The organism is Nocardia sp. NPDC049935 (assembly GCF_055586645.1).
On the sequence record NZ_JBVJHV010000001.1, the window covers coordinates 959,698 to 1,072,706 of the forward strand.

The window sequence follows — 113,009 nt, forward strand, 5'->3', positions numbered from 1 at the left end:
CAGGGCTTCACGGTGCTCGCGGTCGGCCGGGTGATCGTCGGTGTCGCCATGGCCACCGTATGGGCACTGGCGACGGCTCTGGCCCTCCGGCTGGTGGGTGCCCGTCGTGCGTCGCTCGCGGTGTCGGCGGTCGTCAGCGGTGTCGCGGTGGCGTCCGTGCTGGGGGTGCCGCTGGGCACATTCCTCGGTGATCTCGCCGGCTGGCGCAGTGCCTTCGCCGCCGTCGCGCTGGCCGGGCTCGTCCTCGCCGCGGGCCTGGCCGCGCTGTTGCCCGCGCTACCGCCACAACGCGATGCCGCGGCCGCCGCGCACTCGGGTTCGCTCCTGGCGATTCCGGCGGTGCGCCGGGGCCTGATCGTAGTGATTCTGCTGGTGACTGCGCATTTCGCCGCCTACACCTACGTGCGCCCGGCATTGGAGCGGCTGTCGGGAGTGGACGGTGGCGGTATCTCGCTGCTGCTACTCGTCTACGGGCTCTGCGGGATCGTCGCCAACTTCGCCGCGGGCGCGGCCGCGACGCGCCGGGTCCGGCCGACCATGTTCGTGCTGGCCGTCGGGATCTTCGGCGCGCTGGCGGCACTTCCCTCGGTGGGCGCCGCTCCGATCGCCGCCGCGGCGGTCCTGGTGCTGTGGGGTTTTGCCTACGGCGGTGTCTCGGTGGGCAGTCAGCTGTGGGCGGTGCAGGCGGCGCCGGAGCGGCGTGAAGCGGTGGCCGGTCTCTACGTCGGAGCCTTCACCGGAAGTATCGCGCTGGGATCGCTTCTCGGCGGACTGATCCTCGACCGCACGGGAGTGGCGGTGCTGTTCTGGTTGTCCGCGGGTGTGGCGGCCGCCGCGGCCCTGGCCGCGCTGCCCGTCCGCCGGGGCGGGCGGTGAGCCGTTACGCCGCTCGGTCGCCGGCCGCGCCCACCACCGGACGCTCCCGCTCGGGACGCCGGCGGAATCCGCGGACCACCCGACGCCCGGCCAGCAGTAGTCCGCCCAGCGCTATCGGAACGAGGACCGGCAGCAGTATCGCCGAGACGACCAGTACGAACACCAGGACATCCTCGGCGACCGAGATCACCGGGTTCGCGAATCCGCCCGTTGTCGCCGTGCCGGCGGCCCGGACCCCGGTCTGGGTCGCGCTGAAGGTGAGCGCGGTCGGCGCGCCGACGATGATGCCCGCGATCGCCGCCGTGGCCGGATCGGCGGCCTCGAAGACCGACCCCGCCGCGATCGCCCCGGCGATCGGGCCGGTGACAGTACCGATCAGCGATAGCGCGTTGTCGACGAACGGAATGAGATCGGCCAGGAGTTCGGTGGCGGCGGCGATCGCCAGTGCCAGGAGCGCCCCGGTGGACCCGATCCAGGCGAAGGATTCGTTGAGGCCGACACCGAGCAGATCGAAATGCGCGGCGGCGCTGAGCATCAGCAGCGGCAGGAAGGCCCGGAATCCGCAGGCGGCCGCGAGCCCCAGACCCAGGAAGGCGGGAAGCACCCAGCTGGTCACCTCTGCGAGTGTAATCACCGGCGGCGGTCCGGTCCCGGTGGCCGGACCCGGTCAGCCGGGCTGCCCCGGCCGGATCCGCTGCACCAGTTCGGAACTGAGGCGGCGCACCAGTGCGCGCAGGCGTTCGTGGGTTGCCGATTCCGGGTCGGTCAGGCGGAGCTGCAGCAGTTCCCGGCCCGCCGCGTGCAGGATGCGCGCGGTGTAGTCGGGGTCTTCCAGGTCGGGGTCGATACTCAGCAGCAGGCCGACGAAATACTCGCGGACCACCTCCTGCGACTGGGCCAGGCGTTCGTAGAGCTCCGGTGGGGCGCCCTCGGGTGGGAAGAGGAACAGCCGCCAGGTCGCGGGGTGGGCGTCCACCGCGCGCAGCAGGCTGTCGAAAGCCCGCAGTGCGGGGTTGTCGCCGGCGCCGCCGCTGTTGCCCGCGGACACCGCATCGGCGAACTGGAAGCCCGCCCGCTGGGTTTCGCGATCGATCAGCGCGACGAACAGGCCGGGTAGATCGCCGAACTGCTGGTAGAGCAGAGAACGATTGACCCCTGCCGCGTCCGCGATCCGATTCGGTGTCGCCGCGTGGAAGCCGTCGGCCGCGATGATCGTATGCGCGGTATCGAGGATCTGTTCGCGTCGTGCCTCGGCGGTCATCCGTCGTCGGGGATGCGAACTCATACTTGACAGCATAACTAACATTCCGTGAGTATTAACTCACAGACTGTTAGTTGTGGAGGGTTCGATGTCGACGTATTACCCGGAGCTGGCGCGGCGTGTTCGCGGCCAGCGTGAACTCCAGCCCGTTCTCTACGGTGACTTCGACTTCGACCGGCAGCCGTACCGGCTGGCGACCGACCCCGCCGATTCGTCCTCGCTGCCGGCGTGGCTCGCGAAGCGCGAGTCGATCCTGGCCGACGACCGGCTCACCGAACTGATCTCCACCGCCACGCTGCTGGGCGATACCGTCGCGGATCCGCTCGCCGCGCTGAGCGCCGGCCACAGTGTGACCGAACTGGTCACCATGGTCCGGCGGGCCTGCCGGGACGGGATCGAGGCCGTCGCCGACGCGCCGCCGGAACTGGTGTCCTTCCTCGCCGCGATGGAAGCCACGCCCGAGTGGGTCGATATGGATCTGGTCCGCGCGGGCGCCGCGCAGGCCCGCGTCCCCGCGGCGTTGCTGGCCCCGTTCGTGACCCGGGGCGCGTTCATCGCCACGTTCACCAATACCTATGCGGCCCTTCCGATGGCGTTGACCGGCGCCCTGTCGGGGCGGCGGGCCGCTCGCCGCGTCAACGAGACGGCGAACTTCTTCGCGGTGACCACACTGCCCGGAGCGCTCGATCGGCACGGTCCGGGGTTCGAAGCGGCGGCGATGGTGCGCTTGATGCATTCGATGGTCCGCTACAACGCGCTTACCCGTTCGGATCGGTGGGACCCGGACATCTACGGGGTCCCGGTGCCGCAGGTCGATCAGATGCCCGCCGGGATGATCGACCTCTATCTCCTGGCGCTCCGCGTCCGGCGCCAGGGCCGGGCGGAGTTCACCGACGGTGAACGCGCGCAGGTGGAATTCGGTCGCTACCGGTGCTTCCTGCTGGGATTGCCCGAGGAACTGCTGCCGACCACGCCCGCGGGGATCATCCGGGCGTTCCATGCCCGCGCGGCGCTGCTGCGCGACGGTTTCGACGACGCCACCTGCGGCGAACTGATCCGGTCGACGATGGCGGCCTACCTGCGGCAGGGTGACACCCGGTTCGACCGGATCGCCGACTCGGTCGAACGGAGTTACAGCAAGGCCGGTTTCATTCTGGCGTTCTGCCGGGGCCGGCTCCGCACCGGCCGGGCCATGGGCGTGCCGATGGAGGCGGCCGATTTCGCGCGGATCGCGGTGACGGCGCCCTTCGTCCTGGGGCGCCTGCTGATCGTCACGGGTGCGTACCGGATCTCGTGGTTGCGCCCGGCCCTCGACCGGTACCTCACGAGACTCGTCGAGCGCCGGTTGGCCGCGTACGGCAATCCCGAGTTCGTCAGCGACGCGAGTACCTACACCCCGGTCGCCGGCTGACTCGCCTCAGGCGGCGTGGCGCCCGGATGGATCGGGGGTGTCCACGGCCGCGACCGGGTGGTCGACGGACGCCGGCGGATGGATCGGGCCCGTGCTGCGCCCCAGCCGGATTCCGCTGCCGCCGCGACGGAGTGCGATGATCTCGGCGAGAACGGAAATGGCGGTTTCCTCGGGGGTGGCGGCTCCGAGATCCAGGCCGATGGGGGAGGAGAGGCGGCTCAACTCGGATTCGGTCATACCGGCGGCGCGGAGACGGCCCATCCGGTCGGTATGGGTCCGGCGGCTGCCCATGGCGCCCACATAGCCCGCACTCGATCGCAGCGCGATCCGGAGTGCCGGTACATCGAATCGCGGATCGTGGGTGAGAACGCAGATGGCGGTCGACGGCGTGATGGTGGTCTGTTCCAGATAATCCTGGGGCCACATGACCACCACGTCGTCGGCCTCCGGGAAACGTCCGGGAGTCGCGAAAACCGGCCGGGCGTCGCACAGCGTCACGGAGTATCCCAGCAGTTTCGCCGTACGGACCAGCGCATGTGCGATATCGGTGGCGCCGAACACCAGCAGCCGTGGCGGGCGGGTGATCGACGAGATCAGCACCGACACCTCGTCGCCGGCGCAGTCGCCGGACCGGCCCAGCCGCGCGGTCGTCAGCGTGCCGGCGTCGAGGTGGCGGGTGGCCCGGTCGGCGACCGCCGCGTCGAGGAGGGGGTCGCCGCAGGTTCCGGCCCGTGCGGTGGCGGTGACGACCAGGGATCTGCCGAGATGGGCACCGGCGGACACCACGGTGGCGGTGGCGACCGGCGAACTCGCCGCCAGACTGTCCCGGATCAGCGCGAGCCCGGAGAAATCCTCCGGGCCCATACGCCGGACGAGCACTTCGACCGACCCGCCGCACATCAGGGCGACCGACGGGTCGGCGCTGTCGACGGAGTACCGGCGGAGGGCGGCGGTGCCGGTCTCCAGCACTTCGGTGGCGAGGTGGAAGACATCGGCGTCGAGGCAGCCGCCCGAGAGACTGCCGGCGACCGACCCGTTCCGGGCCACGGCCATCACGGTGCCTGCGGGTTGCGGGGTGGAACCCGCCGAATCGATGATCGTCGCTATGGCGCAATCGATTCCGGCCGCCTGCCAACCGGCGACCGTGTTCAGCACCTCGTGCATCCGGACTACCCTCTATCTCGTCTCGCCTGTCCGCGGGCGGGTAGGCACTACCGCTCGCGGGGGCGATCGGCTACCGGTGGCCGCCGTCGGTTCCGCGGTCCAGGTGTCCCGGTGAGACGATCCGCCCAGCGTTGCTCTGGTGGGATGATAGAAAGAATCGTACAGTACCTTGGCGCAAAGCTAAGTGCGACGACTACAGATGGGTTGGGGCAGAGGCAGTGACGGAATCCTCGGACGGTGTCGGTGAGATCATCCGGCAGTGGGCGCAGTCGCGGCCCGAACTCGATGTGTCCGCGCTGGAGGTCTTCGGGCGGCTGCACCGCAGTTTCCTGCTCTACCGCTCGCGGATCAACGGCGTGTTCGAAGAGTTCGGCACCAACGAAGCGGGGTTCGACGTCCTCGCGTGCCTGCGTCGCGCGGAACCGGATTTCCGGCGCACGGCGGGGGAGCTGGCGAAGCAGACGCTGGTCACGACCGGCGGCCTGACCCTGCGCGTCAACCGGCTCGAGGAGGCCGGTCTGGTCCTGCGGGAACGTGACGCCGAGGATGCCCGGGTCGTGTACGTGACGCTGTCGGAGGCGGGGCGCGATCTCGTCGACCGGGTCGCGGATGCGCATTTCGCGGAGCTGGCCCGGATGCTGGTGGGTCTGGATTCGGATCAGAAGGATCGGCTGGCCGGGCTGCTCGGCGTGCTCGAGGGGTCGCTGCGAACGGCGGCACTACCGGAGGACGAGGTGCTCGCGGCCGATCGGCCCGCCTGACCGACCCCGTCTCGAACGCTCCCGGATCCCACGATCTGGGAGCGTTTCGTCGTTTCCGGTGTCCTCTTTGCGAAAAATTTTCCGCCGCCGGGTGTCGCCGGGTCTGCCGTCTCGTTGGGTGTGACCTGCGTCTCTCCGATTATGGCGTCAGGTTCCGGCCGGATTAACCGGCTGTTAATCATCGAATTCGCGGTGCTCTTCCGTTGACCTCTTAGCGGTAAGGAAGTACAAATCTCTTGGAGCCAAGATGTTCGGCATCTGTGGTGGACATCAGCCCGGTCTACACCTTCCTCCCGACAGGAGACGTTCATGACGAAAATCCGCCTCGCGGCCGCAGCCTTGCTGGCCGGCTCGGCGTTGCTGCTGACCTCGTGTAGCGGATCGGGGGAGCGGGCCGCGGCGGCGACCGACGGCACGCTCGAGAAGACCGAGGTGTCGGTGGGCGTTCTTCCGCTGGCCGATTATGCGGCGGTGTACTGGGCGGACGAGAAAGGCCTCTTCGAGAAGGAAGGGCTCACGGTGAAACTCGAGCCGATCCAGGGCGGGCCCATCGGTATCCAGAAGGTCGCCTCCGGTGAACTCGATTTCAGTATCGCGAACTCGATCTCCGCGGCGATCGCCCAGTCCCGGAAAACCCCCATCACGACCGTCGCGCATACGGCCTCGCTCGGAGACGGCAGCGGAATCCTGTACGTGAAACCGGACTCCCCGATCAAATCCCTCGCCGATATCGACGGCAAGACCGTCGGAGTGAACACCACCAACAACATCGGCGACGTCACCATCGCGAATCTCGCGGCCGGCGAGGGCGCCGAGATCGAACCGCGCTATGTCGAGGTGCCGTTCCCCGAGATGCTTCCGGGGGTACAGGCCGGATCGATCGACGTCGGCTACGCGCCGGAGCCGTTCTCCTCGGCGGCGCGCGGCGCGGGTATGCGGGAGATCGCGGATCTCACCACCGGCACCAACCACGCCCTGCCCGCATCGATCTTCGTCGCGGGCGAGGATTTCACCGATTCGAATCCCGACACCACCGCGGCGTTCGCGCGCGCGATCTATGCGGCGGGCGCCGATATCTCCGCCAACGAGGCCGCCTTCCGGGCGTGGCTGCCGGGCGTCGCCAAGGTCCCCGCGGCGGTGGCGCAGTCGATGTCGCTGCCGATCTTCGCGTCGGCGATGGACCCGGCGAAAATGCAGTCCGTCGCCGATATGCTCGCCGCGCAGGGCCTGGTCCCCGACGGCTTCGATGTCACCTCGCACCTCGTCACCCTCGAGGGCTGACCATGATTCTCCTCAGTGAACCGCTCGGCCGGAACAAACAGATCGCCTACGGGATCGCGGGCGTGCTGGGAACGGCCGCGCTGGCCGAAGTGGTGATCCGGACCGGACTGCTCTCCACCCCCGGATTGCCCGTTCCGAGCCGGGTACTGGCCGAGGCCGGCGCACTGTTCGGAGATCAGACGTTCTGGCAGGAGGTGGGCTTCACCCTCCGGGAATGGATGCTCGGTCTGCTGATCGCGGCCGTGGTGGGGGTAGTGCTCGGCGGCCTGATGGGAGCGTTCACCCGGGTGTTCCTCGCCTTCGAGCTCCCGGTCGAGGTCTTCCGGGTGCTGCCCTCGGTCGCACTGGGCCCGATCCTGGTGTTGCTGATCGGTTCGGGGATGCTGCCGCTCTCGATCACCGTGGCACTCGCCTGTATGTGGCCGATTCTGCTGAACACCCTCTACGGCGTCCGCGCCACGGATGTCACCGCCGTCGCGACGGCCCGGACCTTCGGCCTCTCCGAGTTCGCGATCCTGGGCCGGATCAAGATTCCCAGCGCGCTTCCGTTCGCGTTCACCGGGATCCGGATCGCGGCGTCGATCGGACTCATCGTCGCCGTCAGCGCCGAACTGCTGATCGGCAACGGGCAGGGGATCGGCGGCTACATCCTGCTCAACAGCGCCAACGCGACCAACCTCGACACCGTCTACGCCGCGACGCTGGTGGCCGGAGTCCTGGGCGTCGCGGTGAGCACGGCCTTCACCGTTCTCGACAACAAGGTGTTCGCATGGAAGAAGGGGCTGGCCCAGTGACTGTCGTATCCACCGACGAAGCGGGGGTCGCCGCGGCGGTCCGGCGCGCGCCGGAGAAGTCGCCGGCAGTCGGCGCGACCGCGCCGAAACGGAAGAAGCTGTCGCTGCTGCTGGGCAATACCGGGATCCGGCTGATCGTTCCGGTGCTGATCCTGGCCGCCTGGTGGGGGCTGTCGCAGTCGGAGGTCGGATCGCTGATCGTCGCGCCGCCACTGGACGCCTTCCAGCGGGTTTTCACCGATTTCTTCGGCACCGACCCCGGTCGCCTTTTCCTGGGTGACGCGACCTTCGATCATTTCCTGCCGAGTGTCTCGCGCGCGATGGCGGGCTTGCTGCTGGCGGTCGTGATCGGGGTGGGGCTGGGAGTGGCGCTGGGCGCGGTTCCCGTCCTCACGGCGCTGTTCCAGCCGCTCATCCACCTCGGGCGGTCGCTGCCCAGCCCGGCGCTGCTGGGAGTGTTCTTCTTCCTGTTCGGAACCGGGGACAGCCCGAAGATCTTTCTCATCGCGTTCTCCGTGGTGTGGCCGATCCTTTTCAACACCATCGACGGTGTGCAGAGCGTGGGAATCGGCCGGATGCAGGCGGCCGCGGTGTTCAAGATCTCGCGCTGGAATGTACTGACGCATATCGTTCTTCCCGGGGCGGCGCCGAAGATATTCGCCGGAGTGCGCACCGCGATGTCCCTCTCGCTGATCATCATGATCATTTCCGAACTCCAGAAATCCGAGAACGGCCTCGGTTATCTGCTGATCCGGACTCAGCGCAATTTCGACTACACCGGATTCTGGTCGGTTCTGATCGTGCTGGCCGTCCTGGGCGTGGCACTCAACTTCCTTTTCGTATTCGTCGAGCGGCGGGCGCTGGCCTGGCACCGAGGAGTGACTCAGCAAAATGACTAGTACAGAGACGATCACCTCGGCGGAACTGGTCCTGACCGGAATCTCGAAGTCCTACGGAACCAATCTCGCCGTCCGCGATATCACCGCCGGCGCGGCCGCGGGCAAGGTCAGCGTTATCGTCGGCCCCTCCGGATGCGGGAAGTCGACCCTGCTGCGGATCATCAGCGGTCTGGATGTGCCGACCGCCGGCGAGGTGACCTTCAACGGGCGCCGGGTGGCCGGCGTTCCCGACGGGCTGGCCATGGTGTTCCAGGACTACGCCCGCTCGCTGTTCCCGTGGATGCGGGTGGACAAGAACATCGCGTTCCCGCTCAAACACCTGCCGCGGCCGGAGCGCGCGGCCCGGGTACAGGAGGCCATCGACGCGGTCGGCCTGTCGGGTAAGGAGAAGCTCTACCCGTGGCAGATGTCGGGCGGTATGCAGCAGCGCGTCGCCATCGCCCGGGCGCTGGCCAGCCACCCGAAACTGCTGCTCATGGACGAACCGTACGCGTCGGTGGACGCGCAGACCCGCGCCGAGCTCGAGGATCTGCTGCTGCAGATCCAGGCCACGCTCGGCATCACCGTACTGGTCGTCACCCATGATATCGACGAGAGCGTCTACCTGGCCGACCACATCATCGTGCTGTCGAAACCGCCGAGCGTGGTGGCCGAGACGATCGAGGTCGACCTGCCCCGCCCGCGTGATCACATCACCACCAAAACGGATCCGCGGTTCGTCGAGATCAGGTCGCATGTGACGCGGCTGCTCCGCGGCGGGGAGACCACCGGCGCCGCGCCGCGGCCGGTGCCGAGCAAGGCGCGCTGATGCGGACCACGGCCGACGGGTCCGGAATCGTCGCCCAGACCCAGTCGGCACTGGCTCCGTTCCGGTTGTACCGGCCCGTATCGATCGCCGAGGCGACAGCCGTTCTCGCGGCGGACCCGGAGGCGGTGATCGGCGCCGGATGCAGCGATCTCGTGGCCGGGATCCGGGAGGGCCGCGCGCCCGCGGCGCTGCTGTCGCTGCAGAAGGTGGCGGGCCTGAAGTCGATCACCCATGCGGACGGCGTGCTGAGTATCGGGCCGATGGTGACCCATTTCGAGGGGTCGACCAGCCCGGTCGTCGCCGCGGCGGTGCCCGGGCTCGCCGCGGCGTGGTCGCGGATCGCCACCGTGCGGATTCGCTATACCGGCACGGTCGGCGGGAATCTGATGGCGCGGCGGTTCCGCTACGAGATGCCCTTGCTGCTCGATGCCCTCGACGCCCGGCTGACCTCGGCGGACGGCCGCGGTCGTGCAGTGGGTGACCTGTGGACCGACGATACGACCGCGCTGCTCACCGGTATCGCGGTACCCACCGCGGATCTCGTCTGGTTCGGATACGAGCGTTCGATGCGCCCCACGGCCACCGTCGCCCTCGGTATCCGGCGCCGCTCCGGCGGCACCCTGTCCGTCCACGCCACGGCCGGCTCGGAATATCGCCGGGCAATCGCGCTGCGTCTCGATACCGACGTGACGTCGGCAGCCGATATCGACTCCGTATCGGCCGCGGCGGATCTCGCCGCGCAACTCCCGGACGATATCGCCGACTACACCGGGTCGGCCGAGTACCGCAGGCACCTCGTCACCGTGCTCACCCGCCGGCTGCTGTGCGAGGCAGCCGCCGCCCACCACCGTGAGGATCGATCGCATGTCTGACCCCGGGACCGGCCGCGCCGCGGCCGGCGCGTCTGCCACGGACCAGCCCTCGAGTGTGCTGCGCACCTCGATCGAATTCGCCCTGAACGGCGAGAAGCGCACGTGCGTCGTCGATTCCAGCGCTGTCCTGCTCGATGTCCTCCGCGAGAACTTCGGTTGCCGCGGCGTGCGGCGTTCGTGTGAGCGGGGCGTATGCGGGGCCTGCACGGTTCTGGTCGACGATGTCCCGGTCGCCTCCTGTTCGACCTTCGCGTTCGCGGTGGACGGGGCCGGCGTGGAAACCGTCGAGGGACTGGCCGCCGCGGACGGCACGCTCTCCCCGCAGCAGCGGGCGTTCGCGGAATGCGGCGGCTACCAGTGTGGTTTCTGTACCTCCGGCATGCTGATGCTGACCACCGGGCTGTTACGCCGCGAACCCCGGCCCGACCGCGGCACGATCCGGGAGTGGATCAGCTCGAACACCTGCCGGTGCACCGGCTACGAGATGATCATGGAATCGGTCGAACGCGCCGCCGAGCTGACCTCCGCGCAGGACGGGGAGCGCGAATGACGGCGGTATCGGATCGGTCGTTGCCCACGGTGCCGCCGGTCGAGGCGTACACCCATGTGGTCGGTGCCGCCGCGACGACCGGCGGCTACCGGATCACGGAACTGCCGACGGCGCCGCCCGGGCACCGGGTGGCCGGGCGGGACCGTCCGCGGGCGGACGCGACGGCCAAGGTCACCGGGCGGGCCGTCTACGGCGCCGATATCGTGCGTCCGGGCATGCTGCACGCCAAGGTGCTGCGCAGTCCGCACGCGCACGCCCGCATCGTCGCCGTCGACGCCTCGGCCGCGCGGGCGCTGGCCGGCGTCACCGCCGTCGTCACCCAGGACGAGATCGACGGTCTGCAGTGCTACGGGACGATGGTCAAGGACCAGCCGGTGGTGGCGACCGGCGCCGTCCGCTACGTCGGCGATGTGGTGGCAGCGGTCGCCGCGGTCGACGAACGGACCGCTCTCGCCGCGTTGGACCTGATCCGGGTGGAGTACGAGCCGCTGCCCGCGGTGTTCACCGTCGGGGCGGCGCTCGCCGAATCGGCCCCGGTCATCCACCCGGACGAGCCGTTCGGGGCGATCCCGAAATACGGGCAGGGCGCGTCGGCCACACTGCGCAGTGAACCGAACGTGAGTTACGAGTTCCGCTACCGCACCGGATCTCCCGAGGTCTGGGACGATTGCGACCATATCTTCGAGGACACCTTCCGGTTCTCGCGGATGAACCATATGCATCTCGAACCCTTCGTCACGGTCGCCGAGGCGACCTCCGAGGAGATCGAGGTCTGGACCTCGACGCAGTCACCGTTCAACCTGCGCAAGGAACTCGGGCGCGTCTTCGGGTTGCCGGAGAACCGGATCCGGGTGCATGTGCCGTTGCTCGGCGGCGGATTCGGCGCGAAGAACGGGCCCAAGGCCGATCCGGTGGCGATCCGGCTCTCGCAGCTCAGCGGCGGGCGGGCCGTCCGGTTCTGTATGACCACCGAGGAAGTGTTTCTCACGGTCTCGCAGCACGCGGCGACGCTCATCGTGAAGTCTGGAGTGCGCGCGGACGGCACCTTCCTCGCACGGCAGTCGACGGTGCTGCTCAACGGTGGCGCGTACGCCGAGCACAGCCCGGCGGTCGCGGAGAAGGCCGGCTACCGGATGCCCGGCGCCTACCGGTGGCAGCATATCGATTCGGTCTGCAAGGTCGTCACCACCAATACCGTTCCGGCCGGCGCCTACCGCGGATTCGGCGGCACCCAGGCGACCTGGGCCAGTGAGCGGCAGGTCGACCTGATCGCGGACCGGCTCGGACTCGACCCCTACGAGCTGCGGCTGAAGAACCTCAAGGCGCTCGGCGAGGAGTTCGTACCGGGCGAATCCGGAATCGACTCGGATCTGGCGGAGGGGATGCGGCTGGTGGCCGACGCGATCGGCTATCACCGGCGCGAACGCACCGGGAACCGGGGCATGGGCGTCTCGGTCGGCGTCAAGGACGGCGGCGGTATCAACAAACCGGCGATGGCGCGGGTCAAGGTCACCACGCGCGGCGACGTCCTGCTCAACTGCGCCCTCACCGAGATGGGGCAGGGCGGGCACTCCGCGATGGCGCAGCTGGCCGCCGAGGTGCTGCGCTGCGATCCGGACCGGGTGGCCTACGCCCGCATCGATACCGACAACACCCCGTTCGACCAGGGCACCAACGCGTCCTCGGGGGTGGCGGTGATGGGCCAGGCGGTGCGGGCGGCCGCCGAGAAGCTCCGTGATCAGGTACTCGACTGGGCCGGTACGCAACTCGCCGCCGATCCCGCTACCCTCGAACTCGTGGACTGGCATGTCCACGGTCCCGGCGGGCAGGTGCACGATCTCTTCCCGATGATCATGGAAGTCTTCGGCAACACCGGTTTCGAATTCTCCGCCGACGGGTTCTACAAGGCGCGCAACGATCATCACGCGCCGCTCGAGGCGCCGTGCGTATTCTGGGAAATCGGCTGGGCCGCGGCGGAAGTGGAGGTCGACCCCGAAACGGGGCGGATCACCGTTCTGCAACTGGCGGTCAGCGGAGATGCCGGGAAGGTGATCAACAAGATCGCGTGTCGCGGTCAGGACGAGGGGGCCGCGGTGTTCGGACTCGGGCAGGCGTTGTTCGAGGAGATGCGGTACGACGCGAACGGTGATCTGCTCAACGCGGAGGCGCTGCTGTATCGTGTGCCGCTCGCCGAGGACATCCCGGAACGGTTCGTCTCGATCACTCAGGAACAGGGGCACGGGGCCGGGCCGTTCGGCAGCAAGGGGATGGGGGAGGGTGGCATGCTGCCCGTGGCCAGTGCCATCGCCCAGGCCGTCGCCGACGCGGTGGGCGTCCAGCTCACGGAATTACCGCTGTCGCCGCAGCGGGTCTACGAGGCGATCGCCGCGCGCACCGCCGAGGTGCCGCGATGACGACGGCGCCCGGTGGTGTGCGGAGGTCCGCGGATGTGCGCCGGGATCCGGTGCGGGTCTGCGTGCTCGGTTACGGGAGTATCGGTGCCGTGGTGGCCGACCGGCTGCGCCACGGCGACGTGCCCGGCGCCGAACTGGCCGGAATCGTCAACCGGTCACCGGTGGCGGTACTGCCGGCGCCGCGGCTGTCCCTGACCGAGGCGCTGGACGTGGCGGACGTGGTGGTCGAATGCGCGTCGCAGGAGGCCGTCTGGGAGGTCGCCCAGCAGGTCGTGGACGCGGGCCGTGACCTGCTGGTGTCATCGGTCGGGGCGTTGTCGGACCCCGGATTCGCGCAGCGGATCGCCGGCCGCGGGCCGGGACGGGTGGTGTGCACCCATGGCGCCGTGGGCGGCCTGGACCTGCTCGCCGCCGCGCGCGACGCGGCGCCCTTCGAGCGGGTGCTGGTCCGGTCGACGAAATCCCCGGGATCGCTGGTGCAGCCGTGGATGGACGCGGCGCAGCGCGAGCGGATCAGGACCACGACGCGGCGGCTGCGTGTTTTCGCGGGTAGTCCGGCCGAAGCGGCGCGGCTGTTCCCCAAATCCCTCAACGTCGCCGCCGCGGTGAGTTTCGCCGTGAACGATTGGCGGACGGTCTCGGTGGAGTTGTACGCCGACCCCGACGCGGATCTCACCTGTCACGAGATCGAGGCATCGGGCCCGATCGGCAGGTATTCGATCAAGATCGAGAATCTGCCGAGCGCGGACAATCCGCGCACCAGTGCGGTGGTGCCGTACTCAATCCTGCGGACGCTGGCCCACCTGACCGGATATCCGAATCTCATAGCCTGACCGATTCGCCGGCCCCCCGTCGGCGCAGCAGGGCCCGGACCGGGCCGGTGACAACAACTTCACGCAGACATCTTGACGGTAAGTATCTTTTAGCTCAGACTCTTTTACCGAAAGGATTCGGAGCCCGAATCGGCCCGGACAGTGCTGCGACAGAGGAATGGATGAACACTCCGATGGACTTACAGAGCAGCACGAGCACGCGTTCGCCGCAGGGCGGGAACGGTTCCGGGGCGCAGGCCCGGACCACGCCTGCCCGCGCCGCGGATCCCGACCTGCCGCGCAGCGCGCCGGTGCCGGATACGACCGACGAGATCGTCGTCGCCGGCCGGTGGGTGCGCGGATCGGGTGCGGTCATCGAATCGGTCGACCCCGCCACCGGACAGGTGTTCGCCCGCCTGCACGGCGCGGTCGAAGCCGATGTCGAGTCCGCGGTCGCGGGCGGCGCCCAGGCGATCGCGGCGTCCGGCTGGGCCGGACTGCTTCCGCACGAGCGGGCCGCGGTCCTGCACCGGATCGGCAACGCGATCGAGGCCAACGTCTCCCGTATCGCCGCCCTGCAAACCGTCGACACCGGAAAGACCCTCACCGAGACGGCCGCCCTCGCTCGCAGCGCCGCCGGCACCTTTCGGTTCATGGCCTCGGCCCTGGAAACCATGGAAGCGGCCCTCACCCCGGCGCGGGGCCCCTTCGTCACCCTGGCGACCTACGAGCCGATGGGCGTGGTCGGTGCCATCACCCCGTGGAACTCGCCGATCGCCTCCGATGCGCAGAAGATCGCGCCGGCTCTCGCGGCGGGCAACGCGGTGGTAGCCAAACCGCCGGTGTGGGCGCCCTGGGTGACGCTGCTGCTGGCCCGGCTGGCCGAAGAAGCGGGTCTGCCGCCCGGTCTGCTGTCGGTTCTGCCCGGCCCGGGCCGGACCGTCGGCGACGCGCTGGCGCGGCACCCGGGAATCGCCAAGATCTCGTTCACCGGTGGTACCGCGACCGGTCGCGCGCTGGCGCATATCGCCGCGGAGAAGCTCATGCCCGTCACCTTGGAACTCGGCGGGAAATCGCCCACCGTCGTCTTCGACGACGCCGACCTGGAACAGGCGCTCGCCGGGGTGATGTACGGGATCTTCTCGTCGTCGGGACAGAGTTGTATCGCGGGGTCCCGCGTATTCGTGCAGCGTGCGATCTACGACGAGTTCGTCGGCCGTCTGGTCGCGGCGACCACCGCTCTGCGTGTGGGTCCGGGCACCGATCCGAAAACCCAGGTGGCGCCGATGATCACCCGCGACCACCGGGACGGTGTCGCGGCCATGGTCGAGCATGCCGTCCGGGCGGGCGCCACGGTGCTGTGCGGTGGCTCCGTCCCGCCGGATCCCGCGCTCGCCGACGGCGCCTACTACCTGCCCACCGTCCTCACCGGCGTCGCGAACAGCGCGATCATCTGCCAGGAGGAGGTCTTCGGGCCGGTCGCCGTGGTCCTGCCGTTCGAGAACGAAACCGATCTCGTCGAGCAGGCCAACGACACCGTCTTCGGCCTGGCCTGTGGAATCTGGACCGCCGACTACCGGCGCGCCTGGCGTACCGCCCGGGCGATAGAGGCCGGGACGGTGTGGATCAACACCTATAAGCAGTTCAGTATCTCCACACCGTTCAGCGGGCTGAAGGACAGCGGTATCGGCACCGAGAAGGGGCGCGACGGAATCCGCTCCTATATGAACCAGAAGAGCATCTACCTCGACATGTCCGGGCAGCCGCTGCCCTGGGCAGGTCTGTGAGAAGGAAGCACCATGAGCGCTCATCCCTACAGTCCCGCCTTCGGTATCGCGGGTTTCGGATTCGTCTCCGGCGCCCTGTCGGTGGACGAGAACGGTATCGCTGTTCCCGGCCGCCGCGAGGCCCTCGAGGCGGCGATGGCCCGGCTGAGCGAACGACTCTCGACCATCGAGATGACTCTCGACCACGTCGTCAAGACGACCTATTTCGTCACCGACGTCGCGTTGCGGGACGAGGCGAACCGGCATTACGAGGCGGTGTTCGCCGAACCGCGGCCCGCCCGGTCGTTCGTCGAGGTCGCCGCCCTGCCCTACGGCGCGACGGTCGAGATCGAGGCCATCGCGCACCGCGGATAGCACCCGCACCCAGCCAGTGATCACTCACAGAGGAAGGCACACACCATGTCCAGCACCGAGAAGACCGGCGTCGATCTCGACGCCCTGATCGATTCCTGCATCGCGAGCGCGGCTACGCGCTACGAGGACTGGGACACCCTGGGATTCCAGGCGGCCAAGGGCGGCGACCGCTTCAAGCGTGCCCAGGTCCGCTATATCGGATCGGGCGCCACCGGCAATCACGACACCGACAACAAGATCATCAAGGCCGACCACTTCACGTTCTCCAATATGCGCCTGCCCGCGGGCGCGGTCGGGCCCGAACACACCCACCACGATGTCGAAGAGGTCTTCTACGTACTGGAGGGTGAGATCGAGGTCGCCGTCCACGATGTCGAGGACGGGACGAAGAAGGCCGTGCGCACCCTCGGCTACCGCGACCTGATCCGGGTGCCGGCCGGGGTGCCGCGCAGCCTCGCGAACGTCTCGGACGCCGACGCGCTGTTCTGCGTCATCATCGGCACCCCGAAACCGCAGCTGCCCACCTATCCGCCCAGCTCCGAAATGTACGGCGTCACCCGCTGATTCGCGGCGCCACGAAAGCTGAGGAGGACCGATGGACGAACCGATGAGGCGGACGCTGCGCGTCCAGCAGAAGACCTGGGAGGCCGAGGGGGTCGTCGGTGTCACGCTGACCGACCCGTCCGGCGCCGAGCTGCCCACCTGGGAACCGGGCGCGCACCTCGCACTGCGTCTGCCGAACGGTCTCGTCCGCGAATACTCGCTCTGCTCGGACCCGGCGGACCGGTCGCGGTACACCGTGGCGGTGCTGCGCACCCCGGATTCGCGGGGCGGTAGCGCCTACGTCCACGACACCCTGCAGGTCGGCGGGTTGCTCGAGGTCGAAGGCCCGCGCCGGAACTTCGCCCTCGAAACCGCGCCCCGCCACATCCTGGTCGCGGGCGGTATCGGTATCACCCCGATTCTGTCCATGGTGCGGGATCTGCACCGTGACGGAGCGGACTGGACGCTGCTCTACACCGGACGATCCCGGTCGACGCTGGCGTTCCTCGACGAGATCGGCTCGCTGCCCGCCGATCGTGTGACGATCCACGCGGACGACGAGGCAGCGGGCCGGTATCCCGATCTCGCGGGGCTGCTCTCGGGCGCCGAAGCCCGGGCCGTCGCCTACTGCTGCGGTCCCGAATCCTTGATGAGCGCGGTCCGGGACGCCCTGCCGGATCCGGGCCAGTTGCGCATCGAGCGGTTCAAGGCACCGGAACCGGTCACCACGGGCGAGGCCACGGCCTTCGATGTGATCCTCGCCGGTAGCGGCCGGCGGATTCCGGTGGCCCCGGATGTCTCGATCCTCAATGCACTGCAGGACGCCGGGGTACCGGTGGACAGCTCCTGCACCGAAGGGATCTGCGGGACCTGTGAGGTCGGGGTCGTCAAAGGCGATGTCGAACACCGTGACTTCCTGCTCTCCCCGGAGGAACAGGAAACCGGCGGCACCATGTTCGTCTGTGTTTCCCGCTGCCGCTCTGCCGAACTGGTCCTCGACCTGTAACCGGCACCATCGAAAGGAAAGGCCGAACATGCGATTCTCCGGAACCCCGGTCTGCCACCTCAGGGCCCTGCGGTCGGTATCGGTCACGGTGCCCGATCCGGTTCGCGCCCGCGACTTCTATCACGAGGCCTGGGGCCTGAGCACTGTCGACGAGGACGGTGACACCTTCTGGCTGCGGGCCACCGGCAGCGAGCACCACGTCCTGCAACTCGGCGCCGGCGCGGGTAACGCACTGGACCGGATCTCGTTCGCGCTCGGCACCCCGCGCGAGGTCGACGACGCCGCCCGCGCCCTGCAGAAACTGGGTATCCCGCTGCTACGCGAACCGGGCCGGCTCGACGACGCGGGCGGCGGTTACGGCCTGCAACTGATCGATCCGGAGGGTCGCTGTCTGGAACTGTCCGCCGATACCTTCGCCGTCTCGGCGCAGGAACCGGCCGGACGCCGCGCGATTCCCCGCAAACTGGCCCATATCGTCCTCAACACCAGCGATATCGATCGCACCGCGGACTTCTACACCCAGGTACTCGGTATGCGGATCTCGGACTGGTCCGAACACCAGATGACCTTCCTGCGCTGCAATTCCGACCATCATGTGATCGCCCTGAACCAGGCCGATTTCCCGTCGATCAACCACGTGGCCTACGAGATGGAGAGTCTCGACCATTTCATGCGCGGGCTGGGCAGTCTCAAACGCAGCGGTATCACGCCGCAGTGGGGTCCGGGCCGGCACGGACCGGGCGACAACACCTTCTCCTATTTCACCGATCCGGCCGGGCTGGTGTGCGAGTACACCTCCGAGGTCGCCCAGATCGACGAGGACCGGTGGCTGTGCCGGACGTGGAAGCGCACACCCGAGCTCTCCGACCAGTGGGGGACCGCCGGCCCGCCGACGACCACGGTCCGCGCGGCGATGGCGGGAGTTCCCGATCTCGGCCACCGCGGCCGGGTGACCCCGGGTATCGACGACTATTTCTACGGCGACACCGAGACCCGGAGTGTGCCGTGACCGTCGTCGCCGAGCCCGGTGCCGGGCTCACCCGATGGATATCGGCGCGGGGACTCGCGCTCGAGGTCCGCGGTGCGGGTGAACCGGTACTGCTGCTGCACGGTATCGGTGGAAGCGCCGCGACCTGCGGCGCCCTGGCCGAGACATTGAGCGCGGCCGGGTACCGGACCTATTGCTGGGATGCGCCGGGGTACGGGCGATCCGCGGATCCCACGCCCGTCGCCCCCGGCTCGGCGGAGTTCTACGACCACAGCGCGGTCGTCACCGAACTGCTCGCCGAGCTCGGCGGCGAGCCGGTTCATCTGGTCGGCACATCGTGGGGCGGGGTGATCGCGACGGCGGTGGCCGCGTCGAATCCGGCAGCGGTGCGTTCGCTCGTGCTCGCCGACAGCACTCGCGGTTCCGGAGTGGACCCGCAGCGCGCGACGGGGATGCGGGCCAGGGTCGGGGAATTGCGGGAGCGGGGTGCCACCGCCTTCGCGGCGGCCCGGGCGCCACGGCTGGTCTCGCCCGCATGCGGCGCGGCGGTCGCGCGCGCGGTGGAATCGGAGATGGCGCGGGTCAGGCTGCCCGGCTACACCGCCGCGGCCGAATTCATGGCCCGCACCGATACCGGATCGCGCCTGGCCACGGTGGCCGCACCGACGCTGGTGCTGGTGGGAGCCGACGACATCGTCACCGGCGTCGAGGAATCGCGGCTGCTCGCCGAGGCGATTCCCGGGGCCCGTTTCGGGCTGATCCTGGACGCCGGACATGCGGCGATCCAGGAGCGGCCGGCGGCGGTGGCCGCCCATATCCTGCGATTCTGGAAGGACACGGACCTATGAGCAGACTGACCGTTGTCACCGGGGCGGGGCGCGGACTGGGATTCGCGATCGCCGAACGGCTGGCCGCCGCGGGCGACCGGATCGTCATCGCGGAGATGCGCGCCGAACTCGCCGAGAAGGCACAGAACGACCTGCGGGGCAAAGGGTACGACGTGACCTCGGTGGTCACCGATATCGCCGACCGCGATTCGGTGGTGGCGCTGGCCGGCGCGGTGCGGGAGATGGGCGGCGCGGACGCGCTGGTCAACAATGCGGCCCTGGCCGACGGGGTCGGCGGCGACGCCTTCTGGGAACTCGATGAGGGGTTCTTCCAGAAAGTGATGACCGTCAACGCGTTCGGGACCTGGCTGGTGAGCAAACACCTGTTCGCGCAGCTGGTCTCCGGTGGCGCCGGGGCCATCGTGAACGTCGCCTCCGACGCCGCGCTGTACGGATCACCGCGGCTGGTGCACTACGTGGGTTCCAAGGGCGCGGTGATGGCGATGACCCGCACGATGGCGCGTGACGGCGGCCCGCACGGGCTGCGGGTCAACGCCGTCGCACCGGGCCTGACCCGGGTGGAGGCGACGGCGACGGTGCCGGCCGCGAGATACCGGCTCTATGCCGACAACCAGGTACTGGATCGCGAACAGACCCCGGGCGATGTGGCGGGCACGGTGCAGTTCCTGCTGTCGGACGCGGCGAGCTACCTGACCGGCCAGACCCTGGTGGTCGACGGCGGATTCGTCATGCACTGACCGCCGCGACCGGCCTGCCCGAACCTTCCCTCACCAAGGAGACCGACCCGATGGATCTGCAGCTCACCGACCGCACCGTGATAGTCACCGGCGCGAGTTCCGGTGTGGGACTGGCGACGACGCGGATGCTGCTCGCCGAGGGCGCCCGGATCGCCGCCTGCGCTCGCGACCTGGACCGGTTGCGCGCCACGATCGATGCCCTCGGCGCCGATCCCGCCCGGATCCACCTCGCCGCCTGCGATGTCACCGACCGCGACGATGTCGAATCCTTCGTGGCCGCCGCCGCCGGGCGATTCGGTGGTATCGACGGGCTGGTGTGCAATGCCGGCCGCTCGCTGATGGCCACGCTCGGGGAGACGGCCGACGAGCAGATCCGCGCGGAATTCGAGCTGAAGATCTTCGGCTCCTGGAATCTGGTGCGCGCGGCCCGCGGCGCACTCGCCGCCGCCGACGGCGGTGCGGTGGTGAACGTGAACGCGATCCTGTCGCGCCAGCCCGAACCGCGCCTGGCCGTTACCTCGGCCGCGCGCGCCGCGTTGCTCAATCTCACCCATTCCATGGCCGACGAACTCGCCGCGGAGGGCACCCGCGTCAATTCGGTGCTGCTCGGACTCGTCGACACCGGCCAGTGGCGCCGCCGCTTCGAGACCTCGGGGACCGCACTCGACTACGACTCCTGGAGCGCGGAGATCGCCGCCGACCGCGGTATCGGGCTGGGCCGGTTCGGTACCGCCGAGGAGGTCGCCTTCCCCATCGTGACCCTGCTCTCGCCGCGCAGCGGCTACATCACCGGCACCAGCATCGACGTCGGTGGCGGCGTCGGCCGCTACCTCTGACCATCAGCCCACCCGGCGTCGCGCCGATCCCAGAATTCTTCCGGAGGACAGACCATTGACGACCACCGACAGTCCCGGCACGAAGGAGCCCACCGGGGGCGACGTGCTCGTCGGTGTCATGCGCCGGCACGGCATCGACACCGCCTTCGGCGTGATCAGCATCCACAATCTGCCCCTCGTCGAAGCGGTGGCGCGGGAACTGAATTTCGTGGAGGTCCGGCACGAGGCGGCGGCGGTCAATGCCGCCGACGGGTACGCGCGGGCCACCGGAAAGATCGGTGTCGCGATCACCAGCACCGGCACCGGCGCGGGCAATGCCGCGGGTTCGATGCTGGAAGCGCTGACCGCGGGCAGCCGGGTCCTGCACGTGACCGGTCAGATCGAGACCGAGTACCTCGGTTCCGGCGGGTCGACGCGCGGCGTCATCCACGAGGTACCCAAACAGTTGCAGATGCTCGACGCCGTGTCCCGGTACGCGTCGTCCATCGACAGCGCGGCGGATGTGGAAGCGGAACTGGAAACCGCCATCGCCCATATCCTGGCCGCACCGCAGGGACCGGCGAGCGTCGAATGGCCTTCGGACCTGCAATATCTGGCCCGCCCGGCCGATCAGCGCGCATACGAACCACCGGTTTTCGAAACCTCCGCGCCCGACCCCGACGCGATCGCCGACGCCGTCGCGCTGCTCGCGGCGGCCCGGCGTCCACTGCTGTGGGTGGGCGGGGGCGCGGCCGGTGCGGCGGCCGAACTGACAACGCTGCTGCGGACTCTCGGCGCCGGCCTGCTGACCAGCAATTCCGGCCGGGCCATCGTGCCCGAGGACGATCCCCTGGTGATCGGGAACTTCGCGACGGCGCCGGAGATCGCACCGTTACTCGAGGACGCCGATCTGCTGCTGTCGGTCGGCACCCATTTCCGCTCCAACGAGACCAAGAGCTACCACCTGCGATTGCCCGATACCCGGATCCAGATCGATGTGGATCCGGCGGCGATAGGACGGGTCTACCCGGCGAAGGTCGGCATCGTCGGTGATGCGGCGGCCACCCTCGCCGCGATCAACGCTTCGCTGGCCGCTACGTCGGTGGACCCGGACTGGCCGGCCCGGGTGACCGCCGGCCGTACCGCCGCCCGCACGGCGCTGACGAGCTATATCGGCGGTTACGCGGAGATCTGCGAAGCGATGCGGTCGGTGCTACCGCGCGAATCCGTGGTGGCGCGTGATGTGACCATCCCGTCGAGCCAATGGGGCAACCGGCTGCTCCCGTTCTACGAACGGGAGACCAATATCTTCCCCCTCGGCGGGGGTATCGGCCAGGGGCTGGCCATGGGGATCGGCGCCGCGCTCGGCCGTCCCGAGGTGCCGACCGCCGTGATCGCCGGAGACGGCGGGCTGGCCGTACATCTCGGTGAGCTGGCCTCGCTGGCCGGGTCCGGTGCGTGGTGCGTGGTCGTGATATTCAACGACGGCGGCTACGGCGTCTTGCGGAATATGCAGGCGGCCAATGGGTTCGACCGCTCCGGTGTCGATCTGTTCACGCCCCGGTTCGATCTGCTCGCGGCCGCGCTGGATATGCCGTATGCCCTCGTGCAGGGGCCGGGGAAGTTCGAGCAGGCGTTCGCGGACGCGGTGGCGACCCGCGGTCCGGCGATCGTGGAGGTCGATGTCGCGGCCGTCGAACCGGCCCCGGGCGCGTTCACACCGCCCGTGCACATCCCGGTACGGGAGGGCTGAGCCGATGACCCGCGACGAATGGGCCGACGACACCCCCGCCTACCCCCTGGTGTGCCTGCACACCGGACCGGATCCGGCGCTCTGGTTCGCCGGCCAGGTCGAGGCACTCGGCGCGGTCGCCGTGCGAGCCCGCGCGCTGGCCGCCGCCGATCCGGGATCCCTCGAGGCGTGGGTCGACGCCACGGCCTCCGCGGTCACGGCCCTCGGGTACGACCGCGTGCACCTGGTGTCCACCGGCGCCGCGGCCCTCGGCGCCATCGCCCTCGCCGCCCGGCGGCCCGCACTGGTCGCCGGCCTGGTTCTGGGCGATCCCGAGGTCGATCCGGAAGCGGCCGGATACGGCGACCTCCTGGCGCGGGTCATCGCGCCCAGTCTGGTGATCGCCTCGCTTCCCGACGACCGTGTGGATATCGCGCAACCACAGAGCATCGCGGGCGGAATCGACAACGGCGTGTTCGTCGTCATCGACGGCGCCCTGATCCCCGCCCACCGTGAACGCGCCGCCTCGTTCAACGAATGGGTCACCGCGTTCACCCTCATCGCCGAAGGCCTCGATGCGATGGCATCGCACGGACAGGAGACAGCCCATGCCTGACAAGCCCACCGCGCAGTACCTCGAACCCCACCAGACACATCCGGAACCCATCAGTCCCTACGAGACCAAACTCTCCGGCTCCATCATGGAGGTTTTCGGCCGGGGCACCCACGATCTACCCGGCCTGATCGCGGGCCTGAACGATCTGGGTCTGCACGCGCCCGACGGCCGGGCCTGGGACGAGGACAATTTCCGCGCCGAGATGCGACGACTGGGAGCCTGATATGACCACCGCCACCACCTCCGCTCCCGCCGCGACCGGCGGCCCGAAGAAGCGCGCGGTCGGCGTCCGCAAGGAGCTGACCGCCGCCGATATCGCCGCCACCGGCCTGCGTGACCGCTGGTATCCGATCCTGCCGTCTCATATGGTCAAGGCGGGTGAGTCCAAGAAGGTCACCCGCTTGTCGGTGGACTGGGTGCTCTTCCGTGACCCCCGCGGCACCGTCCACATGCTGGAGGACCGGTGCCCGCACCGCAGCGCGCCGCTGTCGCTGGGCCAGCATCTCGGCGACCGGCTCGCCTGCAAGTACCACGGCGTACAGGTGGACGGCACCGGGACCGTCGTCTCCGTACCCGGTATGCCCGGGTGCGCGCTCGAAGGTAAACAGGCGACGGTATCGCTGCGGGTCGTCGAGGCCGCCGACACCATCTTCGCGTTCATCCCGTTGACCGCGGACTCCGAACCCACCCCGTTCGTGCTGCCCGACCGGCTCGGCGATCCGGCCGTCTCCTGGTTCCCGAACTTCGCGGAATGGGCGGGGCCGTGGCGTTTCTATATGGACAATGTGCTCGACCCCATGCACGGCGCCTTCCTGCACCGCGATTCGCATTCGATGTCCGGCGGCGACACCTCCGCCCGCTTCCGGATCCGCGAAACCGATCGCGGCTTCTTCTTCGAGAAAACCGATCAGGTCGGCGTGAACTTCGACTGGGTCGAATACGTGCGCGGTTCCATGGATTACGTCGATCTGGAGATCCCGTACGCCCCGAACGCCGGACCGGGTGGAGTCTTCGGCATCGTCGGCATGGCCACCCCTGTCGACGCCGGCAATTCGGCGATCTTCCACTGGCGCACCCGCCGGGTGGACGGCTGGGAGCGCGAGGTGTGGCGGTTCCTGTACCGCACCCGGCTCGAGGCCCGGCACTGGGAGGTGCTCGAGCAGGACCGTGAGGTGCTCGAGGCGCTGGCCGCCGACGCCGATCACGAAGAGCATCTGTACCAGCACGATCTGGGAGTGTCGCGGATCCGCCGCATCTACCGCGCCGACGCGCGGAAACAGGCCGCGATCCTCGCGGGAGAACCGGTATGAACCCGGCCCCCGCCGATACCGGCGACACCATGATGCTGACCGTGTTTCTGCGGCACGACCAGTCGCAGAACCTGGAACAGATCCAGGGCACGCTCGACGACGCCGGCTGGTGGCAGCACTTTCCACCGGAGGGTTGCGAGGTCGTCTCCTGGGTGGTCGCGATGGGCGTCGGTCAGATCGTGACGCTGCGGCTGCCGGTATCGCGGCTCGCCGCGGTCAACGTCGAACTGGAGCGGCGGGCGTGGGGGGTCTTCCGGACCGATTTCTACCCGACCTACGATTTCGTGCCCGTTCGCGAGCGGCTGGCCCGCGAATCCGCCGAGCGGCAGCGGGTCCGGGCATGACCCGGGTCGCCGTGGACACGGTGCCCGACGCGCCCCGGCCGGATATGTTCAGCAACGCCCGGCGGCACGGCGATCAGTTCTTCCTCTCGGGGATGCATGCCGGCGGGCCCGATGGGATCGTCGGCGGGGCGGATACATATCTGCAGGCGCAGGAGGCGTTCCGGCGGGTGCGGGCACTCACCGAGGCCTGCGGCGCCGAGGTGGACGACATCCTCGTCCTGCGCGTCTATCTGACCGATATCGCCGATAAGGCCGCCGTCGGCAGGGCTCGCGCCCACGTTTTCTCCGGTGATTTCCCGTGCTCGACGCTCGTCGAGGTATCGGCGCTGGTCGAGCCCGGGCTGACGGTGGAAATCGAAGCCCAGGGAATCATCGGCTCGCGCACCGGATCCGGTCGAGATCGAATGTCGGAACAGATAAGGAAGAGCTCATGAGCAAGGCACCGAGGGTGGCCGTCTGCGGAGCGGGTATCGGCGGTCTGACCGCGGCCCTGGCCCTGCGGAAGGTGGGTATCGACGCGCGGGTCTTCGAGCGGACCGGCCGATTCGCCCGGGTCGGGGCGGATATCAACCTCACACCCAATGCCGTCCGGGCGCTCGACGGGCTCGGTGTGGGTGCGGCGCTGCGGGATTCGGCCGCCCGGCCACAGTTCCGGATCAGCCGGATGTGGGATACCGGCGCGGAGACCTCCCGGCTCGAGATGGGCTCGGCCGCGGAGCGGCGCTACGGGTCACCGCAGCTCACCCTGCACCGCGGTGACCTGATGGCCGCACTCGAATCCGCCCTGCCCGGCGAATCGGTCTCGATGGGCAGGCAGGTCGCCGATATCCGCGACGGGGTGATCCATTTCGCCGACGGCGGTACGCACCACGCCGAGGTGATCATCGGGGCGGACGGTATCCATTCGGCGGTCCGCACCGCGCTGTTCGGCGCGGAGAACCCCACCTTCACCGGTGTGGTGGCCTTCCGTGCCGTGGTACCGGCCGCGGCGGTCGCGTCGGTGCCGAATCTGGACTGTTTCACCAAATGGTGGGGGCCGGACTCCTCGACCCAGATCGTGTCCTTCCCCCTGAGCCAGGGGAAGGACATCTTCATCTTCGCCACCTGCGCGCAGCACGAGTGGACCGAGGAGTCCTGGACCACGCCCGGCAGCGCCGACGAACTGCGCGAGCTGTACCGGGACTTCCACCCGGAGGCTCGCGCCCTGCTCGACGCCTGCGACGACGTCCTCAAATCCGCCCTCTACGTGCGCGATCCGCTCCCCGCCTGGACCGTGGGCACCACCACGCTGCTCGGCGACGCCTGTCACCCGATGATGCCCTTCATGGCCCAGGGCGCGGGCCAGGCCATCGAAGACGCGGTGGTGCTGGCCCGCTGTCTCGCCGCCGACGGCTTCGGCTCCGCGTCCGGGGCGCTTGCCGGATACGAGAACCTGCGTAAGGACCGGACCGCGCGGATCCAGCGCGGGTCCCGGTCCAACGACTGGCTCAAAACCGCCGGTAACGGCGACTGGGTATACGAATACGACGCCTGGAATGTGCCGTTGACCGGTGCATGACCGAAACGCCGCCCCCGCCACGGCTGCTGCCGCTACCCCGCGGCTGTCAACACCTGTGCGGTCCGCTGCGCGCGGACGGCCAGCCCGGCGATGCTCGAGGTGATGAACGAATCACCGCCGTGCAGGTCACCCAGGATATGGACCCGCGGGTCGGTGGAAACCAGCCCGCCTTCCGGGTGACGGGCGGCGAGCCCGGCGGAAACCAGGGATCCGACCAGCGTCTCCGCGCTGGCCGGAACGGTCTGCGGCGCGGGATTCACCGCGTTGATCACGATTGCCGCGGCCGAGTCGCCGGCGCCCCCGCGCATCCGGAACCCTCCGGAGACGGGTTCGACGGTTCGCAGACCACCCGCTACGGAGAGCTGACCGGAATCGAGCAGCCGCAGCACCGTTGCCGCGTTGATCGGCACCATGGGCGAGGCGAGTGCTGTCGCTGTGCGGAAATACCCGCGCAGGCGGTCGCGGTCGGCGGCGGGTAACAGCGGCCATACGAACGGTCCGAGCATATGCGCCGACTCCTGGATCAGCCGCCGGCCGATCCGGAGGTCGCCGACAGCGCCGAACTGTCGCCGGATTCTCGCGACCGGGTCTTCCCCCGGGGCGAGTATCTCGGCGGCCAGCCCGTCGGCGTCCTCTCCGGCCGCGGCGAGTTCTTCCCGGACGAGGGCGATGAGTGCGTCGAGGGTCACCGAGCCGTGTGCCCGGTGCCACTCGTCGATCCGTTCGCGCGTGAGCACCCGCGGCCGCCGGTCGATCGGTCGTTGCCAGATATGGGGTAGTTCCCCACTCCGGGAGTACAGCGTGATCGGGCCCCGGTGGCCGCGCGCGGCGAGCGAAACGACGATATCCACTGCCGTCAGGCCACTGCCGACGACGGCGACCGCGGCACCGGCGGGAACTCCGTCCAGAGTGGTCGCCAGCGGGTACGGGTCGGGGATGTAGCCCGGACAGCCGGTCAGCCGATAGGGATCCGGAGGAGTTCCGCCACCCACGCCCAGGACGATACGGGTCGCCGGAAGGCGTCGCCCCGAGGCGGTCAGGGTCTCGAATCCGGTTCCGGTAGAAGTGATTCCGGTAACGCGATCCCGGACGATGCGGACCTTCCACCCCTGCTCGCTCAGTGCCGCGACCGCCTTTTCGGCGGAGTGTGCCAGATAGTCCCCGTAGACGGCTCGGGGCACGAGTGGGCACCCCAACCGCTCGTCGAGATAGGCGGTGCCACTGTCGCCCAGCCAGCGCGCGTAGTGGTCGAAATCGCCCGCCCGGATCGACATGAGCCGGGGCGGCGTGTTGACCAGCACCGAATCCAGATCCGGGGTGTAGGGGCGGCCCCGCCACAACTGCGGCGCCGGTTCGAAGATCGTCGCCGTGCCGTTTCCCCGCTCCACACCCTCCGGTCCGCGGACAGCCAGTGCGTCGAGCAGGGCGACCGACGCGGCTCCCGCGCCGATGATCGCGATATCCATATCGTCCTCTCTTCTTCTGCGTGCCATTCGACAGTCGACGAGCCGACGGGATCGGACCATCCCCCGGCCGAAGGTGAACGGCCGGACCACAATCCCCCGAACGCGGGATTGCCGCGCGCTACGGGACGGGCAGGATGGAGGGATGGCGGAGGAACAGACGATGAGCGATGCGCAGCGCGGCATCCTGCGAACGGCCGATCGGGCCGGCGACGCCCTGGGCGTGTTCCGGAACGTCTCGGCCGGACTCGGCAGGGTTGTGCCGTTCGATTCGGCCGTCTGGACGTCCGCCGACCCCGAAACAGGTCTGATGACCGCTCCGATGCTGGTGCAGAACCTGGGGTCCGGTGAGGGATGCGCCGCCTACTGGGAGAGCGAACTGCTCGAAGAGAATATCGTCCCGTTTCGCGAACTCGCCTGCGCCGCGGTACCGGCCGCGTCGCTGCGGCGGGCGACCGGCGACCTCCCGGCACGCAGTGCGAGGTTCCGGCGGCTGCTGGCCGCGCAAGGTGTGCACGACGAGTTGCGGGTGGCGCTCCGCATCGGCGCGCGGCCGTGGGGGCTGGTGAGCCTCTTCCGCCAGGACAGGCCCTTCGCCCCCGAAGAGGTGGAACTGCTCGCCGGACTCTCCCGGCCACTCGCGGCGCGACTCCGTGGGTTCGCGGGGCCGGTACCTCCGGCGACCGGTACCGGCACGCCCTCGCCCGGCCTGATCCTCTTCGACGAGTCCGGTCGAGCGTTGTCGATGAACGAGGAAGCCCGGCAGCACCTCGCGGAGTTGCCGGCCGGACCGTCGGTCCCCTCGGCCCTCGGCCCCGATCTGCGGTTGCCCATCTGGGTCCTCGGCACGGTCCTGCAGGCCCGGGCGGTGGTGGCGGGACTCGACGACGGCCCCGCCCGGCTGCGGATCCGCACCACCGAAGGGCGCTGGTTGTGCTGCCATGCCTCGACGATGCGGGGTCCGGGCGCGCAGCCGGGCCCGATCGTCCTGGTCATCGAGCCCGCGACGCCGGCCGATGTGGCGGCTCTGATCGCCGAGGCCCACGGTCTGACCGGCCGGGAACTGCAGGTGACCCAGCTCATCGCCCGCGGTCTGGGAACCGGCGAGATCGCCGCGGCGCTGTTCCTCTCACCGCATACGGTCCGCGATCACATCAAATCGGTCTTCGCCAAGATGAAGGTCTCCAGCCGGGGCGAACTGGTGGGCCGACTGTTCACCGAACACTATTGGCCGGCCTTACCGGAACCGTCGCCGGTGACCGGAACGGCGCGTGGGCAGATAGTCCGGGTGGCCGGCTGAGGGCGGTGGGTCGCCGCTACCGGTTGCCCGCCGCTTCCCCGATACCGGGCACAGGGGTAGTGGTGCGCCGGGGAACGACGATTACGCGCGCGGCGGCTACCGCACCGAGGCCGATGAGGCCCACACCCGTGATCCATAGTGTCGGACCGAACGCGGAATCGGTGGCCAGGAGCAGGGCGCCGCAGACCAGCGGGGCGGTGCCGCCGCCCAGGACGGTGCCGATGTTCTGACCGAAGTTGGACGCGGTGTAGCGAATATGCGTGGGGAACAATTCGGCGATGTAGCCGAAGCCCGGCGCCATGACCATATTGGTGAGCACCAGGTAGATCCCCATCGCGACGAACAGCAGGAGCGGATTCTCCGTGGCGGACAGCAACCAGAACAGCGGTACCGAGGTCACGAGAAAAGCGGCGAGAAGGCAGGTGAGCATCCGCGCCCGGCCGAATCGGTCGGTCAGCGCACCGGACAGCGGGACCCAGAGTGCGCCGAACACCATCGCGCTCGCATAGGTGATGAGAACGGTGGCGGTCGGCAGGTCGCGGTTGCCCGCGAGGTACACGCCGAACCATTGCGCCACCCCCGCGGTTCCGTTGACGCCGATGGCGACACCGCCCGCCACCAGCATCGGACGCCAGTGTTCGCGCAGGGTCTCGGCCAGCGGGGAACGCGCCACCGCGTGCTGCCGCGCCAGCCGGACGAACTCGGGGGAATCCTCGATCCGCCGGCGCAACAGGAAGGCGAGCAGCGTCAGCGGGCCGGCCACGAGGAACGGGATCCGCCAGCCGAAATCGGTCATATCGTCCGCGGATACGTTGAGCGCCAGGATCGCGGCGAGAACGGCGCCGCTGGAACCGCCGAGGCCCGCGCCGAACGGAGTCAGCGAACTCAGCAGCCCGCGCTTGGCCGGCGGCGCGGACTCGATGACGTAGGTCACCGAACCCAGCATCTCGGCCCCGGCCGAGAGTCCCTGCCCGATCCGCAATGCGACCAGCGCGAGCGGTGCGAGGACGCCGATCGAATCGTAGGTGGGCAGGAACCCGATCGCCACCGAGCAGCCGCCCATGAGGACGACCGTGGCCATCAGGGCCGTGCGCCTGCCCTGCCTGTCGCCTATCCGGCCGAAGACGATTCCCCCGATCGGCCGGGCTACGAATCCCGCGCCGAAAACGCCGAGGCCGACCAGGAAGGAGGTGGCGTCGTTCTCGGACGGGAAGAACAGTGGTGCGAAATAGACCGTGAGGACTCCGTAGAGAGCGAAATCGTAGTACTCGATGAAGGTTCCGGCGAATCCGGCGGCGGCGGCCCGGCGCGCGGTCCGCGGAGCACGTTCCGGTCCGGCTGGTGCAGGATCGGGAGAGGTGGCGGTCGAACTCAACTCCGGGCTCCTTCGGGTTCGGGCAGCTACTCACCGTCGCGGAGCGCGTACGAGTGCATTACCGAATTGATTACAGTATATGGGACATCAAGCGACGCGGTGGGGTATGGAGGTCGAACGGCCCGGTTTCGAGGCGGCGGGGCCGATCTGCGGAGATCGCGACAGTCGCTTGTACTGTAATGTATACGATAACAGTATCGGCAGTGTGCTGATGTGCAGCGCCCGGAGGCGGTGCGGACGAGATCCGCGGTGGTGCCGGGGCGACCGGAACGAGGTGTGATGAACGGGACCGACAAACCCCTGATGGGCAAAACCATGGTGATGTCGGGGGGAAGCCGTGGTATCGGGCTCGAGATCGCCAAGCGCGCGGCTGCCGACGGCGCGCGGATCACGTTGATCGCCAAAACCGATCAACCCCACCCGAAACTTCCGGGCACCATTCACGCCGCCGGTGCGGAAATCGAGCGTGCTGGGGGCTCGGTCCTGAAGTTCGTCGGCGATATCCGCGACGACCGAGCCGTGGCAGCCGCCGTGGCGGAAACGGTACGCCGATTCGGCGGTATCGATCTGGTGATCAACAACGCCTCGGCGATCGACCTGGCCGATACGGAAGCACTGTCGATGAAACGCTACGACCTGATGCAGGACATCAACTGCCGGGGGAGCGTCCTGTTGTCCAAACTCAGTATTGCCGCACTGCGCGAATCCGCCCGGCGTGGTCGCAACCCGCATATCCTCACCCTGTCGCCACCGCTGAACCTCGAACCGCGATGGGCCGGTGCGCACCTGGGGTACACGATCGCCAAGTACGGAATGTCTCTGACCACGTTGGGGCTGGCCGAGGAACTGCGCGCCGACGGAATCGCGGTCAACTCGCTGTGGCCACGTACGACCATCGCCACGGCGGCCATTCGCAACCGTCCCGGCGGCGCCGAACGCAGTGCCTTGTCGCGTACTCCGCAGATCTGTGCCGATGCCGCCTATCTGGTCCTGACCTCACCGTCGGCGACCACCACGGGGAATTTCTTCATCGACGACGAGGTGCTCGAATCCCGGGGGGTCACCGACCTGGACAAGTACCGTGTGACCCCCGGTGACGGTCCGCTCACCACGGACCTGTTCCTCTGAGCCCCACCGCTGAGACCGGGAGCTCCGGGAAGCCGAGCGCGCCGGCCGGATCTCGTACAGGACGATACGGAGTAACGCAATGGACGCCGAACCCGCGCTGCGGCAGCAACAGAACGGCGGGGTGCTGACCCTCACCCTGAACCGCCCACACCGGAAGAACGCGATCACGCTCGCGCTGTGGATCGCGCTACGCGACGTGCTGGCCGATGCCGCTCACGATCCGGCGGTGCGCGCGGTGATCCTCACGGGCGCCGGCGGGGCATTCTGCTCGGGGGCCGATGTCGTCGACAGTGATCCCTACGCCCCACCCTTCACCAAATTGCGGGCGATATCGGCGGTCGCCCAGCAATTGCACGACCTGCCCGTACCGACTCTCGCCAAGGTCCGGGGTGTAGCGGTCGGCGCCGGATGGAATCTGGCGCTCGGGTGCGATCTCGTCGTCGCGACCCCCGACGCGAGCTTCTCCCAGGTCTTCGCCCGGCGGGGACTATCGGTCGACTGCGGCGGTTCCTGGCTGCTCCCGAAACTCGTCGGCGTTCAGCAGGCCAAGCGACTGGCCCTGCTCGCGGAACACATCGACGCGGCGGAGGCGCACGCGCTGGGGCTCGTGACCTGGATCCGAGGCGAGGGAGAGATCGACGGCTTCGCCGACGATCTCGCCGCGCGACTCGCGCAAGGGCCTCCTGTCGCGCTCGCGCACACCAAAGCGCTGATCAACGAAGGCGCCGACCGGACATTGCGAGAAGCGCTCGCCGGCGAATCCCGGGCCCAAGCGGTCAACTTCGCCACCGGTGATGTGCCGGAGGCCTACGCGGCATTCACCGAAAAGCGTCCGGCGCAATTCTCCGGTTCGTGGAACGTGCGCCGAATCGATTCCGAATAGGGCGGCGGGGCCGGGGCCACACGCCGGGTGTGCGATAAGCCCTATCGCACACCCGGGCGAGGTTCGAGGTCACCGATCCGGCTACCTGCCCCAGGGGACGGCTTTGACGAACCCCCCGGCGTCGACCCGCAACTGACTTCCCGTGATGTAGCGGGAGTCGTCGGAGGCGAGGAAGACGATGAGATTCGATACGTCCTGCGGTTCGATGTAGGGGATGGGCATCGCCTGCATCGCGGGGAACGCGGCCTCGGCCTCCTCGCGGGTGGGGGTCTCCTTGTCGGGGCGGAAGACCTTGTACATACCCTCGTTGTGCAGCATATCGGTGTTGACGTTGGTCGGATGCACGGCATTGATCCGGATCATCTTGCGCGCCAGCTGGTTGGACAGATCGTTGACATAGTGGGCGACGACCTGTTTGGCGAGACTGTAGGCCGATCCGCCCGGTCCCTGTTTCGTCGAGCTACCCAGTTGTGCCGCCAGTGATCCGGTGGCGATGATCGACGCGCCTTCGCCGAGATGGGGCAGGCTCGCCTGGACCACGTTGAAGACACCGGCGAGGTCGGTATCGATGGTGTCCGACCAGGATTGCAGCGTCTGGGCCTTGCCCATCGGCGCGATTCCCGCATTGGCGACCACGATGTCGAGGCGGCCCAGCTCCTCGACACCCTGCCCGATGGCGTTCCAGACCGCGCCGCGCTCCCGTACATCGACCACGACGGGATGGGCCCGCACCCCTTCCTTCTCGATCAGCCGTACCGTCTCGTCGAGCTGTTCCGGCCGGGCCAAGGGGTAGGTGTTGCCCTCGAGGTCGGCGCAGATGTCGAGGGCGATGATGCTCGCGCCCTCGGCGGCGAGGTTGATCGCATGCGAGCGGCCCTGTCCGCGGGCGGCGCCCGAGACCACCGCGACCCTGCCATCCAGTTTTCCCACTGGTTGTCCTTTCCTTCGTGCTGTGATCGGTCTCGGGTTTTGTCAGCCGCGAGAACGGATCCGGTATCCGAGCGTTTTCGTTTCGAGGTACTGCTGAAAACCTTCGAGCCCGCATTGGCGGCCGACGCCGCTGTTCTTGTAGCCGCCGAACGGGGCGTCGGCGCCGTAGAACATGCCGCCGTTGACGCCGACGGCTCCGGCCCGGATCCGGCGGGCGATCCCCATGGCGCGGTCGGTCGAGGCGGACAGCACCGCGCCGGCGAGGCCGTAGGCGCTGTTGTTCGCGATGCGCAGGGCCTCCTCGTCGTCGGAATAGGGGATCATCACCAGGACGGGGCCGAAGATCTCGTCCTGGGCGATCGGCAGGCCCGGGTCCTCGCAGACGAAAACGGTGGGCTCGGCATAGAACCCGCCGGTGAGGTGTTCCGGGAGGTCTTTCGGCGTCCCTCCACCGGTGATCAGGCGGGCGCCGTCGCGCACCGCCCGGTCGTGGGAGCCGAGGACTCGAGCGCGTTGCGCCGCGCTGATCAACGGTCCGACAACAGTCTCCGGAGCTGCCGGATCACCGACGGGTACCGCCTGGAACGCGGCCGCGACGCCGTCGACCATCTCGTCGAACATCGAGCGGTGCACCAGCATGCGGCTGGTGGCGGCACATGCCTGACCGGCGTGTACACATACACCGGCGGCGCTGCGCAACGCGGCCCGCGGGTCGGCGTCGTCCAGTACGACGAGGGCGGATTTACCGCCCAGTTCGAGGAATGTCCGCTTCATCGTATCGGCGCCCTGCCGCATGAGCATGCGGCCGACGGCGGTGGATCCGGTGAAGGAGACCATATCGACCCGTGGGTCGGTGGCCAGAAGTCCGGCGACCTCGTTCGACGGGGTCGGCACGACATTGACCACGCCCGGGGGGATATCGGTCTTCTCCGCGACCAGTCGTCCGAGCCGGGTGGCGTTCCACGGCGTGTGCGGGTCCGGCTTGAGTATCACGGTGTTACCGGCGGCGAGGGCGGGTCCCAGCTTGTTGAGCACGACCTCGACGGGGAAGTTCGACGGACAGATCGCCGCGACGACGCCGACCGGTTCCTGAACCACCGTGCGGACGTTGCGGTCGCCGAAGAGTCCGCCGCCGGTGAGTTCACGCTCCCAGCCGAACTCGTCGATCAAGCGGGCCGGATACCGCAGTGCGTCGGCGAGTGGCCAGTCGAGCTGGGCGATATAGGTGGTGGAGATCGGGCAGCCGACTTCCGCGACGAGCTCCTCGCGGAGCTCGGCGGTCTCGGATTCGAGGGCGTCCTGGAGTTGTTCGAGGCACCGCTGCCGCAGTGCGGGGTTCGTCGGCCAGTCGGACTCGTCGAACGCGCGGCGTGCCGCCGCGATCGCGCGGAGCATATCCTCGGGGCCGGCAGCGGCGGTCGTGCCGAGAACCTGCCCGGTCGCGGGGGCGATGTTGTCGAATTGTGCCCCGGATGCAGCATGGACCAGCTCCGCGTCGATGAGCATCCGGGTTTCGGCGCGTTGGGCGACCCGGGCGCCCAGTTCCGGGCCGGTAGCCGTGTTCTCCCCGGTGTCGCTCACATCGGCCTCCTCTACTGCGGTGTGTGACCCACGGACTGTAAGTCTGCTTACGGTATCAAAAACCGTATGGCTTACGGTAGCCTGACTGTGCCGCTTGCGACGGCGGTCCGGGCCATCGGCGTCCGGTGTGCTCGGAGGGGTTTGCGTCCCGGCCGGGTTCCGCTGTGGCCGCGCCGACTGCTCGGTGTGGCTCATGAAACCGCGCGATTGTAGTTGCAACGGTAAGCCATACCGTATAGTTCTGGTCGGGTGGCCGGGTTGTCATAGTGGCACCCGGTTCTCGGGCCCTGCAGGAGAGGAGGAGTCGCGAAGGCGGGCGCCCGGGGTGGGTTGTTGTTCTGTCGGCGGGGCGAAGCAATCGGAAATACGCAATTTTCAGAAAGTGCCGGCTTTCTCGGCGGCTCGCGCACGATTCGGTGCCGCGAGTATTCGGTCATTTCCGTTTCTATGTGACCGAAAAATCGCCCCTGAAAATTGTCGAAAACAGTATTGACGCATGTTGTGAGCTGACGCACACTCTAGTCTCGGAATGGTCGCAGGGCTCTGATTGGAGACTTCGAAAGATGATGATCCGGCCAGGGTCCGGGGTGTCGGCCCGAATGACGACTACCGGAAGATCCGAAAATGATTTCCCGGTAGTCGATACCTCGTCCAGTCAGGTGCTCTCGTGGTTCCGGGGGTATTTGGATCGGCATCCGGGAACCGCGCTGGCCACCGTCGGGAGCCAATTTCTGCTGGGTGTCCGTACCGTGCAATTCCTCGTCGCCGATCTGATCGCCGGCCGGCTCGCTTTCGGCGAGTGCGTGCGTCAGGCGGCGTTCATGGCGTCGGCGGCCGTGGTACCCACGATTTTCGTTTCGCTTCCGATCGGTGTCACGCTGTCCATCCAGTTCGGACTCATCGCCGGCCAGGTCGGGGCCACATCCCTGGCCGGCGCGGCCAGTGGACTGGCGGTGATCCGGCAGGGTGCGCCCATGGTGGCGGCCCTGTTGATGGCGGCGGCCGTGGGCTCGGCCATCTGTGCCGATCTGGGATCACGCAAGATTCGCGAAGAACTGGATGCCATGGAGATCATGGGTGTCTCGGTGATCCGGCGATTGGTGGTTCCGCGTTTCTTCGCGGCGATCGTCATCGGTGTCTCGCTCACCGGAGTGGTGTGTTTCGTCGGATATATAGCGGGTTTCGTTTTCAACGTCGTAGCGCAGGGGGGTGCGCCGGGAAGTTTCGTGGCCACCTTCGCCTCGTTCGCTACCGTCGGTGATCTCGTCCTGACCCTGATAAAGGCAGTGGTCTACGGTGCGATTGTCGCCGTCGTGGCCTGTGAGAAAGGTCTGAACACGAAAGGCGGGCCTGCCGGTGTAGCGAATGCCGTGAATTCTACAGTGGTCAGCTCGATAATTCTGCTCATGATCGTCAATGTTGTATTCACGCAGTTGTCCATGCTGCTATTTCCCAGGCAGGGTTTGTAATGGCATCCCGGTATTATCCGGCCGGAACTCGCGCGCTCGTTCGGTCGTCCGCCGAGCTGGCCACGGTCTTGGCGCGGCTCGGGCACATGTTCACGTTCTTCTTCCGGGCCGTAATAGGTATTCCGGTGATGCTGCGCCACTATCGCAGCGAATTCATGCGGATCCTGTCCGATATCGTCTGGGGTAACGGCTCGATCGTCGTCGGCGGCGGTACAGCCGGAGTGATCATCGTGCTGGGTGCGGCCGGCGGCGCGATAGTCGGGCTCGAAGGATACAACGCCCTGCACCTGCTGGGTATGGAACCCGCGGTCGGGCTGATTTCGTCCACGGCGTCGACCCGGGAACTGGCTCCCATCATGGCGTCGCTCGCCTTCGCTGCCCAGGCCGGGTGCCGATTTACCGCGCAACTCGGCGCGATGGGTATCGCCGAGGAGATCGATGCAATGGAATCCATGGCGATTCGATCCATCGCATACCTGGTCAGTACCAGGGTTCTCGCCTCGGTGATCGCCATCATCCCGCTCTATCTGGTGTGCCTGGCGGCGAACTACATCGCGGTCGAAGTGATCGTGGCATCGTCCGGGGGATTGTCGGGTGGTACGTATCAGCACTACTTCCAGCTTGTTCTCACCGGCCCCGATATCGCGTATTCGCTGGTGAAAGCCGTGGTTTTCGTCGTGCTCACCACGACGATCCAGTGCTACTACGGTTTCTACGCCGCCGGTGGTCCGCAGGGCGTAGGTATCGCGGCGGGCCGGGCGATGCGGGCGGCGATCTCGGTCATGATCGTGGTCAATCTACTGCTGACCGTTGCCTTCTGGGGTATCGGTACCAGCGCCAGGCTCGGGGGGTAGGCGTGCCGACGTTGTTCGACAAAGACGGCCGGGGGCCCTCGCTGCTCGCCCTGGTGCTGCGTGGAATCCTGCTGGTCGCCGTTATCGTGGTGTTCGTCGGTGCGGTTCTGATGAAGTCGGCGGGCCGATTCGACAGTCACGCCGAAGTGGTCGCGCTGCTCGACGAGGTGGGCGACGGCCTGCCCCCGCGTTCGGATGTCAAATTCCAGGGTGTCCTCGTCGGCACCGTCGCCGAGGTAACTCCGGCCACGGACGACGGTCCCAGCCGGGTCCGGCTGGAACTGGATCCCCATCACCTCTCGGATATCCCCCGCACCGTGACGGCCCGGGTGGTGCCCAGCAACCTGTTCGCGGTCTCCTCCGTGCAATTGGTCGACAACGGGCCGGCCCCCGGGCTGTCGGCAGGAGCGGAGATCTCGCAGGACAGCAGCCTGTCGACGGTTCAATTCCAGACCGCGCTCACCAAATTACGCGATATCGTCGCCGCGAGCGCCCGTATCGGTGCCAGTGACACCGTGGGTGTCCTGTCGGCTGTCGCCGGAGCCACCGACCGGCGCGGTGGCGATATCGTTCGCGCGGGCGCCCAGCTGGACCGGATCACCCGTGAGCTGTCGGCTCTGATCGCTGCCCCGGGCCAACCCTCGACCCTGACCGCGCTGGCGGACGCGGTGCGTGGGCTCTCCGCGACCGCGCCGGATCTCCTGGACGCCCTCAATCACGCGGTGGTACCGCTGAAGACTCTGGCCGGCCAGGAATCGCGGCTGATGGATCTGCTGACCGCCGGTAACGCGACGCTGTCGACGGTCGCGGGCGGTCTGGAGACCCACACCGACCAGGTGGTCACGGTCACCGATCGGCTGACGCCGGTCCTCGACGTGTTCGCCGCCGGCAGTCCCGAGTTCACGCCGATCGTGGGGCGGATCAAGCGGCTCTCCGATGTCTGGTTCGCCGAATTCTGGAACAGTGAGAAGCAGATCGGTACCGGGAAGTTCCAGATCCGCCTCACCCCGGATTCGCCGTACACCCGCGCGGATTGCCCGCGATACGGGCAACTCGAAGCCCCCAGCTGTACGACCGCGCCCGTCGAACCGACCGTCGCGCCGCTACCCGCGGCGCTGGATCCGCGGTCGATGCCCGGCCCGGTCCTTCCGCCGGAAGTGATGGCGGTGATCGACCGGGTCCTGCGAGGCGAGGCCGATCCGGCGGAATTGCTGCTGGGACAGCTGCTCACCGACGGCCCCGCACCCACCGGAGGTGTCCGATGACCCAGAGACGAACCATGATCGGCCTGAGTCTTTTCCTGGTGATCGCGTTCGCGCTCATCTGGATGACCTTCGTGACCCTGCACCGCGGTGTGGACGGGCCGACGAGAACCTATGACGCGATCTTCACCGATGTCACCGGTCTGCGTATCGGCGACGACGTCCGGATGGCGGGTGTCCGGGTGGGCCGGGTGGACGGTGTGGAACTCGACGGTACACAGGCGCGGGTCCGGTTCCGGGTACAGGCCGAGCAACGTGTGTACAGCGACACGACCGCCGCGATCACCTATCAGAACGTGATCGGCCAGCGCTATCTCGGACTGACCAGGGATATGCGGGCGGGCGCGGAGGAGCTTCCCGACGGTGGCGAGATTCCCGTCTCCCGGACCGAACCGTCTTTCGACCTGTCCGCGCTGCTCAATGGCTTCGAACCGCTTTTCGCCGGGCTGGATCCGGCGCAGGTCGACAACCTGACCGGGGCCCTGGTGAAGGCTTTACAAGGCGATGGTGGTTCGCTCACGGTGCTCATCCAGCAGCTCTCGGCTCTTGCCCAGACGGTGGCCGGACCCGATCAGGTGCTCGGCTCGGTCATCGGCAACCTCGACCAGGTGGTGCAGGGACTCGCTTCACGCGCGGGCGATTTCAGCATGTTGATCTCGAGCACCCGGACCATCGTGGACGGGCTGGCCCGTCACCGTGACGAACTGCTGACCACCGTCACCGAGGTATCGACCGTCGCAGACCGGATGGCGGGTGTCGTGGAACAGGACCGCCCGGCGCTCGACGAGATGCTCGGCCGTGAGCCCGGATTCACACGCCATTTCGAGGAACACAAGGACGAATTCGCCTATCTCGGCTTCAACCTGCCCGCATTGATGAAGGGCCTGGCCCGGATCAGCCAGGAAGGCACTTTCCTGAACGTCTACCTGTGCAACCTCAATTTCACCGCTGTTCCGGCACTGTCGAATCTGATTCCGGCGATTGTTGAAATGTCCTCACCGAGTGGGACCGTCCGGCAATCGCCCATCTGTAGGTGAGAACAATGAAGAAGCCATCGTTTCGTGTACTGCGGCGGCTCCGGCCACCACTGCGTCCCCTGGAGAACTACGACAAACGGAAACTGGGCGCCTCGGCGCTACTGGTACTGCTCGTGGTCGTGGCCGCGACCCTGGGCGTGAACTCGCTGGGACCAGGAACGCGCACGTTTACGGCCGAATTCGCACAGGCGGCCGGTCTGAAGGTGGGAGACCGGGTCAGCGTCGCCGGAGTACAGGTCGGGTCGGTATCGGACCAGGAGCTGGCCGGTGACCGGGTTCTGGTGACCTTCGAGGTCGGTCGCGATGTGCCGCTGGGGGTGGAGACAACGGCCGCGATCAAGCTGACCACCCTGCTCGGTGCCCGCTATATCGAACTCCGGCCCGCCGGTCCGGGCGAGGTTCCCGGGAATCGGATCGGGTTGTCGCGTACGGCGGTTCCCTACGATCTGCAAACGGCGCTGGAGAACGCGACCACCACATTCGAGGACGTGGACGCCGAACAACTCGGGACCTCGCTGGACGCCCTGGCCGGGCAACTGGAGGGTGTGCCCGCCGTCCTCCCGGATATGCTGCGCAATATCCGCTCGCTGGCGGCCATTCTGGGTAGCCGGCGTGATGAGCTCGGTTCTCTGCTGGCCGGTGTCCGCGAGCTGACTTCGGTGGTGACGGCCCAGCGCGACGATATCGCGGCGATCGTCACCGTCGGCCGGGATCTACTACAGGACATCAATTCACGGCGCGACGCCATCCAGACCTTGATGACCGCGACCACCCGCCTCGTCGAACAGGTGCAGGCAATCGTGGGGAATCGTCCCGAGGTCGACGAACTGGTGCACGGTCTGCAGGGGCTGCTCTCGAGCCTCGCCCGCCACGACGATCTGCTGCGCAACACCCTGGAGATCCTTCCCGTCTCGGTACGCAATCTGGCCAATGCGTCCGGGTCCGGTAACTCCGTCGATTTCAGCGCACCCGGCGGCGTGCTCGTCGACTCGTGGATGTGCTCGCTGAGCGGCCGTGCCGGTCAGCTGAACCTGCCGCCCTACTTCCAGGACTGCAAATGAGAAGCATGCTCACACTGCTGCGAATTCTCGCGGTGACGGCGCTGGGGGCCGTGGCCGGATGCTCGGGCGGGCCCTGGCAACCCGGTGACATCACCGTGGTCGCGCAGTTCGACAGTGGGGCGGGCCTGTATGTGGGCAATGCGGTGGCGGTGCTCGGCATGCCGGTCGGCGAGGTCACCTCGATCACCGCGACCGGGACCCACGTCGATGTGACCATGCGGATCGATCACGCGGTGCAGATCCCCGCCGACGCGACCGCGGTCTCGTTGTCGACCTCGGTCCTCACCGATCGGCATATCGAATTCACCCCGGTGTATCGAGGAGGTGAGACTCTCGGCGACGGAGCACGGCTACCCCTGGACCGCACCCGCACCCCGGTCGGGATCGACCGGTTGATCTCCATGGGCGACAAGCTCTCCGGTGATCTCGAAGGTGAACGACCCGGCGAGGGGCCGATCGCCCGGTTGCTGGCCGTGGCCGCATCCACCACCAGTGGAAACGGCGGGGATCTGCGGGCCACGCTGGATGAACTGTCGAAAGCGCTGCGACTCGGTGACGATGCCGGAGCGCGGACCCGCGATATCGTCACACAATTGGTGGACGAGTTGTCGAAGCTCGTCGCCGCGGCCGCGGCCAATGATGCCCTGATCCGGGACTTCGGCGCGGCTTCGGGAGAGCTGGGAGCCACCCTCGCAGGGCTCGGAATCGGTGCTGGGACGACCGGCGCGCAGGTCAACCGGTTGATGCTGCAGGCAGAGGAACTGCTGACCACCAACCGCGAGGCCCTGCATGCCACCGCTGCGGACACGGCCGTGCTGACCACCGCCCTGGCCGACTACCGGACCCAGCTCGCCGAGTTCCTGGACGTGACCCCGCTATTGCTCGACAACGGCTACCGGGTGGTGGACCAGCCGAATCGGGGCGTGCGAATCCATGCCCTGCTGGACAAGGTCTTCTTCGACGGCCAGATGGTCAAAGAGGTGTGCAATATCCTGGGCCTGCGTCAATTGGGTTGTAGCACCGGAACACTCCAGGATTTCGGCCCCGATTTCGGGATCACCGACATGCTCGACGCGATGGCGAGGTTGCCCCGATGAGAATCAGGAATCACCTTGCCGGTCTGGGATGCGCGGTCGCGGTGTCGATATCGGCCACAGGTTGTTCGGTGGGGTTGGAGGACATCCCCATGATGCCCGGGGCAGGCGGGGATTCCGGATATTCGATCGAGGCGCACTTCGCCAACGCACTCAATCTTCCGGCGCAGGCCAAGGTCCGGCTGGCCGGGGCCGAAGTGGGCGAGGTGACCGCGATGACGGTCCGCGACTACACCGCGGTCGTGACCTTGCGCATCAGGCAGGACGTTCGGTTACCGGCCGGGACCCGGGCGGAGCTGCGGACAGCCACCCCGCTGGGTGACGTCTTCGTTTCGCTCGATCCGCCGCCCGAGTCCGGCCCGGAAACAGCAGGACTCCGCGACGGGGACAGCATTGCGGTGGAATCCACCGCGGCCGCTGCCACCGTGGAAGAGCTGCTCACCACCGCCTCGCTGCTGGTCAACGGTGGCGCGATCCGGAATCTCACGACCGTGGTCAACGGTGCCGGCCGTGCGGTCGGCGATCGCGGAGAGCAGGTCGACGGGTTGCTCGACCAGTCCACACAGCTCGTGACCGCGCTATCGGCCCGTTCGGACGATATCCGGACGGCCCTCGCCGAAACCGACCGGCTCGCCGCCACCCTCGCCGCGCAGAACGATGTCATCCAGAACTTCGTCACCGCGGCGGGCCCGGCCATGGACACGGTGGACAACAGTTCCCGGCAGGTACTCGACGTGGTACGCCAGATCGACCGGATCAGTATCCAACTCGCGAAGTTCCCGGTGCTGCAGGGCGGCGAGGCCGGCGGATTGATCGGGAATCTGAATCGCATAGCCGCGGAATTGAACAATGCCGCGACCAGCCCGGAGGGCAGCCTGGCCGCGCTGAACGCCCTGCTCGTCCCGGTCATCAAACTGACCAGCGGAACCTCCTCGCACGGCAACGTCGATCTGGAGGATTTCGCCATCGGCGCCCTGCCCGATCCGGCCCATCCGGCCGATCCGGGGGCCCATCCACCGAACAGCAACGATTGGCAGGCGCTGGTGGGGACATTGACCTACACGCTGTTCAAATTGCAAGACCGCGTCCTGGGGCCCCGATGAGAGCACGGGACAACCAGGGCAGGTCGGCGGTCGCGACCGTCGCCGATATGCCCGCGCGCCTGGCGATCGCGTCGGTTCGATACGGCCGCGCGCATCGGTCACTACTCACGACGGTGTCGCTCGCGGTGGTGTTCGCCCTCGGTGCCGGCTACCTCGTCTTCGGCGCGCTCGGAACGGATCCGACCGCACGCGCCATCACGGTCCGAGTCCACCTCGCGCAGTCCGGCGGTCTGCTCCCGGGCCAGGATGTGACACTCCGGGGTGTTCCCATCGGGGTGGTCCGGTCGGTGGACCTCGCCTCGGGAGGTGTCGTCGCCGTTGTCGAGGTGAACGCGGACCGGCCGGTACCCGACGACGGCGGGGTGACCGTCACCAGCCTCTCGACCGCCGGGGAGCAGTTTCTCGACTTCCGCCCCACACGCGATACCGGGCCGTTCCTGGCCGACGGCGCGGTGATAGCGGCCGACCGTACCTCCACCCCGGTGCCGCTGTGGCAGTTGCTGGGCAGCCTGGACAACACCCTCGCACAGGTCGATACGGCACAACTCGCGGCGGTGGTGAACGAACTCGGGGTCGGGCCGGAGGGGCCGCGGAAACTCCGCGACATCATCGACGGTGGTACGTATCTGATCTCGACCCTGGACGCCGTTCTGCCGCAGACCGTCGCGCTGCTGCGCGACAGCAAGATGTTGCTGACGACGCTGGCCGGCGGCGCGGGTGGGCTGCAGCGGTTCGCCCACGACACCTCCGCTCTACTGGGCGGCGTCGAAGCCAAGACCGCCGGTTATGTCGATCTGCTGAACCGGGCCCCGGGAACCCTCGCCGCCATGGACGCGGTCCTGTCGGACAACGGCCCGTTGCTTCCCGGACTGCTGGCGAACCTTTCGGTGGTGGCAGACCTGACCAATTCGCGGATACCGGCGTTCGAGGAGTTCTTCTTCCCGGCCCAGCGCCAGGGCTCGACCCTCGAGGCGATCAGCACCGTCATGCGAGACGGCGGCCTCTGGGGGCTGGTGAACCTGTACCCGCGGTACTCCTGCGATTACGACCTGCCGCGCCGCCCACCCTCACTGGGCGACTATCCGGAGCCGTATCTCTACACCTTCTGCGCGAACGACGATCCGGGAATCCTGGTGCGGGGCGCACGCAACGCACCGCGCCCACCCGGTGACGGCGCACCTGCCGGCCCGCCGCCCGGTGTGCCTGCCGATACGACAGCGAACCCGGCGCCGACCGGTCCGCTGTCACTTCCCATACCGCTACCGCTGGCCGATTCGGGCATACCCGCGCCGGCCCCACCCCGGTAGCCGGATGCCCACACGAGATCCCCAGGAGATGACCGCATGACCACCCGATCCGAGAACACCGCCACCTCGATTCCGGACGACGAAGCCGAGACCGTCGCCGGGGCCGCCGACGACCCGGCGACCCCCGCGCTCTCACGATGGACGGTGCTGCGGTTCGTCGTCTCGGCACTCGCGCGCAAGTTCGCGCTGCCGTTCGTCGCCGCGGTGCTGCTGATCGTCCTGATCGTGGCCGGGTGGCTGGGCTGGCAGCTGAAGAAAGAACGCGACACCGACGCCGCTGCCGCGGCCGCCCGGGACGCGGCCCAGGCGTTCGGCGTCACCTTGACGAGTATCGACTCCAGCAGTGTGGATCAGGATTTCACCGCCGTCCTGGACGGCGCGACCGGCGAATTCAAGGATATGTACACCCGGTCCAGCGGCCAGTTGCGGCAGCTGTTGCTCGACAACAAGGCCACCGGACAGGGCACGGTTCTCGATTCCGCGGTGAAATCCGCGAGTCCGACGAAGGTCGAGGTGTTGTTGTTCATCGACCAGACGGTGACCAACACCGCCGCACCGGACCCCCGAGTGGATCGTAGCCGGGTGAACATGACCATGGAGTTGATCGACGGACGCTGGCTCGCGTCACGGGTCTACCTGCCCTGATATCCATCCCGAACCCGACAACCCGGCCCCGCGGGGGTTCTGCCCACGGGGTCGGTCGTGTGTGGACAGGCCGTGCCGTTCAGTATTGCGTCGAGCCGAGGTCGACCGGGATCTGGGCCGCGGTGACGAAACGGGATTCGGCGCCGGCCAGCCATGCCACCGCGTCGGCCACATCGCCGGCCTCGGCGACCCAGTCGGGGAGCAGCGGCGTGGTCATATGGGCCAGTTGAGGATTGGTGTCCATGGCGGCGGTGAGGCCGGCGACCATATCGCCGCCACCCATCGGCGTCGCCACGGCGCCGGGGTGCACACTGTTGACCCGGATCCGGTGTTTCCCGAGCTCCGCGGCCAGTCCACGAGCCATCCCGGTAACGGCGTGTTTGCTCGCCGTGTAGTGGACCATGAACGGCTGCATCTTGATTCCGGCCGCGGAGCTGATCAGGATGATGGACCCGCCCCGGCCGCCGTCGATGATCTTCTGAGCCCCCGCGATCACGGTGTTCCAGGTGCCGGTGACATTGATGTCCAGGACGTCGCGGAACGAGTCCGGGGTGATCGCGTCCCAGGTCTCGGGGACGCAGATCCCGGCATTGGCCACGATCACATCGAGTCGACCGAAGGCCTCGACTCCGGCGTCCACCGCTTTGCGCAGCCCGTCGAGATCACGGGTGTCCACCGCGGAGGCGATGATTCGCCGGCCGGTCCCCTCCACCAGCCGGACCGTCTCGGCCAGATCGCCCGGAGTAGCCGAGTCGTAGGGCACTGCGGGCGGGAGTGGTCCGGCGATATCGACCGCGATGATGTCGGCGCCCTCTGCGGCCAGTCGCACGGCGTGCGCACGGCCCTGCCCCCGCGCCGCGCCGGTGATGAAGGCCACGGTGTTGTCCAGTCGGCTCGTCACAAATCTTCCTCAGCTGTCCGGTGCGAGATCGGCTCGCACTGATGGGCGCGAGGTATCGAGGACGACTCGGCCTCGCGGCAACGTTCGAAGTTTCTATAGTTGATGCTATCGTAAGCACAACGGTATGCCTTTGGAAATGTGATCGCGTGGTTGCCGAGCGGTAGGCGGGATCGCCTGATCGGAACTTCGGTGAATCGGTCGTATCGGCCGATCTCCCTGGTTTCGGAGTGTTACTGTTTGGATTACTGGATGCGACTCGACACTGGAGGTTCCCAGTGGTCCATCCAGGTGTCGGGCGCGCAGTGAGGAGCGTTGATGTCGCGGGTCGTCGGATTCGTCGGAGCCGGTCAGATGGGTGAGCCGATGGTCCATCGGCTGGTTGCCGCCGGTCACCGGGTGCAGGTGTACGCCCGGCGTGAGAAAGTGCGCGACCGGTTGCGAACCGGGGGAGCCGTCGTGGTGGATTCGATCGGTGCGGCCACGGCGTCGGCCGACACCGTGATCACCTGTATGTTCTCGGACGCGCAGCTCGTGGAGGTCCTGGGCGGGCCCGGCGGCGTTCTCGCCACCGCGGACGAGGACACTGTGGTCGTCTCGCATACGACCGGCACCGTCACCACGGTTACCGGCTTGGCCGCCGGCAGCTCCGGCGGACCGATACTGCTGGACGGACCGGTGAGCGGTTCGGCCGAGGATATCGCGGCGGGCGAGCTCACCGTTCTGCTCGGCGGCGAGGCCGATGCGGTCGCACGGGCGCGACCCGTGCTGGAAGCGTATGCGAGCACGGTGATCGCGACCGGCGCGCTCGGCACGGCTCTGAGCGTCAAACTCGTGAACAATGCCCTGTTCGCCGCGAACGCGCAGTTGGCCGCCGCGGCACTGGATCTGGGTGATCGCCTGGGCATCGGTGAGGAACAACTGTTGCACGCGTTGTCGGTGTCGAGCGGACGCAGTTACGCCGCCGCGTCCATCGGGCGCACCGGAGGCCGCCGGACGTTCGAACAGCTCGCGGCACCGTTCCTGCGTAAAGATGTGGCGGCCTGCCGGGCGGCGACGGCCGATCTCGGTATCGACATCGGCAGATTGGGCGCCGTCATCGACGGTGGCCCTTTCGAGCTCAGTTGACAGACCACGGAGAAGAATCATGGATATCGACCTCTCCGCCGTGCTGGAAACTCAGCGTCGAGCCTATCGGCGGGAGGGCCCGCCGAGCCTGGAAATCCGCCGAGACCGCATCGACCGCCTGCTCGCGATGGTGCTCGACCACACCGACGCCTACGTCGACGCCCTCACCCGGGATTTCGGTACCCGTTCGCGGACCGGGACGTTGTTCGCCGAGATCACCGGCATGCTGACCGCTATCGAGTACGCGCGTTCCCGGACCCGCACGTGGATGCGGCCGGTTCGCCCGAACCGGCTCGCCCGCCTGTACGGGATCCGTGCGGAAGTTCAGCCTTCGCCGCTGGGGGTGGTCGGTATCGTCGGGCCCTGGAATTTCCCGCTCAATCTCGTGATCCTGCCCGCCGCCACCGCCTTCGCGGCGGGGAACCGCGTCATGATCAAGATGTCGGAGATCACCGCGCATACTGCCGAGCTCACTCGTTCGCTGGCCGGCGACTATTTCGACGAATCCGAACTCGCGGTGATCACCGGTGGGCCCGAGGTGGGCGCCGCGTTCACCGAGTTGCCGTTCGACCACCTGTTCTTCACCGGATCGACCCGGGTGGGGCGGCTGGTTCAGAGTGCCGCGGCGAAGAACCTCGTCCCGGTCACCCTGGAACTGGGAGGGAAGAACCCGGTAGTGGTGGCGCGCGACGCCGATATCGCGCGGGCGGCGGACCGGATCGCGCGGGCCCGGATGGTCAACGGCGGCCAAGTGTGCGTCTGCCCCGACTACGTCCTGGTTCCGCACGATCGGATCGATACCTTCACCGACGAACTGGGCGCTGCCTGGCGCCGGATGTTTCCCGAAATCCTCGGCAATCCCGATTACACCGCCGTGGTGAATCCCGCGAACTTCGAGCGGATCATCGGTTTGATCGACGACGCGCGTACGCGTGGGGCCCGGGTGTGCGAGATCGGTCCCGCGGGCGAATCGCTGCCCGATCCGGCTACTCGCAAGATCGCGCCGACCATCGTCCGGGACGTCACCGACGAGATGGCGATCGCCACCGAGGAGGTTTTCGGGCCGGTCCTGTCGATACTGCCGTACCGGGAACTCCACGAGGCCGTCGACTACATCAACCGGCATCCCGCTCCACTGGTCGCCTACTGGTACGGCCCGGACCGCGCCGACTTCCGCGCCTTCCTGGCCCGGACCCGGAGCGGCGGCGTGGCCCGCAACGAATTCGCGATCCATATGTTTCCCGACGACGCGCCGTTCGGCGGGGTCGGCGACAGCGGAATGGGCGCGTATCACGGAAAAGCCGGCTTCGATACGTTCAGCCACCACCGCACCGTGGTGGGAACCGACCTCCCGGTGCCGATCACCAGTCTGGCCGCACCGCCCTTTCACCGGTTGACGGGCCGGGTCGTCGATCTCGCGTTGCAGCTCGTGCGCCGACGCACCCATCGGAGATTGGGACGTCGGGTGGGCGCCGGGCGGTGCGCACCGAACCCGTAACCGCTGTCCCCGACCGGCCCTCGGAATTGCCCGGATCCGATCCGGCCGCGCACCAGACGAAGGAGTCACGTTGTCTCAGCCCCAGCCCGGAACCGAACCGGCGTTCACGCTCGTCTCCGCCACCGATGCCGCCGCCGCTGTGGTCCCGGACCGGGAGTTGATCATCCAGGGCGAGCGGCGCCGGACCTACGCGCAGATCGCCGAGCGATCGCGGCGGCTGGCCACCTATCTGCACGCCCAGGGCCTGGGCTGTCACACCGAACGACAGGCGCTGGCCGGTCACGAGGTCGGCCAGGATCTGCTCGGAATCTACGCCCACAACGGACCCGAATACCTCGAGAGCATGCTCGGCGCGTTTCGTTCGCGGGTGGCGCCCTTCAACGTCAACTACCGGTACGTCAAGAGCGAACTGCAGTATCTACTGGCGGATTCGGGGGCTACAGCGCTGGTCTACCACGCGGCGTTCGCGCCCACTCTCGCCGAGGTGCTGCCGGAACTCCCCGGATTGCGGGTGCTGATCCAGATCGCCGATTCCTCCGGCAACGCACTACTCCCGGGCGCCGTCGACTACGAAACCGTGCTCGCGGCGAACGAACCGGATCCACTGCCGGTGCGGCCCTCTCCCGATGACCTCTATGTGCTGTATACCGGCGGCACCACCGGCATGCCGAAAGGTGTGCTCTGGCGTCAGCACGATATCTATATGGGCGCGTGCGGGGGTCGCGACGCGAACAGCGGCGCGACGGTCGGCTCGCTCGACGAGATCGCGGAGCGGGTAGCGGCCAACCCGGGCATCAAACTGATGCTGATCCCGCCGCTGATCCACGGTGCCGCCCAGTGGGCGTTGATGACCGCGATGACCACCGGGCAGACAATCGTGCTGTCGCCCGTCACCGACCATATCGACGCCGGAGCCATCACCCACGCCATCGAACGGGAGAAGGTCTCCGTGGCCATCGTGGTCGGCGATGCTATGGCCCGCCCGTTGCTGGCCGCGGTGGAATCCGGCGTCGCGGACACCTCGTCGCTGGTGGCGCTGGCCAACGGCGGTGCGGTGCTCAGCCCGGCGATGAAAGAACGGTGGATAGCGACCGTACCGGGTCTGGCCGTACTCGACGGTGTCGGTTCCTCCGAGACCGGTATGCAGATGCATCATGTCTCGGCGGCGGGTTTCGTCTCCACCGGGAAATTCGCGGCGGGCGCCGATACCCGGGTGGTGTCCGAAGATTTCGGATCGGTGCTGGAGGCCGGTCACGACGGCATCGGCTGGCTCGCGCAGCGCCGGTTCACCCCGCTGGGCTACAAGGGCGACCCCGCCAAAACCGCGGCGACCTTCCCGGTGATCGACGGTGTGCGGTATGTACTGCCGGGCGACCGCGCCCGGCACCTGGCCGACGGAGCCGTGGAACTACTCGGCCGCGACGCGGTCACCATCAACTCCGGCGGCGAGAAGATCTTCGCCGAAGAGGTGGAGGTCGCGATTTCCTCGCATCCGGCCGTCGCGGACGTGCTGGTGGTGGGCCGGCCCAGTGAACGCTGGGGCCAGGAGGTGGTGGCTGTGGTCGAGCTGGTGGCGGGCGCGTCGGCCGGTTTCGACGAACTGGTCGCGCATGCCGCCGAATCCATCGCCCGGTACAAACTTCCGAAAGCGGTGGTGTTCCGCCCCGAGATCGTGCGCAGTCCGGCCGGCAAGGCGGATTACCGCTGGGCGCGGGAGCAGGTCGTCGGCGAGTCCTGAGGGTTTCCGTGGATGTGATGTCGGCCCTCCGGCTGCCGATACTCGCGCAATCCCGGGAGCAACATCGGGATCGTTCGTCATGATGATCATGTGAAGAAACTTCTGGTGCTGGTCAACGGGCTGCCGGGCTCGGGAAAGACGACGCTCGGCCGGCCGCTGGCGGCGGAGTTGGGGGCGGTGTTCCTGTCGAAGGACGCGGTCAAGGAGGTGCTGGCGGCATGCGTCGACGACCGGACCGACGCCGGCGCGCTGGGCGGGATCGCAATGGACGCGGTGTGGTCGCTGGCCCGCGCGACCCCCGGCCCCGTGGTTGTCGATTCGTGGTGGTTCAAGCCGCGTGACGGCCGGTTCGCCAGGGCCGGAATCGTCCGGGCGAACGCCGGTCGGGTGGTGGAGGTCTGGTGCGATGTTCCCGCCGAACTCGCGCGGACCCGCTATGCGGGTCGGCGGCGGGCGGCGATCCACCAGGACGACCGGCACCTCGAACACGACTGGGAAACCTGGGCGGAACAGGCCGCCCCGCTGGGACTCTCGCCGGTCGTGACGGCCGATACGACTGGCGCGGTGGACCTACCCGGACTCGCCGCGCGGATCGAGCGAGGATCGCCGTGGTGACCCCGGCGCTGCGAACCGAACGGCTGCTCCTGGAACCGTACCGGCCCGAGGACGAGGACGATTTCGTCGCGCTGTTCCAGGACACCCGGGTGTCACGGTGGATGGGTGACGGACCTGCTACCGAAGCCGCGGACCGGGCACTGTTCGGGCGGCTCTTCTCCGACGTCTACGCCCGCGAAATGTTCGACGTCTGGGCGGTCCGCCGGCACGGACTCGTGATCGGGCACGCGGAGATCAAACCGAGCGAGCTCGCCGGCGGCCACGAGATCATCTACGCGCTGACGCCGGCGGTCTGGGGAGCGGGCCTCGGAACCGAACTCGCGGGGGTGCTGGTCTCCTACGGTTTCGACGCACTCGGGCTGACCGAGGTATATGCCACGGTGGCCGCACCGAACGAAGCCTCACTGCGGGTGCTGGACAGAATCGGCTTCCGGCCGGTACGGGATATCGCCGAGGAAGACGGCAGCACCACGCGGGTGCTGGTCCGCCGTTCGGTTCCCCCTGGGACAGGATCGCCGGCGGTCCGATGATCACGTCGACAGAGCCCGCCGCCGAGGGGCTCAGTGTCCCGGGCCGCCCGCTTTCCGCGCGCGCTTCACGAGGCCCCCGCCGATGATCAGCCGCTGGATCTCGCTGGTTCCCTCATAGAGCCGGAGCAGCCGTACGTCCCGGTAGATGCGCTCCACCGGCACATCGCGCATATAGCCGGTGCCACCGTGCACCTGGACCGCGAGATCGGCCACCCGACCCGCCATTTCGGTGCAGTACAGCTTCGCCGCCGACGGTGCGAGACGCCGGTCCTCGCCCGACACCCACTGCCGGGCCGTGTCCCGGACCAGGGCCCGCCCCGCCATGACTCCGGTCTGCATATCGGCGAGCATGGCCTGGACGAGCTGGAATTCCCCGATCGGTGTCCCGCCCTGGGTGGCGGTCGCGGCGTAGCCTACGGATTCGTCGAGTGCGCGCTGGGCGGTACCGACGGCGAGCGCGGCGATATGGACCCGCCCCCGGGCCAGTGAGGTCATCGCCGCGCGGTAGCCGATGTCCTCGCTGCCGCCGACCAGTGCCTGGGCCTCGACTCGCACGTCCTGGAACCGGACTTCGGCGGTCCAGGCGCCTTCCTGTCCCATCTTGCGGTCCTTGGGTCCGACCTCGACGCCCGCCGTGGTGGCGGGGACGAGGAAGACAGCGATACCCGCACCCTGGTCGTCGGCCGGGCGGGTACGCGCGAAGACCACGAACAGATCCGCCACGGGGGCGTTGGTGATGAACCGTTTCTCGCCGTCGATGACCCAGCCGTCGCCGTCACGGCGGGCGGTGGTCTTCAGCGACGCCGGGTTGGATCCGGCACCGGACTCGGTGAGCGCGAACGACGCGACCACCGCGCCGGAGGCGATGGGTTCGAGCCAGCGGGCCTTCTGCTCCTCGGTGCCGAATCCGACCAGCACCTGCCCGGCGATCCCGTTGTTGGTGCCGAACATCGAGCGCAGCGCGAGCGTGGTGTAGCCGAACTCCATCGCCAACTCGACATCCTGTGCGAGATTCAGGCCGAGCCCGCCCCATTCCTGCGGGATCGCGTAACCGAACAGTCCCATGGCCTTGGCCTGTTCGACGATCTCGTCGGGCATCCGGTTCTCGTCGGCGATCTCACGCTCCCGTTTCACGACGACCGTGCGGACGAAGCTCCGGGTCTGGGCGAGGATCTCCCGGAAATCCTCGTCGCCGACCGGTTCGGCTGCGGGGGACGTCATGAGGGCCTCCTGAATGGCGTGCCGTCGCGGCGGCAGGTCGTCGTTACGGGTGGATCTGCTGACCATCTCCACCTCTGATCACTACTGTAACTAATACGGTATATGGTACGGGAGATTGGATCGGGCCCATCTCCGATCGTTCGGCTTCTCGTGAGGGTGTGATGGACGCATACGATATCGGCCTGTTGATCCTGCGACTATGTCTCGGACTGACAATGGCCGCCCACGGCTACAACAAGATCTCGGCGCCGAGCGGTATCGCCGGCACCGCCTCATGGTTCGACAGCATCGGGATGAAACCGGGCACAGTACACGCGCGAGTTGCCGCGGGAGCCGAAATCGGATGCGGACTGGCGCTGGCCGCCGGTCTGTTCACCCCGGTCGCGGCGGCCGGATTCGTCGCTCTCATGCTGGTGGCCGGTTGGACTGTACATCGAGGTAATGGATTCTTCATTGTCGGCAACGGCTGGGAGTACAACCTGGTCCTCGCTGTCGCGGCGATCGCGGTGGCAGGTGTCGGGACCGGGCGGTTCGGTCTCGACCGGTTGGTCTTCGGTACCGGTGGCTTCGCCGGATGGCCGGGTCTGCTGATCGCGGCAGGAGTGGGGGCGGCGGCGGGTGCCGGCCAGTTGCTGCTGTTCTACCGGCCGCCCGCCGCCGAATCGTGATCGGAGCCGGTCGTGACAGCGTCTGCCCCTGATCGAGGGCCGCCTTCGCTGCCCACCTGACCCGTCGCCTGGCGGAATACGGTGATCGGTCGTGTATCGAATTCGAGCGGCGCTGGTTTTCCGGTGACGAGATAGCCGACTGCATCGCGTCGGTCGACGGTGCGCTGAGTTCGGCCGGGATCGGGCCCGACCGTCGGATGGGGCGAGTACGCGATCACGTTCGCCATCGACGCCGTAGTCGCGCGCCGGCCAGGAATTCAGGGCGTCGGGGGCGCTGTCGGCCTCGTAGCAGGACCGAGGCCGCCCGGCTCCTGACCCACGCTGGTTTCGCGGGTGGAGAATCCGACGATCGCGAAACTCACCGTCGCCAGTGCCGCGACCCGGTCGTCGGGAAGGCTGCGCACCTCGACCTGGACGACGATCGATCGCTTTCCGGAGTGCACGACCGTGGAAACCGCCCGGGCCGAACCGCCTGTGACGGCCCGGAAGTAGCGGATGCTCAGATCCGAGGTGACTACTCCGCCTGCGGAGAGCGTGTCCAGCGCGACGGTGCCCGCGGCGATATCCACCAGCGTGGCGATCAGACCGCCCTGTAGTCCGCCCGATGTGTTGACCACATGGGGTGCGACCGGAAGTTCCCAGGTCATAACACCGGAGTCGTCCGAGAGTTTTCGGAAACCGATGTGGTCGAGTAGATCCGCGATGGCCGGTGTGGTGGTCATGGGAGTGCGCCTGTCGTATTCGTGGGAGGGTGATGTGCGGCCGGACCGGTCGTGGACGGGCCGGTGGGCTCAGCGTGACCGGGACCGGACGAGTTCGCCGCGGTCCGACAGCAGTTCCCGCAGGGCCGCGATATCGATCTTCCCGGTGGACCCGCGCGGGATTTCGGTATCGGAGCGCAGCAGCATCCAGACGGTCGGGACCTTGAACGAGCTGAGGACCTGCTTGCTCGCGGAATACAACCGGTGCAGCGGTGGGTCGCCCGTCACGAGCACCGCGGCCGCGACCTGCCTGCCTTCTCCGCGATCGATATCGGTGACGTGGGCGCCGAGTACGCCGTCCACAGACCGCAAGGCTTTCTCGACCTCGCTGGGGTAGACGGTCGCGCCGTTGACCTTGAACATATCGTCGCGGCGGCCCTGATAGAACAGGAATCCGTCGTCGTCGAAGTGGCCGAGGTCGCCGGTGGGGTAGTAGCCGTCGGCGGTGAACAGGTCTTCGCGGGACCGTCGGTGGATGCCGCGGAGCATATGCGGGCCGCGGAGCTGGATCTCGCCGACCGTGCCGGTGGGGACCGGGATGCCCGTCTCGGAGTCTGCGATGCGTAACTGGATGCCGTCGAAGGGCCGGCCGCAGCTGCCGTGCGCGGTGGCGGGCATATCGGTGTCGGCGGGGTAGCCGCTGTAGGGGCCGAACGATTCGGTCATTCCGAAGAGGTTGGCGCGGGCACCGGGGCGGGCCCGCCGGGTGGGCGGCAGCAGGGCGTCGAGGCTGCCCGGCGCGAGTGCGGGTAGCTCGGTGCCGGTGCGCTCGGCTTCGCGGGCGAGGGTTTCGGCCTGGTCGGGCCAGCCCCGGAAAAGGGTGACCTTTTCGCGTCGAAGGAGGTCGAGCGTGGTGTCGGGCCGGGGCGACTCCTCGGTGACCAGGGTCGCTCCGGCGGCGAGCGCGGACAGGATCCCACCGCCGAATCCGCCCACCCAGAAGAACGGCATGGGCAGGTAGAGGCGGGTTTCGGTATCGATGCATCGGGCCGTGAGCCCCGAACGGACGGCGGCGAGCGCGTTGCCGTGGGAATGCACGACCCCTTTGGGCAGCCCGCGACTCCCGGAGGTGAACATGACGACCATGGGGTCGGCCCCGGTGACGGTGCCGGTCAGCGCCTCGACGACGGCAGCGGCCGCCGGTGCCGGCCTCGCCGCGGTAATCTCCTCGGGGGAGTACACGTTCCGGAGCGCGGGCAGTGCGGTGTGGTGGATCGGGGCGGTGTCGAGCGCTGCGCCGAGGACAGTCCGTAGCGCGTCGCGGTAGCGGTGTCCCCGGAACTCGTCGACGGTGAGAAGTACTTCGACGGATGCGGACCGCAACTGGGCGATCAGCTCCGGGGGTTTCAGCAGGGTACTCAAGGGCACCAGGACCGCGCCGATCCGGGTCACGGCGAGCGCGATCTCGACCCATCCGGCACTGTTGGGGGCGATCAACCCCACCCGCGTGCCCTTGGCGACTCCTCGATCGACCAGCTCGGCGGCGACGCGCCGGGTGCCGGTTTCCAGTTCCCGGTAGGTGACCCGATTTCGGGGATCGATCACCGCGAGCCGATGCGGATCGTCCTCCGCGCGTTGGCGGATCAAGGCGTCCACGGTCGTTCCGGCGGCCGGATGTTCAGACATCGAAAACCTCTCGGAGCCGGCGGATATCCAGTTTTCCGCTGGACAGCAGGGGAACGTCGTCGGGTCGCAGGGTGGCGAACCGCCTCGGTATCTTGTAGGCCGACAGCTCACCCGCGAGCCGTGTGCGGAGTTCGGTTTCATCCCATTCCGCGTCGTCGCCGGTGCGCACCATCACCGCGGCGACGACCTGCCCGCGTTCCGGGTCGTCGAGGCCGATCACGTAGGAGGTGGCGCCGGTGACCTCGGCGATCGCCTTCTCCACCTCTGCGGGAGAGACGTTCGCGCCACCCGTCTTGATCATCGCGCCCCGCCTGCCCAGGAAGTAGACGAAACCCTCGGGGTCGACCCGGACCAGGTCACCGGTGTGGAACCAGCCGTCGGCGTCGAAGCATTCCTCCCGGCTGCGTTTGTAGTAGCCCTGCATCACATACGGCCCGCGGATACACAACTCACCGATCTCGCCGGGCACCACGTCCGCGCCCGTATCGGGATCGACGACGCGGGTATCGAAACCGGGCGCCGGTCTGCCGAAGGATCCGCGGCGGTGTTCCGGCTGATCGGATTCGTCGTCGCCGAGCAGTACGACACTGCCCGCCTCGGTCATTCCGAGCATGTTGTGGCGTAGTCCGGGGTCGGCCGGCCGGGTTCCGGGAGGCATGATCGGGTAGAGGTTGCCGCGCCGGATCGAGGAGAGATCACGGTCCGGGAAGCTCGGATGACGGGCCAGATGGGCGACTCCGGCGGCGAAACCATTGGTGACCGTGGGCTTCTCGCGCTCCAGCAGGTCGAGGGTGGCCGCGGCGTCGGCGGCATTGGAGCAGAGCAGCGTCGCCCCGGACAGCAGGCCGGCGAGTAGTGCGTAACCGAAACCGCCGATCCAGAAGAACGGTGAGTTGCAGAACAGCCTGTCCTCCGGGGTGAGCCGCCGGATGTCGTTGAGGTTGCGCTGATGTCCGAGGAGACCGCCGTGGGTGTGGACGACTCCTTTCGGGCTGCCGGTGGAACCGGAGGTGTAGACGATGGCGAGCGGGTCGCAGGGTTCGACATCGTCTTCCACGGCGGCGAGGAGTTCTTCGCCGACACTGTCGGCGAGCAGTTCGAGCTCACCCGCTTCGTTTCCGCGTGGTTCGCCGTCGTACTGGAAGGCGATATGACGCAGGTTCGGTATCGCGGGTGCCAGTAGTCGGGCCGAGACCCGCGCGGTCGCGGTGCCGAGTGCGGTACCGGGCAGTATCGCGGACAGCCGGGAGACGTAATCGTGTCCACGAAACCCGTTCGTGGCCAGCAGAATCCGGGTGTCGCTGTGGAGCAGCTGTCGCTCGATCTCGGGGCCGGTGGCGAAGGTGGAGTACGGCACCACCACCGCCCCGATCCGGGCTGCCGCGAAGGCCCCGACCACGAAATCCGCGCCATTGGGATACAGCAACCCGATATGCGTGCCCTTGCCCGCTCCCAGCGCGATCAGGGCCCGGGCCAGCCGCGCCGACCGGGACTGTGCCTCGGCATAGGTGAGGCGTTCGTCGTCGCAGATCAGCAGCGGATGATCGCCGCGCTCGTGCCCCTGCCGGCGCAGGACACGGGAGAGGGTGTCGGGGTCAGCGGACATGATCGCCGTCCACCGATTCGGCGGCGGACTCGAAATACTCCCGGACCGCACGCAGATCCGCCTTTCCCGAGGGCGTGCGGGGAATATCGCCGACCACGGCGATCCGCGTCGGCACCTCGTACCGTGCCAGCCGGGTGCCCAGGTACTCGGTGAGTTCGCCGGGGGTGGCGCCGGCGCCCGGACGCAGTTCGACCAGGGCCACCGGTGTTTCACCCAGCCGGGGATCCGGCCGGCCCACCACCGCCGCGCCGCGTACCGCGGGGTGACTCTCCAGCGCACCGCGCACATCGTCGGGGATGATCTTGAATCCGCCACGGATGATCGCCTGATCCGCGCGGCCCAGTATCCACAGGAAACCGTCGGCATCGATCCGCGCGATATCGGTGGTCCGGATCCACCCCGTATCCGGACCCATCTGACCCGGCACCACCTCGAGCAGTCCGGTCCGGCCGGGTTCCACGGCGTGACCGGCGTCGTCCACCACCCGCAGCCGGGCTCCTCCGGTGGCCCGGCCGACACTGCCCCGCTTGGTCTTCCCATGCCGTTCGTGGTCGGCCAGTGACCAGCCCGCGACACCACCGCCGAATTCGGTGGCGGCATACGAGGTCAGGACAGGAATGCCGAATTTCTCGTAGAACGCGTCCGCATCGTCGGCGGACAGCGGCGCCGTCCCGGAGGTGACCACCCGGATTCCGGCGAGATCCTCCCGGCGCAGATCCGAATGCAACACCATGCGCAGGGCCGCGGGCACCAGCGACACCGCACCCGGCCGGTGCGCGCGGACCGCCCGGATCCACAGCTTCAGCTCGAACCGGGACAGGAGCACGAACGGCCGTGCCTCGGTGAGACATTGCAGCACCCGGAACACGCCACCGATATGGACGAGCGGGGCGTTCACGATGGCGACCCCCTTGCGTGGCTGCGCCGGTGCGGCGGTCGCCGCCGGGTCGGGGCCCATCACGCTGCGGGCGAGCATGTCGTAGGTGATATCCACCCGCTTCGGCGGACCCGTGGTGCCGCTGGTGAGCATATGGACCGCGACCACGGGCCCGGAGGCCGGCACGGGACCGGCGCTCGCTCCGGCGCGAACCTCCGGTACCGCGTCCGGTCCCGGGATCGAGACGACGGTCGCGTCCGGCGTGGGCGTCACCAGCAGATCCAGATCATCGGGCGCCCCTATCAGCACCGGCAGCCGGAGGTCCGCGATATCGTCGCGGATCCGGTCGTCACCGCGGGACGGATTGATCACCACCAGGGTGTGCCCGTCCACCAGCACCGCCAGCAACGCGGCCACGTGCTCGGGCCGGTTGCGCAGCAGGATTCCGACCCGGTGCGGGCCGTCTCCGCCGGCCCGGATGCCTTTCCGGAGGCGTTCCACCAGCCCGCCGAGCCGTCCCCGGGAGTACCAGTGTTCGTCGTACTCGACGGCGGGCGAATCCGGGGCCAGCGCCAGCACATCGGCGATCCGGCGGCTCAGTGGGTGAAGGTCTGTTCCGGTATCGGTCATCAGCGGATCCTCGGTTCCTGCGGAGTGCGCGCGGGGCCGGCGGCCAGTTCGGCCTTCCCGATCGGGTTGCCGAGCCGGGTATAGATGAGGCCCTGGTCGAGCGCGGTGCGGTAGGGCTTGTCGAGCGACTCCCAGATCGCTTTGACCGTTCCCTGGGTCGCCGCCGGGGGTTTGGCCGCGATGGTGGCGGCGAGTTCGTGGGCGCGGGCCCACAGCCGCTCCCGAGCGACGATCTCGGAGACGATCCCGATCCGCAGCGCGCTCTGGGCGCCGACCCGCTCGTCGTTGCCCATCAAAGCCATCCGCAGGGTTTCCCCGAGGCCGACACGGCGCATGAGCCCCACCGGTTCCAGCGCCGAGACCAGGCCGGCGGAGACATGGGAGTCGAAGAAGGTCGCGTCCTCGGAGCAGAGCACCACATCGGATTCGTTGACGAAATAGAACGCCCCGGCGGTGCACATCCCGTGCACGGCGCAGACGACCGGTTTCCACATCTTCTGCCATTTCGGGCTGAGCGCCTCGCCGGGGTCGTCGTGATGCCAGACGCTCGCGGGCTGCCCGTAGGGGACCTTGATATCGAGGCCGGCGCTGAACGCGCGGTCGCCGGCCGCGCGCAGGACGACGGCATGGACGCGATCGTCGAGTTTGACCAGCTGCCAGGCCCGCGCGATCTCCTCGCACATGGTCCGGTCGAAGGCGTTGAGCCGCTGCGGCCGGTTCAAGGTGAGCGTCGCGACATGGTCGGCGGGGTCGACGGTCAGCAGTATCGTCTCGAATTCGCCGGTATCGGCGCGCAGCGAGGACGCGCCGTCGGCCGCCCCGGCGCTCATCGGCATTGCCATTCGGGCTTGCGCTTCTCGATGAAGGCCTTCGGCCCCTCGAGCGCGTCCTCGGTGCGGGTGACCCGTTCCCGGAACGATTCGGCGAGCATCTCCGCCTCGTGTAGCGGGATATTCGCGCCTTTGACGATGGCCAGGCGGGTACCCCGGACCGCGAGGGGCGCGTTCGAGTTGACGATATCGGCGATCTCGCGAGCGCGTTCGAGCAGCCCGTCGTGCTCGACGATCTCGGTGATCATGCCCAGTTCGTAGGCACGCCGGGCGGTCATCCGCTCGTGCTTGCCCATCAGGGCCACCCGCAGCGCCACCGTGCGCGGCAACACCCGGGCCAGCCGCACGACCTCCCGGCCGGCGACCAGCCCGATGCTGACGTGGGGGTCGAAGAAGGTCGCCCGGTCCGAGGCGATGACGATATCGCCGGTGGTCACCCAGTCGAGGCCCGCCCCGCAGCACAGCCCGTTGACCGCGGTGATCACCGGCTTGGTCATGGAGCGGAACGGCGGTGTGCCCTCCTGGGGCGCTTCCCACTGTTCGTAGGTGGACAGGTACGGCCGCTCGTTGATCACTTTGCCGTCGCCGGGGATGGCCTTCACATCGGCGCCGGTGCAGAACGCGCGCCCGGCGCCGGTGACGATCAGCGTCCACACCTGCTCGTCGTTCTCGGCCTCGTCGTAGGCCGTGCGCAGTTCGGTGATCATATGCGGGCTGAGCGCGTTGAGGGCGTCGGGGCGGTTCAGCGTGATGGTGGCCGTATGTCCGTCGACGTCGTAGCCGATGGTGTCGAACGGCATGGTTCCCTCCTGGGGCGGGCAGGTGCGCGATAGATACTGATTTAGATACAGTAGACAATACCGTTGAGCTTCTGCCAAGGTTTGCGGGAGACTAGATGGTAAGGAAGAGGTGCGTTGGCCGTGAACGAGGTACCCGCCCCGGGGGCTGCCGTGTCCCCGATACGTTTCGGCGAGAAGCCCCTGGCCGAGACCGTCGCCGCGGCCGGTGCGCTACGCCGGATCGCGGGGCTGCTCATCTCGCTGGAACATCCGCATCCGGCCGTGGCGCCGATGCTCGAACAACTCGCCGGATGGGAACACGAGCTGGCCGCGGCGGCACCGCCCGATCTCGCACCCCGGGTAGGGGAGTCCCCGGCCGATAGCCAGCGCGTATATCTGGACCACGCATTCGATATCGGGGCGTTCAACCCGTGCTTTCCGGAGTATCGATTCGATCGGCTCGGTCCCGCGACGGCCTCGGGGCGGATCACCTTTCCGCTCGTCCACGAAGGCCCGCCGGGGCTCGTGCACGGCGGCTTCCTCGCGGTCTTCTTCGACGCGGTGGTCCAGCACCAGAGCTGCGCGGCCGGGGTGACGGGAAAAACGCGCGCGCTGACGGTCACCTACCGGCGCCCCACCCCGATCCTGGTCGAACTGCGTTTCGATATCGAACGAGAACAACATGCCACCGGTATCCGATCCATCGCCAGGTTGTTCCGCGACGACCTGCTGCTGTGCACGGGCGAGGTGGACACTGTCGCCGCTTCCGCCGCGAAGCTGACCGGCGCCCGGTTCGGGCGCCGGCGCGCGCTCGACTGATCCGCGGACACCCGGTGCCCGAGACCACGAGATCTCCGTGAAGAGAAGAGGAACACTGATGACCAGCTCGAGCGCCACGCCCGGCCGAGTCCGCTACGAGGTGGATCCCGCCGGCCGGATCGCCACCGTCACCCTCGACAATCCCGCGCGGCGCAATTCCTACGACGCCGCCATGCGCGACGAGCTGGCCCGTCACCTCGACCGCGCCGCCGAGGACGACGACATCACCGTGGTGCTGTTGCGTGGCGCAGAGGGCGTCTTCAGTACCGGCGCGGATATGAACAATGCCTACGGCTGGTACGGGGCGCGCGGAAACGGAAAACCGGCGAAGAGCCGGCCCAGTCAGCGGCGGCGGCTGACCGTCGACCGCAAATCGTTCGGTTTCTACCACAATCTGATGGGCTATCCGAAGGTCACCGTGGGCGAGATCAGCGGCTACGCCCTGGGCGGCGGATTCGAAATGGCGCTCATGACCGATATCTCGGTCATCGCCCGCGACACCCGGATCGGGATGCCGGCCACCCGGTTCCTCGGCCCCGCGCTCGGCAGCCTGCATATGTTCTTCCACCGCCTCGGCCCGGTGCTCGCGCGCCGCCTGCTGCTCACCGGTGACATCATCGAGGCGGCGGAGGTCGAACAGCTCGGGGTGTTCACCGAAACCTGCGCCGCCGCGGAGGTCACCGCGCGGGCGCGCTACTGGGCCGAGAAGGCCGCCAAGATGCCCGCCGACGGTGTCGTCATCGCAAAAGAGGCGTTCCGGCTGGTCGAGCAGAGCCAGGCGTATCAGGGTGAGGAGGTCGCGAGCTATCTGTTCCACGCGTTCGGGACCAACCTGCAGTTCGCGCCCGGGGAGTTCAACTTCGTCAAGACTCGCGCCGAACACGGAACTCGCGAAGCATTCCGGATGCGGGACGAGCACTTCCACGTACCCGAACCGTGAGAACAGCACTTCGATCGGTTCTCCGGCCATCCGGCAGGTGATCGCGCTACACGGCCGTACTCGCGGCTCCGGGTGCGCTCGATCGGTTCGCCGGCGCGCTCGTCGACGTCCTCAGCGGCAGCAGGTGGGGTCCAGCACGGTACACAGTGCGGTCAGGGCGTCTCGGCGGGCCCGGTGGAGCACGCTCATACCGTGGCGTTCGGAGTCGATGAACCCGGCCTTGCGGAGTTGGGTGAGGTGATGGCTGACGGTCGATTCCGATAGCTCGACCGTCGCGGCGAGGTCGCCACCGGTGCGGCCGGTATCGGGGTCGGACAGCAGCAGCGATATGAGCTTGACCCGGACCGGGTCGGCGAGGGCTTTCAAACGCAGGGCGATATGCAGCGCTGCGTCGTCGCCGATCGGGCCGGCGGCGACGGGGGCGCAGCAGACGGGTGCGGTGGTGTCGATGACCGGTAGCGCTTTCGGCATGCGAGCAATCCTACCCGCACTTATTGACTTATGTCGAAAAGGTGGCACACTGGCCGCCGTCAGTAATTCGATATATGTCACACAGGTGGTGATCATGATGTCCCGAATACAGCTCGCCCTCAACGTCGACGATCTGGAGGCCGCGGTCGGGTTCTACTCGACGCTGTTCGGCACCGAACCGGCCAAACGCAAACCCGGCTACGCCAATTTCGCGGTCGCCGAACCGCCACTGAAACTGGTGCTCATCGAGAACCCCGGCCATGGTGGCAGTCTGAATCACCTCGGTGTCGAGGTCGAGTCCTCGGAGCAGGTGCACGCCGAGATCGCCCGGATGTCGGAGGCGGGGTTGTTCACCGAAGAGCAGATCGCGACGACGTGTTGTTTCGCGACGCAGGACAAGGTGTGGGTGAGCGGGCCCGGTGAGCAGCGGTGGGAGATCTACACGGTACTGGCCGATTCGGAGTCCTTCGGCACCGCGCCCGAGTTCGCCGGACAGGACGGTGCCGAGGTGGTGCAGGACTGCTGCGGCACGGACGGCCGCGGTAGTTCCGAAACCGTCTGCTGCACCCCGGCGTGAGCGCGGAGAGTCAGGTGCCGGTCCCGCGGCTGCCGATGCTGGACCGGCTGCTGCCGGTCTGGATCGGAATCGCCATGGCCGCGGGACTCGCACTCGGCCGGCTCGTGCCCGGACTCGGTGCGGCCCTGTCCGCGGTCGAGGTGGACGGGATCTCGCTGCCGATCGCGGCCGGGCTGCTGATCATGATGTATCCGGTGCTGGCCAGGGTCCGCTACGACCGGCTCGATACCGTCACCGGTGACCGGCGCCTGCTGGCCGGATCGCTCGTGCTGAACTGGGTGATCGGCCCGGCACTGATGTTCGCGCTGGCCTGGCTGCTGCTACCGGACCTGCCGGAGTACCGGACCGGACTCGTCATCGTCGGGCTCGCACGCTGTATCGCGATGGTCATCATCTGGAACGACCTCGCCTGCGGAGATCGGGAAGCCGCCGCGGTGCTGGTCGCGATCAACTCGTTGTTCCAGGTGCTCATGTTCGCGGTCCTGGGCTGGTTCTACCTCGCGGTCCTGCCGGGATGGCTCGGGCTGGAGCAGACCGCGATCCAGGCTTCGCCCGTCGATTTCGCGGTCTCGGTGCTGGTGTTCCTCGGGATCCCGCTGGCCGCCGGATATCTCACCCGCCGGATCGGTGAGCGAACCCGTGGCCGGGACCGGTATGAAAACCGGCTGCTCCCGGCGATCGGTCCATGGGCGCTCTACGGTCTGCTGTTCACCATCGTGATCCTGTTCGCGCTCCAGGGTGAGCAGATCATCGGCCGGCCGCTGGATGTCGTGCGGATCGCGTTGCCACTGCTGATCTATTTCGCGCTCATGTGGGGTGGCGGGATCGCCCTCGGGATCTCGTTGCGTCTCGGCTACGCGCGAACTACGACGATGGCGTTCACCGCGGCCGGTAACAACTTCGAACTCGCCATCGCGGTCGCGATCGCCACCTACGGCGCCGACTCCGGCCAAGCGCTGGCGGGGGTGGTCGGCCCGCTGATCGAGGTCCCGTTCCTGCTCGCCCTGGTATACCTATCCCTCGCTCTGCGGCGGCGCCTCACTCGGGCCCCGCCTCGTCGAAAGGCCCCCGTACGATGAATTCCGTTGCGAGCGTGTTGTTCGTCTGTGTCCACAACGCCGGCCGCTCCCAGATGGCCGCCGCGTTCCTCGCCCACCTCGCCGGCGACCGGATTCGCGTGCGATCCGCGGGCACAACGCCCGCCGATACGATCAACCCGGTGGCGATCGAGGCGATGCGGGAGGCCGGGATCGATATCTCCACCCGCACCCCGGCGGTACTGACGGCCGACACCGTACAGACTTCCGATGTCGTGATCACCATGGGATGCGGCGACACCTGCCCCTACTTCCCCGGAACCCGCTACCTGGACTGGCAACTCGACGACCCTGCCGGTGCCGATATCGCGACCGTGCGCCGGATCCGGGACGCTATCGAACAACGGGTTCGCGGATTGTTGACCGAACTCGGTGTCGACGCGAATCCGTAGCGGACGTCCGGTAGCGGGCGTCGTGCGTGCGCTCCTCGGCCTGCGCCTGTTGCCACGTGCCGCCGCGGCAGCACATCCACCTCGTCGGCCCTGATCGGGTCTGCCAGAATGCACTCATGAATGCGGCGCCCCCGAGGCTCGTCATCTGGGATATCGACGGCACCCTGATCCCCGCCGACCTGAGATGGCTTCGAAGGGCTATTTCGCGTACTTATTCGCTACCGGAGTCGGATGTGGTTTTCCCGGCAGCACGCGTACACGGCTTCACCGATGAGTCGATCGTTGTCGAAACCGCTGTTGAGTCGGGAATCTCGCAAGAACTGGCCGAGGATGGTATCGCTCGTTTCCGGGACGAGCTGAAAGCGGTGATGTCCGAAGGCGAAGACGAGCTGGCGCGCGACCAACCGGCCTACGCCGGCGCGGTCGAATCGATCGCCGAACTGGACAAACACGGGTTCGTTCAAACCGTCTTGACCGGAAATATGCGATACGCGGCGGAAACCAAGCTGAGAGCGGCCGGTTTGGACGCACATCTTCGACTCGACCTCGGCGCGTACGGCTCGGATTCCCGAGACAGACTGGAACTGCCCGCTGTTCTCGCCGATCGATATCGCGACCGGCTCGGAAGCCCCCTTCCCAGCTCCCGGGTCGTGGTGGTGGGTGACGCGCCGAACGATATTCTCTGTGCTCGGCATGCAGGCTTTCGGGTCATCGTCGTCACACACCGGATGACGCGCGGCGAACTTCTCGAACACTCGCCCGATGAGGTACTCGATGCTTTGGACCCGGAATCGGTTGTATCCGCGGTCCGATCACTGATCGGTGCGTCGACTCACTGAATCCCGGGTTGTCCGGATCCGTTCCCGCAGTGCCCGGACAGGCTCTTCCTTGCGCCACGGCGCAATTCTCTCGATGGCTCGCTGCGCACGGTCGATACGCTCTATCGAAGGGTCTGGCGGATCGCGCCGCGTTCTCTACTCCGGATGATGGTCTGGGCGATCATCTTCGCCAGAGGCTCGTGGGACTCGCGGCTCAGATGCACGCCGTCGATCCCGGGACTCGCGACAACAGCCGCGTCCACGAACAACGCCTTGCGCGATTCGGCGATGCGGCGAATCGCCGCGCCGAGCTCCTTCGATTTGCGCTCGGATTCGGCGTCGTACTCAGAACTTTGCTCGGCGAACGCGGGCCGGCCGGCATCGAGGTGGATCGGACCCACCAGCAATACCTGAGGTACCCCACCGGTGCGGGTCCAAGCAGTGCGTTCGATAGTGTCGATGTATCCCTCGAGCGCGGCGCCGATGGCGCTCGGCTCTCGCCCGAACTTGGTTTTGAGATCGTTGTTTCCCAGCATGATCACCACCATGTCCAAGGGTGAGTGGCTGCGCAGGCATGGTTGAAAGTAGGCACGGCCGTTGCGGTCGTCGCGGTCGGGATCATCCAGGTCGGTGGTGCGTCCGCCGAGACCTTCCTCGATTATCGCGTACCCGGTGCCCAGGAGTTCCTGTAGCCGTCCCGTCCAGCGTACGTCGGCCGGCCAGCGACCCCGCTTCTCGGAGGGTTGGCCGAAGGTGTTGGAGTCACCGAAGCACAAGACGGTGAATGCGGCCGGATCGACGATCACGATCGGGTCCCTGCATGTGGGACGAATTCGCTGAGATGGTCGGCGACCTGGGCTAGTCCGTCCAGCCGTTGTCTACCCCGATGATCGAGAAGTTCATTGGTCAGGGAATGTGCCAAAGGAACGTGACGAATGAATTCCGGTGCGATCGAACAGGCCCGTCGAAGCGTGTCCACCGCACCCACATCGTCTCGGTTGTGGATCTGCGCTTTCGCGACGTTGACAAGCCTGCGGCTGCTCAGCGTCGGCGGAACGCCTGTTCCGCCGTCATGGGCAGCCTTGGCGAGCTCGAGCGCTTCGCGCGGCCGGTTCGCGTCGGTTTCGTTGATAACCCCGAAGCTGGCGGCCGAAGAATGGCCGAACACGTTGGATGCCTCGGGTCGGCGGTGGTATTCGTCGTCCAGCTGGTTCCCGGCCGATTCGCATAGGCGTAGATATCTGCGGGCCTCGTGGAAATTGCCCATTCGTGAGGTTGCGAAGGCTGTGTAGCAGATCAGCTCCCCCCAGATGGCGACATGGCGTGGGCCGGCTGTCAGCCGAGGCTCGATATCGGCGGCGGCTCGGTCTGCGTGCACCGCCGCATCGTCATACATGCCGTTCTTTGCGAACAGCCACGACCAGGATCCTTTGATCGCGGCCACCGTCAACTCGTCTCCACTCTCGGCGGCCAGCGCGTCCGCGCGTATGAGCGCCAGTGCGGCCAAGTCCTCTTGCGCCACGTAGCCGAGGAGGTTCGAGGCGGCATGCAGAAGTTGAGCGAGTGAAATATTGATCTGCCGCCGTGTCTCACCCTTCGACGTCTCGGCCGCAGCGTACGCGCTTGCCAAGACCGTAGGGAGTTCCCGTTCCAATTCGGCGAATCGAGCCGAAAAGAATAGGTCCCATGCGCGAATTACGGCAGAGGTCAGTGCGGGTTGCGTGCACGACGGTGCGTCCGGAATACATCCCATCAGCACTCGCCGCAGATGAAAAATGGGTTTGCGGTCGTGCGGGTCGATGCCCGAGCCGGCTCGCAGATGTGCCACGCCGGGCGCCTCGGGAGATATCGAGCGGACGGCAAGGAGTTCTGTGAGCTGCTCGGGCGTGACCTGGAGTAGGTCGGCGATTCTCGGCCACAGCCACGCCGATGGCTGACTTTTACCCGCTTCCCACCGCACGACAGTCGACCGCTCCACGCTCAGACGCTCGGCCAGCGACTCTTGCGTAAAGCCGAGCGCTTTACGGCGTTGTGCAAACGCTCGACGCATCCCGCGCTCCGCAGTCGCCATGTCTCACCTTCCGCCCCTACGAACGTCCAAGGCCACTCGGGCTCGGCCTCATTCGCGCCTCATAAGTGCCCAGTCGGCGCTCTGTCGCCAGGTCACCGCCGACGGTTGGCTATGGGTTACAGCTCAACCAGTACCCAGCGAGGACCAAGTTATGACCGGCAACGATACAACGCCGCACGAAGGCCGGAGGCCCGGCAACGGCTGGTGCGTCGTGCCGTGGCGCCTTACCGCGCCGGTCGGTGAGGCGTTCCTCCCCATCGACTCCAGGAGTTCACTTCGGTGAAGAATCAGGACAGGCCCAGGCGAGCGGTTGCCCTGCTGCACAGCGACCACGACGCGCAGTTGTACGAATCGCTCATACGGCGCCACCAGCTGAAAGTCATTTACACCGTTCACACCGACGCAGTCGCGGTAGTTGCCGCGCTGATCGCTGTCCAGCACGCGCTGGAGCACGATGCCGACGCCGTAGTGATCCCTCATGTCGGGACACTGGCGCCCGGTGTCCCGTGGTGGGTGATCACCGAAGCGGCCGGCCTCATCACCGGCACCCAGGAGTATCCGTTGTGGTCGATACTCGAGGCTCCGACGCGGCCCCAGCAGTGATCACCCTGGGCTTCGCCGTTGCGATCGGACTTCCGCTGTTGGTCCTCATCTTGGCGATCGTCCTGCCGGAGCATCGAAACAAGCCGTGAAGCATCACGTCCCGGATCCGCGCGGCATCGCCAGAACAGCCGTCGCGGCAGCCAGAATCAGGCACGCCCCGGCGACCGCGAAAGCCACGGCATATCCGTGTGCGAGGGCGGCCGGGTTGCCCGAGCCGCCGGTGTGGGCGGTGACCGTGGCCGCGACGGTGCCCAGTGCGGCGAGGCCGACCGCGCCGCTGAGCTGCCGGGTCGTGTTGAGCAGGCCGGAGGCCGTACCTTGTTCCGCGGCGGGAACTCCGCTGGTCGCGGCCACGGTGACGGGGGTGAACGCCGCCGCGCTCCCGAGGCCGAGCACCACACCGGGTATTCCGATCGCCAGCGGGTACGGCAGGCCCGTGCCGAAAGTCGCGGCAAAGGCCAAGAATCCGGCCGCGCCCACCAAGCAGCACGCCGGGGCCGATCGGCGTGGGCCCCAACGGACGGTGAGCGGCCCGGCCATTCGTGCTCCGACGAACATAGCGATTCCCACGGGGAGGTACCCCACCCCGGCGCGGAGCGGTCCGTATCCCATGACGTCCTGCATGTACAACGACAGCAGTATCGGGCTGGCGAAGAATCCGAGGCCGAGCAGCAGCATGACCCCGTTGCCGCTCGCCACCTCGCGTAACCGGAAGATTCGCAGCGGTAGTAGCGGATGGGACGCCCAGCGTGCCTGGTGGATCAGGAAGAGCGCCAGGCACGCGATCCCGACCGCCAGCGGCGGGGCGACACCGTGCGGTTCCGTGCCCCCCGACCGCGTCAGCGCATAGACCGTCGCCACCAGGCCGGTGGTGGCCAGCACTGCGCCGACCAGGTCGATTCGGGCCGGACCGGCAGGTCGCGTGCGAGGTAGTACCTGCCGGGCCGCGATCACCGCGATGATCCCGAGCGGTGCGGTCACGAAGAAGACCCAGCGCCAGCCGAGCCATTCGGTCAGCAGCCCACCGAGTACGGGTCCGGAGGCGGCGGCCACCGCTCCCACCGCGCTCCAGAGGCCGAGTGCCCGCGCTCGCGGGCCGGGTTCGGTGAAGGTGGTGGTCAGTACGGCGAGTGTGATCGGTATGAGCAGGGCGGCCCCGAGACCCTGGATCGCGCGCATGGTCAGGAGCCAGTACGTGCCGGTACCGGCACCGGCCAGCACCCGGGCGAGGGTGAAGACGACGATCCCGAGCAGGAAGACCCGCCGGGGGCCGAACGCGTCACCGCACCGGCCGCCGAGTAACAGGAAACCGGCGAAGGTGAGGGTGTAGGCGTTGACGACCCACGGCAGGGCCGCTGCCGAGAACCCCGAATCGGCGCGGATATCGGGCAGCGCTACCGAGACGATGGTGGCATCGAGGATCACCATGAACGAACCCAGGCAGGCCACGGCCAGTATCAGGCGGTCCCGGTTTCGCGCGCGGGCCGCGGGTGGAGTGAGGGCTTTTCTGGACAAGGGAACTCCCGGATCGCGGAAACAAGTTAGGGTCACCTTGCTTCCTCGAGTCGGGTTGAGTTCAAATGGGCAGGTGAACACCTCGACCGAGAATTTCCCGATCGCTACGGTCGCCGACCACTTCGACCTCCCGATCTCGACCCTGCACTACTGGGAACGGCAGGGTCTGCTGGTGCCGCACCGCCGGGCCGGTCGCCGCTACTACAGCCGCGACCAGGTCTACCGGATCGCGCTCATCAAACTCTGGCGCATCACCGGCCGGCTCGGGCTGACCGATATCGCCGCGTTGCTCGACCGCGATACCGGTGGCGCGTGGCGCGATACCGTCACTGCCCGGATGGACTCCATTCGGGCCGAAATCGAAACCCTCGCCGGCGCACACGATTACCTGCGCACTCTGCTGGAGTGCCGCCAACCGGGTGATCCGGCGCGATGCCCGGGTTTCCGTGCCTCGGTCACCATTCCGGCAGTCCGTGCCTAGCGTCGCGGTAGTGATCCCTCATCGGCGGGACGGACCGATATAGAGCCTTTCGCAGGGGAGTCGCGGGAGTTCGTGGCGGCGGTGGGAGTTGCTGATCAATTCGATGGTGAAAAGCTGTCTACGCCGGTGGTCTTCGATCAGGTTGTGGATCGCCTCCACGCTGGCCCGGTAATCGAAGGACACACCGCGGACCCAGATCCGCAGGTGCACATCTCCGGTCTGCTGAAGCCATTCTCGGACCGACATCGGTACTGCCTGCCTAACTCGGTACGCTCAGCCGGCCGGATCGGGAGACGGGCCGGAGCGCGCTTCCAGGGCCCTGTTGAGTTCGAACAACCGGGCGGTGCTGTCGAGCAGGCATTGCAGGCCGTATTCGAAGTTGTGCTCGTCGGGCGCACCGGATTTCCGGCCCTTGGACATGGCCTGAGCGAGCAGCGGCGTCCGGTCCGGGTCGATCACGATATCGTCGTAGTAGGCGCGGGCCGGGGTCTCGAGCTCCTTGTTCTTGTCGTAGAGCCGTTGCAGCACCACCGAGCCGCGGATGTGCAGATTGATCGCCGAGTAGGTGTCGAATGCCTGGTCCACCGTCAGCCCGGCGTCGACCAGCGCTCGTACCGCCCGTTCCATCCCCCGGGCCCCGAGCCGGGCGGCCGGCGGGCTCAGCGACGACCTGATCAGTACCAGATCGCACAGGATGGGGTTGCCGAGAAACGCGTATCGCATGGTCCGGGCGTGGTGGCACAGTGATTCGCGCCAGTTGGCGGGGTCGATGAACGGTGCGTCGAAGGTGTGTCTGCTCAGTGCGCGATCGGTCATGGCGTTGAGCAGATCGTCCTTCTTGCGGAAGTACCAGTAGATACTGGTCACCCCCACATCGAGGTGTTTGCCCAGCAGTGGCATGCTCAATCCGTCGATCGACACCTGTTCGGCGAGTTCGAACGCGCCCTCGATGATGTCGTCGGGGTTGAGCGAGCCGCGTTCGCGCCGTTGCCGCTTGCCGCGGGCGCCGTTCTTCGTCGTCATCGCCGACCTCGTTCCTTCCGGGAATTCAGGCACCTGCCCGCGGGGAGTCCGCGTACACCGGGTCACGTTTCTCGCTGAACGCGGCGAACGCTTCGAGGACGTCGGGCCCGGACAGGTTGATCGTCTGTGCGTGGCCTTCCCCCGCCAGCGCTTCCCGCAAGGTGCGGTCGGCGCCGTCGTGCAGCAGGGATTTGGTCTGTGACAGCGCCGTGGACGGGCCGGCGGCCAGGCGGGCGGCCAGTTCGCCGACGAACGTGTCCAGGGATTGCTCGGGCTGCACCCAGGTCACCAGTCCGAGCGCGTGGGCTTCCGCGGCGTCGATGGTGTCGGCGAGCATCGTGAGCCGTTTGGCCTGCTGCAAACCCACCAGTTTCGGGAGCAGCCAGGATCCGCCGCAATCGGGTGAGAGCGCACGTTTGGTGAAGATCTGGCAGAACCGGGCGTCCGGCGCGGACACCACGAAATCGCAGCCGAGCGCGAGGTTCCAGCCGGCGCCGACCGCGATGCCGCGTACCTTCGCGATCGTCGGCACCGGCAGATCGTGCAACTGCTGGATCACGTCGTTGATGGCGCGGATCTCGGCACTCGGATCGGGAAATCCGTCCATGCCACTCGCCGCGGAGATATCCGCGCCGGAGCAGAACGCCGTACCGGCACCGGTGAGCACGACGGCGCGGGCTGTGCGCCGATAGGTTATTTCGCGCAGTTCGCTGCTCAGCCGGGCCCACATCTCGCTGGTGATCGCGTTCTTGCGGTGTGGGCGGTTCAGGGTGAGGGTGCGAATCCCGTCGATCTGATCGCTGATCACCACGGGCTGTTCGGTCATCGGGGTGTCCTTTCCGCGGTTGCCTTCCGGGGAGCCGGGAGGCCGATCGCGCCCCGGTCGCGGAGTTCGGTGAGTGTGTCCGGGTCGAATCCGGCGGCGGCCAGTACTGATTCGGTGTGCTCGCCGAGCGCCGGAATCGCGCCCATCGTGGGCTCGTAGCCGGTGATGATCGCGGGCGGAAGCAGTGCGGTGACCGGTCCGCCGGGGGAGTCGGTCGTGCGCCAGCGGCCGCGCTGGGACAGATGTGGGTGGGCGACCACGTCGGTGGGTGTGTTGTACCGGGCGTTGCCGATCCCGGCGGCGTCGGCCCGTTGCTGGATGGTGTGCAGGGTATGCAGCCCACACCAGTGCTCGAGGGCGGAATCGAGCTCTCCGCGGTGGGCCACCCGGCCGGAGTTGGTGTCGAAACGCTTATCCGCGGCCAGGTCGGGGCGCTCCAGGACGTCGTGGGCCAGGCGCTGCCACTCCCGGTCGTTGGTGGTGCCCAGCACCACGGTCCGGCCGTCGCGGGTCGGGTAGGCGCCGTACGGCGCGACCGCCGGTGACGCCATGCCGATCGGTTCCTGATCTGTTCCGGTGTGCCGGCTGTAGGTGAGTGCGTAGCCCATCACCTCGGCCATGGTGTCGAAAAGGCTTACCGAGGCGGTGCGCAGAGCGGAGCATTCCGGGTGGCCCGCTCGCGCGTAGAGCATGGTCACGATCGACAGCGCCGCGTAGATGCCGGTGGAGACGTCGGCGATCGGCGGACCGGGTTTGGCCGGCGCACCGGCGGTACCGGTCACGGCGCAGGCACCGATCTCGGCCTGGACCAGCAGATCGTAGGCTCGTCGATGCGACAGCGACCCGCCCGCGCCATAGCCGTCGATCGACATGGTGACGAGATGGGGGTGGGTCGCGGCGAGGCGGTCGGCACCGAAACCCAGTGCGCCGGTCGCGCCGGGTGCGAGATTGGAAACGAACACGTCCGCGGTATCGAGCAACCGGTGCAGCGCTTCGGCGCCGCCGGGATCCTTCAGATTCAGGACCACCGATTCCTTGCCGCGATTGACCCAGACGAAATGCGCGGCCTGACCGTGCACCACATCGTCGTAGTAGCGGGCGAAATCTCCGCCGCGCGGACTTTCGATCTTGATGACCCGCGCCCCGAAATCCGCCAGCAGCCGGGTGCACATCGGCGCCGAGACGGCTTGCTCCAGCGAGACGACGGTCACGTCGTGCAGCGGCCCGCGCGCGGATTGCTCCCGCATCACATCACCAGGCCGCCGTCGACCGGGATGACCTGGCCGGTGACGAACGAAGCGGCATCGGAGGCGAGGAAAACGAATGCGCCCGCCACTTCGTCGGGTTCGGCCCAGCGCCGCATCGGGATGCGAGCCAGCATCTGCTCGGCGAATTTCGGGTCGGTGCGGACGGTGGCCGTCATCGGGGTGGCCGGATCCAGATCGGTGACCAGTACCGCCGCCCCACGCGCCGCGAGCGCCGCCGAGACAGCCGCCCCGATACCACTCGCGGCTCCGGTGACCAGCGCCGAACGCCCGGACAGATCGAATGGATTACGCATGGTCGGAGTCCTTGCCTGATGTGCGGGCGACCGGTTCAGCCGACGACATCGAACGTCACCGGGAGGGCGTTCGGCGACCGGAACGGCTGCCCCCAGATATGTGGATCGGCGTCGGTACGGAGTTCGAAGCCGGTGAGCCTGGTCAGCAGGAGGTCCAGCGCCACCCGGGTCTCCATCCGCGCGAGATGCAGACCCAGGCAGGTGTGGGCGCCGGCGGTGAAGCTGATGTGCGGGATGCGCTTGCGGGAGATATCGAACTCTTCCGGCCGTTCCCAGCGGTTCTCGTCGCGATTGGCCGCTCCCAGGCAGAGATCGAGCACCGCGCCGCGGGGAATGGCCACTCCGTCCAGTTCGGTGTCCTCGGTGACGTAGCGCTGCACCAGCGTGAGTGGAGTCTCGTAGCGCAGACCCTCCTCGATCGCCAGGGGGAGGAGCTTGTGGTCGGCCTGTACCGCCGCGAGTTGCTCCGGATGTTTCAGCAGCAGATACAGCAGGTTGCCCGACGAACGGTAGGTGGTCTCGAGCCCGGCCGGCAGCAGCAGCCGGAGGAACGAATAGATCGCCTTGTCGGAGAGTTTCTCGCCGTCGATCTCTGCGGTGACCAGGTCGCCGATGATGTCCTCGGTCGGCTGCGCCCGGCGTTGTTCGATATGCCCGAGGAAATACTCCTTCAGGTCCTTCGACGCCGTCAGCGCGCGTTCGACATTGCCCGCGTAGCTGATGATGGCCACCGCCGCCTTGCGGAAGAACGGCAGATCCTCCTCCGGCAGTCCGAGCAGGCGCGCGATGACGCGGGTGGGGAACTCGAAGGTGAACTCACGAACCAGGTCGGCGCTCCCGCGCTCGGCGAACTCGTCGATGAGCGCGTCGCAGATCGGCCGCACCACCTCGGGTTCCCAGGTGGCCAGTGATTGCGGTTTGAAGGCCGCGGAGACCAGGCCGCGGTGGGCCTTGTGCCGGGACCCGTTCATCGCGAGGATGGTCGGACCCATGAACACACCGATCGTCGAATCGTAGAGCGAGGTGTCGAAGACCTTGCTGTCACGCAACGCCTTGCTGACCGCATCGTAGGAGAAGGCGGTGTAGGAATCCTTGGGGCGCAACTCTTCCGGCGTCTTGGAGTAGTCCATCACCGTGCCGTGGGATACCCCGCCCTCGGCCCGCCGGGCGGCGAAGTACGGGTACGGGTCGCGGAGGTCGAGGGTGTCCCCGCTGGTTGTCGATTTGTCCTGAACAGGGCTGTCCACGGCTCACCTCTGGCGTTGTCGGATTCACGCGCCGGAAGGCGCGCCACTATTACTGTATTATTTACAGTAATAGTACTTATTCGCATCGGCAATCTTTCCGGGCGCGAGGGTGGCCGCCCCCGGGGTGCTATCAGAGCTGGAGTGGGCCACCGACGGACATCGGTGCGACGAATCCGCCGTCGACATGGATGTCCTGTCCGTTGACCCAGCGTGCGGCGGGAGACCCGAGGAAGGCGATCACCGGGACGATATCGGCCACGGTCGCGTGGCGTCCGACGGTGGCCTTGACCGTATCGAGGACGTCCTTGCCCATACTGGCCTCGAAATCGGTCAGGATCGGCGTTTCGGTCGGCCCCGGGCTCACCGTGTTCACCCGCACTCCGTATTTCTGCCAGGCGGCGGCCGCGAGTCGTTTCGAGTAGAGGATCGACGCCTGCTTCGAGGTGCTGTACACGGGATAGGCCGGATCCTGGGCATCCTGCCAACGCCGGACTGCCTCGGTTTCGGTCGCGTCGAGCAGGCCGGCCAGTTCCTCGATGCGTTGCTGCCAGCCCAGGGCGGCCACCGACGCCACGCTCACGATGGACCCGCCCTGCCGGAGGCGCGGCAGCATCCCTTCGGCCATGAGCCGCATGCCGAGGTAGTTCACCGCCAGTACGTCGTAGGCCGGTGCGGTACCCGGAACGCCGGCGACGTACTCGAGGACGTCCCATCCCGTGCCGATCCGCTCCAGGAGCGCCTCGATCGAGCCGGCATCGCGCAGATCGCACTGTTCGTGCCGGGCGGCCGGAGTGTCGTTCGGGCGCAGATCCACCGCGAGGACGTAATCGCCTTCGCCGTGGTGGTGGGCCGCCGTTGCCGCGCCGATTCCCGACCCCGCTCCGACGACCACGATCCTGCGTTGTTCAGGGGACATAACTACCACCGCTCCGTTGCCGGTATGACTTATTGAATACTTGACAGTAAGGCTGACTATAAATCACTCTGGTGGACGGCACAACGCGTCCGGGAGCAGCGCTGCCCCACTCCCGTGTAGTACGACGCGCAGTACGAACAGAGCACACGGAACGGAAGAACCGCATATGAGCATGCCGATCGTCGACGACGCCGCGAAGGTATTTGCGGACCCTGCCGCCTACACCGATGAGACCCGACTGCACAGCGCGCTCCGGGAACTACGGGCCAAGGCCCCGGTCTCCCGGGTCGATGTTCCCGGGTACAAACCGTTCTGGGCGATCACCAAACACGCCGATGTCATGGCGATCGAACGTGCCAACCGGGTCTTCACCAACTGGCCCCGCCCGGTGCTCATGCCGGCCGCCTCCGACGAGCTGCAGGCCGCGATCGGTATCCGGACGCTGATCCATATGGACGATCCGCAGCATCGGGTGGTGCGGGCGATCGCCGCGGATTGGTTCGGCCCGAAATCCATGCGCGCGATGGGTGAGCGCATCGATCGGCTCGCGAAGAACTATGTCGATTCGATGCGCGACCGCGGCGGCGAATGCGATTTCGTGCAGGAGGTCGCGGTCAACTTTCCGCTGTACGTCATCATGTCGCTGCTCGGGGTGCCCGAATCGGACTTCCCGATGATGCTGAAGCTGACGCAGGAACTCATGGGCAGCGACGACGACGAATACAAGCGTGATATCGCGTCCGAAGACGCGATGACCGCCCTGGCGGAGATGTTCGCGTACTTCCAGGCACTGACCGAATCCCGCCGCGCGAATCCCACCGACGACCTGGCCTCGGCCATCGCGAACGCCGAGATCGACGGGGAGAAGCTGTCGGATATCGACACCATGTCCTACTACGCGATCATCGCCACGGCCGGACACGACACCACCAGCGCGACGATTTCCGGCGGAATGCGCGCACTGGCCGAGCACCCGGAGCAGCGGGAGCAACTGCGCGCCGATCTCGGTCTGATGCCGCAGGCCACCGAGGAGATGATCCGGTGGGTCACTCCGGTGAAAGCCTTCATGCGGACCGCCGCCGAGGACGCGACGGTCAACGGGGTCCGCATCGCGGCGGGGGAATCGCTGCTGCTGTCGTATACCTCGGCCAATCGGGATGAGGATATCTTCGACGACCCCTTCCGGTTCGATATCCGCCGTGAACCCAACAAGCATGTGGCCTTCGGCTTCGGTGTCCATTTCTGCCTCGGTGCCGCGCTGGCGCGGATGGAGGTGAGCAAATTCTTCGCCGAATTGCTGCCTCGGCTGGAATCGGTCGAACTCGACGGCGAACCCCAACTCGTCGCGACGACCTTCGTCGGCGGGCTCAAGCACCTGCCCATTCGCTACTCGCTCACCTGAGCGCTTCGCCGCGAGATCACGAGCCCGCCAGGGCGCGCACGGATAAGGAAAGCCGATGACCGAAACTCAGGGCTGGGACGCGACTCTCGACGATCTCGCGCGACGCCGGGCCCGCGTCCAGGGGATGGGTGGCCCGGATCGGGTCGCCAAACACCACGGCAAAGGGAAACTCGATGCCCGCGCCCGGATCGAGGCACTGCTCGACAAGGGCAGCTTCCAGGAATTCGGGACAATGGTCGGCGGTGAAGTCCCCGCAGACGCCATCGTGACCGGATCCGGTCTCGTCGACGGGGCGCCGGTGATGGTGGGGGCCGAGGATTTCACGACCCTGGCCGGCACCATCGCACCGGGCAGCAATTCCAAGCGTTACCGGCTGGCCGAACTCGCCGTCCGGAACAAGATGCCGCTGATCATGCTGCTCGAGGGCGCCGGATTCCGGCCCACCGGCGACCACTACGGCCGGACCCCCACCGATCTGCTCGCCCAGGCGCGGTGTTCGGGCCGGGTGCCGATGGTCACCGGTGTGCTCGGACCCTCGGCCGGGCACGGTGCCCTGGTCGCCCCGGTATCCGATTTCGCGATCATGAGCCGGCAGGGCGCGATCTTCACCGCGGGTCCACCCGTGGTGAAGGTGTCGACCGGTGAGGACATCACCAAAGAACGTCTGGGCGGCCCGGATGTCGCGGTGGCCAGCGGGTTGATCCACAATGTCGCCGACACCGACGATGCCGTACTCGCGGAGATCCGGCGGTACCTGTCGTACTTCCCGTCCAGCGCCTGGTCCTATCCCGCGGTGCGTGGGCCGGACGAAACGGCGGAGCCGCGGACGATCCCGGAAATGCTCGATATCGTCTCGCGTGACAACAAGCGCACCTACGATATGCGCGCCGTCCTGGATCTTGTTCTCGACCGCGACGACTGGTTCGAAGTGCAGCCCGGTTACGGCCAGGCGATCATCTGCGCACTCGCCCACCTGGGCGGGCATCCGGTGGCTGTCGTGGCGAACCAGCCGCAGGTCCTCGCCGGGTCGATCGATGCCGCCGCGGCCGACAAGGCCGCGCATTTCATCACCGTCGCCGATTCGTTTCATCTGCCGATCCTGTTTCTGGCCGACAATCCGGGCATGCTGCCCGGCAGCGGGTCCGAACGGGCGGGTGTGCTGCGCAGCGGGGCGAAGATGTTCGTCGCCCAGACCGCGGCGACAACACTGAAACTGCACGTCACCCTGCGTAAGGCATACGGGTTCGGCTCCATGGTGATGTCGCTGATCGGCTTCGACGACCAGGTGGCGACCTATGCCTACCCCGGGGCGACCATGGGCGCGATGAGCGCCGCGGCACTCAGCAACGCGTCGAACGCCGCCGAGGATCTCGAAGCGAAACTCCGGGCGATGGAACTACAGGCGTCTTATCACTCGGCCGAGCATATGGGGTTCGACGAGCTCATCCACCCGGAAGAGACCCGCAATGCGCTGCTGCTGTCGTTGCAGCGGGGGCTGGGAGCCCGGCAGGCGGCGGCGGAGCCGGTCACGCGCAGTGTGATCATGCCCTGAACGCGCGTATGCGGCCGGGTGGCGCTGTCGGCGACGCCCGGTTCACGGAACATCGGCGTGGCGTGGTGCCCGTGGGCCGGCGGATGAGTCGCGCAACGATAGTGTCGCAGGGGTGAGGCGGAAGCTATTCCCACGCGCGTCTTTCCCGGTGCCGCGAGTCGCGCGCGACCCGAATCCGGCGCGGTGGGCCAGATGGCTGGTGCCGGTGCTCGCACCGGTGTTCCTGCTTCCCGCCGGCCTGGTGGGCGCCGATCCGGGCGAGGGCATCGGCAGCGGGCTGGAACGGTTCTATCATCAGCGGCTGGACTGGAAACCCTGTGATGACCCGGCTCTCGACGGTGCGGGCGCGCAATGCGCGGGCGTCGTCGTGCCGCTCGACTACAGCCGCCCTGACCACCGGACGCTGACGGTCGCGATCTCCCGTATCCCGGCCACCGATCCGGCCCGCCGGCGCGGAATCATGCTGTCCAATCCGGGCGGGCCCGGTGGTCCGGGCCTGGCCATGATGGCCGGCGCCCGGCCCTTCTCTCCGGATGTGCGGGCCCGCTACGACCTGATCGGTATGGATCCCCGCGGCATCGGCCGATCGGACCGGGTGCAGTGCGGGATCCCACTGCCCACCATGTTGTTCTCGGCGGGATTCGACGTTTTCGGCTACGCGCGCGACACCGCCCTGGCCGCCGCGCTGGCCGCTTCCTGCCTGGCCCCCGATCCCGAGAAGGCCCGGTACACCACGACCCGCAATACCGCCCGGGACATGGATGTCATCCGAGGGGCCCTGGGCGAACGCACGCTCAACTATTTCGGCGGCTCCTACGGCACCTACCTGGGCGCCGTGTACATGCAGATGTTCCCCGGACGCAGCGACCGGATGGTGCTGGACAGCGCGATCGACCCGGACCGCTACTGGATCGGCGTCAATCAGGATATGGGCGCCGCCAACGAGGCCGGACTGGACGACTGGGCCGGCTGGGCGGCCCGCCACGATGCCGACTACCACTTCGGCAGCACCGGGCCGCAGGTCCGGGCATTCGTGGAGGATGTGATCCGCCGCGCGGCCGGGCATCCGATCTTCGCGGACGGCTATCTGGTGGACGAGCATACCGTGCCGATGATGCTGCTGGCACTGCTGCCGAATCCGAAGCTGAACGCCGACCTCGCCGAGGCCGTGCGCATCATCGCCGACGGAGTGTCCGGCCTGCCCCTGGATATGCCGCGGTTGAAGGCGAAGATCACCGGCGCCGTGCCGCTCGAGACCGCGGGGATGGCGGCGGTCCTGTGCGGTGACAAGGCCGCCCCGCGTGATCCCGCGTGGTACTACCGCAATATCGAGGCCGTCCGGGCCACCGAGCCGGTGTTCGGCGCGTTCGCCAACAACATCACCGCGTGCGCCTTCTGGCCGGAACCGGTCGAGCCGCCCACCGAGGTGGGTAATTCCGTACCGGCGCTGATCCTGCAGGCCACGGGCGATACCCGCACCGCCTATTCGGAAGGTGTGGCGATGCGCCGGACGCTGTCCGGATCCCGATTGGTCACCCTCGCCGATACCCGGATCCACGGGGCCTTCCGTAACGGTCTGAGCCCCTGCGTGAACGAGATCGTCAACACCTACCTTCGCGACGGCGCCCTCCCCGACACCGATCGGACCTGCGGGCCCGACCCGTCTTATTTCCCGGAGTAACCGGATCCGGGTCGACGGTCCGCGTCGGGGCCGGATCAGCGGCCGCGGAACCGGGGTTCCCGGCGCTCCCGGAAGGCAGCCAGACCCTCTTTGAAATCGGCGCTGCGACAGGCCAGCTCGAGGGTGAGTAGTTCGTGCGTCAGGGCCTGCGGCAGACCGGCGTGCAGGTTGTCGTGGAGGGCCTGTTTGGCGAGACCGAAGGCGACGGTCGGCGCGGCGGCGAGTCTTTCGATGAGGGCATCGGTCGCGTGGTCGAGTTCGCCGGGTTCGGCCGCCTCGTGGATGAGTCCCCAGCCGGCCGCGTCGGATCCGGTGATCTTGTCCCCGAGGAGCAGCAGTTTCTTGGCGCGGGTCAGGCCGACGAGGCGGGGGAGCAGCCAGGTCGATCCGGTGTCGGGGCTGAAACCGCGATCGAGGAAGGGCTCCCAGAAGACGGCCTCACCGGCGGCGATCGTGAAATCGGCGGCCAGCGCGAGGTTGCAGCCCATCCCGGCTGCCCAGCCCCGCACGGTGCACACCACGGGCAGCTGGATCGTATGGACGAGTTCGATCAGCCGGTTGGCCGTCTGTGGAATCCGCCGGACCAGATCGCCGGTGCGCGGCCGGCGGCCGTCGCTGTTGGTGGCGACCCAGTCCACACCCGAGCAGAAGTCATCGCCCGCGCCCTGGATGTGTACCACCCGGAGGGTGTCGTCGGTGGCCGCGCCGGTGAGTGTCTCGGTGAGCGCCGCGATCATCGCGGGGGACAGTGCGTTGCGCTGTGCCGGGCGATCGATGGTCAACCGCAGTACACCGTTGTCGCGAACGATATGGACGGTGCCGGCAGAGGGAGGCGCCTCGGTCTTGTCGTGCACTCTTGTACCCGCTTCTTCCTGGATGTTCGTCGGGTAGATCGGCAATACTGCCAGATATACAGTAGAGCATACGGTCGAAGGCTGTGCGACCCGCCGGGCCCTCGGCGCGGGTGAAGAGGTTGCCGTCGGCGGACGGTCGAATCGGCTTCGGGTGGATCTGCGGTAAACCTTGCGCCAAGGTTTACTGATAGATATACAGTAGACACATCTATTTCGTAGGTGATGGATCGGGGACGCCGACGGTGGCCACTGCCGGTGCGCAGCCGAGGGCCGGGCGCGATTCCGAACGAGAGGACCCGTCATGACAACGCCCTACCGCGGAGGATTCCGTTGAGCGAATGGAGCATCGGGGCCGTATTCGATGCGGTAGCGGCCGCGGTCCCCGACCGCACGATGACGATCTGCGGCGACCGGAGAACGACCTTCGGCGCATCCGCGGAACTGACCGGCCGGTTCGCCGCCTTCCTGGCGGGTCGCGGATTCGGCGCGCATACTCCCCGATCCGATCTGGCCCGGTGGGAATGCGGGCAGGACCGGGTCGCCATGATCATGCGTAACGACCGGTACCTCGACGTGATGATCGGTTGTATGAAGGCGAGGGTGGTGCCGGTGAACATCAATCACCACTACACCGCGCACGAGATCCGCGATCTGCTCGCCTATATCCGGCCCCGCGCGATCGTCTACCACCGAAGCTTCGGGCCGGTGGTCACCGAGACCGCGCCCGAGGGAGTGGAACTGCTCGTGGCGGTCGACGACGGCAGCGGGGGCGCCGAGATCACGGGTGCGGTGGCGTTCGACGACGCGATACGGGAGGGCGGCGCGGACCCGGTGCTCGACGCCTCACCGGACGATCTCGTGATGCTGTGCACCGGCGGCACCACCGGGCGGCCGAAAGGTGTGCTGTGGCGGCAGAGCGATATGTATGTCTCGTCGATGAACGGTGCCGACCATGAATCGGCGGCGCCGCTGCAGGAGCTGGTTCGAGTCACGGGATACGTCTGGTACGCGGCGACGCCCCTCTCGCACGCAGCGGGAATCTGGACGTCCTTCGCGGGCCTGCTCGCGGGTCAGACGATCCTGCTCTACGACGATCGGGAGCGCTTCGACGCCCGGGTCGCGCTGGCGGCGGCCGAGCGGGAGAAGGCGGCGCTGATGACCATCGTCGGCGACGCCTACGCGGGACCGCTCGTGCGTGAACTCCGCTCGCGCCCCTACGATCTCTCGTCGCTGATGGCGATCGGCACCGGCGGCGCCGCGACCAATCCCGTGCACCGGCACGAACTACTCGAACTCCTCCCGCACGCCATGATCGTCGAGGGGTACGGATCCTCGGAGACCGGCGGCATGGGATACGGGCGCAGCAGCAAAGGCGCCGAAGTGGATACCTTCGCGCCGATGGTGGGCGGGACGGCGGTCTCCGCGGATCGCAGCCGCTTCCTCGGGCCCGGCGACGCGGAGATCGGATGGGCGGCCCGAACCGGCCGGGTTCCGCTCGGGTACTTCGGCGACCGGGAAGCGACCGAACGGACATTCCCGGAGATCGACGGAATTCGGATGGCCATACCCGGCGACCGCGCCACCGTGGCGGCCGACGGCAGCCTGCGGTTGCTGGGCCGCGACTCCCTGGTGGTCAATACCGGCGGTGAGAAGGTCTTCGTCGAAGAGGTGGAAGAGGTGCTGCGGGCCCAGGCCGGCGTCTGTGACGCGCTGGTGGTGGGTCGCGCGAGCCCGCGATGGGGGCAGGAAGTGACCGCCCTGGTGTGCCTCGAGGCCGGCGCCGAGGTCACCGGCGCGGTGCTGCGCGAAGTCTGCAAACTCCGGCTGGCGGGTTTCAAGGTGCCGAAGACATTCCTCTTCGTCACCGAGATCAGGCGGCTGGGCAACGGTAAACCGGATTACCGCTGGGCCGCGACGCGGGTGACGGCCGAGAGCGCGGAAGTGGAGGCCTGACTATGCGTAAAGTTATCGATTGCCTGGTCAATGTGCATTTCGGCGAACGCGAACAGCCGTCGTGGATGCTCCAGGTCCGGGACGACTATTTCAAGGGCCCGAAAGGGATGTACGAACAGGTCGAACTCGGCGCGCTGCTCGACGAGATGGACGAACAGGGTGTCGAGAAGGCAGTCCTGATGTATTCGATGGCGAAACCGTCGGCCACCGCGCTGAAATTCGCGGAGGCGCATCCGGAACGTTTCAGCCTGGCGCTCAACGGGGTGGATCTTCTGCATCCGGTGTCCTCACTGCGGGAATTGGAAGACCTGGTGAACGATCTGCCGGTCGCCTATACCACTGTGGGAGCCAGTTTCTGGGGTGACGGGCGATACCCACCCACCGACGCGGTCTACTACCCGCTGTATTACAAATGCGCCGAGATGGGCCTGCCACTGTGTATGAACACCGGTCTGCCCGGCCCGCCCATTCCCGGTGAAGTACAGAATCCGATCTATCTCGATCGGGTCTGCTATCGGTTCCCCGAACTGCGCCTCTGCATGATCCACGGCGCGGATCCCTGGTGGGATGTCGCCATCCGGTTGCTCATGAAATACCGGAATCTGCGTCTCATGACGTCGGCGTGGTCGCCGAAGCGGCTGCCCGAGAGCCTGCTGCACTTCATGCGGACGAGAGGTAAGGACAAGGTCATCTTCGGTTCGGATTGGCCGGTACTCACCATGAAGCGCGTCGTTCCGGAGGCGCTCGCGCTGGATCTTCCCGACGAAGTTCTCGACAACTACCTCTACAACAACGCGCAGGAGTTCTTCTTCGGCGACCGGTCGGCAGGCGCCTGACTTCGCCGCGGGCTCGTCAGAACAAGGAGTAAACCAATGGATCGCTACGAACTACGCCGGCAGGACTACAGCCTCTCGGAGGATCAGTCCGAACTCCAGGCGTCGTACGCGAAGTTCTTCAAGACCCGCAGCCCGCTCGAGGTGGTGCGCGCGGCCGAACCCACCGGTTTCGACAAAGGGCTGTGGGAACAACTGTGCGGAACCGGTGCCACCACGATGGCACTGCCCGAAGCCGCGGGCGGCGATGGTGCGACGCTGGTCGACCTGACCCTCGTCGCCGAGGAACTGGGCCGGGTGATCGCGCCGGTTCCGTGGATCGACCATATCTGCGCGGCGCGCTTGATCGCCCGGCTGGGCTCCGGCTCTCTCGACGTCGAGGTGCTCGAGGGCCGCGAGATCGCCGGACTGGATCCTCGGCTCGGAGCGGCGCCCGGCGCCCGGCTGGTTCCGGCCGCGGCGGTTGCCGACCATATCGTGGTCCGCGACGGTGACGAGATCGTCCGGCTGAATTTCGGTACCCGGCCGGCGCGAGTCGACAATATCGGGCAGCTGCCGATGGCGTGGATCGATCCGGCCACCGCCGACCGGCGCACGGTCCTGGCCGCGGGGGCCGAGGCGGTTGCCCACTACGAGCGGGCGCTCGACGAATGGCGGCTGCTGACGGCCGCGGCTCTGGTGGGCCTGGTCGAGGAGACGTTGCGGATCGCCGCGGAGTTCGCCACCACCCGGTACACGATGGGTGTCCCCATCTCCACCCTGCAGGGCATATCCCATCCGCTTGCCGATATCGCCGTCACCGTGGAGGCTGCCCGCAACCTCGTCCGGCGTGGTGCCTGGTTCCTCGAATTCGAGCCCGAGGTGCAGCCCGCGCTGGCGCCCGCGGCCTTCGTCTACATGGCCGAAGAGGCACCCAAGGCCGCGACCGTGGCGGTTCACGTCCAAGGCGGGCTGGGAGTGTCCGAGGAATCGGCGGCCAGTGCCTATCTGATCCGCGCCAAGGGATGGCCGCTGGCGGCGGGTGACGCCGCCGCCACCGCCGCACGCGTGGCGGAACTGCACGCCGCGACACAGAGCTAGAACGGAGCATGTCCATGGACTTCTCACAGGTCGAACTATCGGCGGAGGACGCGGAATTCCTCGCCGCTGCCCGCGCTTTCCTCGACACCCATGTCACCGACGAGGTCCGGCGCAGGGACCGCGAAACCGGCGACAATTTCGACGAAGGCGTCCATCTGGCGCTGGGTGCCGCGGGCTGGCTGGAAGCGGAACTGAACAAACCCGCCGACGGCGGCCTGGACCGGCTGCGACGGCGGATGTGGGATCTGGAGAAGCGGCGGGCCCGGGTGCCCTGGGTGACCTGGGGCACCACCGCGATCGTGGTGGCCTCCGTACGTGACCACGGCTCACCGGAACTGCGGGCCGAGGTACTGCCGAAGGTCGCGAGCGGTCATGTCCGGCTGTGCCTGGGCTACACCGAACCCGAAGGCGGCTCCGATGTGGCCACCTGTAAGACCCGCGCGGTGCGTGACGGCGATCAGTGGGTGATCAACGGATCGAAGATGTTCACCACCGGCGCCCACAACTGCCAGTACGTCTTCCTGATCACCAATACCGATCCGGAAGCGCGCAAACACAAGAGCCTGACGATGTTCCTGGTCCCGCTGGACACCCCCGGTATCGAGATCCAGGGGATCCGCACGGTCGACGGCGACCGCACCAATATCGTCTACTACAGCGATGTCCGGGTCGACGACAAGTACCGGCTCGGCGAGGTGAACGACGGCTGGTCGGTCCTGATGGGTCCGCTGAACACCGAGCACGGTGTGGTGGACGCCGCCGGTGACGGTCTCCAGGACGTCTCCATCATGACCCACCAGGGCGCGATGATGGCGGTATCGGTCGACCGCATCGCCGCACAGGCCGCGCGGCCCGGACCCGGCGGCCGGCGGCCGCTCGACGATGCCTCCGTGGGCTACCGGCTGGGCCGCAGTATCGCCCGGATGGAAGCCGCCCTGGCCGCGCCGCATATGTTCGGCCGGGTCGCCATCGCGCAGGCCATGCGCGATATCTCGCCCGATCTCATGGATCTCCTCGGCGCGGCCTCGGCCCTGCCGGCCGATACCGAGGGCGCCGCCGACGACGGGGGCGCGGAGTACATCTACCGGTGGGCGCCGCTGTGCGGAATCTACGGCGGCACGCTCGAGGTGTTCCGGAACATGATCGCCCAGCATGTGCTGGGGCTGGGCCGGCCCAACTATTCGGCTCCGGCGAAGCCGAAGGTCGCGGCCGGGTGATCCGCCGTACGGATCCCGCTGCCGAGGAGTACGTGTAATGGCCGCCGAACCGAGTCCACCGGCCGGCGCGGCACGCATACCACCCTCGGTGACCCCACAGACCGACTTCTACTGGTCCTCGGGCGCCGACGGGAAACTGCGTATCCAGGAATGCCTTTCGTGCTCGGCACTGATCCACCCCCCGCAGCCGGTGTGCCGGTACTGCCGGGGGAACCGGATGGGCATCCGGGCGGTATCGGGCCGGGCCACCCTCATCGGCTTCACGATCAACCAGCGCTTCTCGGTGCCGGGATTACCGGCGCCCTATATCGTCGCCCAGGTTGCGCTCGAGGAGGATCCGCGCGTCCGGCTGACCACCAATCCTGTCGATTGTGAACCCGGGCGGCTCGCGCTCGGGATGCGCATGGAGGTGGTGTTCGAACCCGCCGGGGATGTGTGGCTACCGCTGTTCCGGCCGGCCGGTGGAGCCGACCGGTCCGATCCGGCATCGACGGACCTGTCGCGCGCGGTATCGCCGGACCCGGCCTCGGCGGATTCCGGAAGTCCGGATATCGGCGCGCTCGCGACGGTGCTGGAACCGCCGGCGGTCCGCGAGTACCTACGCCCCCGACCGACACGGGAGAAGTTCGAGGACAAGGTCGCCCTCACCGGTATCGGGATGTCCCGGATCGGCCGGCGGCTCATGGCCGATCCGCTCGCCCTCACCCTGCAGGCGTGCCGCGGCGCGGTCGCGGACGCCGGCCTGGATCTCGACGATATCGACGGTCTGTCCACCTATCCCGGATCCGGGAACCTGGGTCCGTTCACCGAGGGCGGCGTGACGGCAGTCGAGAGCGCGCTCGGAATCCGGCCGGCCTGGTTCAACGGCGGCGCCGAAACCTTCGGCCCGGGTGGTTCACTGATCGCCGCCATGCTGGCGGTCGCCGGTGGGCTCGCCCGGCACGTCCTGTGCTTCCGCACGATCTGGGAATCGACCTACGCGGAACTGGCCCGCGCCGGCAAGATCTCGCCGCCGATCGGAATCTCCGACCCCTGGCTGGCGCCCTTCGGCGCGATCTCCGCCGCGCACACCCTGGCCCAGACCGCGCAGCGCCACTTCCACCGTTACGGCACCGACCGGGAGACCCTGGGGTGGATCGCTCTCAACCAGCGAGCGAACGCGGCGGCGAATCCGACAGCGATCTATCGTGACCCGCTCACCATGGACGAATATCTGGGTGCACGCACCGTCACCACACCCTTCGGCCTCTACGACTGCGATGTGCCGTGCGACGGTGCGGTAGCGGTGATCGTATCGGCCCGGGAGACCGCCGCCGATCTGGCCTCGCCGCCGGTCTACATCGACGCGGTGGGCACCCAGATCATCGAACGGCTGGAATGGGACCAGAGCACCGCGACCCACGAACCGCAGGTCCTCGGCCAGGCCGCGCACCTGTGGTCGCGAACGGATCTGCGGCCCGCAGACGTCGATATCGCCCAGTTGTACGACGGATTCACCTTCAACTGCCTGTCCTGGATCGAAGCGCTCGGCTTCTGCGGAATCGGGGAGGCCAAGGATTTCCTGCAGGGCGGGAGAAACATCGCCCGCGACGGTCTGCTGCCGCTGAACACCCACGGCGGCCAGCTGTCACACGGAAGGACCCATGGCATGGGATTGATTCACGAGGCGGTCACCCAGTTACGTGGGCAGGCCGGCGACCGCCAGGTGGCCGGCGCCCGTGTCGCGGTGGCGAGCAGCGGCGGCCTGACACCCAGTGGCGTGCTGCTGCTGCGGGCGGACGGATGAGTCCCGGGGACGCCGGATCACCGGGCCCCGTTGCGGTGGTGCGGCGGACCGTCGAAATCGACGGTATCCCCATGTCCGCGCTGTGCGCGGAAGCCGCCGCGCCGCGCGCGGTGGTGATCGCGCTGCACGGTGGCGCTACGGACGCGCGCTACTTCGATCCGCCCGGACAGCCGGACCTGTCGTTGTTGCGGCTGGGCGCGGAACTCGGATTCACCGTGCTCGCGCTGGACCGGCCCGGATACGGCGCCTCGGCGCCGCGCGGGGAGGCGTTCGATTCACCGGTGCGCCGCGCCGAGACCGCGTACCGCACGGTGGAGGCGCTGCTCGGTCCGGCCGCGGCAGGTGCGGGGTTGTTCGTACTGGCCCATTCCGCCGGTTGTGATCTCGCGATGAATATGGCCGCTCACGATCGCGGTCGCGACCTGATCGGGGTGGAACTGGCGGGCACCGGGCGGCACAAGCACGCCGAGGCACTACGCCGGATCGAGGAGGTTCGTCGCACCCGCAGCGGTGCGGCGGTGCGTGACCTGCTGTGGCGTCCGGCCGGCGCCTACCCACCGGAGATCCTGGGCGGCCGGCCTATCGCGTCGGCGTCGCCGCCCTACGAGACCGCGGTGGTCAACGACTGGCCGGCCGATTTTCCCCGGCTCGCCGCGCGGGTCCGGGTGCCGGTGCGTTTCAGCTGGGCCGAGCACGAGCCCTTCTGGCGCTGCGAACCCGCGGATCTCGCCGAGATCGAAGGCTGGTTCAGCGAAGCCGTGGGATTCATCGCCTATCGGCAGGCCGGCACCGGGCACAACATCAGCGTGAGTCTCGCCGCGGACTCCTACCACCGCAGCGTGTTCGCCTTCCTCGAAGAATGCGCGTTCGCCCGTTCGGGGGACGGGCGTTCGGCCGGGAGGACCGCACGGTGAAGTACGTGCTCGAATATCCCAGTGAGTTGCCGGGGGCGCCGGATGATTTCCTGCGGCCGGAGGTGATGCGCGAGGTCGCGGCGGCCGCCGAGGAGGCGGGGTTCGTGGCGATCGCCCTGAGCGAGCACCCGGCCCCGTCGCTCAAATGGCGGCGCAACGGGGGACACAACACCCTGGACCCGATCGCGGCGCTGGGCTTCATGGCCGGGGTCACCCGGGATATCCGCTTGCTGACCAACCTCTACGTCCTGCCGTTCCGAAACCCGTATCTGGCTGCAAAAGCACTGGGCAGTCTGGATCTACTGTCCGGAGGCCGGCTGATCGCGGGGGTGGGTGCGGGCTATCTACGCGCCGAGTTCGCGGCTCTCGGCGTGGCACACGAACGCCGGGCCGAACTGTTCGACGAGGCGCTGGAGGCGTTGCGCAGGATCTGGTCCGATCCCGGGACGCCGGTGACAGGGCAGGATTTCGCGGCCCCCGGCCCGCTCTGGCTGCAGCCACCGGTCCAGCGGCCCCATCCGCCGATCTGGATCGGTGGTAACGGCAATGCCGCCCTGACCCGGGTGGTCCGGCACGGAAACGGCTGGATGCCGATCATCGCCGACGCCTCGATGGCAGCCGCCATGCGTACCCGGCCGCTCGAGAACGCCGGGCAGTTCGGTGCGGCCGTCGACGACCTGCGCCGTCGGCTGGACCAGGCCGGCCGGGCGCCGGAAGCCGTCGATGTGCAGATCGTCTGTCCACATTTCGAGATGACCGATCACCGGGCGGTCCGGGATGCGCGTGCTCACCTCGGCGATCTCGAACGGCGCGGCGCTACCTCGGCGGTGGTGCATGTGGACGGTTCGAGTCCGGCTGCCGCGATCGAATTCATCACCGAATTCGGCAGAGGATTCCTCCCGGAGTGACCGTGATTCCACAGCGGACGAGCCGTACGGCTCGGTTGCCGACCCGTGCCGGTTTCTTATACTGTAATGACAACAGTAATGTTTCAACGGGCATCGGAGGTATCCCGTGAAGGTTCCCTTCACCTGGAAGGTCACCGGCTGGTTCATGGTCGGCTGGTCGGCCGAGTTCCCCGTCGGAGAGGTGCGCCCGCTGCGCTACTTCGGCGAAGATCTCGTGGCCTACCGTGACGAATCCGGGGAGATGCACATCCTGACCGGTCACTGCCGCCATCTGGGCGCGCATATCGGTCACGGTGGCAAGGTCGTCGGTGATTGCGTGGAATGCCCGTTCCACGGCTGGCGCTGGGGCCCGGACGGCCGAAACAAGAAGATTCCCGGCGAGGACCGGGTCAATCGCGGGCTTCGGCTGCGCGTCTACCCGGTGAACGAACAGAACGGGTGCGTATTCATGTGGCATCACCCCGACGGCAAAGAGCCGCAGTGGGAGATGCCCGATATCCTGCGCATGTTCCCCGAGCTCGGGTCCTCTCCGGACGACTACTACCGGCCGTACCCCGAGTTCTCCCGCAAAACCGAGCAGGAGCCGGTGCACCCCCAGGTCGTGCTGGAGAACGGGCCCGACAGCCTGCACTTCGAATACGTCCACGGCGCCACCGTGACCCCGCAGATGCTCGATTACCGCGCCGAAGGGCACACCTGGTCCTTTCTCACCGGCTGGCCCGACGCCCGCAGTGACGATCCGGGCAAGATGGCGTTGAAGATCCACGCCGAGATGTTCGGGCTCGGTGGCTCGATCAGCGCGTTCGACGGGTCTTCCAAGCATCGGCTCATCTTCGCGACCACGCCCGTCGACGACGAATGTTCTGATCTGTTCTACTCGATCTGGTGGCCCCGGAACCCGGGCGACGAATCCGATGTCCCGCCACCCGAGGTGCAGCAGCGGGTGGAGCGGCAGTTCCTCGTCACGGTGTGGGAAGACCTCAGTATCTGGCGGTATCAGAAATACGTCGAGCATCCGCCGCTGTCCCCGAAGGATGCCAAACCATATCTCTCACTGCGTAAATGGGCCGCCCAGTTCTACGATGTGCCGCCGGTGGAAGCCGGGTCCACGGCATGAGCGGGGTTCGAGCCGGTGGCTGAAACCGATCTGAAGCGGCTGGTCGCGCCCGCGCATACCGCTCTGGTGACGCAGGAATGCCAGGGTGCGGTCGTGGGTCCCGATGCGGGCCTGGCCGCGCTCGCCGACGAGGCGCGACGCGAGGCGCTGCCCAATATCGGAGCGCTACTGCCGGTCGCCCGGGCCGCGGGAGTCCGGATCGTGCACTGTGTGGTCAACCGGCGGGCCGACGGTCTCGGCTCCAATCGCAATGCGAAACTCTTCGCGCTCGGCCGCCGCGGGGTCGCGGTGACGCCGGGGAGCGCCGGCGCCCGGCTGCTGCCGGAGTTCGGGCCGGAACCCGAGGACGTGGTGCTGACCCGCCTGCACGGACTCGGCCCGATGGGCGGCACCGATCTCGACGCGGTCCTGCGCAATCTCGGCGTCACCACGATCGTCGCGGTCGGGGTCTCGCTGAACGTCGCGATTCCGAACCTCGTCATGGATGCGGTGAATGCCGCCTACGACGTGGTGCTGCCTCGCGACGCCGTGGCCGGGATTCCGCGGGAATACGGCACGGCCATGATCGACAACACCCTGTCGCTACTTGCGACGGTGACCACCACCCGGGATCTCGTCCGGGTCTGGGGATCGGGGGGTTGCCCGATGCCTATACTGAAAGATATACAGTAATAAAGACTTGCGGTGTCGGAGCCATGCCGGAATCTGCGGAAGCGGTCGGCAGCGCGGCGCCACCTTCGGCCGACCCGAGCGAAAAGGAATCCCCGATGACGAAGCTGGACTATCTCGCAGTCGACGTCGACAACCACTACTACGAGCCGCTGGACGCGTTCACCCGTCACCTGCCCAAAGAGTTCAGGAGTCGTGGTGTGCAGATGGTCGCCAGCGGTAAACGCACCCTGGCGGTGATGGGCGAGAAGGTCAACCACTTCGTGCCGAACCCGACCTTCGACCCGATCGTCGAACCGGGCTGCCTCGATCTGCTGTTCCGCGGCGAGATCCCCGAGGGGGTCGATCCCGGATCGTTGATGAAGCTGGACCGGCTTCCGGATCATCCCGAATACCAGAACCGCGAGGCCCGGGTGAAGGTCCTGGACCGGCAGAAGCTGGAGACGGTTTTCATGCTGCCGACCTTCGCCTGCGGCGTCGAGGAAGCGCTCAAACACGATATCCCCGCCACCATGGCCTCGCTGCACGCGTTCAATCTGTGGCTGGACGAGGATTGGGGTTTCGACCGCCCCGACCATCGGATGATCTCGGCCCCCATCATCTCGCTCGCCGACCCGGAAGCGGCGGTAGCGGAGGTCGAGTTCGTGCTCGGTCGGGGTGCGAAGATGGTGCTGGTCCGGCCCGCGCCCGTGCCCGGTGTGGCGAAGCCCCGCTCGCTCGGCGATCCGCTGCACGATCCGGTCTGGGCCCGGCTCGCGGAGGCCGGGGTGCCGGTGGGGTTCCATCTGTCCGACAGCGGATACCTCGCGATCGCCGCGCTGTGGGGCGGCAAGGCGACGTTCGAGGGTTTCGGCAAGAAGGATCCACTGGATCAGATCCTGCTCGACGACCGGGCCATCCACGACACGATGGCTTCGATGATCGTGCACCAGGTGTTCACCCGGCATCCCGAGCTGAAGGTGGTGAGCATCGAGAACGGCTCCTACTTCGTCTACCGGTTGATCAAGCGTTTGAAGAAGGCGGCGAACACCGCGCCCTACCACTTCACCGAAGACCCGGTCGAGCAGCTGCGGAACAACGTCTGGATCGCGCCCTACTACGAGGACGATGTCAAACTGCTCGCCGAGACCATCGGTGTGGAGCGGGTGCTGTTCGGCTCCGACTGGCCGCACGGTGAAGGACTTGCCGACCCGACCACCTTCACAGCCGATATCCCGCAGTTCCCGGAATTCTCCTACGAGGACACCCGGAAGGTGATGCGTGAGAACGCGCTCGAACTGCTCGGGTCGAAGGTGGCCGCGGGCAGCGCCGGCTGATCGATCCATCAGTTTTATGCGGCTGTGACGAGCGGATGACGCCGAACTTCCCGGTCGCGCTGTCGGGAAGATGGCTGCGACGGTGAAGTCGGTGGTCATCGGCCGGTGCCGCGCTGTTCGTGGCGCGGGCTGCCTGCGTCGCCGGATGGCAATGGCCGGCCCGGCGGGTGTTCCCGTAGTCATGTCGTAGGTTTGGCCATGGCCATGAACGGTATGGAAGTGGCCGCGCGTCGTGGGCGAGCGTTTCAGATCGCTCGGCACGCCGCGGGCGTAGGACTCTGCCGCGGGGTCACCGAGCCGGGACAAGGTGGTCGCCACGTAGGCGTCCGACTCGGCCGGGCGATCGGCTTCGCGTCCGGGGATCGCTGATGCCGAATCCTCCACGGGCTTTCGCGCCGGCCTCCCGTCAGTCGCTCGACGGTAGTTGTCTGGCTTCCTTCAGCTCGAGGGGGGCCGCGGCGATGGTGAGTGTGCCGGCGCCGGCGCGAGTGACAAGCACTTCGCCGCCGCTGTCGTGGACGTACCGCTTGCCGAGGGCGGATCCATCGGCGAATTCGCGGTCGAGCGCCGCGTCCGGGGCCCTGTCCGCGCCCAGGGGAATCATCGGAACACCGCCGCACCGGAGATCGGCCATGGGTTCGGTGGCCCGGATGACGATGACCTGGGTATCGCACACCTGGCTCTCCAGGCGGCTGCCGCTCTTGATCATGATGCTTCCTCGTTCGTCTGTTGCGACCGGATGAGTTCCTCGACGAGCACTCGTCGCAGCACTTTCCCGGTGGGGTTGGTAGGTAGGCAGTCGCGGAAGACCACCCGGTCGGGAGTCCGGGATCCTCGCAAGCCGGCGCGGACATGGCCGCGTAATTCCTCGGGATCCGGATCGGATCCGGGCGAGGGCACCACCACCGCGACCAGGATCTGCCCCCATTCCGGATCGGGTGCGCCGACGACCGCGGCCTCCTTGACCGCCGGGTGCTCCACCAGCACGTCCTCGATCTCCGCGGGGGCGATGTTCTCGCCACCGCGGATGATCGTGTCGTCCGAGCGTCCGCCCAGGAACAGGTAGCCGCCGGCATCGATCGAGGCGAGATCCTTGGTCGGGAACCAGCCCTCGTCGTCCAGTGCGGATCCCATTTCGGCGTAGGTACCGGAGACCTGGTCGCCGCGGACATACAGTTCGCCGGTTTCGCCGGCGGTCAGGACGGTGCCGTCGGTGCCCCGGATCTGTAGCTCTATACCCGGTACCGCTCGGCCCGCCGATCCGAGACGGGCGGCCACCACCGGGTCCGGCGACGAGAAGGAGACCCGGTGGTCCTCGGGGGTCAGTACCGCGATGGTGGAGCTGGTCTCGGTGAGCCCGTAGGCGTTCACCAGGCCGACCTCGGGTAGTAGCTGGACCGCGCGGCGTATCAGCGGCAGCGGTGCCTTGGCTCCTCCGTAGGCGAGTGTGCCCAGGGTGGGCAATGCGACCGGGCGGTCGGTGAGGGCCGTGACGATCCGGTCCAGCATGGTGGGGACCACTGTCGCGTTGGTAATCCGCTCCGCGTCGACCAGGTGTATCCAGTGCCGTGGGTCGAACTTCGGCAGGTACACCATTCTGCGGCCCGCGTACAGATTCGACAGGGCGGCACCCACGCCGGCCACGTGATAGGGCGGAACGCAGATGAGTGCGGCGTCCTCCGGGTAGGCGGAGCCGAAATCGACCGTGCCCATGACGTAGCCGGTCAGGTTGGCGTGGGACAGGCGCACCGCTTTCGGGCGCGCGGTGGTTCCCGAGGTGAAGAGCACAACGCACACGTCGCCGGGTTCCGCTTCGGCTCCGGCCGCCTGTTTCCCCGACGCCCTGGTGGCGGCCAGAAAGCGGTCGGTGTCGATCGTTTCCTTGCCCATACCGCGTACCGCGTCGGAGTATTCGCCGTCGACTATCACCAGGGGCGCCGGTAGCCGCTGGACCAGCTCGCCCAGGGCGGCAGTGCCGAGCCGGTAGTTCAGCGGAGTGAAGGGGCGCCGGGCGCGGGCCGCACCGAAGAGCAGTAGCGGCATCATGATCCCCCCGGTGCCGACGTAGGCGACGTGCTCGGCACCGGACGCATCGATGAAATCCGCCGCGCTGTCGGCCATCCGGCTCAATTCCGCGGTGGTGATCCGGATATCGCCGGAGACGACGGCCACGCGATCCGGATCGCTGCCGACTGCCATCTCGAGCAGCATCGAAATGCTCAACGTGTACCTCTGAGGTAGGTGGGGCGCGTAGTGCGCGACGAAAGGTCGGATCGCCGGGCTGTCCCCCGTGCGGTGAACAGCCCGGCGACCCGGGTGATCAGGTGGCGTTCTGCGAGGTGGCGGCCTTGATCTGGGACTGGAACTGCGCGAGTTTCTCCTCGGCGGCGGTCTTCTTGTGGCTGCGTGCCTGAATGCTCACATCGTGACCTGCCGAGGCTGCCCGGAGCGCGCCCACCGTCGCCTTCTCTCGTGGCACATGTGCGAAGGGGTCGAAGGAGTACCAGCGCATCGCGTTCAGATGCGTCATCTTGTCGATCTCGTCATCGGGTACCTGTTCTCGCTCGAGTACGCCGGCGAGTACCTCGGGAGCATCCGGCCACATCGAATCGCTGTGCGGATAGTCGGCTTCCCAGGAGATGTTGTCGATACCGATCTCGTGCCGCAGCCGGACACCGATCGGATCGCTGATGAAGCAGGTGAGGAAGTGGTCGCGGAAGATCTCCGAGGGCTTCTTTCCGCCGAAGTTCTGCAGGGTCCAGGTGGAATGCATTTCGAAGGTCCGGTCGACCCGTTCCAGGAAGTAGGGAATCCAGCCGGTGCCGCCCTCGGACAGGGCGATCTTGAGGTCCGGGTACTCCTTGACGGGGTTGGACCACAGCAGATCGGCCGCGGCCTGCACGATGTTCATCGGTTGCAGGGTGATCATCACGTCGGGCGGGGAGTCCACGGCCGGTACCGACAGCTTGCCGGAGGAGCCGATGTGGACGCTGAGCACCGTGTCGGTGTCGACCAGGGCCTGCCACAGCGGATTCCAGAACGGGTCGTGGAAACTCGGGTAGCCCAGCACCGCCGGATTCTCGGTGAAGGTCAGCGAATGGACACCCTTCTCCGCACACCGGCGCACCTCGGCGGCGCACAGTTCGGCATCCCAGATCACCGGCAGTGCCATCGGAATGAACCGGCCGGGGTAGGCGCCGCACCATTCGTCGATATGCCAGTCGTTGTAGGCGCGCACCAGCGCCAGGGAGAAGTCCGGGTCCTCGGTGACGAACAGGCGGCCGGCGAATCCGGGGAAGGAGGGGAAGTTCATCGACGCGAGAATGCCGCCGGCGTTCATATCCTTGATGCGCTCGTCGACGTCATAGCAGCCCGGCCGGATCTCGTCCAGCCCCTCCGGTTCGAGGCCGTACTCCTCTTTGGGCCGGCCCGCCACAGCGTTGAGGGCCACATTGGGGACGATGCGGTCCCGGAACTGCCAGACGTCGGAGCCGTCCTCGGTGTGTACGAGCCGGGGTGCGTCGGCGGCGTACTTGGCGGGAAGGTGGTTCGCGAACATATCCGGCGGTTCGATGATGTGGTCGTCGACGCTGATCAGGATCATGTCGTTCTTGTCCACGACAACGCTCCTTAGAAATAGTTACTGTATTGGTTACAATATAGTGCGCGATACGATACCGGCGGCCGAGATACGAGCCGGTCGATCGATCGGATGGATCCGGCTAGAGAATCGCGCCCGAGTCTTTGGCGGCGATGATGGCGTCCCAGTCCATACCGAGTTCGAGCAGGATCGTCTCGGTGTGTTCGCCGTAGGCCGGAGCCCGGCCGGTCGCCGGGGGAGTCTCGTCGAACTGCACCGGGGCGGCCACGGTCCGGTAGTCGTTGCCGGCGTCGTCGGTCGCGGTCATCAGATAGCCGTTCGCCGCGACCTGCGGGTCGTCGAGAACCTCACGGGGGCTCGCGATCGTGGACCAGACTCCCGGTTCGTCCGCGAGGGCCTGCTGCCATTCGGCGAGATCGCGCTCGGCGAAGATCTTGCGCAACTCCGTCGTGGCGGCCTCTTGGTTGAACACCAGATTGGCCAGTGGGACGAAACGCTCGTCGGAACCCAGGTCCGGGCGGCCGATCCGGTCGCAGAAACCCTTCCAGTAACGGTCGGTCTGCAGGAACATCAACTGGACCCAGCGGCCGTCGCGGGTGCGGTAGCGGTTCACCGCGGGGTTCAGTGCCGTCCCCGCGGGCCCGGCCGGGATGCGGTCGAGACCGTAGTAGTCGGCGGCGCAGATATCCGGGGCCACGGACCACATGCCCTGAGCGAGCAGGGAACTGTCGACCACCGGTGCGTGGCCGGTGCGTTCGCGGTGGAAAAGTGCCGCTGTGACACCGCCGGCCAGGGTGATGCCGCCCTGGAGATCGCCGAACGCCGGGCTCTGGGCCACCGGAAATTCGGTATCCGGCGGACTGAGCGCGTAGGCCACGCCGGCCCGGGCGAGATAGCTGGCCCCGTCGAACCCGCCCCGGTCCTTCTCCGGGCCGCGACTGCCGTGGCCGCTGCCCCGGGCGATGATCAGGGCCGGGTTGATCTCGCGCAGCCGCTCCAGGGTGAGTCCGGCCCGTTCCAGTGGTCCCGGCAGCCAATTGGTCAGGAAGACGTCGGCGCGCCTCAGCAGGTCGGCGAGAATGCGGTGTCCCTGTTCGGACTTGATGTCCACCCCGATGCTGCGCTTTCCGTGATTGCCCACCTCCATCATGAAGCTCGCCCGCACCCGGGAATTCTCGGTGGTCAGTCCGCCCACCACGAGATTGCGGCACGGGTCGCCGCCTCGGGTGTCCTCGACCTTGATCACGTCGGCACCCCAGTCGGCCAATGCGGCACCCGCGCTCGGGACATAGGTCCACGAGGCGAGTTCGACCACCCTGACACCGTTGAGCAGGCCAGCCATCGGTGCTCCTTTCTGAGCTGATTCCCTTCCCGTAGTACTATACGGTAATAGTTACAGTTGAAAACCCAGGATCTGATTACGGCGAGCTGGAGAGCAGTATCGCCGCACAGGAGCCTCATGAACGAGACAACGACCGCCTACAAGCTCTACCGCTGTGTGATCTGCGGATTCGAATACGACGAGGAACTCGGCTGGCCGGATGACGGCCTGGTGCCGGGTACCCGCTGGGCGGACATCCCGGACGACTGGACCTGCCCGGATTGCGGCGCGACCAAAGAGGATTTCGAGATGGTGGAGATCGAGCGGTGACCGTCGCGCCCCGTGGGCAGGTCGTCGTGCTGGGTGCCGGAGTGGCCGGCGCCGCGGCCGCGGAGACGCTGCGCAAAGAAGGTTTCGCCGGATCGATCGTCCTCATCGGTGACGAGAATGCACCCCCGTATCGGCGACCGGCGGTGTCGAAAGAGCTGTTGTCGGGGTCCGCGGAGATCGGCGGGGTGCTGCTACGTCCCCGCTCGTTCTGGGCCGAGATGTGTGGACGGTTCGCTCGGCGACGCGTACACCCTGCGCTCCGCTCACGATGTGGGGCCGTTGCGCCGGGCGCTCGCGGAGGCGGGTGAGGCGCCTTCGCTGGTCGTCGTCGGCGGCGACGTCGCGCGCTTTCCAACCGTGTTCTCGGTGGTCTGCAACGGGTCGAGCATTGGAATCATGCCCGGTCGCACGGGGTATGCGCAGCACGGGGCGTCCTCGGAATGCGTGAGCCGTACGAGGAGGTCCCCTGGTGCTGGACCACGCAATTCGGCCGGAATCTCCAGATCGCCGGGTGGCCGGCGGCGGGCACCGAATCCATCGTCGAAGGCAGCCTGGCAAGTGGGTCGCTGCTGGCGGTGTTTCTGGATCGGGGGCGTCTGGTGGGAGTCGCCGGGGTCGGGCGGCCGCGAGAGGTGCGTGCGGCGAAGGCGTTGATCGCGAAGGGGTCCTTTGTGCCGCGGGAGGCTTTTCGTCACGGTTCGGCCGACCTCGTCGCCTGAGCGGCGGAAGCCGACCGGTTTGCCGAACCGTCGGCGCCGGTCGATCTGTGAATCTACTTCCAGTATTGAACAACCACCTTCTTGTTGTACATACTGTAGGTGAGACAGTAGACATGTCGTTCTTATAGGTTGCTGCACCCCGCGCGTGTAGCCCGAGCAGAGGTTGAGAAATATGGCCGAACCTGTGATCGTCGGCGCCGTCAGGACCGCGATCGGACGATCGTTCAAAGGCGCCCTGGCCGACGTGCCGACCGAAACCCTCGCCGTCACCGTGCTGCCGGAGGTGATCCGCCGGGCGGGACTGGACTCCACAGCCGTGGACGATATCGTGCTCGCCGAACTGAACTACGGCGGCGGCGATCTGGCCCGGCACGCCGCGGTGGCCTGCGGGATGGAGAATGTGCCGGGCCAGGCGGTGAACCGGCACTGCGCGGGCAGCCTGACCGCGATCGCCAACGCCTCGGCGCATATCCGCTCCGATATGGAACGGGTGATGGTGGCGGGCGGCGTCCAGTCGCTGTCCACCGCTCCGCTGATGAAGTGGCGCAAACCGGAGTTCGGCCCCGAGATGGAGTTCGTCGAGCCGTGGATTCCGCCGTCCCATCCGGAAACACCCGACGCCCCCACCATGGACATGTCGGTGACCGTCGGCTGGAACACCGCCAAAAAGGTCGGGATCGGCCGTGCGGAAATGGATGCCTGGGCGTTGCGATCGCATCAGCGTGCCTGTGACGCGATCGCGGCCGGGAAGTTCGCCGACGAGATCGTACCGCTGAAAGTCCAGCAGGCCGACGGTACGGTGATCGATTTCGCGGTGGACGAGCATCCGCGCCGCGACACCACACTGGAACGCCTCGCGGCGCTACCGGTTCTGCATCCCGAGATCGAAGGCTTTTCGATCACCGCCGGGAACAGCAGCGGTATCAACGATGCGGGCGCGGCGGTGGCGCTGGTAGGTGACGATTACGCCGCCGCCGAGAACCTCGAGGTGATGGCGACCGTCCGGGCCTGGGCCAATGCGGCCGTCGCACCGCGTGATACCGGCCTGGGCGCGGTCAAGGTGATCGGCAAGGTCCTCGACCGGGCGGGGCTCACCCCCGGTGATATCGCGCTGTGGGAGATCAACGAGGCCTTCGCCTCCGTCCCGATCGCCGCCTGCCGGGAATACGGCCTGGACGAGGAACGCGTGAACTTCTCCGGCAGCGGATGCAGCCTCGGACACCCGATTTCGGCCTCGGGCGCCCGGATGGTCACGACGCTGGTGTACGAGCTGCGGCGCCGCGGCGGCGGCCTCGGTGTCGCCGCCATGTGCGCGGGAGGCGGTATGGGCGGTGCCCTGGTCATCGAGGTCTGAGGGTCGCTGTGCGATGGACACCGGGCTCGGAGGCCGGGCCGGGCGGCGACGCGAAATCTGTTCGATGCTCTCGAGTGATGAGGTGACCGATGTCGGATGAAGTCCTGGTGGAGCGTCGTGGGCGCACCCTGGTGATTACGATGAATCGACCGGACGCGCGTAACGCGGTGAACCTGGCGGTGAGTCGGGGGCTCGCCGATGCGATGGACGAACTCGACGACAGCCCGGAGCTGTCCGTCGCGGTCCTGACCGGAAGTGGCGGAAATTTCTGCGCCGGTATGGATCTCAAGGCCTTCGCGTCCGGGGAGTTCCCCTATATTCCCGGGCGCGGTATGGGTTTCACCGAGCGGCCGCCCAAGAAACCGATCATCTCCGCTGTCGAAGGCTTCGCCCTGGCCGGCGGTACCGAACTGGTCCTGGCGACCGATCTCGTGGTGGCGTCGCGAACCGCGGAATTCGGAATCCCGGAGGTGAAGCGCGGGCTCGTCGCCGGCGGCGGCGGATTACTGCGTCTGCCGCAGCGCATTCCCTATCAAAAGGCGCTCGAACTTGCCCTCACCGGCGAGAACTTCTCCGCCGAACAGGGTGCGGCGCTCGGTTTCGTCAACACGCTGACCGAACCGGGCGAGGCATTGGCCGAAGCGGTTCGGCTGGCCGGGCGGATCACCGCCAACGGCCCGCTGGCGGTCGCGGTGACCAAGGAGGTCGTCGTCAGGTCCCGCTATTGGAGCGAGGACGAGGCCTTCCAGAAGCAGATGGAGCTCATCGCGCCGGTCTTCGGATCCGAGGACGCCCAGGAAGGCGCGAAGGCGTTCGCGGAGAAACGGGCGCCCGAATGGACCGGTAGCTGAGCCGGTCACGCAGATTTTCGACCACGGAGAGTAAGGAGAAACCTGTGTCGTTCGAGGGAGAAGTCGTCCTCGTCACCGGTGGCGCCGGCGGGCTCGGCGCCGCGACCGTCCGCCGGTTGCACGGAGCCGGTGCCGCGGTGGTCATCGCGGATGTCGCCGATGACAAGGCCGCGGAACTGGCCGCCGAACTGGGCAACAAGGCGTGCTATGTGCGCACCGACGTGCTGGACGAAGACGCCGTCGAGGCGGCGTTGGACGCCGCGTCCGAACTGGGCGAATTGCGGTACGCGGTCATCGCCCACGGTGGGTTCGGAGTGCTGGAGAAGGTGGTGAACCGGGACGGCAGCGCCCATACCCTGAAGGGGTTCACCGACACCATCGGGCTGTACCTGACCGGTACCTACAATGTCCTACGGCTGGCCGCCGCGCGGATCGCGAAACTCGAGCCGAAGGCCGACGGGGAACGCGGTGCGATCGTGATGACGAGTTCCATCGCGGGGTACGAGGGACAGATCGGTCAGTCGGCGTACTCGGCGGCCAAGGGCGGGGTCATCGCTTTGACCCTCACCGGAGCGCGTGACCTCGGTTCGGTGGGAATCCGGCTGAACAGTATCGCCCCCGGCACCATGCGTACGCCGATCATGGAATTGATCGGGGAGGAGGGCTTGGCGAAGTTCGCGTCGACGGTGCCTTTCCCGAAGCGCCTCGGCACTCCGGACGAGTACGCGAATCTCGCCCAGCATCTGCTGGAGAATCCGTACATCAACGGTGAGGTCGTACGAATCGACGGGGCACAGCGGTTCCAGCCGCGATAGATCATCCCGGAGAGGGGCGTTCGGTCGCGCGGACAACCGGGGAGCCGTGTCGCCGACGATTCGTGCGGTGGCTGTGGGTCGCCATGGCCGCCGCGCGAATCACCCTACTTCGCTGCGGTGGCCCGGGTGCGCGGCGTGGCTTTCTTCGGCGCCGTGGTTTTCTTCGCCGGGGCCCTGCTTCCACGTTTGGCCGGCGCCGATTTCCTGTCGGCGCCCGACAACACCTGACCTGCTTTTTCGAGGATCGTTTCCAGGCCGTGTTCGAAGTTGCGGTCATCCGGTGCCCCCGAGTGATAACCCTTGGCGGCAGCCTCGGCGAGCAGCGGCGTGGTCTCCGGATCGACGATCACATTCTCGTAGTACGCGGTCGATTCGGGACTGAGTTCGCGGTTCTTGTCGGAGAGTCGCTGCAGTACGACCAGGCCGTGGACGTGCAACTGAACCGCCGAATAGGTGTCGACGGCGTCCTCCAGGGAGAAACCGGCCTCGACCAGGGTCGCGATGACCAGCTCCGTCTGCCGGCCGCCCAGGCGTAGCGCCTTCTCGTTCAGCGCCGACCGGATGAGGATCAGATCGCACAGGATCGGGTTGCCGAGGAATGTCCGCCGCATCGTCCGGGCGTGTTCGCGTAGCGTCTCCTGCCAGTCCTTCGCCTCGATGAACGGTGTCTCGAAGGAGTACTGCCGGATGGCCTTGTCGGTCATGGCGTTGAGCAGTTCTTCCTTCTTGCGGAAGTACCAGTAGATGCTTGTGACGCCCACACCCAGATGCTTCCCGAGCAACGGCATGCTCAGGTTGTCGATCGAGATCTCCTCGGCGAGTTCGAAGGCCCCCGCGACGATATCCTCCGGGTTGAGAGAGCCGCGTTCACGGCGCGGGCGTTTGGTCGCGGTTCCCTGCTTCGCCATGGGGAGACCCACTTTCTGTGGCTGTCGATACGGTCGGCGAGCCCGCGCGGTGGAGTGTGCCCGGGGTCTCCGACCATCCAGCCTCCGCCATGCGCCTCTTTGCCGAAAATGACACCGTTGACGTTACCACAGGGTATTCTGTCGCCCTTTCGTCCGGTTCTGGCGTGCTCGGTACGGACGAAAGGGGCGACGGCCGGATCAGGAGGATGTCGAGGTCGCCAGTGCGGGCGGGCGGCGGGCGGCGGGGTCGGGGTTCTCGATAGGCAATCCCATGAACCGGCGTGCGTTGTCGCCCATGAAATCCCAGGTGCGCCTGCTGTCCATACCCTCGGCGTACTTCCAGTAGCTCTTCGGTTCCGGAAGGCCCTCGGGATGCGGGTAGTCCGAGCCGAACATCACCCGATCCCAGCCGACGGTCTCCACCACATCGGCCACCGAACCCTCCCAGAACGGGCTCACCCAGATATTGCGCCGGAATACCTCCAAGGGATCCTCGGGAAAGTTCTGCGGCATCTTCTTCGTGAGATCGGCCAGATCGTGGAACAGGGGATGAATCCAGGAACTTCCGTTCTCCACGCTCGCGATACGCAATTTCGGGAAACGGGTGAGGGTTCCGTGGCAGATCAGGCTGCCGATCATATCCGAGATCTCGCGATGTCCCAGCGCCAGCCAGCGGAAGGCGCTCATGGCCATGAAGCTCTTCGTGGCCGGCGGCTCCCACCGGTTGACGTACTCGTCGAGCGGTGGCTGGCTCGCGTGCAGTACGACCGGTATTCCCGCATTCTCGACATCGCGCCAGAACGGGTCGAATTCGGGCAGCGCGGGCGACCTCCACCCGTGGATCCCCTTCACGGGGCCGGGTTTGATCAGAACCGCTTTCGCGCCGTTCTCCGCGACGAAATCGAGCTCGCGGCGGGCGTCGTCGACTTCGGCGCAGCTGATGATGGGCGTGCTGAAGATCCGCCCCTCGTAGGCGTAGGTCCAGTGTTCGAGCATCCATCTGTTCAAGGCGTGGATGATCGCGAGTGTCAGTGCCGGGTCGTCGGCCGCGGAATGTTCGACCAGGCTGGCCAGTGTCGGATAATTGAGTGTTTCGCGCACACCCTGGCGGTCGAGTTCGATGATCCGGTCCGCCGGATTGCGGGTGGCCGCGGGCGCCTCTATGGCCTTGCCCTGCATTTCGCGCAGCGTGAGTCCTTCGGTGTTCTCACCGGCGAAGAATTTCTCGTGCGCTCCCGGCGCGGCGACCCGCTCGAAGGTCGGATTCGGGATGAAGTCGGTGATCCTGCCGTTGATGCAGATCCGGGTCTGCCGCCCGATCCGCGCGTACTGCACCGCGTGCCGGTACCGGTCGGGCAGATATCTGGTGAGTGCGTCGGCGGTCTCGTACATATGCGAGTCCGCGTCGAAGACCGTCGCTTCGGTGTGCGGGGTCATGGTCGCCTCCTTGCGGCGCGTGGAAATCCGGTTGTCGGTGAATCGGTGGTCTCCGGAGAGTCATGGTGGCTGCGCCGGTGACGGGCTCATCTGGCGATGAAGCTCGTCGCGTCGAGGATCAGGACGACCCGGTCGTTCACATCGGCCGGGAGGCCCCGTTCGGTCTCGCCGTACCGTTCGTTCAGTTCGGCGTAGAAGGCGCCCTTCTCGTCGGCCTCCACGGTGACCAGCCAGCCCCGGGTCTCCAGCGAGCGGGTGGGGGAATCGGGGTCGGTGAGCAGGAACGAATAGTTGGGGTTGGCCTGAAGGCTGGTGAACTTCCGGCGGGGGATCGTATGGCTCATCCGCAGATGGGCGCCGTCCCAGGTGAATCGCATCGGAGACTGGTCGGGCGAGCCGTTGGGGGTCACCGTCGCCAGGACGCCGACGATCGGCCTGCGAAGCAGATCCTCGAATCCATCCGGTATGCGTGAGTTCATCATGTCTCCGTCATCGCTATCGGTCGCCGTCATCGTTCGTCCCGCGGCAGAGCGCTACCCCCACCCTCGTCCGTGGAAGGCATACGGTAATGACAACGGTATAGGGATCTTCCCTGCGGAAGCAAGCCTTCGGGCGGTTCTGGAGCAATCCGCGGCACGGTTATGGCACCGCTCACGGTATGTATTACAGTATGGATTGTAAACCTCGCCGGAACGGTGCGGGACCGATCGGTCGCGCGGGTATCCGGCGACTGCGACCGGCGAGACTGCGAGGAGCCGACGTTGCCCAGATTCATTGCCCCCGATATCTCCACCTGGCCGGAGGAGGAATACCAGCTGATCGGCGGATCCTGTTCCGACTGCGGTGCGACGGTCTTTCCTGTCCAGGAGCTGTGCCCGCGATGCGGCGGCGCGTCGCTCGAGGACATCGCGCTGCCGCGCTCCGGCACCCTCGTCGCGTGGACCACACAGGGATTCCTGCCCGGTGCCCCGTATCTCGGGGATGAGACGGCGAAGACGTTCGTCCCCTTCGGGGTGGGTCTGGTTCAGCTGGGTGACGTGATCCGGGTCGAGGGCCGCCTGACCGAGAACGATCCCGGCGCCCTGGCGTTCGGGATGGACGTCGAACTGACGACGGTCCGGCTCGGCACCGATGCAGACGGTGCCGAGGTGCTCACCTTCGCGTTCCGGCCGGCCTGAGGGACAGGAGAAAGATATGTCGCACGACGTAGCGATCATCGGCATCGGAATGCATCCGTTCGGCCGGTTCGAGGGTAAAACGGCGATGCAGATGGGGTCCGATGCGATCCGGGCCGCGCTCGCCGACGCCGGTCTGCGCTGGCGGGATATCCAGTTCGCCATCGGCGGCAGCTGGGAAGTCGCGAATCCGGACGCCATCGTGGGCCTGATGGGGTTGACCGGGATCCCGTTCACGAATGTGTTCAATGCCTGCGCCACCTCGGCCAGCGCCACCGAGGCCTGCGCCGACGCGATCAGGCTGGGGAAATACGATATCGGCATCGCGATCGGGATGGACAAACATCCCCGGGGAGCGTTCACTGTCGACCCGACCCTCGTGGGAATGCCCGCCTGGTACGGCGAGAACGGGCAATACCTGACCACGCAGTTCTTCGGGATGAAGGCCAACCGCTACCTGCACGACCACGATATCTCCGTGGAGACACTGGCCAAGGTGGCGGCGAAGAACTACCGCAACGGCGGGCTCAACCCGAACGCGTTCCGCCGGAAGCCGATCCCGGAGGCGGATATCCTCGCCGCCCCCGTTCTCAACTACCCCCTGACCCACTACATGTTCTGCGCGCCGGACGAGGGGGCGGCCGCGGTGATCATGTGCCGCGCCGATATCGCACACCGCTACACGAGTACCCCCGTGTATGTGCGCGCGGTCGAGGTGCGTACCCGGACCTACGGGGCGTACGAGGTCAATACGACCTACGCCGCCGTGCAGGAGGACGCCGCCCCGTCGGTGTACGCGTCCCGGGCGGCATTCGAGTCCGCCGGGATCGCGCCCGAGGATATCGATATCGTGCAGTTACAGGACACCGACGCCGGCGCCGAGGTGATCCATATGGCCGAGGCGGGTTTCTGTGCCGACGGCGAGCAGGAGAAACTGATCGCCGAGGGGGCCACCGAGATCTCCGGACGCCTACCGGTGAACACCGACGGCGGGCTGATCGCCAACGGTGAACCGATCGGCGCGTCGGGGATGCGGCAACTCCACGAACTGGTGCTGCAGTTGCGTGGTACGGCGGGACCGCGCCAGGTCGCGGGTGATCCGCGAACCGGGTTCGCGCTGCTGTACGGGGCCCCGGGTACCGCCGGGGCGACGATCGTCACCAGATGAACCGTCCGAGCCGCCCGGCCCACCGGGCGGCTCGCCCGGCGAGATCGTGATGGGCCGGGTGCCGGCATGTCATCGGACTCCCGGCCCGGGTTCACGGTGTGAGAGTGCCGATGAGTCCGACGGTTCCCAGATCCCGGACCGCCTGGGCGGCGCGCCGTAGCATCACGGCGAGCATCTCGGTGCCCCGTTGCGACTGCGCGGCGAAAGCGCAGCCGAGAGCGGGGATGAGCAGACCCTGCACCATCCCGAGCCGATAGTCCTCCCAGCAGGTGTCGAAGCCGTAGCCGGTCACACCGTGCCGCAGGAGTCCGGTGTGGTAGGCGCGCACCAGATCGCGTTCGCGTTCCCGTCGCAGTGACGGCTCCAGGCCGGTCGCGGTGAAATAGGCGAGGTCGCGTGCGGGCAGGCCGACCCCGACGGTCTGCCAGTCCACGACGGTCACCGCGGTGGTGCCGGGGTCGAACAGCAGGTTGTCGAGCCGGAAGTCGCCGTGCATGAGGGCATAGCGGCCGGGTGCGTGGGTGAGCCAGGCTGTCACGCGGTCCAAGGCGGCGACGAGCGTCTCGCGGTCTTCGGGCGTGAGCGCGTCGCCGAGCCGGTCCACGGTCAGCCGCGCGGCCGTTGCCGATACCTCGCCGAGGCCCTGCGCGGCGGGCGTATCGCCGGGTTTGGGCATGGCGATCTCGGGCATCTCGAGCCAGACGGGGTCGCACCAGGTCGGACCGTGCAGCCCGGCCAGCGCGGTGACCGTGAGCCGGGCCTCCCGCACACCGCATCCGCGGAGCTGGTCACCCTGCACCGCCGGGGTGAGGTCGGAGAGCAGCAGCGCGAAGGTGGCGCCGTCCTCGGCGACCGCACTGTGGTAGCAGCGGGGAACCGGTATCGCGGTGACCGCTGCCGCCCGCTGGTAGAACGCGACCTCGGTGCGGTAGCCGAACGCGACTCCGGCGCGGATCGACTCGTCCTCGGCGGGCAACTTCAGGACGAAGGTACTCGGCAGGTCGCCGGCGGTGTTCTCGTAGCCGACGGTGAGGCGATAGGTGGAACCGGTCTGGCCGGTGCCGATCGGTGTGACGGTGAGGGCTCGGACCGTGACCGGCCGGCCGCCGGCCCGCAGGGCGGCGGACAGCCACTCGGCATCGATATCGTCGAGGCGCTGCGGGATCGGGACCGTGGCCGGCCCCGGTATCTCCGGGTGCCCGGGAGTCATAGGTGTCACGGCACGTCCTGTCCTTCGCGGTAGCGGGCTCGGGCGCGACGACGCCCCTCGGGGAGTTCGCGGGTGCGCAGCTGGCGCTCGTAGGTGAAGAAGTCCACCTGTTGCGTATGTCGTGGCCGGTCCAGCACAGTGCCCAGGTACATCCGCTCGTCGGCGGTGATGACCCGTTCCATCTCGGCGACCGGCGGCGGTGCGTACTCGCCCGCGGCCCAGGCCGCGATGAGCCGCGCCTGACATTCGACGAAAGGGAACAGGGTGGGCACCGATTGCGCCAGACCGGCGAAGGCCAGATCGCCGCGACCCGGCACGAATATCCGTTTGTAGAGCCGGATCCGGTTGTCCGGAGCGCTGAGGAAGGCGGGGTCGAAGAACGGGAAGCTGATGTTGTACCCGGTCGCGTAGACGATCACCTCCACCTCGGCACGGGAGCCGTCGGTGAAATGCACGGTGTGGCCGTCCAGCCGGTGGACGTCGGGTTTCGGTGTCACATCGCCGGACCCCAGCCGCAGGGGTAGTTCGACGGATTGGGTTCCGTGGGCGTCGAGGAATCGGTGTCGCGGTTTCGGCAGCCCCCACAGCTCCGGGTTCCCGGACACTGTCTCGGCGACGGTGTTGACCACCCAGCGGAACAGCGGGCGCGGGACGAACGGGAGTGCCGCGCCGTATTTGTCCACCGGACGGCCCGCCAGGTATTTGGGAACGATCCACGAACCCGAGCGGGTGGACAGGTAGACGGTGTTCTGCAGGTGGCGGGCCGAGAGCTCGACCGTGATGTCGGCGGCGCTGTTGCCGATACCGACCACCAGGATCCGTGTGTTTCGCAGCTCGAGCGGTTCTCCGGGATCGATATAGGCGTGGGAATGGATCGATTGCCCGGTGAATTCGCCGGGGAAGCCCGGATACCGGGGGCTCCAGTGGTGCCCGTTGGCGACGACGAGGGAATCGAAGTCACGGGTCCGCCCGTCCTGGGTGTGCAGGGTCCACCCGCCGCCCTCCTGCGGTTCGGCGCGCACTACGCCGTTGCCGAATTCGATGCGGTCGAGCAGTCCGAACGCTTCGGCGTAGGCGTCGAGGTAGGCCTTGATCCGGGTGTGGTGCGGGAAATCCGGATAGTCCGAGGGCATCGGGAAGTCCTGGAACGACAGGCGGTGTCTCGAGCTGTCGATATGCAGGGACCGGTACGCGCTGGAGTGCCCGTTGGGATTGCCGAATGCCCAGTTGCCGCCGATGCGGTCGGAGAGTTCGAAGCAGATGTAGCGCACGCCGTAGTCGGTGAGCATCTTGCCGGCGGTCAGTCCCGCGATCCCCGCGCCGATGACCGCTGTTGTATCACGCCGGGATCGCATGGCCGCCGCCACCTTTCTCATCCGGCATTACTATAAGACATACTGTATGTTGCGCGGGCCCGGAACGGCCGGCTCGTGCCCATCCGATGAGTGAGGCGGTAGCGGAATGGATCTGGGATTCGGCGGCGCGGCCGCGGTGGTGGTCGGCGGAAGTCGCGGAATGGGTCTGGCCACCGCCCGCTGCCTGGCGGAGGACGGCGCACGGGTGGCCGTCGTGGGGCGCTCACGCGACGATGTGGAGCGCGCCGCCGCCGACCTCGCCGGCCGTGGCAGCCCGGATGCCGTCGGCCTGGTCGCCGACGCCCGTGATATCGCACAGATCGACGCGGTCTTCGCCGAGCTGCGCCACCGCTGGGGCGGCGAACTCAACGCCCTCGTCAACACCGTCGGCCCGGATGTGCGGGGCACGGTCGAGGAATTGTCCGACGACCGATGGCGGGACGCGGTGGACCACGGTGTGCTGTCCGTCGTGCACTGCGTGAACGCGGCCCTGCCGCTGCTGCGCGGTGCCTCCTGGGCGCGGATCGTCATCTTCTCGGCGCATTCGACGCAGCGGCAGACCGTCTCGCTCGTTGCCTACACCGCGGCGAAGGCGATGGTCACCAGCGTGTCCAAGAATCTGTCGCTGCTGCTGGCGAAGGAGGAGATTCTGGTCAACGTGGTGTCGCCGGGCACCTTCGTCACTCCTGCCCTCACCGGCTGGGCGCGATCGGTGGGGGTGGACAGCGACGACCCCTACCGGTTGATGGCGGCGATCGGAACGCATTTCGGTCATGCCGCGCAGATGCCCCGGGCCGGGCGGCCGGAAGAGATCGGGCCGGTCGCCGCATTCCTGGCGTCGCGTCGCAACTCCTATATGACCGGCGCCAACGTGAACGTGGACGGCGGATCCGATTTCGTATGACCCGGGTGGGGGCGCGGATTCCCGGTGCGCTATATTCGAGAGGGGAATGGGGAATCGGCGGTCGCCGGAACAGTGCGCGGAATATCTTCGAGTCGCTTGACGTGGTCCGGATCGGTATGTAATTATCAGAAGGGGAAAGCGCCGAATTGCCTTGTGCGCGATTGTTCTTTTTTCTCGACATCTGTCGATCCGGGGTGTAATTTAGGAATCCGCGCCGGGGTGCGCGCTGTCCGACTCTCGAAATACGAAATACCGTGGAAAGTGGCACTGTCTGCGTGCCTGTTTCCACGGTTCTGTCGTCGAGTTCGTCCGGCGGTGCCCGCACGGTGCGCGTATCGGCATACCGCCCACAGGACGAGCAGAACTCATAACGCCCGCGTACACGGGCGTTATGAGGTGCTGGAAGGACGCAGCGTGGCAATCTCGCACCACTCCGAGCCCGCAATACCCGAGGACCACCCGGATTCCGGCCCGCGACGGCTCTCGTTCGCCAGAATCCGCGAACCCCTGGAGATTCCGGGACTTCTGGCGATACAGACCGAATCGTTCGAATGGCTGACCGGTGCCCCCGCCGCACGTGAGCGTGCGGCGGCCCGCGGTGATTCACCTGCCGGCGGGCTGGAAGAGGTGCTCGCGGAGATCAGCCCGATAGAGGACTACGCGGCGACCATGTCGCTGACCCTCTCCGAGCCGCGCTTCGAAGAGGTCAAGGCCTCGGTCGACGAATGCAAGGACAAGGACATGACCTACGCGGCGCCGTTGTTCGTCACCGCGGAGTTCATCAACAACGACACCGGTGAGATCAAGAGCCAGACGGTGTTCATGGGTGACTTCCCGATGATGACCGAACGGGGCACGTTTGTCGTCAACGGCACCGAGCGCGTGGTGATATCCCAGTTGGTCCGCTCGCCGGGTGTGTACTTCGACCACTCGGTCGACAAGAGCACCGAGAAGGATCTGCACAGTGTCCGGGTGATCCCCTCCCGCGGTGCGTGGCTGGAGTTCGATATCGACAAGCGCGATACCGTCGGTGTGCGTATCGACCGTAAGCGGCGGCAGCCGGTCACCGTGCTGCTCAAGGCCCTGGGCTGGACGAACGAGGAGATCACCGAGCGTTTCGGATTCTCGGGCGTGATGATGTCCACCCTGGAGAAGGACACTATCGCCGGTGTGGACGAGGCACTGCTCGATATTCACCGCAAGCTCCGTCCGGGCGAACCGCCCACCAGGGAATCCGCGCAGAACCTGCTGGAGAACCTGTTCTTCAACGAGAAGCGCTACGACCTCGCCCGCGTGGGTCGATACCGCATCGACAAGAAGATCGGCGTGGACCGCGCCGGTTCGGCGGGTCCGCGCGTGCTCACCGGCGAGGATATCGCGGCCGCTGTCGAATACCTGGTGCGGCTGCATTCCGGCGAGCGGGCCATGACCGGCCCCGGCGGTGTCGAGGTTCCGGTGGAGGTCGACGATATCGACCACTTCGGTAACCGCCGGGTGCGCACCGTCGGCGAGCTCATCCAGAACCAGTTCCGGGTGGGGCTCTCGCGGATGGAGCGTGTGGTCCGCGAGCGGATGACCACCCAGGACATCGAGGCGATCACACCGCAGTCGCTGATGAATGTCCGCCCGGTGGTGGCGGCCCTCAAGGAGTTCTTCGGGACCTCTCAGTTCTCCCAGTTCATGGACGAACGCAACCCGCTCGCGAGTCTCACCAACAAGCGCAGGCTGTCCGCTCTCGGTCCGGGTGGTCTGTCGCGTGAGCGCGCGGGGCTGGAGGTTCGCGACGTGCACTACAGCCACTACGGCCGGATGTGCCCGATCGAAACGCCCGAAGGGCCCAATATCGGCCTGATGGGCTATCTCTCGGTGTACGCGCGGGTGAATCCGTTCGGGTTCATCGAGACGCCCTACCGGCGGGTGGTCTCCGGAGTGGTGACCGACGAGGTCGACTATCTGACGGCCGACGAAGAGGAAAGGCATATCGTCGCGCAGGCGAACGAACCGGTCGATGCCGCCGGTCGATTCGTCGCTTCCCGGATCGCGGTGCGCCGGAAGAATTCCGAAGTGGAGATCATCGACAGCGGCCGGGTCGACTATATGGATGTCTCCCCGCGTCAGATGGTGTCGGTGGCGACGGCGATGATTCCGTTCCTCGAGCACGATGACGCCAACCGTGCCCTGATGGGTGCGAACATGCAGCGTCAGGCCGTGCCGCTGATCCGTTCCGAATCTCCTGTGGTGGGGACCGGTATGGAACTGCGGGCCGCGGTCGATGCCGGTGATGTCGTGGTGAACGAGAAGACCGGTGTGGTCGAAGAAGTCTCCGCCGACTACGTCACGGTCATGGCCGATGACGGCACCCGTAAGTCGTATCGGATGCGGAAGTTCGCGCGTTCGAATCAGGGCACGTGTGCCAATCAGCGTCCGATCGTGGACGAGGGTCAGCGGGTGGAGCGTGGTCAGGTTTTGGCCGATGGTCCGTGCACCGAGAACGGTGAGATGGCCCTCGGTAAGAACCTGCTCGTGGCGATCATGCCGTGGGAAGGCCACAACTACGAGGACGCGATCATCCTGTCTCAGCGTCTGGTCGAAGACGACGTTCTCACCTCGATCCATATCGAGGAGCACGAGATCGACGCCCGCGATACGAAGCTGGGCGCCGAGGAGATCACCCGCGATATCCCGAACGTTTCCGATGAGGTCCTCGCCGACCTCGACGAGCGGGGCATCGTGCGGATCGGTGCCGAGGTGCGCGACGGGGACATCCTGGTCGGCAAGGTCACG

General features: G+C 67.4%; 111 protein-coding genes (2 of these 111 only partly in view). 75 read left to right on the forward strand and 36 right to left on the reverse strand.

What is annotated here, in order from left to right; genetic code table 11:
- Positions 1-876, forward strand: partial view of an MFS transporter gene (locus ACZ6SF_RS04490; protein WP_466060573.1) — the 3' portion only. The gene continues 312 nt to the left of window position 1, outside the view; only the last 876 of its 1,188 coding nucleotides appear in the window; the start codon falls outside the window, past its left edge; its stop codon occupies positions 874-876.
- 4 nt (positions 877-880) lie between these two features.
- On the opposite strand, the gene ACZ6SF_RS04495 is transcribed toward ACZ6SF_RS04490, so the two are convergent.
- Positions 881-1,492 (reverse strand): DUF4126 domain-containing protein, encoded by a 612-nt coding sequence (locus tag ACZ6SF_RS04495; protein WP_466060574.1) that lies wholly within the window; start codon positions 1,490-1,492, stop codon positions 881-883.
- A gap of 51 nt (positions 1,493-1,543) precedes the next feature.
- A complete protein-coding gene (locus tag ACZ6SF_RS04500; protein ID WP_466061335.1) occupies positions 1,544-2,137 on the reverse strand; it encodes a TetR/AcrR family transcriptional regulator in 594 nt (197 codons plus the stop codon).
- Positions 2,138-2,225: 88 nt separating this feature from the next.
- On the opposite strand from ACZ6SF_RS04500, the gene ACZ6SF_RS04505 reads away from it, so the two are divergent.
- A complete protein-coding gene (locus tag ACZ6SF_RS04505; protein ID WP_466060575.1) occupies positions 2,226-3,548 on the forward strand; it encodes an oxygenase MpaB family protein in 1,323 nt (440 codons plus the stop codon).
- Between the two features lie 6 nt (positions 3,549-3,554).
- Here ACZ6SF_RS04505 and ACZ6SF_RS04510 read toward each other — a convergent pair whose 3' ends face one another.
- Positions 3,555-4,712, reverse strand: coding sequence for an XdhC family protein (locus ACZ6SF_RS04510; RefSeq protein ID WP_466060576.1), 1,158 nt, complete (start codon positions 4,710-4,712; stop codon positions 3,555-3,557).
- 218 nt (positions 4,713-4,930) lie between these two features.
- Between ACZ6SF_RS04510 and ACZ6SF_RS04515 the strand changes: the two genes are divergently transcribed.
- The 24 genes from ACZ6SF_RS04515 (at position 4,931) to ACZ6SF_RS04630 (ending at position 26,541) form a co-directional block, all read left to right on the forward strand.
- Positions 4,931-5,473, forward strand: coding sequence for a MarR family winged helix-turn-helix transcriptional regulator (locus ACZ6SF_RS04515; protein ID WP_466060577.1), 543 nt, complete (start codon positions 4,931-4,933; stop codon positions 5,471-5,473).
- A gap of 309 nt (positions 5,474-5,782) precedes the next feature.
- Positions 5,783-6,754: an ABC transporter substrate-binding protein gene (locus ACZ6SF_RS04520; RefSeq protein ID WP_466060578.1), complete on the forward strand. Its 972-nt coding sequence runs from the start codon at positions 5,783-5,785 to the stop codon at positions 6,752-6,754.
- A gap of 2 nt (positions 6,755-6,756) precedes the next feature.
- Complete coding sequence (locus tag ACZ6SF_RS04525; RefSeq protein WP_466060579.1) at positions 6,757-7,548, forward strand: ABC transporter permease; 792 nt, start codon at positions 6,757-6,759, stop codon at positions 7,546-7,548.
- On the forward strand, positions 7,545-8,447 hold the full coding sequence (locus ACZ6SF_RS04530; RefSeq protein WP_466060580.1) for an ABC transporter permease: 903 nt from the start codon (positions 7,545-7,547) through the stop codon (positions 8,445-8,447). Before ACZ6SF_RS04525 ends, ACZ6SF_RS04530 begins: the two co-directional genes overlap by 4 nt.
- On the forward strand, positions 8,440-9,255 hold the full coding sequence (locus ACZ6SF_RS04535) for an ABC transporter ATP-binding protein (RefSeq protein ID WP_466060581.1): 816 nt from the start codon (positions 8,440-8,442) through the stop codon (positions 9,253-9,255). Before ACZ6SF_RS04530 ends, ACZ6SF_RS04535 begins: the two co-directional genes overlap by 8 nt.
- Complete coding sequence (locus tag ACZ6SF_RS04540) at positions 9,255-10,127, forward strand: FAD binding domain-containing protein (RefSeq protein WP_466060582.1); 873 nt, start codon at positions 9,255-9,257, stop codon at positions 10,125-10,127. The genes ACZ6SF_RS04535 and ACZ6SF_RS04540 overlap by 1 nt, the downstream gene beginning before the upstream one ends.
- Complete coding sequence (locus tag ACZ6SF_RS04545) at positions 10,120-10,677, forward strand: (2Fe-2S)-binding protein (protein WP_466060583.1); 558 nt, start codon at positions 10,120-10,122, stop codon at positions 10,675-10,677. Before ACZ6SF_RS04540 ends, ACZ6SF_RS04545 begins: the two co-directional genes overlap by 8 nt.
- Positions 10,674-13,091 (forward strand): xanthine dehydrogenase family protein molybdopterin-binding subunit, encoded by a 2,418-nt coding sequence (locus ACZ6SF_RS04550; RefSeq protein WP_466060584.1) that lies wholly within the window; start codon positions 10,674-10,676, stop codon positions 13,089-13,091. Before ACZ6SF_RS04545 ends, ACZ6SF_RS04550 begins: the two co-directional genes overlap by 4 nt.
- Entirely contained in the window at positions 13,088-13,924 is an 837-nt protein-coding gene (locus tag ACZ6SF_RS04555; RefSeq protein WP_466060585.1) for an aspartate dehydrogenase domain-containing protein, read from the forward strand. The genes ACZ6SF_RS04550 and ACZ6SF_RS04555 overlap by 4 nt, the downstream gene beginning before the upstream one ends.
- 173 nt (positions 13,925-14,097) lie before the next feature.
- On the forward strand, positions 14,098-15,690 hold the full coding sequence (locus tag ACZ6SF_RS04560) for an aldehyde dehydrogenase (protein ID WP_466060586.1): 1,593 nt from the start codon (positions 14,098-14,100) through the stop codon (positions 15,688-15,690).
- Between the two features lie 12 nt (positions 15,691-15,702).
- Positions 15,703-16,044: a RidA family protein gene (locus ACZ6SF_RS04565; RefSeq protein ID WP_466060587.1), complete on the forward strand. Its 342-nt coding sequence runs from the start codon at positions 15,703-15,705 to the stop codon at positions 16,042-16,044.
- 45 nt (positions 16,045-16,089) lie between these two features.
- A complete protein-coding gene (locus ACZ6SF_RS04570) occupies positions 16,090-16,608 on the forward strand; it encodes a cupin domain-containing protein (RefSeq protein ID WP_466060588.1) in 519 nt (172 codons plus the stop codon).
- A gap of 31 nt (positions 16,609-16,639) precedes the next feature.
- Positions 16,640-17,593, forward strand: a complete 954-nt coding sequence (locus ACZ6SF_RS04575) for a PDR/VanB family oxidoreductase (protein WP_466060589.1) — start codon at positions 16,640-16,642, stop codon at positions 17,591-17,593.
- Between the two features lie 28 nt (positions 17,594-17,621).
- Positions 17,622-18,602, forward strand: a complete 981-nt coding sequence (locus ACZ6SF_RS04580) for a VOC family protein (protein WP_466060590.1) — start codon at positions 17,622-17,624, stop codon at positions 18,600-18,602.
- Entirely contained in the window at positions 18,599-19,429 is an 831-nt protein-coding gene (locus ACZ6SF_RS04585; protein WP_466060591.1) for an alpha/beta fold hydrolase, read from the forward strand. Before ACZ6SF_RS04580 ends, ACZ6SF_RS04585 begins: the two co-directional genes overlap by 4 nt.
- Entirely contained in the window at positions 19,426-20,166 is a 741-nt protein-coding gene (locus tag ACZ6SF_RS04590) for an SDR family oxidoreductase (RefSeq protein ID WP_466060592.1), read from the forward strand. The genes ACZ6SF_RS04585 and ACZ6SF_RS04590 overlap by 4 nt, the downstream gene beginning before the upstream one ends.
- Positions 20,167-20,216: 50 nt before the next feature.
- Entirely contained in the window at positions 20,217-21,002 is a 786-nt protein-coding gene (locus tag ACZ6SF_RS04595; protein WP_466060593.1) for an SDR family oxidoreductase, read from the forward strand.
- A 118-nt stretch (positions 21,003-21,120) separates the two neighbouring features.
- Positions 21,121-22,734 carry a thiamine pyrophosphate-binding protein gene (locus tag ACZ6SF_RS04600; protein WP_466061336.1) on the forward strand — a complete coding sequence of 538 codons (1,614 nt, stop codon included), beginning with the start codon at positions 21,121-21,123 and terminating at the stop codon, positions 22,732-22,734.
- Positions 22,735-22,738: 4 nt separating this feature from the next.
- Positions 22,739-23,329, forward strand: coding sequence for an alpha/beta fold hydrolase (locus ACZ6SF_RS04605; protein ID WP_466060594.1), 591 nt, complete (start codon positions 22,739-22,741; stop codon positions 23,327-23,329).
- Complete coding sequence (locus ACZ6SF_RS04610) at positions 23,322-23,552, forward strand: recombinase-like helix-turn-helix domain-containing protein (protein WP_466060595.1); 231 nt, start codon at positions 23,322-23,324, stop codon at positions 23,550-23,552. The genes ACZ6SF_RS04605 and ACZ6SF_RS04610 overlap by 8 nt, the downstream gene beginning before the upstream one ends.
- Before the next feature lies 1 nt (position 23,553).
- Positions 23,554-24,639 (forward strand): Rieske 2Fe-2S domain-containing protein, encoded by a 1,086-nt coding sequence (locus ACZ6SF_RS04615; protein WP_466060596.1) that lies wholly within the window; start codon positions 23,554-23,556, stop codon positions 24,637-24,639.
- Complete coding sequence (locus ACZ6SF_RS04620; RefSeq protein WP_466060597.1) at positions 24,636-24,983, forward strand: hypothetical protein; 348 nt, start codon at positions 24,636-24,638, stop codon at positions 24,981-24,983. The genes ACZ6SF_RS04615 and ACZ6SF_RS04620 overlap by 4 nt, the downstream gene beginning before the upstream one ends.
- Positions 24,980-25,417 carry a RidA family protein gene (locus tag ACZ6SF_RS04625; protein ID WP_466060598.1) on the forward strand — a complete coding sequence of 146 codons (438 nt, stop codon included), beginning with the start codon at positions 24,980-24,982 and terminating at the stop codon, positions 25,415-25,417. Before ACZ6SF_RS04620 ends, ACZ6SF_RS04625 begins: the two co-directional genes overlap by 4 nt.
- Complete coding sequence (locus ACZ6SF_RS04630) at positions 25,414-26,541, forward strand: FAD-dependent monooxygenase (protein ID WP_466060599.1); 1,128 nt, start codon at positions 25,414-25,416, stop codon at positions 26,539-26,541. The genes ACZ6SF_RS04625 and ACZ6SF_RS04630 overlap by 4 nt, the downstream gene beginning before the upstream one ends.
- 32 nt (positions 26,542-26,573) lie before the next feature.
- Here the strand turns inward: ACZ6SF_RS04630 and ACZ6SF_RS04635 are convergent, their stop codons facing one another.
- A complete protein-coding gene (locus ACZ6SF_RS04635; protein ID WP_466060600.1) occupies positions 26,574-28,007 on the reverse strand; it encodes an FAD/NAD(P)-binding protein in 1,434 nt (477 codons plus the stop codon).
- A 160-nt stretch (positions 28,008-28,167) separates the two neighbouring features.
- Here ACZ6SF_RS04635 and ACZ6SF_RS04640 point away from each other — a divergent pair, with 160 nt between their 5' ends.
- Entirely contained in the window at positions 28,168-29,304 is a 1,137-nt protein-coding gene (locus tag ACZ6SF_RS04640; RefSeq protein ID WP_466060601.1) for a LuxR C-terminal-related transcriptional regulator, read from the forward strand.
- 16 nt (positions 29,305-29,320) lie between these two features.
- On the opposite strand, the gene ACZ6SF_RS04645 is transcribed toward ACZ6SF_RS04640, so the two are convergent.
- Positions 29,321-30,679, reverse strand: coding sequence for an MFS transporter (locus tag ACZ6SF_RS04645; RefSeq protein WP_466060602.1), 1,359 nt, complete (start codon positions 30,677-30,679; stop codon positions 29,321-29,323).
- A 279-nt stretch (positions 30,680-30,958) separates the two neighbouring features.
- Here ACZ6SF_RS04645 and ACZ6SF_RS04650 point away from each other — a divergent pair, with 279 nt between their 5' ends.
- Both ACZ6SF_RS04650 and ACZ6SF_RS04655 read left to right on the forward strand, forming a co-directional pair.
- Complete coding sequence (locus ACZ6SF_RS04650) at positions 30,959-31,807, forward strand: SDR family oxidoreductase (protein WP_466060603.1); 849 nt, start codon at positions 30,959-30,961, stop codon at positions 31,805-31,807.
- Positions 31,808-31,886: 79 nt separating this feature from the next.
- A complete protein-coding gene (locus ACZ6SF_RS04655; protein ID WP_466060604.1) occupies positions 31,887-32,690 on the forward strand; it encodes an enoyl-CoA hydratase/isomerase family protein in 804 nt (267 codons plus the stop codon).
- 81 nt (positions 32,691-32,771) lie between these two features.
- On the opposite strand, the gene ACZ6SF_RS04660 is transcribed toward ACZ6SF_RS04655, so the two are convergent.
- The gene (locus tag ACZ6SF_RS04660) at positions 32,772-33,620 is read right to left on the reverse strand and encodes a mycofactocin-coupled SDR family oxidoreductase (protein ID WP_466060605.1); all 849 of its coding nucleotides are present in this window, start codon (positions 33,618-33,620) and stop codon (positions 32,772-32,774) included.
- 42 nt (positions 33,621-33,662) lie between these two features.
- The gene (locus ACZ6SF_RS04665; RefSeq protein WP_466061337.1) at positions 33,663-35,126 is read right to left on the reverse strand and encodes an aldehyde dehydrogenase family protein; all 1,464 of its coding nucleotides are present in this window, start codon (positions 35,124-35,126) and stop codon (positions 33,663-33,665) included.
- Between the two features lie 674 nt (positions 35,127-35,800).
- On the opposite strand from ACZ6SF_RS04665, the gene ACZ6SF_RS04670 reads away from it, so the two are divergent.
- The 9 genes from ACZ6SF_RS04670 to ACZ6SF_RS04710 are packed head-to-tail and all read left to right on the forward strand — an operon-like array spanning position 35,801 to position 45,033.
- On the forward strand, positions 35,801-36,670 hold the full coding sequence (locus ACZ6SF_RS04670; RefSeq protein ID WP_466060606.1) for an MlaE family ABC transporter permease: 870 nt from the start codon (positions 35,801-35,803) through the stop codon (positions 36,668-36,670).
- Positions 36,670-37,524: an ABC transporter permease gene (locus ACZ6SF_RS04675; RefSeq protein ID WP_466060607.1), complete on the forward strand. Its 855-nt coding sequence runs from the start codon at positions 36,670-36,672 to the stop codon at positions 37,522-37,524. The genes ACZ6SF_RS04670 and ACZ6SF_RS04675 overlap by 1 nt, the downstream gene beginning before the upstream one ends.
- Positions 37,525-37,526: 2 nt before the next feature.
- Positions 37,527-38,789 carry an MlaD family protein gene (locus ACZ6SF_RS04680; protein ID WP_466060608.1) on the forward strand — a complete coding sequence of 421 codons (1,263 nt, stop codon included), beginning with the start codon at positions 37,527-37,529 and terminating at the stop codon, positions 38,787-38,789.
- Complete coding sequence (locus ACZ6SF_RS04685; protein WP_466060609.1) at positions 38,786-39,823, forward strand: MlaD family protein; 1,038 nt, start codon at positions 38,786-38,788, stop codon at positions 39,821-39,823. Before ACZ6SF_RS04680 ends, ACZ6SF_RS04685 begins: the two co-directional genes overlap by 4 nt.
- Before the next feature lie 5 nt (positions 39,824-39,828).
- Positions 39,829-40,884 carry an MCE family protein gene (locus tag ACZ6SF_RS04690; protein WP_466060610.1) on the forward strand — a complete coding sequence of 352 codons (1,056 nt, stop codon included), beginning with the start codon at positions 39,829-39,831 and terminating at the stop codon, positions 40,882-40,884.
- Positions 40,885-40,889: 5 nt separating this feature from the next.
- Positions 40,890-41,981: an MCE family protein gene (locus tag ACZ6SF_RS04695; RefSeq protein WP_466061338.1), complete on the forward strand. Its 1,092-nt coding sequence runs from the start codon at positions 40,890-40,892 to the stop codon at positions 41,979-41,981.
- Complete coding sequence (locus tag ACZ6SF_RS04700) at positions 41,978-43,081, forward strand: MCE family protein (RefSeq protein ID WP_466060611.1); 1,104 nt, start codon at positions 41,978-41,980, stop codon at positions 43,079-43,081. The genes ACZ6SF_RS04695 and ACZ6SF_RS04700 overlap by 4 nt, the downstream gene beginning before the upstream one ends.
- The gene (locus tag ACZ6SF_RS04705; protein WP_466060612.1) at positions 43,078-44,388 is read left to right on the forward strand and encodes an MlaD family protein; all 1,311 of its coding nucleotides are present in this window, start codon (positions 43,078-43,080) and stop codon (positions 44,386-44,388) included. The genes ACZ6SF_RS04700 and ACZ6SF_RS04705 overlap by 4 nt, the downstream gene beginning before the upstream one ends.
- A 36-nt stretch (positions 44,389-44,424) precedes the next feature.
- Positions 44,425-45,033 carry a hypothetical protein gene (locus ACZ6SF_RS04710; protein WP_466060613.1) on the forward strand — a complete coding sequence of 203 codons (609 nt, stop codon included), beginning with the start codon at positions 44,425-44,427 and terminating at the stop codon, positions 45,031-45,033.
- A 79-nt stretch (positions 45,034-45,112) separates the two neighbouring features.
- Here ACZ6SF_RS04710 and ACZ6SF_RS04715 read toward each other — a convergent pair whose 3' ends face one another.
- The gene (locus ACZ6SF_RS04715) at positions 45,113-45,934 is read right to left on the reverse strand and encodes a mycofactocin-coupled SDR family oxidoreductase (RefSeq protein ID WP_466060614.1); all 822 of its coding nucleotides are present in this window, start codon (positions 45,932-45,934) and stop codon (positions 45,113-45,115) included.
- A 315-nt stretch (positions 45,935-46,249) separates the two neighbouring features.
- Between ACZ6SF_RS04715 and ACZ6SF_RS04720 the strand changes: the two genes are divergently transcribed.
- The 5 genes from ACZ6SF_RS04720 (at position 46,250) to ACZ6SF_RS04740 (ending at position 51,440) form a co-directional block, all read left to right on the forward strand.
- Positions 46,250-47,059, forward strand: coding sequence for an NAD(P)-dependent oxidoreductase (locus ACZ6SF_RS04720; RefSeq protein ID WP_466060615.1), 810 nt, complete (start codon positions 46,250-46,252; stop codon positions 47,057-47,059).
- Positions 47,060-47,078: 19 nt separating this feature from the next.
- Positions 47,079-48,557, forward strand: coding sequence for a coniferyl aldehyde dehydrogenase (locus ACZ6SF_RS04725; RefSeq protein WP_466060616.1), 1,479 nt, complete (start codon positions 47,079-47,081; stop codon positions 48,555-48,557).
- A 70-nt stretch (positions 48,558-48,627) separates the two neighbouring features.
- Complete coding sequence (locus tag ACZ6SF_RS04730) at positions 48,628-50,295, forward strand: acyl-CoA synthetase (protein ID WP_466060617.1); 1,668 nt, start codon at positions 48,628-48,630, stop codon at positions 50,293-50,295.
- Between the two features lie 90 nt (positions 50,296-50,385).
- Positions 50,386-50,910, forward strand: a complete 525-nt coding sequence (locus ACZ6SF_RS04735; protein WP_466060618.1) for a P-loop nucleotide/nucleoside kinase family protein — start codon at positions 50,386-50,388, stop codon at positions 50,908-50,910.
- Positions 50,907-51,440, forward strand: a complete 534-nt coding sequence (locus ACZ6SF_RS04740) for a GNAT family N-acetyltransferase (protein WP_466060619.1) — start codon at positions 50,907-50,909, stop codon at positions 51,438-51,440. Before ACZ6SF_RS04735 ends, ACZ6SF_RS04740 begins: the two co-directional genes overlap by 4 nt.
- A gap of 30 nt (positions 51,441-51,470) precedes the next feature.
- Here the strand turns inward: ACZ6SF_RS04740 and ACZ6SF_RS04745 are convergent, their stop codons facing one another.
- On the reverse strand, positions 51,471-52,661 hold the full coding sequence (locus ACZ6SF_RS04745) for an acyl-CoA dehydrogenase family protein (protein ID WP_466060620.1): 1,191 nt from the start codon (positions 52,659-52,661) through the stop codon (positions 51,471-51,473).
- Between the two features lie 161 nt (positions 52,662-52,822).
- Between ACZ6SF_RS04745 and ACZ6SF_RS04750 the strand changes: the two genes are divergently transcribed.
- Positions 52,823-53,329, forward strand: a complete 507-nt coding sequence (locus ACZ6SF_RS04750) for a DoxX family protein (RefSeq protein ID WP_466061339.1) — start codon at positions 52,823-52,825, stop codon at positions 53,327-53,329.
- A 257-nt stretch (positions 53,330-53,586) separates the two neighbouring features.
- Here ACZ6SF_RS04750 and ACZ6SF_RS04755 read toward each other — a convergent pair whose 3' ends face one another.
- From ACZ6SF_RS04755 to ACZ6SF_RS04780, 6 genes are all read right to left on the reverse strand, one after another.
- A complete protein-coding gene (locus ACZ6SF_RS04755) occupies positions 53,587-54,051 on the reverse strand; it encodes a PaaI family thioesterase (protein ID WP_466060621.1) in 465 nt (154 codons plus the stop codon).
- Between the two features lie 69 nt (positions 54,052-54,120).
- Positions 54,121-55,716, reverse strand: a complete 1,596-nt coding sequence (locus ACZ6SF_RS04760) for a class I adenylate-forming enzyme family protein (protein WP_466060622.1) — start codon at positions 55,714-55,716, stop codon at positions 54,121-54,123.
- Positions 55,709-57,322: a class I adenylate-forming enzyme family protein gene (locus ACZ6SF_RS04765; protein ID WP_466060623.1), complete on the reverse strand. Its 1,614-nt coding sequence runs from the start codon at positions 57,320-57,322 to the stop codon at positions 55,709-55,711. Before ACZ6SF_RS04765 ends, ACZ6SF_RS04760 begins: the two co-directional genes overlap by 8 nt.
- Complete coding sequence (locus tag ACZ6SF_RS04770; protein WP_466060624.1) at positions 57,312-58,829, reverse strand: class I adenylate-forming enzyme family protein; 1,518 nt, start codon at positions 58,827-58,829, stop codon at positions 57,312-57,314. The genes ACZ6SF_RS04765 and ACZ6SF_RS04770 overlap by 11 nt, the downstream gene beginning before the upstream one ends.
- On the reverse strand, positions 58,829-59,665 hold the full coding sequence (locus tag ACZ6SF_RS04775) for an enoyl-CoA hydratase/isomerase family protein (protein ID WP_466061340.1): 837 nt from the start codon (positions 59,663-59,665) through the stop codon (positions 58,829-58,831). The genes ACZ6SF_RS04770 and ACZ6SF_RS04775 overlap by 1 nt, the downstream gene beginning before the upstream one ends.
- A complete protein-coding gene (locus ACZ6SF_RS04780; RefSeq protein WP_466060625.1) occupies positions 59,656-60,459 on the reverse strand; it encodes an enoyl-CoA hydratase/isomerase family protein in 804 nt (267 codons plus the stop codon). The genes ACZ6SF_RS04775 and ACZ6SF_RS04780 overlap by 10 nt, the downstream gene beginning before the upstream one ends.
- Positions 60,460-60,579: 120 nt before the next feature.
- On the opposite strand from ACZ6SF_RS04780, the gene ACZ6SF_RS04785 reads away from it, so the two are divergent.
- Both ACZ6SF_RS04785 and ACZ6SF_RS04790 read left to right on the forward strand, forming a co-directional pair.
- Positions 60,580-61,257 (forward strand): hotdog family protein, encoded by a 678-nt coding sequence (locus ACZ6SF_RS04785; protein WP_466060626.1) that lies wholly within the window; start codon positions 60,580-60,582, stop codon positions 61,255-61,257.
- A 58-nt stretch (positions 61,258-61,315) separates the two neighbouring features.
- Complete coding sequence (locus tag ACZ6SF_RS04790) at positions 61,316-62,197, forward strand: enoyl-CoA hydratase/isomerase family protein (RefSeq protein WP_466060627.1); 882 nt, start codon at positions 61,316-61,318, stop codon at positions 62,195-62,197.
- A 111-nt stretch (positions 62,198-62,308) separates the two neighbouring features.
- Here the strand turns inward: ACZ6SF_RS04790 and ACZ6SF_RS04795 are convergent, their stop codons facing one another.
- Complete coding sequence (locus tag ACZ6SF_RS04795; protein ID WP_466060628.1) at positions 62,309-62,668, reverse strand: Rv2640c family ArsR-like transcriptional regulator; 360 nt, start codon at positions 62,666-62,668, stop codon at positions 62,309-62,311.
- A 97-nt stretch (positions 62,669-62,765) separates the two neighbouring features.
- Here ACZ6SF_RS04795 and ACZ6SF_RS04800 point away from each other — a divergent pair, with 97 nt between their 5' ends.
- From ACZ6SF_RS04800 to ACZ6SF_RS04815, 4 genes are all read left to right on the forward strand, one after another.
- Positions 62,766-63,245, forward strand: coding sequence for an ArsI/CadI family heavy metal resistance metalloenzyme (locus tag ACZ6SF_RS04800; RefSeq protein ID WP_466061341.1), 480 nt, complete (start codon positions 62,766-62,768; stop codon positions 63,243-63,245).
- A 35-nt stretch (positions 63,246-63,280) separates the two neighbouring features.
- Positions 63,281-64,324 carry an ACR3 family arsenite efflux transporter gene (gene arsB / locus ACZ6SF_RS04805; RefSeq protein ID WP_466061342.1) on the forward strand — a complete coding sequence of 348 codons (1,044 nt, stop codon included), beginning with the start codon at positions 63,281-63,283 and terminating at the stop codon, positions 64,322-64,324.
- On the forward strand, positions 64,321-64,734 hold the full coding sequence (locus ACZ6SF_RS04810) for an arsenate reductase ArsC (protein ID WP_466060629.1): 414 nt from the start codon (positions 64,321-64,323) through the stop codon (positions 64,732-64,734). Before arsB ends, ACZ6SF_RS04810 begins: the two co-directional genes overlap by 4 nt.
- A 116-nt stretch (positions 64,735-64,850) precedes the next feature.
- Positions 64,851-65,573 (forward strand): HAD family hydrolase, encoded by a 723-nt coding sequence (locus ACZ6SF_RS04815; RefSeq protein ID WP_466060630.1) that lies wholly within the window; start codon positions 64,851-64,853, stop codon positions 65,571-65,573.
- 101 nt (positions 65,574-65,674) lie between these two features.
- Here the strand turns inward: ACZ6SF_RS04815 and ACZ6SF_RS04820 are convergent, their stop codons facing one another.
- Both ACZ6SF_RS04820 and ACZ6SF_RS04825 read right to left on the reverse strand, forming a co-directional pair.
- A complete protein-coding gene (locus ACZ6SF_RS04820; protein ID WP_466060631.1) occupies positions 65,675-66,358 on the reverse strand; it encodes a GDSL-type esterase/lipase family protein in 684 nt (227 codons plus the stop codon).
- Positions 66,355-67,623, reverse strand: a complete 1,269-nt coding sequence (locus ACZ6SF_RS04825; protein ID WP_466060632.1) for a helix-turn-helix transcriptional regulator — start codon at positions 67,621-67,623, stop codon at positions 66,355-66,357. The genes ACZ6SF_RS04820 and ACZ6SF_RS04825 overlap by 4 nt, the downstream gene beginning before the upstream one ends.
- 279 nt (positions 67,624-67,902) lie before the next feature.
- Between ACZ6SF_RS04825 and ACZ6SF_RS04830 the strand changes: the two genes are divergently transcribed.
- Positions 67,903-68,226: a hypothetical protein gene (locus ACZ6SF_RS04830; RefSeq protein WP_466060633.1), complete on the forward strand. Its 324-nt coding sequence runs from the start codon at positions 67,903-67,905 to the stop codon at positions 68,224-68,226.
- A 93-nt stretch (positions 68,227-68,319) separates the two neighbouring features.
- On the opposite strand, the gene ACZ6SF_RS04835 is transcribed toward ACZ6SF_RS04830, so the two are convergent.
- On the reverse strand, positions 68,320-69,741 hold the full coding sequence (locus tag ACZ6SF_RS04835) for a DHA2 family efflux MFS transporter permease subunit (RefSeq protein ID WP_466060634.1): 1,422 nt from the start codon (positions 69,739-69,741) through the stop codon (positions 68,320-68,322).
- Positions 69,742-69,814: 73 nt separating this feature from the next.
- Between ACZ6SF_RS04835 and ACZ6SF_RS04840 the strand changes: the two genes are divergently transcribed.
- Entirely contained in the window at positions 69,815-70,222 is a 408-nt protein-coding gene (locus ACZ6SF_RS04840) for a helix-turn-helix domain-containing protein (protein WP_466060635.1), read from the forward strand.
- Positions 70,223-70,240: 18 nt separating this feature from the next.
- Here ACZ6SF_RS04840 and ACZ6SF_RS04845 read toward each other — a convergent pair whose 3' ends face one another.
- From ACZ6SF_RS04845 to ACZ6SF_RS04875, 7 genes are all read right to left on the reverse strand, one after another.
- A complete protein-coding gene (locus tag ACZ6SF_RS04845; RefSeq protein WP_466060636.1) occupies positions 70,241-70,468 on the reverse strand; it encodes a hypothetical protein in 228 nt (75 codons plus the stop codon).
- A gap of 27 nt (positions 70,469-70,495) precedes the next feature.
- Positions 70,496-71,245, reverse strand: a complete 750-nt coding sequence (locus ACZ6SF_RS04850; RefSeq protein ID WP_466060637.1) for a TetR/AcrR family transcriptional regulator — start codon at positions 71,243-71,245, stop codon at positions 70,496-70,498.
- 25 nt (positions 71,246-71,270) lie between these two features.
- On the reverse strand, positions 71,271-72,071 hold the full coding sequence (locus ACZ6SF_RS04855) for an enoyl-CoA hydratase/isomerase family protein (RefSeq protein ID WP_466060638.1): 801 nt from the start codon (positions 72,069-72,071) through the stop codon (positions 71,271-71,273).
- Positions 72,068-73,318, reverse strand: coding sequence for a CaiB/BaiF CoA transferase family protein (locus tag ACZ6SF_RS04860; protein WP_466060639.1), 1,251 nt, complete (start codon positions 73,316-73,318; stop codon positions 72,068-72,070). The genes ACZ6SF_RS04855 and ACZ6SF_RS04860 overlap by 4 nt, the downstream gene beginning before the upstream one ends.
- Complete coding sequence (locus ACZ6SF_RS04865) at positions 73,318-73,632, reverse strand: SDR family NAD(P)-dependent oxidoreductase (RefSeq protein WP_466060640.1); 315 nt, start codon at positions 73,630-73,632, stop codon at positions 73,318-73,320. The genes ACZ6SF_RS04860 and ACZ6SF_RS04865 overlap by 1 nt, the downstream gene beginning before the upstream one ends.
- 35 nt (positions 73,633-73,667) lie before the next feature.
- Entirely contained in the window at positions 73,668-74,879 is a 1,212-nt protein-coding gene (locus ACZ6SF_RS04870; RefSeq protein ID WP_466060641.1) for a cytochrome P450, read from the reverse strand.
- 130 nt (positions 74,880-75,009) lie between these two features.
- On the reverse strand, positions 75,010-75,795 hold the full coding sequence (locus ACZ6SF_RS04875) for a coniferyl-alcohol dehydrogenase (RefSeq protein ID WP_466060642.1): 786 nt from the start codon (positions 75,793-75,795) through the stop codon (positions 75,010-75,012).
- Between the two features lie 166 nt (positions 75,796-75,961).
- Here ACZ6SF_RS04875 and ACZ6SF_RS04880 point away from each other — a divergent pair, with 166 nt between their 5' ends.
- From ACZ6SF_RS04880 to ACZ6SF_RS04890, 3 genes are all read left to right on the forward strand, one after another.
- Positions 75,962-77,197, forward strand: a complete 1,236-nt coding sequence (locus ACZ6SF_RS04880) for a cytochrome P450 (RefSeq protein WP_466060643.1) — start codon at positions 75,962-75,964, stop codon at positions 77,195-77,197.
- 55 nt (positions 77,198-77,252) lie between these two features.
- Complete coding sequence (locus tag ACZ6SF_RS04885; protein WP_466060644.1) at positions 77,253-78,749, forward strand: acyl-CoA carboxylase subunit beta; 1,497 nt, start codon at positions 77,253-77,255, stop codon at positions 78,747-78,749.
- A 112-nt stretch (positions 78,750-78,861) separates the two neighbouring features.
- Entirely contained in the window at positions 78,862-80,430 is a 1,569-nt protein-coding gene (locus tag ACZ6SF_RS04890; RefSeq protein ID WP_466060645.1) for an alpha/beta hydrolase, read from the forward strand.
- A 35-nt stretch (positions 80,431-80,465) separates the two neighbouring features.
- On the opposite strand, the gene ACZ6SF_RS04895 is transcribed toward ACZ6SF_RS04890, so the two are convergent.
- Positions 80,466-81,284, reverse strand: a complete 819-nt coding sequence (locus tag ACZ6SF_RS04895; protein WP_466060646.1) for an enoyl-CoA hydratase/isomerase family protein — start codon at positions 81,282-81,284, stop codon at positions 80,466-80,468.
- A 330-nt stretch (positions 81,285-81,614) separates the two neighbouring features.
- Between ACZ6SF_RS04895 and ACZ6SF_RS04900 the strand changes: the two genes are divergently transcribed.
- From ACZ6SF_RS04900 to ACZ6SF_RS04945, 10 genes are all read left to right on the forward strand, one after another.
- Positions 81,615-83,237: an AMP-binding protein gene (locus tag ACZ6SF_RS04900; protein ID WP_466060647.1), complete on the forward strand. Its 1,623-nt coding sequence runs from the start codon at positions 81,615-81,617 to the stop codon at positions 83,235-83,237.
- Positions 83,238-83,239: 2 nt separating this feature from the next.
- Complete coding sequence (locus ACZ6SF_RS04905) at positions 83,240-84,073, forward strand: amidohydrolase family protein (protein ID WP_466060648.1); 834 nt, start codon at positions 83,240-83,242, stop codon at positions 84,071-84,073.
- 36 nt (positions 84,074-84,109) lie between these two features.
- Entirely contained in the window at positions 84,110-85,150 is a 1,041-nt protein-coding gene (locus ACZ6SF_RS04910) for an acyl-CoA dehydrogenase family protein (protein WP_466060649.1), read from the forward strand.
- A gap of 14 nt (positions 85,151-85,164) precedes the next feature.
- Entirely contained in the window at positions 85,165-86,367 is a 1,203-nt protein-coding gene (locus ACZ6SF_RS04915; protein ID WP_466060650.1) for an acyl-CoA dehydrogenase family protein, read from the forward strand.
- A 37-nt stretch (positions 86,368-86,404) separates the two neighbouring features.
- Entirely contained in the window at positions 86,405-88,153 is a 1,749-nt protein-coding gene (locus ACZ6SF_RS04920) for a thiolase C-terminal domain-containing protein (protein ID WP_466060651.1), read from the forward strand.
- Positions 88,150-89,067 carry an alpha/beta fold hydrolase gene (locus ACZ6SF_RS04925; RefSeq protein WP_466060652.1) on the forward strand — a complete coding sequence of 306 codons (918 nt, stop codon included), beginning with the start codon at positions 88,150-88,152 and terminating at the stop codon, positions 89,065-89,067. Before ACZ6SF_RS04920 ends, ACZ6SF_RS04925 begins: the two co-directional genes overlap by 4 nt.
- The gene (locus ACZ6SF_RS04930; RefSeq protein WP_466060653.1) at positions 89,064-89,975 is read left to right on the forward strand and encodes a TIGR03619 family F420-dependent LLM class oxidoreductase; all 912 of its coding nucleotides are present in this window, start codon (positions 89,064-89,066) and stop codon (positions 89,973-89,975) included. The genes ACZ6SF_RS04925 and ACZ6SF_RS04930 overlap by 4 nt, the downstream gene beginning before the upstream one ends.
- A gap of 106 nt (positions 89,976-90,081) precedes the next feature.
- Positions 90,082-91,092 (forward strand): Rieske 2Fe-2S domain-containing protein, encoded by a 1,011-nt coding sequence (locus tag ACZ6SF_RS04935; protein ID WP_466060654.1) that lies wholly within the window; start codon positions 90,082-90,084, stop codon positions 91,090-91,092.
- A gap of 15 nt (positions 91,093-91,107) precedes the next feature.
- Entirely contained in the window at positions 91,108-91,764 is a 657-nt protein-coding gene (locus ACZ6SF_RS04940; RefSeq protein WP_466060655.1) for a cysteine hydrolase family protein, read from the forward strand.
- 95 nt (positions 91,765-91,859) lie between these two features.
- Positions 91,860-93,077: an amidohydrolase family protein gene (locus ACZ6SF_RS04945; protein ID WP_466060656.1), complete on the forward strand. Its 1,218-nt coding sequence runs from the start codon at positions 91,860-91,862 to the stop codon at positions 93,075-93,077.
- A 406-nt stretch (positions 93,078-93,483) separates the two neighbouring features.
- Here the strand turns inward: ACZ6SF_RS04945 and ACZ6SF_RS04950 are convergent, their stop codons facing one another.
- The 4 genes from ACZ6SF_RS04950 to ACZ6SF_RS04965 form a co-directional block, all read right to left on the reverse strand.
- The gene (locus ACZ6SF_RS04950) at positions 93,484-93,786 is read right to left on the reverse strand and encodes a hypothetical protein (RefSeq protein ID WP_466060657.1); all 303 of its coding nucleotides are present in this window, start codon (positions 93,784-93,786) and stop codon (positions 93,484-93,486) included.
- Positions 93,783-95,300, reverse strand: a complete 1,518-nt coding sequence (locus ACZ6SF_RS04955) for a class I adenylate-forming enzyme family protein (RefSeq protein ID WP_466060658.1) — start codon at positions 95,298-95,300, stop codon at positions 93,783-93,785. The genes ACZ6SF_RS04950 and ACZ6SF_RS04955 overlap by 4 nt, the downstream gene beginning before the upstream one ends.
- Before the next feature lie 97 nt (positions 95,301-95,397).
- Positions 95,398-96,696 (reverse strand): amidohydrolase family protein, encoded by a 1,299-nt coding sequence (locus ACZ6SF_RS04960; RefSeq protein WP_466060659.1) that lies wholly within the window; start codon positions 96,694-96,696, stop codon positions 95,398-95,400.
- 103 nt (positions 96,697-96,799) lie between these two features.
- Positions 96,800-98,020, reverse strand: a complete 1,221-nt coding sequence (locus tag ACZ6SF_RS04965) for a CaiB/BaiF CoA transferase family protein (protein WP_466060660.1) — start codon at positions 98,018-98,020, stop codon at positions 96,800-96,802.
- A gap of 117 nt (positions 98,021-98,137) precedes the next feature.
- Here ACZ6SF_RS04965 and ACZ6SF_RS04970 point away from each other — a divergent pair, with 117 nt between their 5' ends.
- The 6 genes from ACZ6SF_RS04970 (at position 98,138) to ACZ6SF_RS04995 (ending at position 102,068) form a co-directional block, all read left to right on the forward strand.
- Positions 98,138-98,329, forward strand: a complete 192-nt coding sequence (locus ACZ6SF_RS04970; RefSeq protein WP_466060661.1) for a rubredoxin — start codon at positions 98,138-98,140, stop codon at positions 98,327-98,329.
- A 26-nt stretch (positions 98,330-98,355) separates the two neighbouring features.
- Positions 98,356-98,637 carry an FAD-dependent oxidoreductase gene (locus ACZ6SF_RS04975; protein ID WP_466061343.1) on the forward strand — a complete coding sequence of 94 codons (282 nt, stop codon included), beginning with the start codon at positions 98,356-98,358 and terminating at the stop codon, positions 98,635-98,637.
- A gap of 132 nt (positions 98,638-98,769) precedes the next feature.
- On the forward strand, positions 98,770-99,048 hold the full coding sequence (locus ACZ6SF_RS04980; RefSeq protein WP_466060662.1) for an oxidoreductase C-terminal domain-containing protein: 279 nt from the start codon (positions 98,770-98,772) through the stop codon (positions 99,046-99,048).
- Between the two features lie 172 nt (positions 99,049-99,220).
- Entirely contained in the window at positions 99,221-100,402 is a 1,182-nt protein-coding gene (locus ACZ6SF_RS04985) for a thiolase family protein (RefSeq protein ID WP_466060663.1), read from the forward strand.
- An 89-nt stretch (positions 100,403-100,491) separates the two neighbouring features.
- Complete coding sequence (locus ACZ6SF_RS04990) at positions 100,492-101,253, forward strand: crotonase/enoyl-CoA hydratase family protein (protein WP_466060664.1); 762 nt, start codon at positions 100,492-100,494, stop codon at positions 101,251-101,253.
- Between the two features lie 44 nt (positions 101,254-101,297).
- Complete coding sequence (locus ACZ6SF_RS04995; protein ID WP_466060665.1) at positions 101,298-102,068, forward strand: SDR family oxidoreductase; 771 nt, start codon at positions 101,298-101,300, stop codon at positions 102,066-102,068.
- Positions 102,069-102,172: 104 nt separating this feature from the next.
- Here ACZ6SF_RS04995 and ACZ6SF_RS05000 read toward each other — a convergent pair whose 3' ends face one another.
- The 3 genes from ACZ6SF_RS05000 to ACZ6SF_RS05010 all read right to left on the reverse strand — a co-directional run bounded on the left by ACZ6SF_RS05000 (position 102,173) and on the right by ACZ6SF_RS05010 (position 104,892).
- The gene (locus ACZ6SF_RS05000) at positions 102,173-102,976 is read right to left on the reverse strand and encodes a TetR/AcrR family transcriptional regulator C-terminal domain-containing protein (protein WP_466060666.1); all 804 of its coding nucleotides are present in this window, start codon (positions 102,974-102,976) and stop codon (positions 102,173-102,175) included.
- A 198-nt stretch (positions 102,977-103,174) separates the two neighbouring features.
- Entirely contained in the window at positions 103,175-104,413 is a 1,239-nt protein-coding gene (locus ACZ6SF_RS05005) for an amidohydrolase family protein (RefSeq protein ID WP_466060667.1), read from the reverse strand.
- An 86-nt stretch (positions 104,414-104,499) separates the two neighbouring features.
- A complete protein-coding gene (locus tag ACZ6SF_RS05010) occupies positions 104,500-104,892 on the reverse strand; it encodes a pyridoxamine 5'-phosphate oxidase family protein (RefSeq protein WP_466060668.1) in 393 nt (130 codons plus the stop codon).
- Positions 104,893-105,174: 282 nt separating this feature from the next.
- Between ACZ6SF_RS05010 and ACZ6SF_RS05015 the strand changes: the two genes are divergently transcribed.
- Together ACZ6SF_RS05015 and ACZ6SF_RS05020 are read left to right on the forward strand one after the other, a co-directional pair.
- Positions 105,175-105,591, forward strand: coding sequence for a Zn-ribbon domain-containing OB-fold protein (locus ACZ6SF_RS05015; protein ID WP_466060669.1), 417 nt, complete (start codon positions 105,175-105,177; stop codon positions 105,589-105,591).
- 16 nt (positions 105,592-105,607) lie between these two features.
- Positions 105,608-106,756: a thiolase family protein gene (locus ACZ6SF_RS05020; protein ID WP_466060670.1), complete on the forward strand. Its 1,149-nt coding sequence runs from the start codon at positions 105,608-105,610 to the stop codon at positions 106,754-106,756.
- Positions 106,757-106,847: 91 nt separating this feature from the next.
- On the opposite strand, the gene ACZ6SF_RS05025 is transcribed toward ACZ6SF_RS05020, so the two are convergent.
- Both ACZ6SF_RS05025 and ACZ6SF_RS05030 read right to left on the reverse strand, forming a co-directional pair.
- Positions 106,848-107,966, reverse strand: a complete 1,119-nt coding sequence (locus ACZ6SF_RS05025) for a phosphotransferase family protein (protein WP_466061344.1) — start codon at positions 107,964-107,966, stop codon at positions 106,848-106,850.
- A 5-nt stretch (positions 107,967-107,971) separates the two neighbouring features.
- The gene (locus ACZ6SF_RS05030) at positions 107,972-109,342 is read right to left on the reverse strand and encodes a flavin-containing monooxygenase (protein WP_466060671.1); all 1,371 of its coding nucleotides are present in this window, start codon (positions 109,340-109,342) and stop codon (positions 107,972-107,974) included.
- 85 nt (positions 109,343-109,427) lie between these two features.
- On the opposite strand from ACZ6SF_RS05030, the gene ACZ6SF_RS05035 reads away from it, so the two are divergent.
- Both ACZ6SF_RS05035 and rpoB read left to right on the forward strand, forming a co-directional pair.
- Positions 109,428-110,225, forward strand: a complete 798-nt coding sequence (locus ACZ6SF_RS05035) for an SDR family NAD(P)-dependent oxidoreductase (protein ID WP_466060672.1) — start codon at positions 109,428-109,430, stop codon at positions 110,223-110,225.
- Between the two features lie 396 nt (positions 110,226-110,621).
- A protein-coding gene (rpoB, locus tag ACZ6SF_RS05040) for a DNA-directed RNA polymerase subunit beta (protein WP_466060673.1) crosses the window boundary here: on the forward strand, positions 110,622-113,009 show its 5' portion. It continues 1,122 nt past the right edge of the window; 2,388 of the gene's 3,510 nt are visible here — the first part of the coding sequence; it begins with the start codon at positions 110,622-110,624; the stop codon falls past the right edge of the window.

Coding starts and splice junctions, on each gene's coding strand:
- ACZ6SF_RS04810 (WP_466060629.1), top strand. CDS start 64,321: ATGAATTCCGTTGCGAGCGTGTTGTTCGTCTGTGTCCACAACGCCGGC.
- ACZ6SF_RS04855 (WP_466060638.1), bottom strand. CDS start 72,071: ATGACCGAACAGCCCGTGGTGATCAGCGATCAGATCGACGGGATTCGC.
- ACZ6SF_RS04865 (WP_466060640.1), bottom strand. CDS start 73,632: ATGCGTAATCCATTCGATCTGTCCGGGCGTTCGGCGCTGGTCACCGGA.
- ACZ6SF_RS04800 (WP_466061341.1), top strand. CDS start 62,766: ATGTCCCGAATACAGCTCGCCCTCAACGTCGACGATCTGGAGGCCGCG.
- ACZ6SF_RS04565 (WP_466060587.1), top strand. CDS start 15,703: ATGAGCGCTCATCCCTACAGTCCCGCCTTCGGTATCGCGGGTTTCGGA.
- ACZ6SF_RS04510 (WP_466060576.1), bottom strand. CDS start 4,712: ATGCACGAGGTGCTGAACACGGTCGCCGGTTGGCAGGCGGCCGGAATC.
- ACZ6SF_RS04925 (WP_466060652.1), top strand. CDS start 88,150: ATGAGTCCCGGGGACGCCGGATCACCGGGCCCCGTTGCGGTGGTGCGG.
- ACZ6SF_RS05020 (WP_466060670.1), top strand. CDS start 105,608: ATGTCGCACGACGTAGCGATCATCGGCATCGGAATGCATCCGTTCGGC.
- ACZ6SF_RS04620 (WP_466060597.1), top strand. CDS start 24,636: ATGAACCCGGCCCCCGCCGATACCGGCGACACCATGATGCTGACCGTG.
- ACZ6SF_RS04610 (WP_466060595.1), top strand. CDS start 23,322: ATGCCTGACAAGCCCACCGCGCAGTACCTCGAACCCCACCAGACACAT.
- ACZ6SF_RS04880 (WP_466060643.1), top strand. CDS start 75,962: ATGAGCATGCCGATCGTCGACGACGCCGCGAAGGTATTTGCGGACCCT.
- ACZ6SF_RS04815 (WP_466060630.1), top strand. CDS start 64,851: ATGAATGCGGCGCCCCCGAGGCTCGTCATCTGGGATATCGACGGCACC.
- ACZ6SF_RS05005 (WP_466060667.1), bottom strand. CDS start 104,413: ATGACCCCGCACACCGAAGCGACGGTCTTCGACGCGGACTCGCATATG.
- ACZ6SF_RS04945 (WP_466060656.1), top strand. CDS start 91,860: ATGACGAAGCTGGACTATCTCGCAGTCGACGTCGACAACCACTACTAC.
- ACZ6SF_RS04650 (WP_466060603.1), top strand. CDS start 30,959: ATGAACGGGACCGACAAACCCCTGATGGGCAAAACCATGGTGATGTCG.
- ACZ6SF_RS04750 (WP_466061339.1), top strand. CDS start 52,823: ATGGACGCATACGATATCGGCCTGTTGATCCTGCGACTATGTCTCGGA.
- ACZ6SF_RS04580 (WP_466060590.1), top strand. CDS start 17,622: ATGCGATTCTCCGGAACCCCGGTCTGCCACCTCAGGGCCCTGCGGTCG.
- ACZ6SF_RS04905 (WP_466060648.1), top strand. CDS start 83,240: ATGCGTAAAGTTATCGATTGCCTGGTCAATGTGCATTTCGGCGAACGC.
- ACZ6SF_RS04710 (WP_466060613.1), top strand. CDS start 44,425: ATGACCACCCGATCCGAGAACACCGCCACCTCGATTCCGGACGACGAA.
- ACZ6SF_RS04545 (WP_466060583.1), top strand. CDS start 10,120: ATGTCTGACCCCGGGACCGGCCGCGCCGCGGCCGGCGCGTCTGCCACG.
- ACZ6SF_RS04665 (WP_466061337.1), bottom strand. CDS start 35,126: ATGCTCATCGACGCGGAGCTGGTCCATGCTGCATCCGGGGCACAATTC.
- ACZ6SF_RS04555 (WP_466060585.1), top strand. CDS start 13,088: ATGACGACGGCGCCCGGTGGTGTGCGGAGGTCCGCGGATGTGCGCCGG.
- ACZ6SF_RS04695 (WP_466061338.1), top strand. CDS start 40,890: ATGCTCACACTGCTGCGAATTCTCGCGGTGACGGCGCTGGGGGCCGTG.
- ACZ6SF_RS04770 (WP_466060624.1), bottom strand. CDS start 58,829: ATGACCGATACCGGAACAGACCTTCACCCACTGAGCCGCCGGATCGCC.
- ACZ6SF_RS04520 (WP_466060578.1), top strand. CDS start 5,783: ATGACGAAAATCCGCCTCGCGGCCGCAGCCTTGCTGGCCGGCTCGGCG.
- ACZ6SF_RS04765 (WP_466060623.1), bottom strand. CDS start 57,322: ATGTCCGCTGACCCCGACACCCTCTCCCGTGTCCTGCGCCGGCAGGGG.
- ACZ6SF_RS04700 (WP_466060611.1), top strand. CDS start 41,978: ATGAGAATCAGGAATCACCTTGCCGGTCTGGGATGCGCGGTCGCGGTG.
- ACZ6SF_RS04920 (WP_466060651.1), top strand. CDS start 86,405: ATGGCCGCCGAACCGAGTCCACCGGCCGGCGCGGCACGCATACCACCC.
- ACZ6SF_RS04850 (WP_466060637.1), bottom strand. CDS start 71,245: ATGACGACGAAGAACGGCGCCCGCGGCAAGCGGCAACGGCGCGAACGC.
- ACZ6SF_RS04705 (WP_466060612.1), top strand. CDS start 43,078: ATGAGAGCACGGGACAACCAGGGCAGGTCGGCGGTCGCGACCGTCGCC.
- ACZ6SF_RS04845 (WP_466060636.1), bottom strand. CDS start 70,468: ATGTCGGTCCGAGAATGGCTTCAGCAGACCGGAGATGTGCACCTGCGG.
- ACZ6SF_RS04575 (WP_466060589.1), top strand. CDS start 16,640: ATGGACGAACCGATGAGGCGGACGCTGCGCGTCCAGCAGAAGACCTGG.
- ACZ6SF_RS04775 (WP_466061340.1), bottom strand. CDS start 59,665: ATGCCGATGAGCGCCGGGGCGGCCGACGGCGCGTCCTCGCTGCGCGCC.
- ACZ6SF_RS04670 (WP_466060606.1), top strand. CDS start 35,801: ATGACGACTACCGGAAGATCCGAAAATGATTTCCCGGTAGTCGATACC.
- ACZ6SF_RS04910 (WP_466060649.1), top strand. CDS start 84,110: ATGGATCGCTACGAACTACGCCGGCAGGACTACAGCCTCTCGGAGGAT.
- ACZ6SF_RS04985 (WP_466060663.1), top strand. CDS start 99,221: ATGGCCGAACCTGTGATCGTCGGCGCCGTCAGGACCGCGATCGGACGA.
- ACZ6SF_RS05030 (WP_466060671.1), bottom strand. CDS start 109,342: ATGAGAAAGGTGGCGGCGGCCATGCGATCCCGGCGTGATACAACAGCG.
- ACZ6SF_RS04600 (WP_466061336.1), top strand. CDS start 21,121: ATGCGCCGGCACGGCATCGACACCGCCTTCGGCGTGATCAGCATCCAC.
- ACZ6SF_RS04655 (WP_466060604.1), top strand. CDS start 31,887: ATGGACGCCGAACCCGCGCTGCGGCAGCAACAGAACGGCGGGGTGCTG.
- ACZ6SF_RS04590 (WP_466060592.1), top strand. CDS start 19,426: ATGAGCAGACTGACCGTTGTCACCGGGGCGGGGCGCGGACTGGGATTC.
- arsB (WP_466061342.1), top strand. CDS start 63,281: ATGCTGGACCGGCTGCTGCCGGTCTGGATCGGAATCGCCATGGCCGCG.
- ACZ6SF_RS04630 (WP_466060599.1), top strand. CDS start 25,414: ATGAGCAAGGCACCGAGGGTGGCCGTCTGCGGAGCGGGTATCGGCGGT.
- ACZ6SF_RS04970 (WP_466060661.1), top strand. CDS start 98,138: ATGAACGAGACAACGACCGCCTACAAGCTCTACCGCTGTGTGATCTGC.
- ACZ6SF_RS04500 (WP_466061335.1), bottom strand. CDS start 2,137: ATGACCGCCGAGGCACGACGCGAACAGATCCTCGATACCGCGCATACG.
- ACZ6SF_RS04675 (WP_466060607.1), top strand. CDS start 36,670: ATGGCATCCCGGTATTATCCGGCCGGAACTCGCGCGCTCGTTCGGTCG.
- ACZ6SF_RS04540 (WP_466060582.1), top strand. CDS start 9,255: ATGCGGACCACGGCCGACGGGTCCGGAATCGTCGCCCAGACCCAGTCG.
- ACZ6SF_RS04745 (WP_466060620.1), bottom strand. CDS start 52,661: ATGACGTCCCCCGCAGCCGAACCGGTCGGCGACGAGGATTTCCGGGAG.
- ACZ6SF_RS05025 (WP_466061344.1), bottom strand. CDS start 107,966: ATGACTCCCGGGCACCCGGAGATACCGGGGCCGGCCACGGTCCCGATC.
- ACZ6SF_RS04825 (WP_466060632.1), bottom strand. CDS start 67,623: ATGGCGACTGCGGAGCGCGGGATGCGTCGAGCGTTTGCACAACGCCGT.
- ACZ6SF_RS04535 (WP_466060581.1), top strand. CDS start 8,440: ATGACTAGTACAGAGACGATCACCTCGGCGGAACTGGTCCTGACCGGA.
- ACZ6SF_RS04505 (WP_466060575.1), top strand. CDS start 2,226: ATGTCGACGTATTACCCGGAGCTGGCGCGGCGTGTTCGCGGCCAGCGT.
- ACZ6SF_RS04760 (WP_466060622.1), bottom strand. CDS start 55,716: ATGTCTGAACATCCGGCCGCCGGAACGACCGTGGACGCCTTGATCCGC.
- ACZ6SF_RS04780 (WP_466060625.1), bottom strand. CDS start 60,459: ATGCCGTTCGACACCATCGGCTACGACGTCGACGGACATACGGCCACC.
- ACZ6SF_RS04915 (WP_466060650.1), top strand. CDS start 85,165: ATGGACTTCTCACAGGTCGAACTATCGGCGGAGGACGCGGAATTCCTC.
- ACZ6SF_RS05000 (WP_466060666.1), bottom strand. CDS start 102,976: ATGGCGAAGCAGGGAACCGCGACCAAACGCCCGCGCCGTGAACGCGGC.
- ACZ6SF_RS04615 (WP_466060596.1), top strand. CDS start 23,554: ATGACCACCGCCACCACCTCCGCTCCCGCCGCGACCGGCGGCCCGAAG.
- ACZ6SF_RS04795 (WP_466060628.1), bottom strand. CDS start 62,668: ATGCCGAAAGCGCTACCGGTCATCGACACCACCGCACCCGTCTGCTGC.
- ACZ6SF_RS04980 (WP_466060662.1), top strand. CDS start 98,770: ATGCGTGAGCCGTACGAGGAGGTCCCCTGGTGCTGGACCACGCAATTC.
- ACZ6SF_RS04860 (WP_466060639.1), bottom strand. CDS start 73,318: ATGCGGGAGCAATCCGCGCGCGGGCCGCTGCACGACGTGACCGTCGTC.
- ACZ6SF_RS05010 (WP_466060668.1), bottom strand. CDS start 104,892: ATGAACTCACGCATACCGGATGGATTCGAGGATCTGCTTCGCAGGCCG.
- ACZ6SF_RS04625 (WP_466060598.1), top strand. CDS start 24,980: ATGACCCGGGTCGCCGTGGACACGGTGCCCGACGCGCCCCGGCCGGAT.
- ACZ6SF_RS04690 (WP_466060610.1), top strand. CDS start 39,829: ATGAAGAAGCCATCGTTTCGTGTACTGCGGCGGCTCCGGCCACCACTG.
- ACZ6SF_RS04755 (WP_466060621.1), bottom strand. CDS start 54,051: ATGACCACCACACCGGCCATCGCGGATCTACTCGACCACATCGGTTTC.
- ACZ6SF_RS04990 (WP_466060664.1), top strand. CDS start 100,492: ATGTCGGATGAAGTCCTGGTGGAGCGTCGTGGGCGCACCCTGGTGATT.
- ACZ6SF_RS04640 (WP_466060601.1), top strand. CDS start 28,168: ATGAGCGATGCGCAGCGCGGCATCCTGCGAACGGCCGATCGGGCCGGC.
- ACZ6SF_RS04875 (WP_466060642.1), bottom strand. CDS start 75,795: ATGTCCCCTGAACAACGCAGGATCGTGGTCGTCGGAGCGGGGTCGGGA.
- ACZ6SF_RS04790 (WP_466060627.1), top strand. CDS start 61,316: ATGACCAGCTCGAGCGCCACGCCCGGCCGAGTCCGCTACGAGGTGGAT.
- ACZ6SF_RS04725 (WP_466060616.1), top strand. CDS start 47,079: ATGGATATCGACCTCTCCGCCGTGCTGGAAACTCAGCGTCGAGCCTAT.
- ACZ6SF_RS04635 (WP_466060600.1), bottom strand. CDS start 28,007: ATGGATATCGCGATCATCGGCGCGGGAGCCGCGTCGGTCGCCCTGCTC.
- ACZ6SF_RS04950 (WP_466060657.1), bottom strand. CDS start 93,786: ATGATCAAGAGCGGCAGCCGCCTGGAGAGCCAGGTGTGCGATACCCAG.
- ACZ6SF_RS04570 (WP_466060588.1), top strand. CDS start 16,090: ATGTCCAGCACCGAGAAGACCGGCGTCGATCTCGACGCCCTGATCGAT.
- ACZ6SF_RS04560 (WP_466060586.1), top strand. CDS start 14,098: ATGGACTTACAGAGCAGCACGAGCACGCGTTCGCCGCAGGGCGGGAAC.
- ACZ6SF_RS04525 (WP_466060579.1), top strand. CDS start 6,757: ATGATTCTCCTCAGTGAACCGCTCGGCCGGAACAAACAGATCGCCTAC.
- ACZ6SF_RS04595 (WP_466060593.1), top strand. CDS start 20,217: ATGGATCTGCAGCTCACCGACCGCACCGTGATAGTCACCGGCGCGAGT.
- ACZ6SF_RS04885 (WP_466060644.1), top strand. CDS start 77,253: ATGACCGAAACTCAGGGCTGGGACGCGACTCTCGACGATCTCGCGCGA.
- ACZ6SF_RS04550 (WP_466060584.1), top strand. CDS start 10,674: ATGACGGCGGTATCGGATCGGTCGTTGCCCACGGTGCCGCCGGTCGAG.
- ACZ6SF_RS05035 (WP_466060672.1), top strand. CDS start 109,428: ATGGATCTGGGATTCGGCGGCGCGGCCGCGGTGGTGGTCGGCGGAAGT.
- ACZ6SF_RS04965 (WP_466060660.1), bottom strand. CDS start 98,020: ATGGCTGGCCTGCTCAACGGTGTCAGGGTGGTCGAACTCGCCTCGTGG.
- ACZ6SF_RS04685 (WP_466060609.1), top strand. CDS start 38,786: ATGACCCAGAGACGAACCATGATCGGCCTGAGTCTTTTCCTGGTGATC.
- ACZ6SF_RS04720 (WP_466060615.1), top strand. CDS start 46,250: ATGTCGCGGGTCGTCGGATTCGTCGGAGCCGGTCAGATGGGTGAGCCG.
- ACZ6SF_RS04605 (WP_466060594.1), top strand. CDS start 22,739: ATGACCCGCGACGAATGGGCCGACGACACCCCCGCCTACCCCCTGGTG.